This is a genomic window from Paenisporosarcina sp. OV554, from assembly GCF_003058165.1.
Lineage (GTDB): Bacteria > Bacillota > Bacilli > Bacillales_A > Planococcaceae > Paenisporosarcina.
In genome coordinates this window covers 57,672-173,014 of record NZ_QBUC01000006.1, presented here as the reverse complement: position 1 = coordinate 173,014, position 115,343 = coordinate 57,672, and the positions used below count along the sequence as shown (strand labels likewise).

The 115,343-nt window shown below is 36.2% G+C and carries 122 protein-coding genes, 4 pseudogenes and 3 riboswitches (2 of these 129 cut by a window edge); of the genes and pseudogenes, 104 read left to right on the top strand and 22 right to left on the bottom strand.

Annotated elements, in window-relative coordinates; translation table 11 throughout:
- The 22 genes and pseudogenes from C8K15_RS07790 to C8K15_RS07690 all read left to right on the top strand — a co-directional run.
- On the top strand, nt 1-201 hold the 3' end of the coding sequence (locus C8K15_RS07790) for a metallophosphoesterase family protein (protein WP_108585852.1). 525 nt of this gene lie to the left of the window's left edge; 201 of the gene's 726 nt are visible here — the last part of the coding sequence; its start codon lies beyond the left edge, outside the window; it ends in the stop codon at nt 199-201.
- A 198-nt stretch (nt 202-399) separates the two neighbouring features.
- Entirely contained in the window at nt 400-738 is a 339-nt protein-coding gene (locus C8K15_RS07785) for a DUF3889 domain-containing protein (protein WP_108585881.1), read from the top strand.
- Between the two features lie 821 nt (nt 739-1,559).
- Complete coding sequence (locus C8K15_RS07780) at nt 1,560-2,576, top strand: multicopper oxidase domain-containing protein (protein WP_108585851.1); 1,017 nt, start codon at nt 1,560-1,562, stop codon at nt 2,574-2,576.
- A gap of 14 nt (nt 2,577-2,590) precedes the next feature.
- Nucleotides 2,591-3,760 carry a ZIP family metal transporter gene (locus C8K15_RS07775; RefSeq protein ID WP_108585850.1) on the top strand — a complete coding sequence of 390 codons (1,170 nt, stop codon included), beginning with the start codon at nt 2,591-2,593 and terminating at the stop codon, nt 3,758-3,760.
- 21 nt (nt 3,761-3,781) lie between these two features.
- Entirely contained in the window at nt 3,782-4,024 is a 243-nt protein-coding gene (locus C8K15_RS07770) for a helix-turn-helix domain-containing protein (RefSeq protein WP_108585849.1), read from the top strand.
- A gap of 41 nt (nt 4,025-4,065) precedes the next feature.
- Nucleotides 4,066-4,266, top strand: coding sequence for a twin-arginine translocase TatA/TatE family subunit (locus C8K15_RS07765; RefSeq protein WP_108585848.1), 201 nt, complete (start codon nt 4,066-4,068; stop codon nt 4,264-4,266).
- A 42-nt stretch (nt 4,267-4,308) separates the two neighbouring features.
- A complete protein-coding gene (gene tatC / locus C8K15_RS07760; protein ID WP_108585847.1) occupies nt 4,309-5,037 on the top strand; it encodes a twin-arginine translocase subunit TatC in 729 nt (242 codons plus the stop codon).
- Between the two features lie 408 nt (nt 5,038-5,445).
- Nucleotides 5,446-5,649: pseudogene (locus tag C8K15_RS20745) on the top strand (hypothetical protein); the annotation flags it as partial.
- Between the two features lie 87 nt (nt 5,650-5,736).
- Nucleotides 5,737-6,774 carry a flavin-containing monooxygenase gene (locus tag C8K15_RS07750; RefSeq protein ID WP_108585846.1) on the top strand — a complete coding sequence of 346 codons (1,038 nt, stop codon included), beginning with the start codon at nt 5,737-5,739 and terminating at the stop codon, nt 6,772-6,774.
- A gap of 240 nt (nt 6,775-7,014) precedes the next feature.
- Nucleotides 7,015-8,328: an MFS transporter gene (locus C8K15_RS07745; protein WP_108585845.1), complete on the top strand. Its 1,314-nt coding sequence runs from the start codon at nt 7,015-7,017 to the stop codon at nt 8,326-8,328.
- 124 nt (nt 8,329-8,452) lie between these two features.
- Nucleotides 8,453-8,803, top strand: coding sequence for a hypothetical protein (locus C8K15_RS07740; protein WP_199224079.1), 351 nt, complete (start codon nt 8,453-8,455; stop codon nt 8,801-8,803).
- 79 nt (nt 8,804-8,882) lie between these two features.
- On the top strand, nt 8,883-9,158 hold the full coding sequence (locus C8K15_RS07735; RefSeq protein WP_108585844.1) for a hypothetical protein: 276 nt from the start codon (nt 8,883-8,885) through the stop codon (nt 9,156-9,158).
- Between the two features lie 28 nt (nt 9,159-9,186).
- Complete coding sequence (locus C8K15_RS07730) at nt 9,187-9,528, top strand: DUF695 domain-containing protein (protein ID WP_158268274.1); 342 nt, start codon at nt 9,187-9,189, stop codon at nt 9,526-9,528.
- A gap of 404 nt (nt 9,529-9,932) precedes the next feature.
- A riboswitch (SAM riboswitch) is annotated at nt 9,933-10,043 on the top strand.
- Nucleotides 10,044-10,177: 134 nt separating this feature from the next.
- Nucleotides 10,178-10,284, top strand: a riboswitch (SAM riboswitch).
- Between the two features lie 126 nt (nt 10,285-10,410).
- Nucleotides 10,411-10,728 (top strand): NAD(P)H-dependent oxidoreductase, encoded by a 318-nt coding sequence (locus C8K15_RS21345; RefSeq protein ID WP_369973717.1) that lies wholly within the window; start codon nt 10,411-10,413, stop codon nt 10,726-10,728.
- Nucleotides 10,719-10,955 carry an NADPH-dependent FMN reductase family protein gene (locus C8K15_RS21340; protein WP_369973716.1) on the top strand — a complete coding sequence of 79 codons (237 nt, stop codon included), beginning with the start codon at nt 10,719-10,721 and terminating at the stop codon, nt 10,953-10,955. Before C8K15_RS21345 ends, C8K15_RS21340 begins: the two co-directional genes overlap by 10 nt.
- 196 nt (nt 10,956-11,151) lie before the next feature.
- Nucleotides 11,152-12,950 (top strand): annotated as a pseudogene (locus tag C8K15_RS07720) (PLP-dependent aspartate aminotransferase family protein).
- A gap of 183 nt (nt 12,951-13,133) precedes the next feature.
- A complete protein-coding gene (locus tag C8K15_RS20740) occupies nt 13,134-13,412 on the top strand; it encodes an ABC transporter substrate-binding protein (protein ID WP_233260411.1) in 279 nt (92 codons plus the stop codon).
- 32 nt (nt 13,413-13,444) lie between these two features.
- Nucleotides 13,445-13,672 carry a hypothetical protein gene (locus C8K15_RS07710; RefSeq protein WP_233260410.1) on the top strand — a complete coding sequence of 76 codons (228 nt, stop codon included), beginning with the start codon at nt 13,445-13,447 and terminating at the stop codon, nt 13,670-13,672.
- Complete coding sequence (gene acsA, locus C8K15_RS07705; protein ID WP_108585842.1) at nt 13,644-15,368, top strand: acetate--CoA ligase; 1,725 nt, start codon at nt 13,644-13,646, stop codon at nt 15,366-15,368. The genes C8K15_RS07710 and acsA overlap by 29 nt, the downstream gene beginning before the upstream one ends.
- A gap of 49 nt (nt 15,369-15,417) precedes the next feature.
- Nucleotides 15,418-15,520, top strand: a riboswitch (SAM riboswitch).
- Between the two features lie 121 nt (nt 15,521-15,641).
- A complete protein-coding gene (locus C8K15_RS07700; RefSeq protein WP_369973718.1) occupies nt 15,642-16,865 on the top strand; it encodes an acyl-CoA dehydrogenase family protein in 1,224 nt (407 codons plus the stop codon).
- Nucleotides 16,866-16,996: 131 nt separating this feature from the next.
- The gene (locus C8K15_RS07695; protein WP_108585841.1) at nt 16,997-17,830 is read left to right on the top strand and encodes a MetQ/NlpA family ABC transporter substrate-binding protein; all 834 of its coding nucleotides are present in this window, start codon (nt 16,997-16,999) and stop codon (nt 17,828-17,830) included.
- Between the two features lie 22 nt (nt 17,831-17,852).
- The gene (locus C8K15_RS07690) at nt 17,853-19,244 is read left to right on the top strand and encodes an LLM class flavin-dependent oxidoreductase (RefSeq protein WP_108585840.1); all 1,392 of its coding nucleotides are present in this window, start codon (nt 17,853-17,855) and stop codon (nt 19,242-19,244) included.
- A 112-nt stretch (nt 19,245-19,356) separates the two neighbouring features.
- Here the strand turns inward: C8K15_RS07690 and C8K15_RS07685 are convergent, their stop codons facing one another.
- Nucleotides 19,357-19,536: an H-type small acid-soluble spore protein gene (locus tag C8K15_RS07685; RefSeq protein WP_108585839.1), complete on the bottom strand. Its 180-nt coding sequence runs from the start codon at nt 19,534-19,536 to the stop codon at nt 19,357-19,359.
- A 209-nt stretch (nt 19,537-19,745) separates the two neighbouring features.
- Nucleotides 19,746-19,982 carry a YkuS family protein gene (locus tag C8K15_RS07680; RefSeq protein ID WP_108585838.1) on the bottom strand — a complete coding sequence of 79 codons (237 nt, stop codon included), beginning with the start codon at nt 19,980-19,982 and terminating at the stop codon, nt 19,746-19,748.
- Between the two features lie 185 nt (nt 19,983-20,167).
- On the opposite strand from C8K15_RS07680, the gene C8K15_RS07675 reads away from it, so the two are divergent.
- From C8K15_RS07675 to C8K15_RS07655, 5 genes are all read left to right on the top strand, one after another.
- Complete coding sequence (locus C8K15_RS07675; protein WP_108585837.1) at nt 20,168-21,355, top strand: DHH family phosphoesterase; 1,188 nt, start codon at nt 20,168-20,170, stop codon at nt 21,353-21,355.
- A 71-nt stretch (nt 21,356-21,426) separates the two neighbouring features.
- On the top strand, nt 21,427-22,215 hold the full coding sequence (locus tag C8K15_RS07670; protein WP_108585836.1) for a VLRF1 family aeRF1-type release factor: 789 nt from the start codon (nt 21,427-21,429) through the stop codon (nt 22,213-22,215).
- 263 nt (nt 22,216-22,478) lie between these two features.
- A complete protein-coding gene (locus C8K15_RS07665) occupies nt 22,479-23,255 on the top strand; it encodes a basic amino acid ABC transporter substrate-binding protein (protein ID WP_108585835.1) in 777 nt (258 codons plus the stop codon).
- A gap of 34 nt (nt 23,256-23,289) precedes the next feature.
- Nucleotides 23,290-24,000, top strand: coding sequence for an amino acid ABC transporter permease (locus tag C8K15_RS07660; protein WP_108585834.1), 711 nt, complete (start codon nt 23,290-23,292; stop codon nt 23,998-24,000).
- A 19-nt stretch (nt 24,001-24,019) separates the two neighbouring features.
- A complete protein-coding gene (locus C8K15_RS07655) occupies nt 24,020-24,742 on the top strand; it encodes an amino acid ABC transporter ATP-binding protein (protein ID WP_108585833.1) in 723 nt (240 codons plus the stop codon).
- Nucleotides 24,743-24,831: 89 nt separating this feature from the next.
- Here the strand turns inward: C8K15_RS07655 and C8K15_RS07650 are convergent, their stop codons facing one another.
- Both C8K15_RS07650 and C8K15_RS07645 read right to left on the bottom strand, forming a co-directional pair.
- Nucleotides 24,832-25,509 (bottom strand): amino acid ABC transporter permease, encoded by a 678-nt coding sequence (locus tag C8K15_RS07650; protein WP_108585832.1) that lies wholly within the window; start codon nt 25,507-25,509, stop codon nt 24,832-24,834.
- Between the two features lie 21 nt (nt 25,510-25,530).
- Nucleotides 25,531-26,388 carry a transporter substrate-binding domain-containing protein gene (locus tag C8K15_RS07645; RefSeq protein ID WP_108585879.1) on the bottom strand — a complete coding sequence of 286 codons (858 nt, stop codon included), beginning with the start codon at nt 26,386-26,388 and terminating at the stop codon, nt 25,531-25,533.
- A gap of 267 nt (nt 26,389-26,655) precedes the next feature.
- Here C8K15_RS07645 and C8K15_RS07640 point away from each other — a divergent pair, with 267 nt between their 5' ends.
- The 8 genes from C8K15_RS07640 to C8K15_RS07605 all read left to right on the top strand — a co-directional run bounded on the left by C8K15_RS07640 (nt 26,656) and on the right by C8K15_RS07605 (nt 34,908).
- Nucleotides 26,656-27,045, top strand: a complete 390-nt coding sequence (locus C8K15_RS07640) for a cytochrome-c oxidase (protein WP_108585831.1) — start codon at nt 26,656-26,658, stop codon at nt 27,043-27,045.
- Nucleotides 27,046-27,247: 202 nt separating this feature from the next.
- Complete coding sequence (locus C8K15_RS07635) at nt 27,248-27,709, top strand: GNAT family N-acetyltransferase (RefSeq protein ID WP_108585830.1); 462 nt, start codon at nt 27,248-27,250, stop codon at nt 27,707-27,709.
- A gap of 100 nt (nt 27,710-27,809) precedes the next feature.
- Nucleotides 27,810-28,370 (top strand): maltose acetyltransferase domain-containing protein, encoded by a 561-nt coding sequence (locus C8K15_RS07630; protein ID WP_108585829.1) that lies wholly within the window; start codon nt 27,810-27,812, stop codon nt 28,368-28,370.
- Between the two features lie 120 nt (nt 28,371-28,490).
- Entirely contained in the window at nt 28,491-28,967 is a 477-nt protein-coding gene (locus C8K15_RS07625; protein ID WP_108585828.1) for a DUF4188 domain-containing protein, read from the top strand.
- Between the two features lie 69 nt (nt 28,968-29,036).
- Nucleotides 29,037-29,501 (top strand): GNAT family N-acetyltransferase, encoded by a 465-nt coding sequence (locus tag C8K15_RS07620; RefSeq protein WP_108585827.1) that lies wholly within the window; start codon nt 29,037-29,039, stop codon nt 29,499-29,501.
- Nucleotides 29,502-29,614: 113 nt separating this feature from the next.
- On the top strand, nt 29,615-30,061 hold the full coding sequence (locus C8K15_RS07615) for a DinB family protein (protein ID WP_108585826.1): 447 nt from the start codon (nt 29,615-29,617) through the stop codon (nt 30,059-30,061).
- A 415-nt stretch (nt 30,062-30,476) separates the two neighbouring features.
- A complete protein-coding gene (locus C8K15_RS07610) occupies nt 30,477-34,091 on the top strand; it encodes a dynamin family protein (RefSeq protein WP_108585825.1) in 3,615 nt (1,204 codons plus the stop codon).
- 4 nt (nt 34,092-34,095) lie between these two features.
- Nucleotides 34,096-34,908, top strand: coding sequence for a sulfurtransferase (locus C8K15_RS07605; RefSeq protein ID WP_108585824.1), 813 nt, complete (start codon nt 34,096-34,098; stop codon nt 34,906-34,908).
- Between the two features lie 87 nt (nt 34,909-34,995).
- On the opposite strand, the gene C8K15_RS07600 is transcribed toward C8K15_RS07605, so the two are convergent.
- Nucleotides 34,996-35,220, bottom strand: coding sequence for a DUF2187 family protein (locus C8K15_RS07600; RefSeq protein ID WP_108585823.1), 225 nt, complete (start codon nt 35,218-35,220; stop codon nt 34,996-34,998).
- Between the two features lie 212 nt (nt 35,221-35,432).
- Here C8K15_RS07600 and C8K15_RS07595 point away from each other — a divergent pair, with 212 nt between their 5' ends.
- Nucleotides 35,433-36,878 carry a DEAD/DEAH box helicase gene (locus C8K15_RS07595; protein ID WP_108585822.1) on the top strand — a complete coding sequence of 482 codons (1,446 nt, stop codon included), beginning with the start codon at nt 35,433-35,435 and terminating at the stop codon, nt 36,876-36,878.
- A gap of 62 nt (nt 36,879-36,940) precedes the next feature.
- Here the strand turns inward: C8K15_RS07595 and C8K15_RS07590 are convergent, their stop codons facing one another.
- Entirely contained in the window at nt 36,941-37,840 is a 900-nt protein-coding gene (locus C8K15_RS07590) for a diacylglycerol/lipid kinase family protein (RefSeq protein ID WP_108585821.1), read from the bottom strand.
- 93 nt (nt 37,841-37,933) lie between these two features.
- Here C8K15_RS07590 and C8K15_RS07585 point away from each other — a divergent pair, with 93 nt between their 5' ends.
- The 6 genes from C8K15_RS07585 (at nt 37,934) to C8K15_RS07560 (ending at nt 43,477) form a co-directional block, all read left to right on the top strand.
- Nucleotides 37,934-38,392: an SRPBCC domain-containing protein gene (locus C8K15_RS07585; RefSeq protein ID WP_158268273.1), complete on the top strand. Its 459-nt coding sequence runs from the start codon at nt 37,934-37,936 to the stop codon at nt 38,390-38,392.
- Nucleotides 38,393-38,512: 120 nt separating this feature from the next.
- Nucleotides 38,513-40,678: an ATP-dependent helicase gene (locus tag C8K15_RS07580; protein ID WP_108585819.1), complete on the top strand. Its 2,166-nt coding sequence runs from the start codon at nt 38,513-38,515 to the stop codon at nt 40,676-40,678.
- 65 nt (nt 40,679-40,743) lie between these two features.
- A complete protein-coding gene (locus C8K15_RS07575) occupies nt 40,744-41,667 on the top strand; it encodes a hypothetical protein (protein WP_108585818.1) in 924 nt (307 codons plus the stop codon).
- Between the two features lie 79 nt (nt 41,668-41,746).
- Complete coding sequence (locus tag C8K15_RS07570; protein ID WP_108585817.1) at nt 41,747-42,199, top strand: SRPBCC family protein; 453 nt, start codon at nt 41,747-41,749, stop codon at nt 42,197-42,199.
- Between the two features lie 54 nt (nt 42,200-42,253).
- The gene (gene coaW / locus C8K15_RS07565; RefSeq protein ID WP_108585816.1) at nt 42,254-43,084 is read left to right on the top strand and encodes a type II pantothenate kinase; all 831 of its coding nucleotides are present in this window, start codon (nt 42,254-42,256) and stop codon (nt 43,082-43,084) included.
- Nucleotides 43,085-43,276: 192 nt separating this feature from the next.
- On the top strand, nt 43,277-43,477 hold the full coding sequence (locus C8K15_RS07560; protein ID WP_016427350.1) for a cold-shock protein: 201 nt from the start codon (nt 43,277-43,279) through the stop codon (nt 43,475-43,477).
- Between the two features lie 254 nt (nt 43,478-43,731).
- Here the strand turns inward: C8K15_RS07560 and C8K15_RS07555 are convergent, their stop codons facing one another.
- The gene (locus C8K15_RS07555; RefSeq protein WP_108585815.1) at nt 43,732-44,127 is read right to left on the bottom strand and encodes a reverse transcriptase-like protein; all 396 of its coding nucleotides are present in this window, start codon (nt 44,125-44,127) and stop codon (nt 43,732-43,734) included.
- A 12-nt stretch (nt 44,128-44,139) separates the two neighbouring features.
- Nucleotides 44,140-44,823, bottom strand: a complete 684-nt coding sequence (locus C8K15_RS07550) for a queuosine precursor transporter (protein ID WP_108585814.1) — start codon at nt 44,821-44,823, stop codon at nt 44,140-44,142.
- 196 nt (nt 44,824-45,019) lie between these two features.
- Between C8K15_RS07550 and C8K15_RS07545 the strand changes: the two genes are divergently transcribed.
- A complete protein-coding gene (locus C8K15_RS07545) occupies nt 45,020-45,211 on the top strand; it encodes a zinc-finger domain-containing protein (protein ID WP_108585813.1) in 192 nt (63 codons plus the stop codon).
- Between the two features lie 45 nt (nt 45,212-45,256).
- Here C8K15_RS07545 and C8K15_RS07540 read toward each other — a convergent pair whose 3' ends face one another.
- Nucleotides 45,257-45,463: a cold shock domain-containing protein gene (locus C8K15_RS07540; RefSeq protein WP_108585812.1), complete on the bottom strand. Its 207-nt coding sequence runs from the start codon at nt 45,461-45,463 to the stop codon at nt 45,257-45,259.
- Between the two features lie 157 nt (nt 45,464-45,620).
- Here C8K15_RS07540 and C8K15_RS07535 point away from each other — a divergent pair, with 157 nt between their 5' ends.
- The 25 genes from C8K15_RS07535 to glgA all read left to right on the top strand — a co-directional run bounded on the left by C8K15_RS07535 (nt 45,621) and on the right by glgA (nt 71,179).
- Entirely contained in the window at nt 45,621-46,304 is a 684-nt protein-coding gene (locus C8K15_RS07535) for an HD domain-containing protein (RefSeq protein ID WP_108585811.1), read from the top strand.
- Nucleotides 46,301-48,178 carry an ABC-F family ATP-binding cassette domain-containing protein gene (locus C8K15_RS07530; RefSeq protein WP_108585810.1) on the top strand — a complete coding sequence of 626 codons (1,878 nt, stop codon included), beginning with the start codon at nt 46,301-46,303 and terminating at the stop codon, nt 48,176-48,178. Before C8K15_RS07535 ends, C8K15_RS07530 begins: the two co-directional genes overlap by 4 nt.
- 29 nt (nt 48,179-48,207) lie before the next feature.
- Nucleotides 48,208-49,323 (top strand): virulence factor, encoded by a 1,116-nt coding sequence (locus C8K15_RS07525; protein ID WP_108585809.1) that lies wholly within the window; start codon nt 48,208-48,210, stop codon nt 49,321-49,323.
- An 843-nt stretch (nt 49,324-50,166) separates the two neighbouring features.
- Nucleotides 50,167-50,601, top strand: coding sequence for a BrxA/BrxB family bacilliredoxin (locus C8K15_RS07520; RefSeq protein WP_108585808.1), 435 nt, complete (start codon nt 50,167-50,169; stop codon nt 50,599-50,601).
- Nucleotides 50,601-51,392 carry a class I SAM-dependent methyltransferase gene (locus C8K15_RS07515; protein ID WP_108585807.1) on the top strand — a complete coding sequence of 264 codons (792 nt, stop codon included), beginning with the start codon at nt 50,601-50,603 and terminating at the stop codon, nt 51,390-51,392. Before C8K15_RS07520 ends, C8K15_RS07515 begins: the two co-directional genes overlap by 1 nt.
- A 242-nt stretch (nt 51,393-51,634) precedes the next feature.
- Nucleotides 51,635-52,213, top strand: a complete 579-nt coding sequence (locus C8K15_RS07510; protein ID WP_108585806.1) for a YpjP family protein — start codon at nt 51,635-51,637, stop codon at nt 52,211-52,213.
- 71 nt (nt 52,214-52,284) lie between these two features.
- Nucleotides 52,285-53,229: a thymidylate synthase gene (locus tag C8K15_RS07505; RefSeq protein WP_108585805.1), complete on the top strand. Its 945-nt coding sequence runs from the start codon at nt 52,285-52,287 to the stop codon at nt 53,227-53,229.
- 15 nt (nt 53,230-53,244) lie between these two features.
- Nucleotides 53,245-53,727 (top strand): dihydrofolate reductase, encoded by a 483-nt coding sequence (locus C8K15_RS07500; protein WP_108585804.1) that lies wholly within the window; start codon nt 53,245-53,247, stop codon nt 53,725-53,727.
- Nucleotides 53,728-53,944: 217 nt separating this feature from the next.
- Entirely contained in the window at nt 53,945-54,784 is an 840-nt protein-coding gene (locus C8K15_RS07495; protein ID WP_108585803.1) for a DegV family protein, read from the top strand.
- Nucleotides 54,785-54,842: 58 nt separating this feature from the next.
- On the top strand, nt 54,843-55,676 hold the full coding sequence (locus C8K15_RS07490; protein WP_108585802.1) for a GDSL-type esterase/lipase family protein: 834 nt from the start codon (nt 54,843-54,845) through the stop codon (nt 55,674-55,676).
- Between the two features lie 15 nt (nt 55,677-55,691).
- Complete coding sequence (locus C8K15_RS07485) at nt 55,692-56,264, top strand: YpmS family protein (RefSeq protein WP_108585801.1); 573 nt, start codon at nt 55,692-55,694, stop codon at nt 56,262-56,264.
- Between the two features lie 14 nt (nt 56,265-56,278).
- A complete protein-coding gene (gene msrA / locus C8K15_RS07480) occupies nt 56,279-56,803 on the top strand; it encodes a peptide-methionine (S)-S-oxide reductase MsrA (protein ID WP_108585800.1) in 525 nt (174 codons plus the stop codon).
- Between the two features lie 2 nt (nt 56,804-56,805).
- Nucleotides 56,806-57,228, top strand: coding sequence for a peptide-methionine (R)-S-oxide reductase MsrB (gene msrB, locus C8K15_RS07475; RefSeq protein ID WP_199224078.1), 423 nt, complete (start codon nt 56,806-56,808; stop codon nt 57,226-57,228).
- Between the two features lie 116 nt (nt 57,229-57,344).
- A complete protein-coding gene (locus C8K15_RS07470; RefSeq protein WP_108585798.1) occupies nt 57,345-57,575 on the top strand; it encodes a YozE family protein in 231 nt (76 codons plus the stop codon).
- Nucleotides 57,576-57,606: 31 nt separating this feature from the next.
- Complete coding sequence (locus C8K15_RS07465) at nt 57,607-58,377, top strand: sporulation protein (RefSeq protein ID WP_108585797.1); 771 nt, start codon at nt 57,607-57,609, stop codon at nt 58,375-58,377.
- A gap of 68 nt (nt 58,378-58,445) precedes the next feature.
- Nucleotides 58,446-59,150: a purine-nucleoside phosphorylase gene (gene deoD / locus C8K15_RS07460; RefSeq protein ID WP_108585796.1), complete on the top strand. Its 705-nt coding sequence runs from the start codon at nt 58,446-58,448 to the stop codon at nt 59,148-59,150.
- Nucleotides 59,151-59,283: 133 nt separating this feature from the next.
- The gene (locus C8K15_RS07455) at nt 59,284-60,780 is read left to right on the top strand and encodes a lmo1851 family serine protease (protein WP_108585795.1); all 1,497 of its coding nucleotides are present in this window, start codon (nt 59,284-59,286) and stop codon (nt 60,778-60,780) included.
- Between the two features lie 56 nt (nt 60,781-60,836).
- Nucleotides 60,837-61,733, top strand: a complete 897-nt coding sequence (locus C8K15_RS07450) for a CobW family GTP-binding protein (RefSeq protein ID WP_108585794.1) — start codon at nt 60,837-60,839, stop codon at nt 61,731-61,733.
- 6 nt (nt 61,734-61,739) lie between these two features.
- Entirely contained in the window at nt 61,740-62,000 is a 261-nt protein-coding gene (locus C8K15_RS07445; RefSeq protein WP_199224077.1) for a hypothetical protein, read from the top strand.
- Nucleotides 62,001-62,159: 159 nt separating this feature from the next.
- Nucleotides 62,160-62,909, top strand: a complete 750-nt coding sequence (locus C8K15_RS07440; RefSeq protein ID WP_108585793.1) for a CAP domain-containing protein — start codon at nt 62,160-62,162, stop codon at nt 62,907-62,909.
- 680 nt (nt 62,910-63,589) lie between these two features.
- Nucleotides 63,590-64,615: a glycoside hydrolase family 15 protein gene (locus C8K15_RS07435; RefSeq protein ID WP_108585792.1), complete on the top strand. Its 1,026-nt coding sequence runs from the start codon at nt 63,590-63,592 to the stop codon at nt 64,613-64,615.
- Between the two features lie 884 nt (nt 64,616-65,499).
- On the top strand, nt 65,500-67,449 hold the full coding sequence (gene glgB / locus C8K15_RS07430; protein WP_108585791.1) for a 1,4-alpha-glucan branching protein GlgB: 1,950 nt from the start codon (nt 65,500-65,502) through the stop codon (nt 67,447-67,449).
- Entirely contained in the window at nt 67,439-68,596 is a 1,158-nt protein-coding gene (locus C8K15_RS07425; RefSeq protein ID WP_108585790.1) for a glucose-1-phosphate adenylyltransferase, read from the top strand. Before glgB ends, C8K15_RS07425 begins: the two co-directional genes overlap by 11 nt.
- A 25-nt stretch (nt 68,597-68,621) precedes the next feature.
- Entirely contained in the window at nt 68,622-69,728 is a 1,107-nt protein-coding gene (gene glgD / locus C8K15_RS07420; RefSeq protein WP_108585789.1) for a glucose-1-phosphate adenylyltransferase subunit GlgD, read from the top strand.
- Nucleotides 69,729-69,745: 17 nt separating this feature from the next.
- A complete protein-coding gene (gene glgA / locus C8K15_RS07415) occupies nt 69,746-71,179 on the top strand; it encodes a glycogen synthase GlgA (protein WP_108585788.1) in 1,434 nt (477 codons plus the stop codon).
- Nucleotides 71,180-71,433: 254 nt separating this feature from the next.
- On the opposite strand, the gene C8K15_RS07410 is transcribed toward glgA, so the two are convergent.
- A complete protein-coding gene (locus tag C8K15_RS07410; protein ID WP_108585787.1) occupies nt 71,434-72,789 on the bottom strand; it encodes an MATE family efflux transporter in 1,356 nt (451 codons plus the stop codon).
- Between the two features lie 255 nt (nt 72,790-73,044).
- Here C8K15_RS07410 and C8K15_RS07405 point away from each other — a divergent pair, with 255 nt between their 5' ends.
- Nucleotides 73,045-74,130 (top strand): undecaprenyldiphospho-muramoylpentapeptide beta-N-acetylglucosaminyltransferase, encoded by a 1,086-nt coding sequence (locus tag C8K15_RS07405; protein WP_108585786.1) that lies wholly within the window; start codon nt 73,045-73,047, stop codon nt 74,128-74,130.
- A gap of 42 nt (nt 74,131-74,172) precedes the next feature.
- On the opposite strand, the gene C8K15_RS21145 is transcribed toward C8K15_RS07405, so the two are convergent.
- The 3 genes and pseudogenes from C8K15_RS21145 to C8K15_RS21335 all read right to left on the bottom strand — a co-directional run.
- On the bottom strand, nt 74,173-74,352 hold the full coding sequence (locus tag C8K15_RS21145) for a tyrosine-type recombinase/integrase (protein ID WP_158268272.1): 180 nt from the start codon (nt 74,350-74,352) through the stop codon (nt 74,173-74,175).
- Nucleotides 74,349-74,885 (bottom strand): site-specific integrase, encoded by a 537-nt coding sequence (locus C8K15_RS21140; protein ID WP_158268271.1) that lies wholly within the window; start codon nt 74,883-74,885, stop codon nt 74,349-74,351. Before C8K15_RS21140 ends, C8K15_RS21145 begins: the two co-directional genes overlap by 4 nt.
- Nucleotides 74,886-74,894: 9 nt before the next feature.
- A pseudogene (locus C8K15_RS21335) lies at nt 74,895-75,044 on the bottom strand (tyrosine-type recombinase/integrase); the annotation flags it as partial.
- 159 nt (nt 75,045-75,203) lie between these two features.
- Here C8K15_RS21335 and C8K15_RS07390 point away from each other — a divergent pair.
- The 4 genes from C8K15_RS07390 (at nt 75,204) to C8K15_RS07375 (ending at nt 78,143) form a co-directional block, all read left to right on the top strand.
- Nucleotides 75,204-76,790 (top strand): multicopper oxidase family protein, encoded by a 1,587-nt coding sequence (locus tag C8K15_RS07390; protein ID WP_304590796.1) that lies wholly within the window; start codon nt 75,204-75,206, stop codon nt 76,788-76,790.
- A gap of 442 nt (nt 76,791-77,232) precedes the next feature.
- Complete coding sequence (locus C8K15_RS07385; protein WP_108585876.1) at nt 77,233-77,454, top strand: WYL domain-containing protein; 222 nt, start codon at nt 77,233-77,235, stop codon at nt 77,452-77,454.
- Nucleotides 77,455-77,808, top strand: coding sequence for a YhjD family protein (locus C8K15_RS07380; RefSeq protein WP_108585783.1), 354 nt, complete (start codon nt 77,455-77,457; stop codon nt 77,806-77,808). It abuts the gene before it with no gap.
- Between the two features lie 101 nt (nt 77,809-77,909).
- Entirely contained in the window at nt 77,910-78,143 is a 234-nt protein-coding gene (locus C8K15_RS07375) for an SHOCT domain-containing protein (RefSeq protein WP_199224076.1), read from the top strand.
- Between the two features lie 230 nt (nt 78,144-78,373).
- Here C8K15_RS07375 and C8K15_RS07370 read toward each other — a convergent pair whose 3' ends face one another.
- The gene (locus tag C8K15_RS07370; protein ID WP_108585781.1) at nt 78,374-78,925 is read right to left on the bottom strand and encodes a GNAT family N-acetyltransferase; all 552 of its coding nucleotides are present in this window, start codon (nt 78,923-78,925) and stop codon (nt 78,374-78,376) included.
- 349 nt (nt 78,926-79,274) lie between these two features.
- On the opposite strand from C8K15_RS07370, the gene dapF reads away from it, so the two are divergent.
- The 13 genes from dapF to C8K15_RS20255 all read left to right on the top strand — a co-directional run bounded on the left by dapF (nt 79,275) and on the right by C8K15_RS20255 (nt 93,476).
- Nucleotides 79,275-80,261 (top strand): diaminopimelate epimerase, encoded by a 987-nt coding sequence (gene dapF / locus C8K15_RS07365; protein ID WP_108585780.1) that lies wholly within the window; start codon nt 79,275-79,277, stop codon nt 80,259-80,261.
- A 6-nt stretch (nt 80,262-80,267) separates the two neighbouring features.
- Nucleotides 80,268-82,298 carry a PAS domain S-box protein gene (locus C8K15_RS07360; RefSeq protein ID WP_108585779.1) on the top strand — a complete coding sequence of 677 codons (2,031 nt, stop codon included), beginning with the start codon at nt 80,268-80,270 and terminating at the stop codon, nt 82,296-82,298.
- A 62-nt stretch (nt 82,299-82,360) separates the two neighbouring features.
- The gene (locus C8K15_RS07355) at nt 82,361-83,035 is read left to right on the top strand and encodes a response regulator transcription factor (RefSeq protein ID WP_108585778.1); all 675 of its coding nucleotides are present in this window, start codon (nt 82,361-82,363) and stop codon (nt 83,033-83,035) included.
- On the top strand, nt 83,032-84,438 hold the full coding sequence (locus C8K15_RS07350; protein ID WP_233260408.1) for a HAMP domain-containing sensor histidine kinase: 1,407 nt from the start codon (nt 83,032-83,034) through the stop codon (nt 84,436-84,438). The genes C8K15_RS07355 and C8K15_RS07350 overlap by 4 nt, the downstream gene beginning before the upstream one ends.
- Nucleotides 84,439-84,668: 230 nt before the next feature.
- Nucleotides 84,669-87,476 (top strand): 2-oxoglutarate dehydrogenase E1 component, encoded by a 2,808-nt coding sequence (locus tag C8K15_RS07345; protein WP_108585777.1) that lies wholly within the window; start codon nt 84,669-84,671, stop codon nt 87,474-87,476.
- 29 nt (nt 87,477-87,505) lie between these two features.
- The gene (gene odhB, locus C8K15_RS07340; RefSeq protein WP_108585776.1) at nt 87,506-88,768 is read left to right on the top strand and encodes a 2-oxoglutarate dehydrogenase complex dihydrolipoyllysine-residue succinyltransferase; all 1,263 of its coding nucleotides are present in this window, start codon (nt 87,506-87,508) and stop codon (nt 88,766-88,768) included.
- A gap of 812 nt (nt 88,769-89,580) precedes the next feature.
- Nucleotides 89,581-90,471, top strand: a complete 891-nt coding sequence (locus C8K15_RS07335) for a S16 family serine protease (protein WP_108585775.1) — start codon at nt 89,581-89,583, stop codon at nt 90,469-90,471.
- A gap of 491 nt (nt 90,472-90,962) precedes the next feature.
- Nucleotides 90,963-91,367, top strand: coding sequence for a YhfM domain-containing protein (locus C8K15_RS07325; protein WP_108585773.1), 405 nt, complete (start codon nt 90,963-90,965; stop codon nt 91,365-91,367).
- 347 nt (nt 91,368-91,714) lie between these two features.
- Complete coding sequence (locus C8K15_RS07320) at nt 91,715-92,122, top strand: NUDIX hydrolase (protein ID WP_108585772.1); 408 nt, start codon at nt 91,715-91,717, stop codon at nt 92,120-92,122.
- Between the two features lie 88 nt (nt 92,123-92,210).
- Nucleotides 92,211-92,342: a hypothetical protein gene (locus C8K15_RS21135; protein ID WP_255421051.1), complete on the top strand. Its 132-nt coding sequence runs from the start codon at nt 92,211-92,213 to the stop codon at nt 92,340-92,342.
- Nucleotides 92,332-92,949, top strand: coding sequence for an NUDIX hydrolase (locus tag C8K15_RS07310; protein WP_108585770.1), 618 nt, complete (start codon nt 92,332-92,334; stop codon nt 92,947-92,949). Before C8K15_RS21135 ends, C8K15_RS07310 begins: the two co-directional genes overlap by 11 nt.
- A 95-nt stretch (nt 92,950-93,044) precedes the next feature.
- Nucleotides 93,045-93,314, top strand: a complete 270-nt coding sequence (locus tag C8K15_RS07305; RefSeq protein ID WP_108585769.1) for a phosphotransferase — start codon at nt 93,045-93,047, stop codon at nt 93,312-93,314.
- Between the two features lie 6 nt (nt 93,315-93,320).
- The gene (locus C8K15_RS20255; protein WP_158268270.1) at nt 93,321-93,476 is read left to right on the top strand and encodes a hypothetical protein; all 156 of its coding nucleotides are present in this window, start codon (nt 93,321-93,323) and stop codon (nt 93,474-93,476) included.
- A gap of 362 nt (nt 93,477-93,838) precedes the next feature.
- Here the strand turns inward: C8K15_RS20255 and C8K15_RS07300 are convergent, their stop codons facing one another.
- Entirely contained in the window at nt 93,839-94,120 is a 282-nt protein-coding gene (locus C8K15_RS07300; RefSeq protein WP_108585768.1) for a hypothetical protein, read from the bottom strand.
- Nucleotides 94,121-94,570: 450 nt separating this feature from the next.
- Between C8K15_RS07300 and C8K15_RS07295 the strand changes: the two genes are divergently transcribed.
- The 4 genes from C8K15_RS07295 to C8K15_RS07280 all read left to right on the top strand — a co-directional run bounded on the left by C8K15_RS07295 (nt 94,571) and on the right by C8K15_RS07280 (nt 98,437).
- The gene (locus tag C8K15_RS07295) at nt 94,571-94,768 is read left to right on the top strand and encodes a DUF6501 family protein (protein WP_108585767.1); all 198 of its coding nucleotides are present in this window, start codon (nt 94,571-94,573) and stop codon (nt 94,766-94,768) included.
- A gap of 41 nt (nt 94,769-94,809) precedes the next feature.
- A complete protein-coding gene (locus C8K15_RS07290) occupies nt 94,810-95,679 on the top strand; it encodes an AAA family ATPase (RefSeq protein ID WP_108585766.1) in 870 nt (289 codons plus the stop codon).
- Nucleotides 95,633-97,585 (top strand): vWA domain-containing protein, encoded by a 1,953-nt coding sequence (locus C8K15_RS07285; RefSeq protein WP_233260407.1) that lies wholly within the window; start codon nt 95,633-95,635, stop codon nt 97,583-97,585. Before C8K15_RS07290 ends, C8K15_RS07285 begins: the two co-directional genes overlap by 47 nt.
- 78 nt (nt 97,586-97,663) lie before the next feature.
- The gene (locus C8K15_RS07280; RefSeq protein WP_108585764.1) at nt 97,664-98,437 is read left to right on the top strand and encodes an SDR family oxidoreductase; all 774 of its coding nucleotides are present in this window, start codon (nt 97,664-97,666) and stop codon (nt 98,435-98,437) included.
- A gap of 24 nt (nt 98,438-98,461) precedes the next feature.
- Here the strand turns inward: C8K15_RS07280 and C8K15_RS07275 are convergent, their stop codons facing one another.
- Nucleotides 98,462-99,649 carry a toxic anion resistance protein gene (locus tag C8K15_RS07275; protein ID WP_108585763.1) on the bottom strand — a complete coding sequence of 396 codons (1,188 nt, stop codon included), beginning with the start codon at nt 99,647-99,649 and terminating at the stop codon, nt 98,462-98,464.
- On the bottom strand, nt 99,624-100,298 hold the full coding sequence (locus C8K15_RS07270) for a 5-bromo-4-chloroindolyl phosphate hydrolysis family protein (protein ID WP_108585762.1): 675 nt from the start codon (nt 100,296-100,298) through the stop codon (nt 99,624-99,626). Before C8K15_RS07270 ends, C8K15_RS07275 begins: the two co-directional genes overlap by 26 nt.
- 225 nt (nt 100,299-100,523) lie before the next feature.
- On the opposite strand from C8K15_RS07270, the gene C8K15_RS07265 reads away from it, so the two are divergent.
- Both C8K15_RS07265 and C8K15_RS07260 read left to right on the top strand, forming a co-directional pair.
- Nucleotides 100,524-100,817, top strand: a complete 294-nt coding sequence (locus C8K15_RS07265) for a DUF1033 family protein (protein ID WP_108585761.1) — start codon at nt 100,524-100,526, stop codon at nt 100,815-100,817.
- Between the two features lie 213 nt (nt 100,818-101,030).
- Nucleotides 101,031-101,231, top strand: coding sequence for a cold-shock protein (locus C8K15_RS07260; protein WP_108585760.1), 201 nt, complete (start codon nt 101,031-101,033; stop codon nt 101,229-101,231).
- Nucleotides 101,232-101,280: 49 nt separating this feature from the next.
- On the opposite strand, the gene C8K15_RS07255 is transcribed toward C8K15_RS07260, so the two are convergent.
- On the bottom strand, nt 101,281-101,967 hold the full coding sequence (locus C8K15_RS07255; protein ID WP_108585759.1) for a hypothetical protein: 687 nt from the start codon (nt 101,965-101,967) through the stop codon (nt 101,281-101,283).
- Nucleotides 101,968-102,075: 108 nt separating this feature from the next.
- On the opposite strand from C8K15_RS07255, the gene C8K15_RS07250 reads away from it, so the two are divergent.
- A complete protein-coding gene (locus C8K15_RS07250) occupies nt 102,076-102,561 on the top strand; it encodes a YkvA family protein (protein WP_108585758.1) in 486 nt (161 codons plus the stop codon).
- Nucleotides 102,562-102,617: 56 nt separating this feature from the next.
- Here the strand turns inward: C8K15_RS07250 and C8K15_RS07245 are convergent, their stop codons facing one another.
- Together C8K15_RS07245 and C8K15_RS07240 are read right to left on the bottom strand one after the other, a co-directional pair.
- The gene (locus tag C8K15_RS07245) at nt 102,618-104,225 is read right to left on the bottom strand and encodes an ABC-F family ATP-binding cassette domain-containing protein (protein WP_108585757.1); all 1,608 of its coding nucleotides are present in this window, start codon (nt 104,223-104,225) and stop codon (nt 102,618-102,620) included.
- Nucleotides 104,226-104,640: 415 nt separating this feature from the next.
- Nucleotides 104,641-104,955 (bottom strand): hypothetical protein, encoded by a 315-nt coding sequence (locus C8K15_RS07240; RefSeq protein ID WP_108585756.1) that lies wholly within the window; start codon nt 104,953-104,955, stop codon nt 104,641-104,643.
- Between the two features lie 165 nt (nt 104,956-105,120).
- On the opposite strand from C8K15_RS07240, the gene C8K15_RS07235 reads away from it, so the two are divergent.
- On the top strand, nt 105,121-106,287 hold the full coding sequence (locus C8K15_RS07235) for an MFS transporter (protein WP_233260406.1): 1,167 nt from the start codon (nt 105,121-105,123) through the stop codon (nt 106,285-106,287).
- A gap of 14 nt (nt 106,288-106,301) precedes the next feature.
- Here the strand turns inward: C8K15_RS07235 and msrA (C8K15_RS07230) are convergent, their stop codons facing one another.
- Entirely contained in the window at nt 106,302-106,820 is a 519-nt protein-coding gene (msrA, locus tag C8K15_RS07230; protein ID WP_108585754.1) for a peptide-methionine (S)-S-oxide reductase MsrA, read from the bottom strand.
- 134 nt (nt 106,821-106,954) lie between these two features.
- Between msrA (C8K15_RS07230) and C8K15_RS07225 the strand changes: the two genes are divergently transcribed.
- The 4 genes and pseudogenes from C8K15_RS07225 to C8K15_RS21490 form a co-directional block, all read left to right on the top strand.
- Nucleotides 106,955-107,911 carry an LCP family protein gene (locus C8K15_RS07225; RefSeq protein WP_108585753.1) on the top strand — a complete coding sequence of 319 codons (957 nt, stop codon included), beginning with the start codon at nt 106,955-106,957 and terminating at the stop codon, nt 107,909-107,911.
- A gap of 88 nt (nt 107,912-107,999) precedes the next feature.
- Nucleotides 108,000-109,196 carry an AI-2E family transporter gene (locus C8K15_RS07220; RefSeq protein ID WP_108585752.1) on the top strand — a complete coding sequence of 399 codons (1,197 nt, stop codon included), beginning with the start codon at nt 108,000-108,002 and terminating at the stop codon, nt 109,194-109,196.
- Nucleotides 109,197-109,235: 39 nt separating this feature from the next.
- The gene (locus tag C8K15_RS07215) at nt 109,236-109,652 is read left to right on the top strand and encodes a sporulation protein (RefSeq protein ID WP_108585751.1); all 417 of its coding nucleotides are present in this window, start codon (nt 109,236-109,238) and stop codon (nt 109,650-109,652) included.
- A 372-nt stretch (nt 109,653-110,024) separates the two neighbouring features.
- A pseudogene (locus C8K15_RS21490) lies at nt 110,025-110,167 on the top strand (aldo/keto reductase); the annotation flags it as partial.
- A 674-nt stretch (nt 110,168-110,841) separates the two neighbouring features.
- Here the strand turns inward: C8K15_RS21490 and C8K15_RS07205 are convergent.
- The gene (locus tag C8K15_RS07205) at nt 110,842-111,810 is read right to left on the bottom strand and encodes an NAD(P)-dependent alcohol dehydrogenase (RefSeq protein ID WP_108585750.1); all 969 of its coding nucleotides are present in this window, start codon (nt 111,808-111,810) and stop codon (nt 110,842-110,844) included.
- Between the two features lie 476 nt (nt 111,811-112,286).
- Here C8K15_RS07205 and C8K15_RS07200 point away from each other — a divergent pair, with 476 nt between their 5' ends.
- From C8K15_RS07200 to C8K15_RS07175, 6 genes are all read left to right on the top strand, one after another.
- On the top strand, nt 112,287-113,687 hold the full coding sequence (locus tag C8K15_RS07200) for a hypothetical protein (protein ID WP_108585749.1): 1,401 nt from the start codon (nt 112,287-112,289) through the stop codon (nt 113,685-113,687).
- A gap of 95 nt (nt 113,688-113,782) precedes the next feature.
- On the top strand, nt 113,783-114,343 hold the full coding sequence (locus tag C8K15_RS07195) for an SLOG family protein (RefSeq protein WP_108585748.1): 561 nt from the start codon (nt 113,783-113,785) through the stop codon (nt 114,341-114,343).
- Nucleotides 114,344-114,540: 197 nt separating this feature from the next.
- Nucleotides 114,541-114,792, top strand: a complete 252-nt coding sequence (locus C8K15_RS07190) for an ArsR/SmtB family transcription factor (RefSeq protein ID WP_108585747.1) — start codon at nt 114,541-114,543, stop codon at nt 114,790-114,792.
- A 52-nt stretch (nt 114,793-114,844) separates the two neighbouring features.
- Nucleotides 114,845-115,114 carry an SRPBCC domain-containing protein gene (locus tag C8K15_RS07185; RefSeq protein WP_108585746.1) on the top strand — a complete coding sequence of 90 codons (270 nt, stop codon included), beginning with the start codon at nt 114,845-114,847 and terminating at the stop codon, nt 115,112-115,114.
- Nucleotides 115,078-115,293: an SRPBCC domain-containing protein gene (locus tag C8K15_RS07180; protein WP_108585745.1), complete on the top strand. Its 216-nt coding sequence runs from the start codon at nt 115,078-115,080 to the stop codon at nt 115,291-115,293. Before C8K15_RS07185 ends, C8K15_RS07180 begins: the two co-directional genes overlap by 37 nt.
- Before the next feature lie 18 nt (nt 115,294-115,311).
- Nucleotides 115,312-115,343, top strand: partial view of an SRPBCC family protein gene (locus C8K15_RS07175; protein WP_108585744.1) — the 5' portion only. It continues 358 nt past the right edge of the window; only the first 32 of its 390 coding nucleotides appear in the window; the start codon lies at nt 115,312-115,314; its stop codon lies beyond the right edge, outside the window.

Here is a 115,343-nt window from a genome sequence, read left to right as displayed (position 1 = left end):
GGGAGTGTGGGAAATCCATTGGACGTACCTGAAGCATCATATTGTATTCTCGAACAAGTTGGAAAAAGTGTTGGTGTTCAACTAGTACATGTTCCTTATGATAAAGAAGCGGTTCTCAAAATATCAAAAGAAGTTGAAATGCCTAATTTTGATGTATATAGAGCAGAAATTGTTGAATGTATTTATCGCGGAAGTAAATAGGAATAAGCTTATTGGAATATATATCAACAACGAAAGTACTATGGAATTATGAATGAGCGAGCTGAATTAGTAGTGTCTCCTATTTATCTAAATATAAATAGAGTAAATGATGCAATGCATTTTTTTAAAAAAACGCACTCGATATGGAATGATTTTAAGCAAGTTACTCATCCTATAAAACAGGAGATGAGGTCAATCATGCGAAAAACATTTATAGTACTTAGTACAGCACTGATTTTAATTACATTCAATTCAGCTCTAACACATTTCTCAACTAACGCTCATCCCCAACAAGAAATTCCATCCTACGCTAAGTGGGGTAAGCTCGCTATGAAAGAAACACAATCAAAATATCCCAATGCGAAGATTATTGACTACCTGCATGAAGGAAGCGAGTCTAAAGGGGATTCAACCATTGAAAAGTTTAAGCTGTGGTTAAGAGATGAAGACAAGGAATTCGGCGTTTTTGTAAGAATTGAATACACTACCGAAACAGAAAAAGTGGTTGATATTGAATTTGAAGAAACCTCTAGATGATCCAACACAGTCGGATTGAAATTACGTCTGGAGTACTAGGTTGTTATTAATACTAAGGAAGAATTGATTGAGTAACCTAATCTAGAAGACCAAGCACGCAAAGGATAGCTAAATAGCAACAATTCAAGTACACAAATGAAATGCAATTCTGAGGAGTGTAGAGTAATTGTTGATATGGTTAGGCTGCTTTCTCTCTAAATTAATATGACAAGGAGATAAATAAAAGCACATCTTCACAGGGAGAGCAAAAAAAGGTTGAAATCCACTAAAGATTTCGACCTTTTTAATATTGAACGGATAAGAAAATCGTAACACCTGGACTGTCCGAAAAGGATTGGTTGGTCTTTAAGAAGAAGTCGATTTAGTTGGATCCATTATGGAACAATCCCGAGATGTTTTACATAAAAATATAGAGTCACTAAATCCGCACTTAGAGAAGTAACCAAAAGGTGAAAGAGGCAATTCCCAGCCACTTTCGCCTTTTTTATTAACACCTGTCTTAATGTTCCTTCTTTAACTAATAAGGGGAGATTGGTTGAGGAAAACCCGTTTTTACGGATTGATTATTAATGAAACAATCGCGTAATAAATATGAAGTAGTTAGTAAGGCCAGATAAAATATAATTGAAAACTGAAATAAGAAAAAAGGATGTAACTGTACGTTTACATCCTCTATGAACTAAAGCACTTCAACCTTATTTGGAAGAAGTGCTTTTTTTAAAAAAAGAAAAAAGTATTGACAAAAAGTTTCCTTCAGGAATAAAGTGAGTGTAATAACTATATATTTTCCTTAGGGAAACTTTTTTGAGGAGGGTCAAACAATGAGTGAAGAAAACAATGTGTCTAGGCGTGATATTTTAAAGTTGGGGTCTGCAGGAGTTATTGGATTAGCCGGCAGTTATTTTGTAAATACAATGGCGGGATTAACTCCCGTAGTTAAAGCTGCTACCCACAGTGGTAAAAAGCACGGCAACATGAATCACAGTAATAATATGACGGATGTATCAAAAAGCGATGGCTATAAAATGGCTGAAAAATTACTTACTACGTTTGATTATGGAAAAGTGAGTATTTTGCCAAATGGCCAGACATTGAGAGTATATGAAGTTGAGGCGATTGATAAAGAGATCGAAATTGCAAAAGGAATTAAATTTCCCGGTTGGACCTATAACGGAACGATTCCTGGACCGACATTTCGTTGTACTGAGGGTGACCTTTTACGTTTTCATTTTACTAATAAAGGTAGTCATCCTCACTCGATTCATTTTCATGGAATTCATCCACCAGAAATGGATGGATTGGAGCCCATTTATCCCGGACAAAAATTCACGTATGAATTTGAAGCAAAACCATATGGATTACAAATTTACCATTGCCATGTCATGCCTTTAGCTCGACATATTCATAAAGGGTTATATGGTAATTTTATTATCGATCCAAAAAAGCCAAGAGAACCGGCGTTAGAATTGAACATGGTCATGAATGGGTTTGATTTAGATTTAGACGGTGAAAACGAATTTTATACGGTAAATGGCTATGCGAATGCCTTTATGAATCACCCGATTAAAATCAAGAAAAATCAGCTCGTTCGAATATACCTAAGTAATTTGACTGAATTCGATTTATTGAACTCGTTTCACTTACATGCGAATTATTTTACGTATTATCCAACCGGTCGAAACGATAACCCTTCACAATTCACTGACACAATTATGCAATGTCAGGGTGAACGAGGGATACTAGAAGTTCGTTTTCCGTATACAGGAAAATATATGTTCCATGCTCATGTAAGCGAGTTCGCTGAGTTAGGTTGGATGGGATTCTTCGAAGTTGAATAAGGGAGGTTTACACAGTGAAGGTTAAATGGTTAATTTCAGGATTAATTCCTATGTTGCTACTTATCGTAGTAGTTGCATGGGTGATGATAAATGGCGCTGGTATTGAAAAAGACCCAGCTGCCCCAATCGAGGTATTAAATATTGAACGTATAAATACAACAAATAACGGATTTGAATTATCAATCAGTAATACGGGCCCAGAACCATTAACGATATCTCAAGTAATAGTAAATGATTCAATTTGGAATTTTAGTGTCTCTCCATCAGAAACATTTAAACGATTTGAAGAAGGAAAAGTCACGATCAATTATCCGTGGGTGCAAGGGGACCCACACGTAATTAAGATTATTACTGACAACGGAATTATTACAGAAGGTGAAATTGCAGCAGCTACTCTCACACCAGAAAAAAGTTGGAGCAATTTCCTTAATTATGGATTTATCGGCTTTTATGTGGGAGTTGTCCCAATTACATTAGGATTATTGTGGTATCCGTTTATGAAACGTTTCTCGCGAAAATGGATTAACGCGATTCTTGCTCTTACAGTTGGGTTACTTCTATTCTTATTTATTGGAACTTTGGCTGATGGCTTTGAAATCGGTGCAGAAGCACCAGCAGTTTTGCAAGGTAACATGGTGGTTATTCTAGGTGCATTACTAACTTTCATATTATTAATTGGTTTTGATCAATATCAACAAAAAAGATTAGAAAAGAAAGCTTTTTCACCTTTTAATATTGCTTTATTGATGGCTGTCGGAATCGGGCTTCATAACTTTGGAGAAGGATTAGCAATAGGGACTTCTTTTTCACTAGGTGAAGCTGCACTAGGAACATTTTTAATCATTGGGTTTACTCTTCATAATATTACTGAAGGTATCGGAATAGCAGCACCTTTATTAAAAATGAAACCTCGTATTCGAGACTTTGTATTACTTGGAATAATAGCGGGTGCTCCTGCTATTTTAGGTACTTGGTTTGGTGGATTTATTTTCTCACCAATACTCGGAGCGTTGTTCCTAGGGATTGGTGCAGGTGCCATTTTACAAGTAATTTATGTCATCACAAAAATGTTAATAAACGATCACAAGAAACATTTAGAACCAACTGTTTCTTGGTTAAATTTCGGTGGTTTTGCAGCAGGTCTATTAATCATGTATCTTACAGCCTTTTTTGTGAAATATTAAATTGTTCTGAGGTGAAAGGAATTGAAAAGAAATCGTTCTGAAAAAAGGAGTCATTTTGGTATTTGGCTAGATAAACAGAATGATATAAATATATCTGTGTTAGAAGAAGCTTCTAAAATTGGTTATGCAACCATTTCAAAATTATGCAACAATCAAAATTATTTACCGAGATTTTCAACGATTGCTAAGATAAATAAAGGTTTAAAAGAACTTGGGAAAGATATTAACTTAAATGATTTTTTGATAAATAGTTTAGAAATATGATAGTTGTCTATTTAAAAATATAGTAAAAATAGGAGGATACCATGATTCAAAACATAGGAATTCCAGGATTAATCTTAGTTTTAGTAATTGCGCTTATCATTTTCGGGCCTTCTAAGTTGCCTGAAATCGGAAAAGCATTCGGTTCAACATTAAGAGAATTTAAAAATTCAACTAAAGATCTTTTATCAGATGACAAAAGTGTTGCGAAAACTCAAGAGAAAGAACATAAAGACATAAATTAAAGAAGTGTAATAAAATTTTGAAAGTTTCAAGGAGGGGTGTAGATGAAAGGTCAAAGCATGAAAGTTGTTCAACATTTAGAAGAATTACGTAAGGCAATTATTATCACATTAGGAATTTTTCTATTGTTCTTTTTGCTGGCCTTCATTTACGTCCAAGATATTTATCACTTACTCGTCAAAGACTTACCATTTAAGCTAGCTTTATTAGGACCAAGTGACATATTAATGGTGTATTTAATGATTGCAAGTGTTGTCGCATTAGCCGCTACCATGCCTATTGCTGCACATCAAGTTTGGCGTTATATCAGTCCCGGATTGACAGCAAAGGAGCGTAAAGTGACGCTTGCTTATGTACCAGCACTATTTATTCTATTTATTGTAGGAATTAGTTTTGGGTACTTTATTTTATTTCCTTTAGTGATGAGTTTTTTGATGTCATTATCCGATGACATGTTTACGACTTTTTTCACAACAGAAAAGTATTTCCGATTTTTGTTAAACATGACGTTACCTTTTGGATTTCTATTTGAACTGCCAGTCGTGATTATGTTTTTAACAAGTTTGGGAATAATTAATCCATATCTTCTAACAAAAATAAGGAAATATGCGTATTTCGTGTTGATTATTACATCCGTAATAATTACACCACCAGATTTCATCTCAGACATTCTTGTGATCATTCCATTATTACTTTTATATGAAAGTAGCATCACTTTATCTAAATTTGTTTATAATCGACAACAAAAAGCGAAAGATAAATTAGTTGTGTAACAAGACACTGTTCGCTAGAACTAAATTTAACAGCTAAAATCATAAAAGCTATCAGTAGAAATTCTGATAGCTTTTATGGATTCTTACGCATACCTAACAGTCAATAATAATATTCAAATGCTTGTTTGAATATTATTTCCTGTCACAAGAGGCAATAGGGGGCTTTGCAGTTAAAAAAATCAATCATCTTAACATTACTATTTCTTTTTCTATTTGCTCCCTCTGCTTTAGGGCACTCTGGACTTTCAAGTTCTACCCCTGCAAGTAGTGAGGTCGTAAAAGGAGAATTATCAAGCATAACTTTCTGTTTAACACAACAGTTGAGAAAACAAGCATTCTTAAAGTACTCAATGAAGACGGAGTAGAGATACCTATTGAAGAAATCTTAATAAAACAGAATGAAATGATAAAGTTCCTGGTTTCGGAGGAATTAGACCTTGTGTAAGTGGTGTTCCTTGTAGCTCTGAATACATCAATTGGTTTGAATTTATTGCGATTCCATTATTGGCTCTTACAGCGTTCACTTTAATCACAATCAGTATGCTTGTCTTATATTCTAAGCAATGGAAAAAAATGATTAAAAATAGATGTTCGATCATAAGTTTTAATTAGTCCAGCATTAGACGGAAAATTTTTTGAAACTCAATAAAACGACTCAAACCTTTGATAATTAAGTATTCATAGAGGGAGAAAAATAGTATGTATCATACGGTTGTAATCGGTGCAGGACAAGCTGGATTAGCAATGGGCTACTATTTACAGCGGGGTAACGAAAAGTTTCTCATTTTGGAAAAAGGGCTTCGAGCCGGAAATGCATGGAAAAACAGATATGTTTCGTTAAAGCTGTTTACACCAAGAATGTTCAGTTCTTTACCAGGTCTACCCCTAGACGGGGATAAACACGATTTCCCTTCAAAAGATGACATAGCAATCTATCTACATGATTATGCTACGAATTTCAATTTACCGATTCAATTCGAAACTGAAGTCATAGAAGTAACCAACACCAATGGCATCTTTACCGTAGTAACGAATAAGGGAACTGTAACTTCTAAAAACTTAGTGGTGGCTACAGGAGCATTTCAGAATAAATACATTCCACCTTTTGCCGAAAAGATTAGTAAACGGGTTTTTCAGATACACTCTTCAGAATACAAAAATCCGTTCCAATTACAAGAAGGTACGGTAATGATTGTTGGTGGAGGGAACAGTGGTGCTCAAATTGCTGTTGAACTATCTACCGTGAAGAATACATACATTTCTGTTGGCCATAAACTATCTTTTTTGCCGTTAGTTGTGGCAAGAAAAAGCATATTTTGGTGGTTTGATAAGCTAGGGATATTAAAAGCGACCAGCTCTTCCTTCCTAGGGAAAAAACTTCAACAAAGAGGTGATCCCATCTTTGGTTTTGAATTAAAAGAAGCCATCAAAGACTGGGATATTACTATGAAGGGAAGAGTGGTGAATGCTGAAATGGACTATCTTATATTTGATGATCAAAGTAATCTTCAAGTTGATAATATTATTTGGTCAACGGGTTTTAAAACTGACTTTTCCTGGCTTCACATCACCGGTATATTGAATGCAGAAGGAAAAGTCAAACACCAAAGAGGTGTTACAACAATAAAGGGATTGTACTTCTTGGGTCTTTCTTGGCAACATAGGAGAGGATCTTCTCTCCTCCAAGGTGTTGGAGATGATGCGCAATATATTATGTATGTAATAAATAATGGTTAGGGTAATTTACATTGGTGAATGCTTTAATAGATAAGAGACCGAGGATTTCCTGCATAGACAGTTACTTCTCGGTCAGGAATATAGTCATGCATTCACTGTTTTTCACTGTCTTTTAGGTGTACTAGTCTTGGTTTTTTACTAAATTTAAAACCTATCATCTTTTGAAGATTAAAGAGGATATAATGATTATAGAAATCATAACATGTATAAAGTTTATTTCTTCGAAAAGAGGTTTGAATGATGTCGCAGAAACCTGATGATTCAGGCAATATTAAAAGTCATCCAGATTGGATGCAGAGTTATCTTGATTCACCTGAGAAGCAACAAAAGCTCTACCGACGTACCTTGTGGATCGTTGTCCTTTCACAAATTTTCGGGGGAGCAGGACTTGCAGCTGGGATAACAGTTGGAGCACTCCTTGCTCAGGATATGCTAGGAACTGATAGTTTTGCAGGGGTTCCGGTAGCCTTGTTTACACTTGGTTCTGCAGCGGCTGCCTTAATTATAGGTCGGCTGTCGCAACGTTTTGGACGGCGTTCAGGACTTGCTACAGGATTTTTGACTGGAGGTATCGGAGCAATCGGGGTAGTGGTTGCTGCATTAACTAACAATATTTTCATTCTGTTTGCATCATTCCTAATCTATGGTTTTGGTACCGCAACCAACTTACAAGCACGCTATGCAGGGACTGACTTAGCCAATTCTAAGCAGCGTGGTACAGCGATTAGTATTGCCTTGGTTTCAACTACATTCGGTGCTTTTGCAGGTCCGAACTTAGTTGGAGTAATGGGGCAGTTCGCCAAGTCAATCGGTGTTCCTGCGCTTGCTGGTCCATTCATTTTAGCAGCGGCAGCCTTTATTATTGCTGGTTTAGTTCTTTTAGTATTACTTCGTCCTGATCCTCTTGCCGTAGCAAATGCCATTGCAGAGAATCAGAAACTAAATGATAGTAATCTTTTAAATGAGAATGACAAAACACAGATTAATAACAAAAGAGGAATCATTTTAGGCGCAACAGTAATGGTTATTACCCAAATAGTCATGGTAGCCATTATGACAATGACTCCTGTACATATGAGACACCACAGTCATGGATTAAGTGATGTAGGAATGGTCATTGGTTTCCATGTTGCAGCTATGTACCTGCCATCTCTTGTGACAGGTGTACTCGTTGACAAGTTGGGTCGTATTGTTATGACAATCGCTGCTGGAGCAACGTTAATGGCCGCAGGTCTTGTAGCTGCATTTGCACCTGGTGATTCCTTGCTCGTACTTATTATTGCACTAGTTCTTCTTGGACTTGGCTGGAATTTTGGTTTGATTAGTGGCACAGCACTCATCGTGGATTCTACACAGCCATCCAACCGCGCTAAGACTCAGGGAAGTGTAGATGTCTTGGTAGCTTTGGCTGGTGTATCAGGTGGAGGTCTTTCAGGGATAGTAGTAGCACAAACAAGTTACACTGTACTTTCTCTTGCTGGGGGCTTTCTTTCATTATTGTTAATACCCGTGGTGGTGTGGTCCCGCAAGAAGGATGATGATTTCGGTAATTGAGTACAAAATGTATTAAGTTAAATACAAGGGAGTTCAATTCGTATATGAATTGAACTCCCTATATTTTTACAGAAGTATTGTCATTTTATGTTAATATGAATAAAATGAATTCTTTATAGGAGGTTTGAAGAGATATGCCGATGGAACAGGAAACAATGGGAATGTGTTAATTGGTGGATTTTCAGTCATAATGGGTATCGCATTTATAGTTGTTTTGGTATTAATGCTCTCGAAAAAACGACAACCATTTAGATTGGCTAATGCATTTGTTAATGGTTTTCTTGTACTCTTTACTTGGGCAATCAGCCATGCATTAAAAGCAATTAGTTTTGATATTAACCATCCCATGGCATCTGAAGAAATATCTCTAAGTTTAGGATTTGCAGGGGCTTTATGGGTGATTAGTATGCTATTTTTATTGGTGGGGATAATCAAATTTTCTTCTACCCAAAAATCTACAGTGAAACCACAATGAAAATTAAACAGATCATGTTAAAAAGGTATCGGTTATTGACCCCATGACTTTTATTTCATGAGAAGAGGTGTGTGAGTTATTGGAGTTTATCATTGGACTGATCGCAGATTTGTTTTTGTTCTTTTTTATCCCGGAATCCAAATTTGAGAAAAATGTAGAGAAACTGAAAGAAGAAGATTGGTTTGTCACTTTAAACGAAGATTACCGCTATAACTATATCATTTGGAATAACAGTAAAGTAAAGAGATTTATTTCAAAGTCCAATAATCTTAATATGTTGCTCATAGATGATGTGGAACAGAAAAAGTTTATTGAACTCATCAAACAAGAACATTTGAAATTTATTTCCCATTAACATGGTTAGGGGAAAAGGAAGATTTAAAATGTCGGAATACTGGGATACCTATTTTGGTTTTATTGATGAAAAGCATGCTGCCATTGTATTGGATATGGAGGTATCGCAAGAAATTGACACGGAACTGTACAAGCATGCGTTTGCATTTAGATTTGCATTAAAGGCGCCAAATGAAGATGGGTTCCATGTTGGGTCGGAAGCGGAAGAATTGAACGAAATCGAACATGATTTTAAAGAGTCTGCAGAGCTCAAAAAATATATTAATGTGGGAAGAATAACCACTGCCGGAATCAGAGATATTATTTTTTATTCTACTCTGGGGGAAGATGAAGTTCTAGTTTTGGAAGCGAACGGCTACTATCAATCGTAGGGATATGAAGTGGAAGTTTTTAAAATCGATGAAGAAACAAATTGGGAATTCTATTTCGAGTATCTTTATCCTAATCCTTACCAGTTTCAACATATGGGGAATCATAGTGTATTGGAAGCCCTGATATTCCTCGATTTTTGTCGCACACGTTTGTTCAGGATTGTCACTTTGCGCGATTTCCCGGGAAAAGAGGAAGTGACGATTTGAGGAAGACTCGTTACATGGATTGAGATGAACGGATTGTGAAGGCTTTAGGAAGATTTTTTCGATAATATACTCAACCAGAAAAGTTTTCTAATCAGAAGAAAAGATTCCTAATTTATTGTTGACATTAAATTCTGAATAAACTACAATCATAAACATAGTAAATGATTGTTAAGTATTGGCAATAAAATAATTTTATACTCTTATCCAGAGTGGTGGAGGGACTTGGCCCTGTGAAACCCAGCAACCATCAAGGTTTACCTTGATAAGGTGCTAATTCCGGCAGGTAATACTTACCTGCAAGATAAGAGAAGGACTAAGACCTTCTCTAATGTGATGGTCTTTTTTTATTGGAGAAAAAGAGTTAAGATTTTTATCATAAAATGATTGCCAATTGACTATCATACTATTAGTTTAAAGTGCTAATGCTTTACCAAATTAAATAATCTTATCCAGAGAAGCCGAGGGACTGGCCCATTGACGCTTCAGCAACCTCTGACTATGTCAGAAAGGTGCTAATTCCAGCAAGAAATTCTTTCTTGGAGATAAGAGCGGTATTTCTTGGATATTAATGCCCCCTTTTCTCTAACGTTGAGAAAAGGGGGCATTTTATTTCTGTATACAGTGAGTAATTCAAATAAATAACAAAGGAATTCCAAAATAGAGAGGAAAATGAACATGAGTGAAATTGTCATATTGTCTGGAAGTCCATCTGAGTTTTCACGAACAGATCTAGTGTTGAAGTACTTAGGCTCTTTGCTTAAAGAAGAAGGTTTTTCCGTTACCCATTTGTCTATAAGAGATGTGCCGATGGAAGATTTGTTTTTAGGGAAATTCGATAGTCCAGCTATTGGGGATATTAGCTCTTTAATCCATGAAGCTAAAGGGGTTATTGTAGGGTCACCCGTTTACAAAGCTGCGTATTCTGGAGTTCTAAAGGCATTACTGGATATTTTGCCGCAAGATGTTTTGCAAGATACACTAGTATGCCGTTGATGACAGGTGGCAGTTCTGCTCATTTATTGGCACTCGAATATACATTAAAACCACTACTTGCGACGTTAAAAGGAAAAAGCTTAAAAGGGGTATATTTGGTGGATAGTCAAATTGATAAACTGAAACCAGAGCAGCCAATTGTGGAAAATGAAGTGTTGCAAAGGCTGAAAAAGCAACTTTCCTACTTTGTTGAAATAATTAATAAACAAAAAGTGACAGTAGTTTAAGAGACTAATAATCAGAATGGAGAAAATTACAAGAAAGAGGATTATTGAGAACATTTTAGACATAACACTCGCATTAATAAATAACAAATTGCATTTTATCAAAGGGAGTTCTAAAGCAAAATAAGGCACCTTTTTAAGTATTAAACCAAGTAATCCAATTGTATTACTTTGAACAAAATTTCAGGAGGAAAAATAAATGACACCTCACAATGAAAGCTACGATTTAGAGACTTTATTATTGCATGGAGGTCAATCACCGGATCCAACCACAGGTTCTCGCGCGGTTCCTATCTATCAGACTAGTTCTTATGTGTTCCACAATACTGAACATGCACAAAGCTTGTTCGCCTTAGATGAGCCAGGAAATATTTACTCAAGAATTGGTAATCCAACAGTTGATGTATTAGAAAAACGAATTGCACTTTTAGAAGATGGCGTTGCAGCTGTTGCGACTTCATCAGGCATGGCGGCCATTGCTTTGGCGGTAATGAATATTGCTAGTGCAGGTGATGAAATCGTTGCGGCTTCCAGTCTTTATGGCGGTACATATAACTTATTTTCTACCACTCTTCCAAGATACGGAATCACGGTTCATTTTGTAGATGCAAACGATCCGGAAAACTTCCGTAAGGCGATCACACCGAAGACGAAAGCACTTTATGGAGAGATTATTGGAAATCCTAGCCTCCAAGTGCTGGATGTAGAAAAAGTTGCCGATATTGCTCACGAAGCGGGAATTCCACTAATCATTGATAATACATTTGCATCACCGTATTTGTGTAAGCCGATCACTTGGGGGGCTGATATTGTTGTTCACTCCGCCACAAAATGGATTGGAGGTCACGGTACAACCATTGGTGGACTTGTAATTGATGGCGGACGTTTTAATTGGAACAGTGAAAAATTCCCTTCATTCACAAAACCAGATAACAGCTATAACGGCATTAGATATGCTTTTGACTTTGGAACTCTCGCTTTTAGCACGAAACTACGTGTACAAATGCTTCGCGATTTCGGTTCATGTTTGAGTCCACAATGTGCATTTTATCTACTCCAAGGTTTAGAAACATTGCATGTTCGTGTTGAAAAACATAATAAGAATGCGCAAGAGTTAGCTCAATATTTAAGTACCATCCTGGTGTTGAGTGGATTTCATATCCTGGACTAGAAGACCATCCAGCACATGAATTAGCTCAGAAGTATCTGACGAACGGCTTTGGGTCAATCGTAAACTTTGGAATTAAAGGAGGAAGAGATGCTGGTAAGAAGTTAATCGACAATGTTGCATTGTGGTCACACGTAGCGAATGTTGGTGACGCCAAATCATTAATTATTCATCCAGCTTCAACTACACATCAGCAGCTCAGCGCAGAAGAACTTCAATTAACAGGAGTAACCGAAGATTTAATTCGACTTTCGATTGGTATTGAGTCGGTTCGCGATTTGAAGAATGACCTGGACCGGGCTTTGTTTGAAGCAACTGGGCAGGCACCGAGTGGCAAAAAGAAAATTGAAGTTGTTGTCAATGATGAAGGTGTTATTCGGTGGGCTTTGCAATCACCAACCGTTCATGAAACAGTGAATGGAAAAGAAGAGCAGCGACAAAAGACTTTAGCGGTCGTGGGGCTAAGTGGAAATCCTTCAAGACCAAGCAATCGTTTAGCAAGAAAAATGCAGCGTCTTGGCTATAAAATCATTCCTGTTAATCCAGTGGAAAAGGAAGTTTTAGGAGAAAAAGCTTATCCAGATTTAACATCAGTTCCAGGACCGATTGATATCGTCCAAGTGTTCCGTAGTCCAGAGGCAGCTATTGAAGTCTCAAAAGAAGCGGCACAAGTAAAGCCGAAGATATTCTGGTTGCAGGAAGGCGTTATTTCACCAGAGGCTGCAACAATTGCAAGAGAAGCAGGATTAGACGTCATTCATAATCGTTGCACTTACAAGGAAGCCCAACGAATAAGAGGATCGATTGTTACCTATGCGTGTGAAATCTAATCAAATCTAAGTTCGAGAAAATAGAAGGAAAGAGAAAATGAAAAAGTTACTAATAGGTTTTATATCGATTATGTTATTAGTTGTAGTTGTAGTTGCAGGGTGCTCAGAAACTGCAAAGGGAGAAAAAAATAACAAACCGAAAAAATCACGCTAGATTATGCATACTATTCACCTACAAGTTTTGTGTTAAGAGACTTTGGTTGGGCAGAAGAGGAATTCAAAAAAGACGGAATTGAAGTGGAGTTTGTTCTCAGTCAAGGCAGTAATAAGGCGCTCGAATTCCTAAATAGTAGCTGTGTTGATTTCGGTTCTACAGCAGGAGCCGGAGCATTGTTAGCGAAAGGGAAAGAATCACCGATAGAGAGTGTGTATGTTTATTCCAAACCTGAGTGGACAGCTCTTGTAACGAATAATTCCAAAATCAAGTCAGTAAAAGATTTAAATTACAGGATTTACTGTTGAATATTTGATTTCAATATCAGTCGTCGATTGTTTTGGTAACACACGATATCGATGAAACTCTTTACTTATTTGATCGAATCTTTATTTTACGAGGACAACCTGGTGAAATACATAAAGAACTTCATGTACCCATTACAAAACCCCGGTCACGTGGAGATGAAGAATTAGCAAAAATGAAGGCAATCATCCTTGATTTATTAGATCTATCTCAAGTTGAAAAGGGGGAGAATCATGACAACGTTAAATCTACTGCCAAATAAAGCTGAAAATCATATTTATAATCTCAATAACTATCAAGATGGGGTAACGGATTTTTCCTGGCAAGAAGTTGAAAAACAGTTTAGTTGGTACAATTCGGAAAAAGTGAATATGGCTCATGAATGTATTGATCGCCACGTAGACGATGGGTATGGAGATAAAGTTGCCCTTCACTATTTAAATGATGAGGAAGAAATTCAATTTACATTTTCACAACTGAAAGAAAAAACAGATCATCTAGCAACCATATTAAAGACTAACGGTGTGAAGAAAGGCGATATTGTCTTTATATTTTTCCCTAAAAATCCAGATTGCTATATTGCGATGATGGCAGCTGTCAAAATAGGAGCGGTTGCAGGTCCATTATTCGAAGCATTTATGGAAGAAGCTATAAGGGATAGAATCGCTGACTGTAATGGACGCTACTTAATCACGGATAGCGAGTTGGTCAAACGAGTACCAAAAGGAGATTTACCAACACTTAAGAAAATCTTTGTTACAGCAGAACCAGAACAATGTGCTGTTGGGGAAATCTCATTGAATGAGTTATTAAGGCTTACAAAGACTGAGCGAAATGTTACGGAATGGCTTGATTTAGATGATCGCCTTAATATTCATTATACAAGTGGATCCACCGGTAAACCGAAAGGAATCATACACGCACATCAAGCAATGATACAGCAGTATCAAACTGGTAAATGGGTACTTGATATCAAAGAGGATGATGTTTATTGGTGTACAGCTCATCCCGGATGGGTTACAGGAACCGTTTATGCAATCTTTGCTCCTTGGTTAAATCGTGCAACGATAGTCTTATTTGGTGGAAGATTTGATGCAGAGTCCTGGTTTTCAACCATTGAAAGGACAGGGGTCACTGTTTGGTACAGCGCTCCTACAGCTTTTCGGATGTTGAAAGCGGAAGGGGATGCGATATTACAACGGTATGACTTAACGTCACTTCGACACCTTTTGAGTGTTGGTGAACCACTTAACCCTGAAGTCATTCACTGGGGTATCGAAAAATTGGGGCAACGGATTCATGACACTTGGTGGATGACAGAAACAGGTGCGCAGTTGATTGTTAATTTGCCTTCTGAAGTCATTAAGCCTGGTTCTATGGGTCGAGCTTTTCCTGGGATTGAAGTAGCCATTCTGGATGATGAAGGGACGAAGCAACCGTCTGGACAAATCGGCCATCTCGCAATCAAAGCACCTTGGCCAGCAATAATGAGAGAAGTATGGAAAAACAAAGAGAAATACGATTCCTATTTCCGGTTTGGAGAATGGTACCTTTCTGGGGATTTGGCGTATCAGGATGAAGATGGTTATGTTTTCTTTCAAGGTCGGAGTGATGACATGATTAACTCTTCTGGTGAGCGAATTGGACCTTTCGAGGTCGAGAGCAAGCTTATTGAACATGAAGCCGTTGCAGAGGCAGGGGTAATTGGCAAGCCTGATCCAGTACGTGGTGAAATTGTTAAGGCATTTATAGTGCTAAAGAAGGGTTATGAAAATTCACCACTTTTAATAAAAGAAATCAGAGAATTTGTGAGATATAAATTGTCAGCACATGCCGCTCCTCGTGAAATTGAAGTATTAGATGAGCTTCCTAAAACAAAGATTAGCGGGAAAATTTTAAGAAGAGAATTGAAGGCACTTGAAGAAGAAAGACAATTACAAACAGGGGTATCTGTGTAAAAACAAGAAAAAGAACCATGAAGATTTCAACCTCAACCAATTTAATAGCAACTTATCAAGAGAGACTGAGGGAACAGGCCCTGTGAAGTCCAGCAACCTCCTCTAGTAAGGTGCTAATTCCTGCAGAATGATTTCATTCTGGAAGATAAGGCGATACAACGAATTGTTGCCTCTTTCAAAATGAAAGGGGCTCTTTTATATTCGAAAAACTGCTGTTGTACTAAAGAGGAAAATGAAAGGGGTAAGGAAGTGGAACTACTTTCTGCGCAAAAAGTGAATCCTCAAGGGACTGAATTTAAGGAATATGAATCAAAATATTCAAAGTTATCGGAGGATTTATTTAGTCCGTTTATTAAAACAGATTTTCTAAAAGCCTTATTTATACAAACTGCACGATTAGCAGACCGCTTCAGTTCAAGAGCTACTGAAGTGGATGAAACTGGAAGGTTACCGTTTGAAAACTTCCAAGAATTAAAAGACTCACAATATATTTCTCTTGCTGTTCCAAAAATGTATGGCGGAAAGGAAATTTCATTATACGAATTTCTTCTGTTGCAAGAACGACTCAGTCAGGGTGACCCTACAACTGCCCTATGTATTGGTTGGCATCTTGGAGTGATTTATGATCTACGAGTGAATCGCAAATGGAAAAGGAAAAAGTTTGAACACCTTTGCTGTCAAGTGGTCCAAAATCATGTACTTATTAACCGAGCCGCTTCTGAGCTTGCAACAGGAAGTCCGACAAGAGGAGGCAAGCCACAAACGACTGTAGTCAATAAGGATGGCAAATGGGTGCTTACAGGTAGAAAGTCATTTACCTCGATGGCTCTTGCACTTGATATTTCTCTGGTGACCGCAACGATTGAGGAAACGGGAGAGATTGGTGTCTTTTTAGTTGACCATAAACTTAAGGGAGTAAGCGTCGAGGAAAACTGGGATATGGTTGGGATGCGTGGAACGAGGAGTGATGACTTGGTTCTAAATAATGTAGAACTGCCTCTAGAAGCCCTAGTGGAAACGGAAACTGGGAACTTAGAAGATCTCCCTAGAGCATGGCTTTTACATGTCCCAGCGTGCTACCTCGGAATTGCCATCGCTGCCAGAAATTATGCAGTTACATTTGCTTCAGAGTACAAGCCGAACAGTTTGCCAGGACCAATAAAGGATGTTCCTGAGGTTCAGAGGAAAATTGGTGAAATGGAACTTGAGCTATTAAAAGCAAGACATGTTTTGTACTCGATTGCGCAACGCTGGGACGATGAGCCGGAAAAGCGTCCTAGCATGGGAGCGGAGCTAGCTGCTGCGAAACATGTGGCAGTTAACAGCGCTAATGTCGTAGTTGATTTAGCTATGAGGATTGTTGGGGCAAAAAGCCTCCAAAGATCAAACCCTCTACAGCGGTATTACAGAGATGTTAGAGCAGGACTTCATAATCCACCAATGGATGATGCTGTGATTTCCCTGTTAGCCAGACAGGCATTGGACGCATTTAAATAGATTGAGATTCAAAGGTGTTACTGGGAGTTAGAGAAAAAAGAATTATTGAATCAGGGAAATAGCTCAAAGAAGTAAGTACAACTTTTTAAATAATCGAATCAAAACTGATGAAATAATAAAGGAGGAAAAAGATGAAAATTCAAAAAATAGCATTACTTAGCATCTTCCTCATACTTTCGGTGTTGTTAACCGCTTGTTCAAGTAGCGGTGAGACTAATGCAGAATCAGATAAAAAGACAATCAAAATAGGCGCTACTTCAGGACCCTATAGTGACCAGGTGACAGAGGGCATCAAACCCTTTCTTGAGGAAAAAGGCTATAAAGTGGAAATCATTGAATTCAATGATTATATTCAGCCAAATATTTCACTAGAAGAGGGAGACATTGATGCCAATGTATTTCAAAATGAGATTTATTTGAAAACATTTGCGGAATCCAGGGGTTTGGATATTACTGAATTGATAAAGGTCCCAACTGCACCAATTGGAATTTATTCTAAAGAACATAAATCGATAGATAAAGTCGAGGATGGCGCAACTATAGCCACTTCAAATGAACCAGTAAATCAGGCACGTGCACTAGCCATGCTTGAGGAGCTCGGCTGGGTCAAATTGAAAGAACGAACAGACCCAACAAAAGCATCTGAAAAAGACATCTCTGAATATATAAAGAAAATAGTCATTCAACCTATTGAACCCGCACAGATTCCAAGAGCGCTCGATAGCGTTGATTATTCATTTATTAATGGCAACTTTGCAATCTCTTCAGGCATGAAATTAACGGAAGCAATTGTTTTAGAAAAAACACCTAAACATTACTTAAACGTAGTTGCGGTAAGAGGAAAGGATAAAGACAGTCAATTAGCAAAAGATCTCTTCGAGGCTTATCAATCAAAGGAATTCAAGAAATTAAATGAGGAAAGCGAGAAATACCAAGGATATGTCTGGCCAGAATGGATGAAATAATAAAAATAATGGAGGTTAAGGAATGACAAAACAAATAATAATTAATGCATTCGATATGGCTAGTGCTATGCACAATTCTCATGGATTATGGAAACACAAGGATAGCAAGCGGCAACGTAACTATAAGGATTTGGAGTATTGGATTGAAATGGCAAAACTTTTGGAGCGAGGCAAAATCGATGCCATCTTTTTTGCAGATGTACTCGGAGTCTATGATACGTATCAGCAAAGCAAGGAACCATCTATTCGAGATGGTCTACAAGTACCCCTACTTGATGCGGCATTAATTATTCCTGTTATGGCAAGCGTCACAGAACACCTTTCTTTTGCCTTTACAGTTAGCACAACATATGAACAGCCTTTCGGAACAGCAAGACGCTTTTCTACACTAGATCATTTAACCAAAGGAAGAGTCGCCTGGAACGTGGTCACTTCATATCTTCCTAATGCAGCGAGAAATTTTGGTCTTCATGAGATGATCAAACACGATCAACGCTATGAAATTGCTGACGAATTTCTTGAAGTATCATATAAGCTATGGGAATCAAGCTGGGAAGACGGAGCTTTTCTAGAAGATGTGGAGAATAGTATTTTGATAGACTCTTCCAAGGTTCATGAGATTAATCATACCGGTAAATATTTCAGCGTTGAAGGTCCACATTTAAGTGAGCCATCTTTACAGAGAACGCCTGTCATTTATCAGGCCGGTACTTCTGAAAAAGGAAGGGCGCTTGCAGCGAAGCATGCCGAATGTGTTTTTGTTGGTGGACCTACTCCAGAAAGAATCAAGTTCTATACCGAGGACATCAAAACTCGTGCAGTACAATATGGCCGGAATCCTAATCATATCAAAGTCTTTTCTTTCCTAACTGTAATTGTGGCGGAAACAACGGAAGAAGCGGAATTGAAATATCAGGAGTTTAACCGTTTATGGAGTCCTGATGCAGCAAAGGCTCAATTTGGCGGAGCAAGTGGATACGACTTAGCCGAATATAATGAAAAAGATCTGAACAATCCATTTGAATTTAAACCTACAGAACACGGTCACTATAAAGCAGCATCGTTAACCAAGGATTCTGCTAAAAAATTGTCTATCGGAGAAGCGATTGGCCGGCTTGAAAAACTGGACAGCAATACAATCATTGTTGGAAATCCAAGTGAAGTGGCAGATGCCATACAATTTCAATTTGAAGCATCAGGTGTGGATGGATTTAATCTAAATCATCTTGTTACACCAGCAAGCCTGGAAGATTTTATTGATCTGGTCGTTCCAATCTTACAAAAAAGAGGACTATATAAAACAGACTACCAAAAAGGTACATTAAGAGAAAAGTTGTTTGACCATGGAAGTAGCCTATTGCCAGAGGGTCATCCTGGTAGTGGGTACAGAAAACCTAGTCCAGTTAAAGCGTAAAGGAATTTGGAGTTTAGCTCATAAGGTATCACAAATCTTTCTTACTCAATATAAAAAGCCTCTTTCCATAAAGAAAGAGGCTAAAGAAAATACAGTAAATGGCCCAACTCCATTATTGTTCAGCTAATTCGGCTACAGCAACACTTTGTTTACTTGATGGATTGGCAAGGGGATGTATCGTCACCTGTCCGTTGCTTTGATCAACATGTTCAATATATACGGGTTCCCCGTTAAAGGAGACACTGGCCATGACTTGTGATGTAGAGATTTCTTGCGCGCGTTTCGCATCCATAGTATCAGCTCCTTTTGATATACGATAAGTTCTAAAGTTAGAATATTCCAATGTACATTTAGATTAAGGTAGCGACGAACAAAATCTTCCTTGCAATTGACTGTAGAAAAAGAGTCGAGCGGTGGTCATGCCCCGCTCGACTTTTTTGCTTTAAGTCATGATGCTTCTACTACGACTAAGTTTCAAATGTATACATTTATGCCTTTAGATTAAAACTGACTTAATCGGTTTTCCACAGCTTCTACAACATTGTCAGTGGACATCCCTGACATTGCCACTACTGGAAATGTGAATTCATCATTATGTCCCTCGTTAATTGCCCTTACTACTCCTAAATCATAACCAGAAACATTTTCATCTGTATTGAACATCGTTACTGTATGTCCTTTTTCTTCTAAGGCGTTTTTCACGTCTTCATAGGGTTTTTCAACTGCGATTTTAGCCATTTTTTCACATCCTTCATTCAAAAAAATAGAAACACAAAAGTTATTCTTCCCTAAAGTTTCAACACTAACCACCGTTCATTCTATTACATTTATTCTGTTTCGATTTTTCTTTTCTTTAGATAAAAAACAATCCGAATCAATAATTTCCACCTTTTAAATCCATACTACTTTGAGAGGTGAAAAATATGTATAAATTGTTATCTCATAATGATTTGGACGGCGTCGGATGCGGTATATTAGCGAAACTCGCTTTTGGTAAACAGGTGAAGGTTAGATACAATTCCATTGCCAGTCTAAATCGTGAAGTAGAGTGGTTCTTGGAAAATGATGATAAGAATACCTTTTTATTTATTACTGATTTGTCTGTAAACGACGAAAATGAAAGAAAACTTAATGACTTTTACCAGTCAGATGGACGAGTTCAGTTGCTAGATCATCATAAAACTGCACTGCATTTTAACGAATATGAATGGGGACATGTAGTCGTTGAGGACGAAGAAGGGAAATTAACTTCTGCGACTTCCTTGTTTTATGAACATCTTGTAAGTAATCAACTATTAAAACCATCTGAGGCAATTGCTGAATTTGTAGAGCTAGTTAGACAATATGATACGTGGGAATGGGAGAAAAATGAAAATGCACATGCGCAGCGTCTTAATGCACTTTTTTACTTAATTACTATTGAGGAATTTGAAGAAAAAATGTTGAGTCGACTAATGACGGATGACCATTTTCGTTTTGACGAATTCGAAAACAAAATACTCGATATGGAAGAGAATAAAATCGAACGTTATATTCGACGCAAACGCAGAGAACTTATCCAAACACAAGTTGGGAATTATCTAGCAGGTATTGTGTATGCCGAATCTTATCATTCTGAACTTGGCAATGAACTCGGCAAAGAATACCCACATTTAGACTATATTGCTATTTTAAATATTGGTGGAAAACGCTTAGGATTTCGAACCATACACGATCATGTAGATGTTTCAGAAGTAGCTGGTACATTCGGTGGCGGAGGGCATGCAAAAGCATCGGGTAGTTCACTAACTAAAGAAGCATACGCTCAGTTTGTTTTAGAGACATTTAACTTAGATCCCCTGAGGGAAGACGCAAGGCGAAACCGATACAATATAAAACATTCTATATTCGGATGTCTTTATAAAAATCAAACGGAAGAAATTTTCTTTCTCTATCCCTCAGGGGAAAGCGAATGGATTATTGAAAAAAATAAAAAAATACTCGATTTAAAATTTGAAAGTTTTGATGAAGGGGAGAAATATTTGAAAAGAAACTATGCTACGTGGTTAGTGAGAGATGATACGTTTGTGAAATATCTAATGGATGGGTATTCGAGCAGAAAGTTCAAATAATCGATTCGTTTTAAACTTGGTTATCCAAGGGCATGCTTTAAAGTATAGACTATTAGGAGGTAAAGGAACTCATGTTATCAAGCAAAGAACTTAAAGCATTGAAAGACTTTCATAGTGGTGAACGCGGTGTGTTGAGTATGTATTTAAATACGAATCCGGGAGACCCAGACAATTTAAACGGAGGCTGGAAAATCCATATGAAAAATGGATTTAAAGAGCTAAATAAATTTCTGTCAGACAAAGAAACTGAATTGAAATCATTAAAAGCACTGAAGGAAAAAGTATTAGATGAACTAGATAAAAATCCGGATGAGTTACGAAAAGGAGTCGTTCTATTTGCTTCAGAAAACCCGGAATTGTGGTCGGTTCACTATGTACAAGTACCAGTTAAATCAAGCTTCCACTGGGAAGACCATCCGGTTCTTGAACAACTAGAATATATGTACAAGGCCTATCCAGAAGCCGGTATTATTTTACCAAGCTTTGGGGAAGTACGTATTTTGGATACGGCAATGGGAGTAGTAAAGGAAGAAATTACTTACGTATTTGATCCGAACCTTGAAGAATGGGGACAATCGAAACAGATGGACCCTACTGGTTCCCATGTAATTGGAAGTAGTAAAGTGGATTTTCTAGAGTCCCGTTTGAAAGAAAATTTAAACAGGTTCTTTAAAAGTATGGGTATTACCGTGGAACGCTTGAAAAAAGAACGAGGTTGGGAAGAAATCCATGTAGCAGGGGAAACTGAATTGGCAATTGCTTTCTCTGAAATATTACGTAAAAAACCAACAAGCTGTATTTACAAAAATTTAAATAACAGCAAAACAAGTGATGTAATTCATCAAGTTTTTGAGAAATAATGCAGAAAGATAAATTTTATATAAGGCCATTTACTATTACTTGTATAGTAAATGGCCTTATTTTTAGTTGCATTTTTGGGCAAAATTTAAAGTTTTCTTATCTATAATTTCTATGTTTTCTCTATCTTTCTACTAAAATCGCCTATATTTTTCTATTGTATGGTAAGTAGTATTCATATATAATAAAATTAATTATCGCAAGTATTCAGATAATTAACAACAATCAGAATTTATTAAAAACTAGATTAATAGGGGGTATTTTATTGAAACGTGTTAAACGCTTGTTTTCTTTAGGCATCATTTTATCTAGTATAAGTTTGGCTCTGGTGGGCTGTGGAACAGATACAACAGGAGGAAATGGTGGGGATAAGAAATACATTGTTGGAACAGATGCTACATATGCACCAATGGAATATATGGATGACAAAGGCAACATCGTTGGTACGGATATTGATATTATTAAAGCGCTTGCAAAGGAATTAGACATAGAAGTAGAATTCAAAAATTATGGATTTGAACCATTATTCACCGCAGTATCAAATGAAGAAGTAGACTTTGCAGTTTCTTCAATTACGATTACAGATGAACGAAAAGAAACATACGATTTTTCGGATCCTTACTACGTAGCTAATCAATTAATTTTAGTTCCAGAAGAATCTTCAGTTGGTAAATTCAAAGATTTGAAGGATAAAAAAGTATCAGTTCAGATGAATACAACGGGCCATAAAGTAGTACAAGGATTACTTGGGAATACAAGTTCAAAAATTGTTGCTATGGAATCAATGCCACTTGCAATTAGTGAAATGTTAAATGGCAATGCGGATGCTGCAATTGGGGACAATGCAGTCATTAATGAATATAAGAAGAATAATCCAAAAGTTGCATTGAAAACAGTTGAAGATGAAGCTTTTGAAAAAGAGTATTATGGCTTGATGGTTAAAAAAGGAAATGAAGAATTACTCACTCTTTTAAACGAAGGAATTGAGAAATTAAAGGCAAATGGAAAGTTAAAAGAAATCACTGGTTTTGATGTAGAGTAACTTTACATTTAACAGGGTAGCGGAGGTGATTGACATGGATTTTCCAGACATAAGATGGGATATAATTTGGAACTATAAGGAATTATTTATTCGCGGAATTTGGATTACACTTGCTCTTACAATTGTCGGTTATTTAGGCGGGATTGTATTAGGATTATTTTTAGGAATGGGTAAGCTTTCGAAGAAAAAATGGATATATTATCCGAGTAAATACTATGTTGATTTCTTCCGTGGAACGCCATTGCTCGTACAAATTCTTTTAATCCATTTAGCGATCATACCAGCAATTTTTGGTCATTCATTAGGGTATTTTGTTTCAGGTTGTGTGGCGCTTATTTTAAATAGTGCTGCCTATAATGCAGAAATTATCCGTGCGGGTATTCAGTCGATTGAAAAAGGTCAAATGGAAGCAGCGAGATCACTCGGGATGCCAAATAATATGGCTATGAGACATATTATATTGCCACAAGCATTACGTCGAATGATTCCGCCACTTGGTAATGAGTTAATTGCATTATTAAAAGACTCTTCTTTAGTGACAGTTATTGCAGCAAATGATTTATTGTATGCAGGAAAAGTCGTCGCAGGTGCATATTCTCGCTTTTGGGAACCATATATCACAGTGGCGATATTATACTTATTTCTTACATTCTTCTTTGGGAAAATTATTACGTATGTTGAAAACCGCTTTAGTAACAGTTTTGTTCCTAAACAGAAAAAAGGTATGTTTTCAATTCGGCGGTAATGGTTAGGACGGTGGACAGATGATTAAAATCCAGGGATTACATAAATCGTTTGGAGAATTAGAAGTACTAAATGGCATCGATTATGAAGTGAAAGAAAAAGAAATTATTTGTGTAATTGGTCCAAGTGGCTCAGGAAAAAGCACTTTTTTACGATGCATTAATATGCTAGAGGATGTAACGTCTGGGGATGTGTTCATCGATGGTGTAAAAGTGAATGATGCCAAAACGGACATCAATGCCATTCGAAAAGAAGTAGGCATGGTTTTCCAACAATTCAACCTATTTCCGCATATGCGTGTATTGGAAAACATTACGATCGCACCAATTAAGATTAAAAACATGAATCCTAAAGAAGCTCAAACACTTGCCCATCAATTACTGAAAAAAGTTGGACTTGGTGACAAAGCGAATTCTTATCCTGAACAGCTTTCAGGCGGGCAAATGCAACGTGTGGCCATTGCTAGAGCACTAGCGATGCAACCGAAAATTATGCTGTTCGATGAACCAACTTCTGCACTTGATCCGGAAATGGTCAATGAAGTGTTGGACGTGATGAAACAACTTGCGAATGAAGGCATGACGATGGTGGTCGTAACACATGAAATGGGCTTTGCTAAAGAAATGGGAGACCGAGTATTATTCATGGATCAAGGACTTCTTGTAGAAGAAGGGACACCTGAACAAATATTTAATTCTCCGCAACATGAGCGTACACAAGCATTTTTGAGTAAAGTGCTGTAATAAAGTTACTAATAAAAAAACCCATCCTTCCAAGCGGAATGTTCGCTAGAAAAGATGGGTTTTTTTTAGGTTATACGCATGTAACTTTTCTAAAGATATTTAGCATAGCGTTTTTCTAAGTAATTTTGAATTACGGTCATTGCTGAACAAATGGCCCAGTATATGAGTGCCACCAAAATTAAAAGCGTCAACAAATCATATTCTCTTGCACCTATGATACGTGCTTTTTGGAAAATCTCTGGTACCGTAATCATGGCTGCAAGGGATGATGCTTTTATTAAATCCATTAGGACGTTCGATAACGGCGGTATCGCAATTCTTACTGATTGTGGAAGAATAATTCGCTTCATCGATTGCCAGTAAGACAGGCCTAGTGCTTTTGAAGATTCCCATTGGCCAATATCAACGGATGACAGGGAAGAGCGAAGAATTTCAGCCATATACGCAGCACTATTTAAGCTAAAGCCAATTAAAGCTGCTTGCACCGCTGTAAATTCAATACCCACTACTGGAAAACCAAAATACAAGAGAAATAAGATTACAAGAATTGGTACGCCCCTCATAAATGAAATATACATTCTAGCGGGCCATTGTAAGATGAAATATGATGATGTGCGTGCAAGAGCAAGGAAAAAACCGATGATTAATCCAACCACCATACTCACAAGCGCAATTAACAGTGTATATCCTATCCCACTTAGAACATAGGGGAAAGAATCAATGGCGAGTTGAGGATCAAATAAAAGACCCCATTCTATTTCATTCATTAGCATTTCCCCCCATTGCTATTACTTAATGTCAACTACTTGAGTAACGTCTGCTCCATTAAAGAACTTAGCTGAAATTTCAGCAATTGTTCCGTCTTCTAGCATTTCATCAATCACTTGATTGACGTTTTCTTCAAGCTCTGTGTTTTCTTTGTTTATTGCAAAACCAATTTTAGATGGACTGTATTTAATATCTGGATGAATCGTAATATTCAAGTCAGGAAATGCAGCTACTGCAAGAGTTTGAAGGTAATAATCATTTAATATTACGTCTGTTCGACCAATCCCTACATCACGTAAATACACTTCGTTTGGTGCATTGTCATACGTTACTTCTTCAGCACCATATTGACGTGCCAATTCCATATAAACGGATGTAGAAGCTCCAGCAGCTTTTTTACCTTTGAGGTCTTCTAACGTTTTAATACCTGATAAATCGCCTTTGCGAACAACTGCTGTACCAAATGAATGTTTAATCGGAGTAGAGAAAATAAAGTTCTCTAGACGGTCTTCGTTCATTTCAATGTCATTTGCAGCCATATCGACTTGTCCCGTTTTGACACTTGTAAGCATCTCATCAAAACCAAGCTCTTTAAATTCGATGTCAAGTTCAAGGCGTTTTGCAACTTCACGAACGACTTCTACTTCAAAGCCTGTTAACTCATCAGAATTTTCATCCCGGTAAGAAGTAGGGAAAAGTGTTCCTGATGTAGCTACTGTAATTGAACCTTCTTCTTTAATTTTATCCCAAGCTGTCGCTGCTTTTTCTGATTCATTTGAAGTATTACTGCTATCATCATTGTTACAAGCAGTTAAAAGGAAAATTGACATAATTCCTGTAATTAATGCAAAGCGTTTTTTCTTCATAAACGTATTCATAAACGTATTCATAATAAGCCTCCCTAAATTAGAATCCGTTTTAAAACATACCATTTAACTATGATTTTGAGCAACCCTTTCAATGCAGTAAATAATTATTGTGTTTAATCTGAACATTTCGTCTATCTTGTATTATTTTTCCCCAGTGGTTATTGTTAAATAATTTGTAAAAGATGGATAACACGAGTTGTCTAGAGAATACTATCTCCTTTTCGAAAATAGAATAATAAGGTAAGTATTATTCTTTATATAGGAAGGAGAAAAAAAGTGGGAATTAAATTTATTAAAGTGTCAGTTATTTATTTTACCATTGGAGTTCTGTTGGGGATGTATATGTCAATGGAGCATGATTATGTTTTGAAAGGCGTACATGTACACATTAATTTACTGGGCTGGGCTTCATTCGCACTTGCAGGAATCATATATTATTTATTTCCAAAAGCGGGAAATCATACACTTGCGAAGGTCCATTTCTGGGGAGCAAATATAGGACTTCCATTGATGATGGGGGGATTGGTTACTTTACTTATTAGCGGATCAGAGCAAGCAACTGTTTTTATTTCACTAGGTACAACACTTGTAGTAATCAGTACGATTTTGTTTGCCTATAATGTTTTGATGAATGTACGAGTTCCAGTGGTAACGCTGAAAGAATAATATACGAAAAGAATACCCGTAACGGTTATCCAATCCGTTACGGATTTTTATATTTCCAGGACACCTCAGCATTAATGGGAAAAGTTGTTACTGAGCGTATTTTCTCATTCAACCAAAGGTACAAGCTTGAAGAAGGTATTCCAGTGTCAATGGAGAATTAATTAAGATAATATATGTCACATTATGATAAGAGGTAAAATCTATGAAAGTACAATTGAAAAGTGTTACGAGAGAAAACTGGGAAGAAGCTTTAGCTCTAAAAGTTCAGAAACAACAAAGTAACTTTGTTCCCCAAGTAGCGGTATCACTTGCCAAAGTTTATATTAAGCCAGACGGGGACAACATTGTTTATTTACCCTTTGCCATCTATGACAACGAGAAAATGGTCGGTTTTATTATGCATGCATACGATGAAAATACAACGAATATGTATTGGATAAACGGATTTATAATTGATGAGAATTATCAGGGTAAAGGATATGGTAGGGCTGCATTAACTGAGATGGTTCATTGGATAGCAAATAGATTTACCATTTGTAAAGAAATTCGTCTTACCGTATATAGAGAGAACGAAAATGCTTTTAAATTATATAAAAGTTTTGGCTTTCTTCCGACCGGAGATGTATATGGTGAAGAAGATGTATGGTTTCTTCCTATAATATAATTATGTAAACTAATATTACGATTTACATGAACAAGATATTCTTGGAAATGATTATCTTGATATTCACTGCACATTAATATTTGTTAAGGAGATTCAAAAAATGACAACTGAAAAAGAGAAAATGTTGAACGGTGATCTTTATAATCCAGCTGACCCGGAATTACTGAAAGAAAGATTAAACGCACGAAGACTAACTAGATTATATAATCAAACAATCGAAACAGATGAGAATAAAAGAACTGAACTATTACAAGAATTGTTAGGTTCAACTGAAAAAAATCTATACATAGAACCAACTTTTCGCTGTGATTATGGCTATAACATACATGTTGGTGAAAATTTCTATGCTAATTTTGATTGTGTAATATTGGATGTTTGTGACATTCGAATAGGTGATAACTGCTTTATTGCACCGGGGGTACACATTTATACAGCAACCCATCCACTTAATCCAAATGAAAGAATATCGGGTGTAGAATACGGAATACCAGTTAATATTGGACACAATGTCTGGATTGGTGGGAGATCCGTTATCAACCCAGGAGTTAACATAGGTAATAATGTAGTTATTGCTTCTGGCTCAGTCGTAGTAAAAGATGTCCCGGACAATGTGGTCGTAGGTGGAAATCCTGCGAAAATAATTAAACAAATTGAACTGTAGATTAAACAGGAGTTGTCTGTGAGCAAATCACCTCCGTCAGCTAAAGTGGAAGGTTAGAAGAAAAAGGGTTAGTTATCAAAATTGAATTGGCTAAATACAAATTACTGGGGGAATTTAGACTTGGGAAATAAAATTTATAATGGCAGGTATACCGCTGACTCTAGAGACGAAGATTTTGTGGTTTTTATTATCGGTATGCGCATTAATCAAATATTTGCAATTTCCAAGTGGCTACCAGTTGCCAAAGCAATGGGACCTATGATTAAAGAGTTATATCAAAATCCTCAATGGGGATTTATACATACCGAAGTTTTGTTTAGTTGGCGAACAATAACTCTTATTCAATATTGGAAGGGATTTGATGAATTAATAACCTATGCTCATGGAAATACTCATTCACTTGCGTGGAAAGCTTATAATAAAAAAATTAATAATAATGGAAGTGTAGGTGTCTATCACGAAACCTACAAAATTGAAAAGGGTGCATCAGAAGCAATCTATAATAATATGCCTAAAATAGGACTTTCAAAAGCACTGTCACACATACCAGTATCAAAAAATAAAGATACAGCCATTAAACGAATGGCCATAAAGTAAACATTAAACTAACGGGTGTTTAATGAAATATCATAGCTGTCTACGTGGGAAATAAAGGAGGGATTAATTATGGATATTAAAATAGATGATTTAACAGGACTTGAAGTTGCTGAATTGGTAAGGGAGCATCTTCATAGTATGATACTAAATTCACCACGAGAAAGTATACATGCCTTAAATCTTGAACAATTGCAAAGTCCAGACATTACATTTTGGAGTGCATGGGAAGAAAATGAATTAGTGGGTTTCGGAGCTCTTAAAGAAATTGACGAGCATCATGGAGAGATAAAATCAATGAGAACATCTTCATTACATCTCCGGAAAGGTGTTGCAAAGCGACTGCTTCAACACATAATTGAAGAATCAAAGCGACGGGACTATGAGCGGTTAAGTTTGGAAACTGGATCCATGGATTCTTTCGAACCAGCAAGACGACTATATTCTAGTTTCGGATTCAAATATTGTAACCCGTTTTCCGAGTACATTGAGGACCCAAATAGCGTATTTATGAAAAAGGAATTTACTCTTACCTAGAGTGCGATTCTTAAGAGAGAAAATAAATTAGAGATATAGAGGAGGGTATGGGCTATTTATGATAACTGCTTGTGCTAATTGAGATTAACTTAATACAGTAAGAGGGGAAAAATATGCAAAGCGTTATTGATAATTTAAATAATTGGATAATAAAGGTCCCAGAAGAGTTCAGTCGGATGTCCGAATTAGATGTGTCTCAACGACCTATGCCTCTTAAGTGGTCAAAAAAAGAGATTTTGGGCCATTTATGTGACTCAGCTATTAATAACCTTGAAAGATTTATCAAAATTCAATATGAATTACAGCCATTTTTCCTTACCCCATATAATCAAGATCAGTGGGTAGATATACAGGATTATCAAGATATATCAATTGAAGAAATAATAAATCTATGGTGTAACTTAAATAAAAAGATAATAAAAGTTATCGTTAAAATCCCCACCAAAAAACTAACGTATCTATGTGATATAGGTAATAATAAAGTTATGACTCTTGAGTGGCTTATTAAAGATTATCTTGAACATATGGAACACCATTTAAAAAATCAAATTTTCAAATAAATAAATGACTCCTGAAATTTCGGCTGAAAGTAAACCTCTCTTGTGTACGTACAAGAGGGGTTTTTACGTAATCACTTATTGCACTAAAAGGTGCAAGAGCTGTTGATCTTAGTGAGTTGCAGAGGCAGCACCATTTTTTGCATCTTTTAACTAACGGGGAAGATTAGTTGAACAATAAAACAGAAAATATGAAAAAGAAAAGTATAAAAGATGGAAAAAGAATTGGTGAAATTTAAGAAACATTAACATCACACCAAGCTTTTGGTGTTTATGGTTCATACCATATAATCTTTGTCAATTGAATCAAGTGCTATTTAATATGTTGGATTTTTAACAAGTTATAACCCAGTATGATACGGCTGTTTCAAACATGATATGATAGACATACTTTTTAACAAAGGAGTTCAAGTAAAGTATGCAATCATTTGATGCCAAAATAAATCTATTATTACAAGAAACAGCTCAAGCTTACACATTATTTAAACGAACGGACGATGTGGAGCGATTAAACAAAACCGAATTATTTGCTAGAAAATTAATGAATCGGGAGTTTACTATCGGTTTTGCCGGACATTTTTCAGCGGGTAAATCATCGATGATCAATGCGTTAACTGGAGAACAACTTCTTCCTTCAAGCCCCATTCCAACAAGTGCTAATATCGTCAAAATACATAAAGCAACAACTGATTTTGCTATTGTCTACATGCAAGATCAACAGCCGGTTAAATTCACAGGAGATTATGATTTCGAAACAGTGAAAGAATTTTGTAAAGACGGGGATGCAGTTTCACAAATTGAAATCGGCCATGAATCTTCTGTATTGCCTGAAGGTATCACTGTTATGGATACGCCAGGTGTTGATTCTACGGATGATGCACATCGGATGTCGACTGAATCATCCCTGCATTTAGCTGATATCGTTTTTTATATGATGGACTACAATCATGTTCAATCTGAATTGAACTTTAGCTTTACTAAGCAACTGATGAAATACAATAACAATGTGTATTTAATCGTGAACCAAATCGATAAACACCGTGAAAATGAGTTGACCTTTGAGCAATTTAAAGACTCAGTCCACTCTTCATTTGAAGCATGGGGTGTTGTGCCAAAAAAAATCTTTTTCACTTCATTAAAAGACAAAAATCATTTGTACAATGATTTTGATGAAGTTCAACAAATTGTGATGTACAGCATGACGAATTGGCAACAACAATTAGTGACGTCATCCAATAATACTTTACAGAAATTACACGATGAACACCTTGAATATTTGCAAGATGAAAAAGACGAGTGTAAAGAAACATTCTCTAATGTGTTATCAGAGGAAGAATGGGCGACGAAAGAAGAAGTGCGCAAAACAGCTGAACTTTATCAAAAACAATTCACTTTGCTCACGTCAAAAGCTTGGATTGATACATTTGAACTCAATCGAAAAAAACTACTTGATAATGCGAACATGATGCCGTATGAACTTCGAGATAAGTTGAAATCGTATGTTGAAGCGAAACAGGAGAATTTTAAAGTTGGATTATTTTTTAGTGGGAAGAAAACAGAAGAAGAAAGAATGGCTCGTGGGCAACAAGTTGAAAAAGAATACGATGTCGTTATTCAATCTCAAATTGCGGGGCATATGCGTTCATTAATGAAACAATCAATAAAAGATGTTGGATTATTGAGCGATGAACAGTCACTAACGATTGATACAATTGAATTTCACCCACCATTACAATTAATTGATAATCAAATACAAAAAGGTTCTTTAGTTACAGCGGAATCGGTATTAAACTTTGCAAACCGTGTAGTAGAAGCAACGAAAAAATGGTTTATTCAACAAACTGATGGCTGGAAAAACGAACAAGCAAAAGCGATTGATGAATTACCAGAGGATGAATCTGGACAAGCGGATTCTAAATCTAGGGTGTATCAAGAAAAAGTATTAGCGATTGAAACACTTGAGCAGTTAATCAAACAACTAGATGATTTTACAAAAGAATGGTCCATGCCTTCTAAACACGTTATTAAAGATTCTAGTGATTTAGTAGGAAAATGGGCTGGAAATCAAATTATGGAAGAACAACAAATGATTCCATTTGATCCCTCGATGATTCGAGTAAATGACAGTGAAGACAACACAGTTGATGTGCAAAACGACAGCCCTGAAACCGAAGTTGTTGCTTTAAATGAGACAATATCCCGAGCAAAATATATTGCGAATCAAATCGAACATATTCAAGGGTTTTCCGAAGTATCTCGCTATCTTCAAACGAAATCAAAACGTCTAGAAAATCAAGATTTCACGATTGCATTATTTGGTGCTTTCAGTGCTGGGAAATCATCATTTTCAAATGCCTTAATGGGTGCAAATGTTCTACCGGTCTCACCTAATCCTACGACAGCAGCAATTAATAAAATACGCCCAGTAACTGAAAATCACCCTCATGAAACGGCTGATGTGAAATTGAAAACGCATGATCAATTCTTTTCAGATGTTGCCTTTTCATTTCAGGCTATTGGATTAACAGTGACTTCATTAGATGAAGCGTATAAAACAGCTTCTGATGTAAATGAAATGCCATTGCAAAATGAAGGCTTACAAGTACACAAAGCTTTTATTCGTGCATTTAAAGAAGGTTATCCAACATTCAAAAATCAATTAGGTACAACTCTGCGAGTCGGTCGTAGCGACTTTGAAGAATTTGTGGCTCAAGAAAACAAAAGTTGTTTTGTGGACACCATTGATTTTTATTATGATTGCGAATTAACGAGAATGGGCGTCACGTTAGTTGATACGCCTGGAGCAGACTCGATAAATGCACGACATACGGGTGTAGCATTTGATTATATTCGAAATGCTGATGCAATTCTCTTTATTACGTATTACAATCATGCATTTGCAAGAGCAGACCGAGAATTCTTAATCCAACTTGGGCGTGTGAAAGATGCCTTTGAACTAGACAAAATGTTCTTTATTGTAAATGCCATAGATCTAGCTACCAACGATGAGGAAGCAGAAGATGTTAAAAACTATGTGACCAATGAACTGCAAAGATTTGGCATTCGCTACCCACGTGTTTATGGTGTCTCTAGTCTACAAGCGTTAAAAGAAAAGGAAGAGTCGATTAACTTAGAATCAGGGATGACTGTTTTTGAAGAATCATTCCAACACTTCTTATCTGCAGATTTAAAAGCAATGGCTGTATTAGCTTTAGCTGAAGAAACTGAAAAAACGATCGAACGCTTGTCGGGATTAATTAAACAAACTGAATCAAATTTATTACGTAAAGAAGAACGTTTACAAGAACTTCGTCAGCTTGAACAAAAAGTACGTCAACGCTTTACCAGTTCCGCGGCAGGGGTAGTTACTAAAAATGCGTTCCAAGAATTAGACGAACTGTTGTATTATGTTTTACAACGCGTCTATTACAGGTACCCGGATTTCTTTAAAGAGTCTTATAACCCTTCTGTGTTTGCTAATAAAACTTCTCAAGAAGCGCTTGATTATGCCTTGAAAGAAACGCTTGCCATGTTAAGTTTTGATTTTGAACAAGAAATGAGAGTAACCAATTTCCGCTTAAATCAATGGATTAGCAAAGCGTTGCAACATCGTCAAAAAGACGACATCCATGTATTAAAAGAAATGAATAGTAGTTTCTCATTTGTTCCTTATGAAATGGCAGAAGCGAAATTACTTGAATTTGAAGGGCCTTTAACAAACTCTGCCCCTTATGTACATGTGAAGACTTATTACAAAAACAATAAATCCTTCTTTGAAAAGAACGAAAAAGAAAAGCTTCGGGAAGCTCTTCAAGTAGCAACTAAACCTGAAGCCGAATCCTATTTAGCACAACAAAATACACGGTTACGTGATTGGGCAACACATGTGGTTGATTTAGAAGGGGAAGGATTACGACAACATATTCTTCAAGAATCAATTCGTCAAATTGATTCTGAACGTTCAGCCATGCAAGAAACTAGCCGATTAGAAGAGTGGAAGGTTGTTTACGAGAAATTGTCTAAGGGAGAGTGACGTGATGGGAACAGTTTGGAAATCAGCAAATGAATTAGTAAGTTCACCTATTCGATGGGTAGATACACGATTTTCGTTACAAGATGCCAAAGTGGGTAGAAACTTGTATGAACAAGGACATATTAGGGGGGCTGTTTATTTAGATCTTGAAAAGGATTTATCTGATATGACCAAGACATCAGGACGTCATCCACTTCCAGACAAAGAAAGCATGCAAGAACTTTTTGAATCTCATGGATTCGAGTATGGCGATCATATTGTCATCTATGATCAAGGTGGTATGCCATTTGCTGCTCGTGCATATTGGATGTTTTGTTATGCTGGGTTTCCAAATGTCACGCTAGTCCGTGAAGGATATGAAGCATTAGTTGAGTTGGGGGTTGAAGTGACGACTGCTGAGCCTAGTTATACAAAGTCTTCTTTAAACCTTCAATGGAATGAAGATATTTTCTCAACTCGTCAACAAGTTAAAGAAGTATCAGATGGTAAACAAGGTGTTTTATTAGATGCTCGTTCGGCTCCAAGATATGCTGGTGAGCATGAGCCTATAGATAATGTCGCTGGACATATCCCATCAGCACGAAACTTGGACTGGGAATTATTAAAAGAAGAAAATCAGTTTAAAGAAATACCGGATATCTTATCTGAAATCGAATCAGTTGTCGATAAACATGAAGAAATTACGGTTTATTGCGGAAGCGGGGTAACAGCTGCTCCATTATATGCGATGTTAAAAGAAGCAGGATACCCGAAAGTTAAGTTATATGTCGGGAGTTACAGTGACTGGATTACACAATATCCAGTCGAAAAAAGTTAAAAAGCGAGGAATCCAATGTCTTGGATTCCTCGCTTTAAAATGTATAAACAAAAAACGAAGAGAAAAATTCTCTTCGTTTTCGTGTTTTTATGTGAATACTTTATAATTTTTATGTGATACTACTGTTAAGTTTGAAGCGGCACCAATTTTTTTGGCATCTTCTTGAGAAATTTCAACAATACAAGAATTTTCTAGTATTTTGAAAATCGTAGCTTCAACTTCTACATCACGACGAACAAATGAGATTTTTTCTCTAATTCTACGAGCTTGTACAAATTCTGATACTATTTTTTCGTGTTTTTGAAACGTCAATTGAATTCCCCATTTCTATACAACGTATCTCAATTCGAATTCGTCATGCCCGAAACGAGCTAACATAATTCTCTTGAAAAATTTGTCGTATTATGAAGTTATTATTTTTTTATTATAACATAGTTTTCTGTTTTAATCTATCGTGCCTAATTACTTGGTATACTAAGGAAACAATAAAGAGTAGAAATACTCTTATATAAAGGGAGAGCTAAATGACAAACACAAATTTTAAAGATTTCGGTATCTCATACGACATTCTTCGTGCATTAAAAGGGTTAGGATTTACAGCACCAACAGAAGTACAAGAAAAAGTTATTCCCATTGCACTGACGAAAAGAGATATATCTGTTAAATCTCAAACAGGTAGTGGTAAAACAGCTGCTTTTGGTATTCCAATTTGTGAGCTAGTTGATTGGGATGAAAATAAACCTCAAGCATTGGTTTTAACACCAACACGAGAATTAGCCATGCAAGTATCGCAAGACATCATGAGTTTTGGCCGATTCAAAAGAATTAAAGCAACGGCTATTTATGGGAAACAGCCTTTCGCGTTTCAAAGTTCAGAGTTAAAACAAAAATCACATGTTGTTGTAGGCACCCCCGGGCGTGTGATGGATCATATTGAACGAAATACATTAGACTTAAGCAAAGTTGAAATTTTAGTTATTGATGAAGCCGATGAAATGTTAAGCATGGGCTTTATCGAACTTGTTGAATCAATTATTAGTCATTTACCAAAAAAACGTTTAACAATGCTGTTTTCTGCGACACTTCCAAAAGATGTGGAAAAGCTTTGTCATAAATACATGGATAATCCTTTGGATATTGAAATCGAAAAAACGGAGAGCGTAAATCAACAAATTGAACACTCCGTATATGTTGTGAAAGAAGCAGAGAAATATGCATTGCTAAAAGACATTACGATCGTAGAAAATCCAGACAGTTGTATCATTTTCTGCCGTACAAAAGATAATGTAGACAAACTGGTCGACTTATTAGATGACGAAGGCTATACCGTGGATAAAATCCACGGTGGAATGGAACAAGATGAACGTTTTAATGTCATGAATGATTTTAAACGCGGAGATTTCCGTTATTTGGTTGCAACTGATGTTGCTGCCCGAGGTATTGACATTGACCGTATTTCACATGTCATCAATTATGATATGCCTCTTGAAAAAGAAAGTTATGTTCACCGCACAGGTCGTACAGGGAGAGCTGGAGAAGTAGGGAAAGCCATTACTCTTGTTACTCCTTATGAAGACAAATTCCTGGCTGCCGTTGAAAAATATATTGGTTTTAATATTGACCAAAAAGATGCTCCTTCAAAACAAGATGTGGTACTAGCTAAAGCTGCATTTAAACAAAAAATGACTGAGCAACCTGAGCTTAAAGTAGATAAAAATGAACAGTTAAACGAAAATATTACCAAATTATATTTTAACGGCGGGAAGAAAAAGAAAATACGTGCCGTCGATTTTGTTGGAACTATAGCTAAACTTAGTGGCGTAACTGCTCAAGATATTGGGATTATCAAGATTCAAGACAATGTATCTTACGTGGAAATTCTAAATGGTAAAGGTGCGATTGTCTTGAAACAGATGAGAGACACAACCATTAAAGGAAAATTATTAAAAGTTCATATAGCAAATAAATAATATTATTATGTAAACTTAATGATTAAATAAAAAACGCAGTTGCTATTTAAGCAACTGCGTTTTTATTCGTCTTCAATGGGGACTAAAAATTGGACCGATTTTGCTTTTAATTTAATCTCAATAGGTGTTTGTAAATATATTTCTCCATCAGTATCTACACTTTTCGGCTCATCTGTACGAATAACAATATGTTGACCTGTGTAATGTGTTACATTCGTCAAATCATCCGGTATTACATCTGGTTGTGCGAGTGAAAACCATTCACGAATAGCTAGCATGGTGGACGATTGAATTAATAAAACATCCAATACTCCATCACTCGGATCAATATCTTCGAGCGGGAAGCGATGGGTACCAATTGATTTTCCATTCATAACGAGTATCATGACCGCGTGCTCTTCATAAGAAATACCATCAATTTCAAGATAAATCGGAAAAGGTTCGCTTTGTTTAAATGTTTGCAAAGCACTCATAAAATAGCTTAACTTTCCGTATCTGTCTTTTAAATCCGGATTGATATTTTCGGAAGCCTCAGTAATAAGGCCAATTCCAGCAAAATTCATAAATAAACTATTATTAATCTGTGCAATGTCAATTTCCCGAACCATGCCATTCACGATTTGGTGTGCAGCTTCGTTCAACGAAAGCGGAATTCCTAATGTTCTAGCGAAATCATTACAAGTTCCCCCAGGGAGTAAGCCTATAATCGGAAATTTATCCACGTTTTCTAATACTTGTACCGCAGTATGCAACGTGCCATCTCCGCCCATTAAAAATAAGACATCCGCATACGATGCTTCTATGCATGCGTGTTTAAATTCATCAGCTGAGAACGTCTGGACAATGGTTAATTGATGACAATGAGTTACGATAACTGGTACAACTTGCGATAAAGTTTCTTCAGCAGTAGCTTGACCTGCTTGTCCATTAAATAAAAGAACTCCGTGAATAAATCTCGGCACATTTTCACCTTCTTATGAAGTATAATATGGATTAAATCATATGGATTAAATCAGTTGAATTTACTATATCACATATCACAAGGAGTGAATAAATTGTCAAACAAAACGTATGAATATAACACGTATATCGCTTCAACTTCTGAGCGTGTCTGGACAGCATTAACAACCAGTTCAGATACAGCAGTCTATTTTTTTGGTCGCAAACTTCATTCTTCTTGGATAGTTGGTGAAAAAGTTACTTTTTTAAGAGACCTTGATGAGTTAGATGTTGTTGGTGACTTGATAGAATTTAAACCATATGAAAAAATCTCTTACACATGGACTGTTCCAGAAGATACTTCGATACGCAATCAACCATCTATCGTGACTTTTTTAATCAAACAACTTGAAGGAACAGTAAAACTAACTTTAATTCACTCGAATTTAGTAGAGACAGATTTTGCTGAAGCATCAGATACATTCGCAGGGCTAAATAACGGTTGGCCTGCTATTTTAAGCAATTTAAAAAGTTACTTAGAAACTGGTAAACCTTTACAAGCGATCAAAGCTTAAGTGACTAAATTTTTGTTGAACAAATAGCATCACAAAAAAGGCTCTGTTATACTCATAAGTATGTTTTAAATCGTTATCTTTTATAAGATAGCGATTTTTTTGTTGAAAAGGAGTTTTAATATGAACGATTTCTTTAACAGACAAGCGGACCAACATAATGTTCGTTTGAATAAAGTACAACAAAAAGCGGTTCTCCAAACTCAGGGACCACTGTTATTATTGGCATGCCCTGGCTCTGGGAAAACGACTACACTTATCATGAGGATTGGCTATTTAATCGAAGAAATAGGAATCGCTCCCAATCGAATAAAAGCAATCACATTTAGTCGTGCTTCGGCAAATGATATGAAATCACGGTACGAACAATTCTTTCCATCATTAGGACAAGTTGATTTTTCGACGATTCATAGTTTGGCTTTTTCAGTCGCTTCACGCTATTTAAAGAGTCAAGGTATTGCTTTCACTTTGATTGAAGGAACAACAAATTCAAATATCCCAACGAAATCGCAAATTTTGAAGGATTTATATAAACAAGCGTTGAAAGAAGACTGTTCAGATGATCAATTACAAGAAATGATGCACTTCATAAGTTTTATCAAAAACTATATGGTTCCTCAATCGGACTGGGGGCAAGCGACACTTCCAAATAAAGAAGCTGTAAAAATCACCATTCAATATGAAGCAATTAAATCACAAAATCCTGCTCACATTTGGCTCGATTTTGACGATCTACTCGTTCTTGCATATGAGGCCCTATCCAATGACAAAAACATTCACGCCGTATTTTCTAATTTGTATGATTATGTGTTAACGGATGAAAGCCAAGACACGTCCCGACTTCAGCATGCTATTGTCGAACAACTAGTGTCATCTCATCAAAATTTATGTGTCGTTGCAGATGATGATCAGACCATCTATTCGTGGCGAGCTGCAGACCCATCATATTTGCTCAACTTTAAGGAATCGTATCCACAAGCAAAAATATTGAAGATGGAACAAAACTACCGTTCCTCTCCAAATATTGTTACTGTTGCTAATCAATTAATTAAAAGAAATACAAAACGATACAAAAAAGAGATGTTTACCGAAAATAGCAAGAGTCGAGACATTGAAATAAAACAATTGCATGATGACCAAGCTCAAATGCGATATGTCATTTACGGACTTCTAGATTTAAAAGATACAGGAAGTGCAGCGATATTATTTCGTAATAATGCGAGTGCCATCCTTTATATTAGTGAACTTGAACGAAGAGGAATTCCATTTTATATGAAAGATGTGGATCAACGATTTTTTACTCACTGGGTCGTTGAAGATATCCTGAATTTCATGCGACTAAGTTTTAATTTAGAACGAAAGGATGTCTTCTTGAAGGTTGCACGCAAATTCAATTTGTATTTATCAAATGATCAAATTCGGAAATTTGAGCGCATAATTGAGGATGGTAATGTCTTTCAGCTACTATCTCGACATGTTCAATTAAAGGATTATCAAATTCAATCCTTACTTGCATATGAAAAAGCATACGACCAAATAAAGAATTCACGACCTAAAACTGTAATCAAGCTAATTAGGGAGCAACTTGGTTTTGAACAAATGTTACAAAATAGAGCTGAAAAATTTGGATTCCGCATTGAAGTTTTACTAGACATCTTGAGTACACTCGAACAAATAGCAGAACCTTATACCACAATGGAAGCATTTGCGAAACGATTAAAAGATTTAGATAGCCTCACACAAAAAGCCAAAAAAATAAAAGATCCAAAAGCTGTCACGCTCTCGACTTTCCACAGTGCAAAGGGTTTAGAGTTTGATCATGTGTATATGATTGATTGTCATAATGGAACGATACCTTCCGACGAAGATTCGCGCGATGCAGAAAAGCTTGAAGAAGCTAGACGCTTATTTTACGTTGGTATGACAAGAGCTCGACTTCATCTCGAATTATTAACGTATGCCGAAAAAGATGGAAAAGAAAAGACTGAATCCCGATTTGTAAGTGAAGTTCGAAGTATCCTGTTGAAAAATAAAAAACAACAAGAATTAGCCATTTACCAAAAAGAGCATGCGAATCCCAATACTATATATCAAGTCAGCGAGCTCACTGCTGGTTTAGCAATAGTTCATACCAAATTTGGTGAAGGACACATCGTTCGAATAAAAAGTGATCGTGCTATTCTTCAATTTGAGGACAATCAAAAAGAGCTTTCCATTCAAATGATTATTGATAAAGGCCTATTAGCAAAAAACATACCACTCAAAGTAGTACATCCGATTGTTAGGTGATTGTTACATGAACGTCATGAACTATTGTTAGTATAGGAAGGAATCTATAGAGGTTGGTGGTTTAATTGAGTAAAAGAATTAACTTAAGTCAAGGTAAACTCGAAAAATGGGAAGAATCATTTGTTCCTGAAAAAGATATATTTTTTCTGCGTGAACAAGATCATCACTTACTCAAAGAATTTGGACACAATTGTTTATTATTCTCTAAGGAAGAATTTTCGAATCATCCTACGTATGCGGCTATTTCATATGCAAGTAGCTATACATATTGGACGTTAGCAGAGGATATCACAACGGTTGTGGTATTACCGCATCGGGTATTTCCTTCCTTGAAAGACTCAGTAAAAACAGCGATTTTAACAATTCAACACGAAATAGGGAGAGGGCTAATTTTTGAAAGCCGCTATTTCGATGGTATTTTAAGAGAACCAGCAAAATCGTTACTTTTACCTTATGAATTTGTCTCAAATAATAGACAATATATTGGTATTCAAAAAGAGGTTTGGAATCAACTCCCAAAATCGTTAAAATCAGATTTATTAAATCGAATTGCTTATGATTATGATACGCCTGGAATATTTGATCCTTATGTTCCTACGGAAAGTATGACAAGTACATATGTTAATGCGTATCCAAATGAACACGGTCCCAATTGCTTATCTTCAACCTTATTCGTTGCAGCTTCAATTTCTTCAGGTACGTTACTGGATTGGATTATTAAAGAATGGGTTCATCCAACGACGTTTATGAATGGGCTCAAGCAACTAGGTTATAAAGAAGCTCCACTTTCGAAAGACGCCATGTTTCCGCATGATATTTTAGTTTGGAGAGACAACCAAGAAAGAATTGTACATGCTAGTTTTCATATCGATCAACATTATTTCTTCAATAAAAATGGACAAACTTTCTTCAATCCATGGAAAACAGTTCATATGAGAGAGCTTGAAGAACAATGGGGTATGCACACTGTAAAAGTGTATCGAAAATAGCAGAATCAAAATAAATTGTTGTTAAAACTGATTGTTTTCTCTAAACTGAATATATGAAGTTTGAGAGGAAGTGCCGCACTTGAAACAATGGACAAAATCAATTGAAATTGATGTACCTATTGAAGAAGTATGGCAGTACGTGGATGGCGATTTAGAAAAGATGCAACAAATTATGCCGAATGTAGTAAGTAATACTCCAATAACTGTAACAGAAGACGTAGTAGGGAGTATTCACCGTCAAGAATATCGTGAAGGTAAACGTGTTGAGGCTTATGATGTGCATGTAACCGAATATGAAAATACGCCTACTCATAAAAAAATGAAAGTAGAGTTTGTTTTGGCTAATTGTTTTGAAATAACAGCGAAATATGAATTGGAGTCTATTTCGCCGTCTAAAACACGATTAACTTACACGGCGACCAACAAAGCTTTAAAATGGTTCGTTCATCTGTTCTTGTTATTTGCTAATGAAAAAACGGTTGTCAAATTTGTAGCAAACGTTAAAAAAGTTGCTGAAAGTAATCGCGCATAAACTTTGAGCGTCGCCTTAAGCGGCGCTTTTTCATGTGTTTAAAGGAGAATAAACATGGTACAAGCTATAGGTATAGATGTAGGTGGCACTTTAACCAAAGTTGCTTTCTTTGAGAAAGATCATCAATTAAAATTATTGCATTTTCCATCAGCGGATCTTCATATTGTGAGTGATTGGATTACTTCATATAAAGAAGATATTCAAATCGGCTTAACAGGTGGTCGTGCAGAGCAGTTAAAAACATTTTTGCGTTCTCATGATAATCTTCATTATTTAGTTGAATTCGATGCAACAATTGCAGGTGTGAATTATCAATTAAAAAAAGATAACCATCAATTTACAGATGCAGTCATTACGAATATTGGAACAGGTACATCCATTCATTCGCTAAAAGGGGCAGAACACGAACGAATTGCTGGGACCGGTATTGGTGGAGGCACGTTACTCGGGATGTCCGCACTCATGACTGGAATTCATCAATTCGATAGAATCGTCGAACTTTCTGCTTTAGGAAGTCGATCAGAAGTGGATATGTTGGTAAGTGATATTTATTTTGGCAATAAAACACCTATTGATGGAGGATTAACTGCGAGTAATTTTGGTGATGCAGGACTGAGACCCTTGATTGAACGTTCGAAAGAAGATGTGTTAGCAACCGTTCAAGGAATGGTCGGAGAAGTCATTTCGACATTAAGTATTCAATGTGCTTTTACTGAAGACGTCGAGCATATTGTTTATATTGGATCCACTTTAGCTCAGAACGAACCGCTTCAAAAGATTATTGGGGATTACACGAAGCGAAAAAATCGAACCCCAATATTTCTCAGGGATAATGGGTACAGTGGTGCAATCGGCGCTCTTTTAAGCAAAATTGATGGAAAATAATTCTTAATATTATTCCGTTTTTTCTAAAAATTCACCAACTTTTCATTTGCATTTAATTGGGATTCATGTTACATTAATAGAGGATTATTTTTGTTCGGATAAGAGAAAGACTTGTAAGAGATTTTATCTCCACGATTTGAGCAAGGATAGTAACACAATGTGTACAATTGTACACGAGGAGGATATACACATATGGAACAAGGTAAAGTGAAATGGTTTAACTCAGAAAAAGGTTTTGGATTTATCGAACGTGACGGCGGAGACGATGTATTCGTACATTTCAGCGCTATTCAAAGCGAAGGTTTCAAATCTCTTGACGAAGGTCAAGAAGTTACTTTTGAAATTGAGCAAGGTCAACGCGGTCTTCAAGCTACTAACGTAAACAAAGCTTAATTTTAAAAATTAACCTATAGACAGACTCTCTTTTGAGAGTCTGTCTTTTTGTGCATAAGAAAGAAAGTATAAGTTTATTAAAGCTACACCCTCAAACTTGGAGATTACTTTTCGACCATTCAAATTGTGTTTCCGACAAATTAAGTAACGTTTTCAACCATTCTCATGGAGTCGGACAACAGTTCCTATGGCAAAAGTTGAGCTAGAATGGGCTTTTCGTTTTTCTTAATAAAAAAAGAACTCATGAGCATTGCTCATGAGTTTTTTTCTCTAAGTATGGCTTGTCGTGCTAATTGATCAGCAGTCAGATTAGTTTTAGAAGGTATCCATTTAATAAAGAAAAAATCAAATGTATCAGCAATCTCTAATGCTTGATCTAGCCATTCTTTATATACTGGGCTTTTAACGAAACGTTTTTCTACGGCAGTAACCACAACTTGTGAATCTGACCTCAGAGATATAAACTCTTTGGAAAGTTTTTGTGCTTCTTCAAGGCCTCGTAATAAAGCAATAAATTCAGTCGTATGATTATCATAAATACCAACATACTTTGAAAACCTTAGCTGATGACCTTCGCCTTTGATGAAAATACCCACACCACTTGGTCCTGGATTTCCAGCGCTCGCTCCATCAATATACACTTCAAGCATACATTCAACTCCTTATTTTTCATCCACTGGTGTAATACGTTTTGCCATATATCCAAATGGAGTACCAACAATTGACACAAGGAATTTCAATACATAAGTCGAAATAAATATACTAATCCAAACATCTGTAGGATATACACCAATAAATGCAATGGATGTAAATATGAGCGTATCCAATAACTGACTTAGCATGGTTGAACCATTATTCCGAATCCAAAACGCAGCGTCTGAAGGGAATAATTTTCGTAGGAAACTAAATATAATTACATCCGTATATTGACTTATGATATATGCAATCATACTACCAAGTGCGATTCGAGGTATCAATCCGAAAATCGTCCCTAATGATTGTTGAGCAAAATCATCGGGGGCTGGTTCAAACAGCAGAACAACTTGCATAATCACCATCATCATTATTAAAGAAGCGAATCCTAACCATACCGCTTTTTTCGCTTCTTTTTGTCCGTATTTCTCATTTAAAATATCGGTAACCAAGAATATACTTCCGTATACAGCATTACCAAGTGTAGCGGTCAATCCGAAAATCTCGATGAGTTTGACTACTTGAATGTTTGCTAATACTGTTGCGAATCCAACCCACACAAACAATCCTGTTCTTCCAAAAAATTTGTACATGATTAATACGAATATCATGTTCAAAATTGCAAATCCTATTCCAAGCACTTCATTAAACATATAAATCCTCCTGTAGTTTTTGATAACCTGGGAGCTATAACCGCGAAAAAAATCTGTTTATTTCCAACTCGACAATTATAATGGCAGTTGCAAGTAAAAGCAACGTGGGTGTAAGATAAACCTATGTTTTTAAGAGGTTTTCAAGATAAAACATACCAAAATAGGCTAGTAAGTCTATAATGAAAGGATGAAGCAATTGAATAAACTTACAGTTATCAGTGAAATCGATGATTTGCTTGAGGCTTATTGCGATGGTTGCTTCATTAAAAGAGAACTAAAAATAAACGCTGGCAAAACAATGGCACATCGCTTTTGTATTAATAGTTGTACCGTAGGGGATCAGTTGCAATTTTTAGGTCAAGAGCTGAATAAAGTAAAAACAAAATAACAAAAACATATAAAAACCCACCAATCGAAAGATCGGTGGGTCATCTTATGATTTAATTATTAATACATTTGCAGCTTGTGGACCACGGGTTCCTTCGATGATTTCAAAGGACACGTCTTGACCTTCCTCTAACGTTCTGAACCCTTCAGCTTGGATTCCAGTAAAATGGACGAACACATCGTCACCATCATTATAATCGATAAATCCATATCCTTTTTCGGTGTTAAACCATTTTACTTTGCCATGATGCATGAACGTTCCTCCTCATAGGGGTAGAGTGAAATGTCAGTTTTTTGATCCGTAACACACAAAATATTCTGCGAATGGATGACAATACTATACATGAATTGTCGAACATAGTCAACGATATGTCGAATCGTTCTATTGCGAATAGAGCGTAATCTATGCAATGATACAATTAGTGAATTTAGTCGCTCGGTTAGGAAGTGAAATTGTTTTGAATGCTATTGAAAAATGTGAACGCTTAGTAAAAGACATTTATAGTCAATTTGATGCTAGTCATGACTTTCAGCATATAGAACGTGTCAGACATAATTCATTAGTGATTAGTAAAGAAGAAGGATTAGTCCGTCATGATATTATTGAACTCGCCGTATTACTGCATGATGTCAGTGATGTGAAATATAGTGGCAATGAAGGTAAAGCAAAAGAGACAGCTATATTAGATCAACTGCAGTTAACTCCAACTGATAGACAATGGATTGTCGACATTATTGAATCAGTATCTTTTAGTGGTGGACATGAAAAAGAAGCACAGACTATCGAAGCAAAAATTGTTCGAGATGCAGATAGATTGGATGCAATTGGTGCAGTCGGAATCGCTCGTACATTTGCCTTTGGCGGTGCAAAGGGACGAAAACTATATGATTGGTCGGAATCGGCAAGAGTAAACATGTCTGAACAAGAATACCGTACAAAAGAAACTTCATCCGTGACACATTTTTACGAAAAATTATTACTGTTAAAAGATTTAATGATGACCGAGACAGGAAAAAAATTAGCACTACAAAGACATGAATTTATGTTGGCATTTATTGACCAACTGAAAATAGAAACGAGTGAAAAATTATGAGCCATTTAATAGTTTCAAATTTAACAAAGACTGTAGGAGAAAAGACATTATTTGAAAACATCGATTTTACAATTTATGCTGGTGAACGAGCAGGCTTAATTGGAGTCAATGGAACAGGAAAATCGACATTCCTATCAATCATTTCGAAACAAATTGAAGCAGACAGTTTATCAATGGACCATCCAAATCAATACCGAATTGCATTTTTAGAGCAAGATCCTCAGTTTGATGACGATTTAACCGTACTTCAAGCTGTATTTAGTGGAGACTCGCCCGCCTTAGTAACTAATCGAAAGTATGAAGATGCTTTAGATAAATTAAATGAAGATTCCTCTTCTGTTGAATATCAAGATGCGTATATGGAAATCCAATCTCAAATGGATCTAAATAATGCTTGGGATATTAATGCGATGGCTAAGACTGCCTTACAAAACCTTGGAATAGATATGTTCGACCGCAAAGTGAACGAACTTTCTGGCGGACAACTTAAACGTGTTGCATTAGCAAAAGTGTTAGTGGAACCAGCAGATTTAATATTACTGGATGAGCCTACTAACCATCTAGATGTTCAATCATCAAAATGGTTACAAGAAAGTTTAGCGCGTCTATCGAGTGCAATTATTTTCGTAACCCATGATCGCTACTTTTTAGATGGCGTATCTACACATATCTATGAAATTGCTGACCAAACCATGTACACACATCGTGGAAATTATGGAGATTATTTAGAAGCAAGAGCAATCCGTGAAGATATGGCTGCTTCTTCTCAGTTAAAACTACAAAACCGTTTCCGTTCAGAGTTAAAATGGATTCGTCGTGGTGCCAAGGCAAGAACAACTAAACAAAAAGCTCGTATCCAACGTTTTGATAAATTGGATGAACAAATGGAACGCAACAATGACAATACATCTCTAGACATGAAACTAGCTACAACTCGTCTAGGGAAAAAAGTGCTTGAAGGAATTGATTTATCAAAAGCATATGAAAACAAACAAATCATTAAAGATTTCTCTTTCCTACTACAACCAGGTGATCGTATCGGTATTGTTGGACCGAATGGTGCTGGTAAAAGTACTCTTATTAATATGCTAGCTGAGAAAATCATGCCTGATAGTGGTGAATTGAGTGTTGGTCAAACCGTTAAAATTGCTCATTTTGAGCAAACCATACCTCCAATGAATCCAAATACACGCATGATTGAATATGTCAGAGAGTCTTCAAATGATATTGAAGGAGCTGACGGTATAAGACAATCAGCTGCACAAATGCTTGAGAGATTTTTATTCCCACTTAATGGTCATGGTACTCCAATCGGTAAATTATCGGGTGGGGAACGTAAGAGACTTCATTTATTGAAATTATTGATGGAATCACCAAACGTTTTATTATTAGATGAGCCAACAAATGATTTAGACATTCAAACATTATCAGTTCTAGAAGATTTCATTGAACAATTCCCGGGGGTTGTAATTACGATTTCTCATGATCGCTTTTTCCTAGATCGTATTGCGAAAAAATTATGGGTACTTGATGGAAAAGGAAATACACGAGAAGTACAAGAGATTTATTCTGACTTCCTTGAACAAGCACCAGAAATTCTAGTTGAACCAGTAGTCATAGTAGAACAACCAGAACCAGTTAAAACGAAAGAATCGAAGAAAAAATTATCTTTTAAAGAACAAAAAGAATGGGAATCGATTGAAGCGGACATCGAAAAAGTAGAAGGTGCCATTATCGTCGCTGAAAAAGATGTCGAATCTGCCGGTGCAGATTTTGAAAAACTTCAAAAAGCTACAAGTCACTTAGAATCTTTAAACGAACAATATAATCAATTAATTGAGCGCTGGACATATCTACAAGAAATTATTGGCTAATGGTACAATATGAGTAGGAGGGATATTGCGTGAAAATACTTACAATTGAACCAACACCAAGTCCAAATACAATGAAAGTTATTGTGGATCATGAACTTCCTTTTGGGAAAAGTTTTAATTATAAAAAAGAAGATAATTTAGAGGCTCCCAAAGAGATTCTTTCCATATTAAATATTCAAGGTGTCAAAGGAATTTACCATGTTGCAGACTTTTTAGCGATTGAACGTCTTGCTAAAAATGACTGGGAACAAATCTTATCTGAAGTACGTAATGTCTTAGGCGAGAATCTTGTGACAGTTGACGGTGAAAATCAATTTAATGAACATTTCGGTGAAGTTAATGTTCATGTCCAACAAATAAAAGGTATTCCACTTCAAGTCAAAGTATTCGACCAAACTTCTGAAGAACGTATTGCCCTTTCTCCTCGCTTTGTTGAAGCGATGAATACAAGTATGAAAGAACAAGACGAAAACTACATCTTGCAGCGCAAATGGGCAGATTTTGGTGTGCGTTACGGTGAGAAAAAAGACATAGCTGAACAAATCAGAGAAGAAATTGAAGCAACCTACCCAGATTCACGATTACAACAATTAATTGAAGAAGCGAAAAGTCCTAAAAATGAAAGCATTGCTCGAGGTCGTCAAGTATCCTTAGAAGATTTCCAGTTAGATCAATGGCAAGAACGATTCCAATTACTTGATCAACTGGCAGATCCGTCTGTAGACGACTATCCTTTACTTGATCAAGCTTTGTCAGATGAACAAATGTCCATTCGTCGTCTAGCAACTGTTTACCTGGGGATGATTAATGATGAAAGTGTAATTCCTTTTATGGAAAAAGCATTGCTAGACAAAAGTCCTTCAGTGAGACGGACGGCGGGAGACTGCATGAGCGATCTTGGATTCTCACAATTTGAAGATGCCATGCAAACAGCTTTAGGCGATAAAAACAAACTGGTTCGGTGGAGAGCAGCAATGTTCTTATATGAATCAGGTACTGAAAAATCACTTCCTGCTCTTCATCAAGCAAAAGAAGATGCAGAATTCGAAGTGAAATTACAAGTCAACATGGCCATTGCCCGAATCGAGCAAGGCGAAGAAGCAAAAGGGTCAGTATGGAAACAAATGACTGAATCAAGAAATTAATATAAAAAGGTAGTGAAAAGTGATGCGGACACTTTCACTACCTTTTTTATGATGATTGAATAGTGGAGATTTCATAAACTTGCGATTTGGTTGTATCAAACTGTTCAACTTGGCTAATGAGACAGCTTTTGAGGATTAATTTCGATTTTGAAAAATTTATCACTCTCATTGAGTGGTTTATCGCTCAAAATCGTCTTTGCCCAAGTTAACTTATTGAAACACTAACCAACACCAATAGAGAACCAATGCAGCTTAGCGTAAGGGCTCCCAATGCTCCTATCTAAGGACTTATTAATGGTTTTGTTTTCGCTGCGCTGCTGTTTGAAAGACAAAGTGTTACTCCCCCCCTTATTTCTATTACAGGTAATCTTGCGGCTTGGCTTCTTTCGTCGCTCCCCTACAACCTTAGGGGAAAAGTGTTTTTCTATTCTGTTTTACTAGAGAATCGTCACTTTCTTCAATGAACCAAGCAGCCGAATATCTACCTAAAGGAAGAATCTATTCTCTAGTAAACCATACGACCGTAAACATGTGCATCCAGGTTGCAAGGGAGCGAAGGATGCATACCCGCCGCAAGATGATCTGAAAAAAGAGAGTTGAGCGAGTGACGAAGTCACAAGCCCAACTCTTTATCCTCTAGACCAAGATTCAGCAGATAATTCGTCCTAAGCGGACTGAAACCCTCCTTGCTTAAGAGAAATGGGAATCCCTTTTATTTCCTTTAAGTATTGATCAACTAATAAAAATATCATCATTACGTGAAAAGATATTAAATACAAGTTATGATAGAGAATGAAAAGGCATATATATCAAGCAAAGTAGAAAATGAAAGAAGGAAAACACATGAATGCATACGATGAGTACATGAAAGAAATAGTAAAACCAATGAGAGCCGAACTATTAAATGTAGGCTTTACCGAATTAACCAACGCAGAAATGGTAAACGAACATATGACACAAGCTACCGGTACCTCTCTAGTCGTAATAAATTCAGTTTGTGGTTGTGCAGCTGGTTTAGCACGTCCAGCAGTTGCTGAAGCGCTTAAGGAAGTGACTAACAAACCAGAACACTTAGTAACGGTATTTGCTGGTCAGGATCAAGAAGCAACATATCAAATGCGTGCGTATTTTGAAGAAGTACCACCAAGTTCACCGTCTATTGCAATTGTAAAAGATGGCAAACTGGCATATTTCATTCCACGTGAACAGATTGAAGGGTTCCCGATAGAGCAAATTAAAGACCATTTAGTTGAAGTACTAAAACAAGTAACAGCATAATGAAAACCATTGTCACCACCGCTGGGAGACCAACTGATTTTACAAAACAATTAGCAAAGAATGCAGCGGAACAATTGGACTTGCCGTATATCGACCGCCAAAAGCGAACGGTCACACAATTACAACAACAACATCAAAGTGATGTTCTAGTGGCTTCAAAAAGCCGCTGGGAGTATTATGGGCAAAACTCAACAGAACCTTTCTTTTATCATCCTAGTTCAGCGATGTTTCGTTTGAAGAGGGTAGAGAGAGGGGAACGGGATCCATTACTTGAGGTGTGTCAATTACAAAATGGCGATTCGTTTTTAGATTGTACGCTAGGATACGCATCGGATAGTTTAGTTGCTGCCTTTGGAGTAGGAGAATCAGGTAGCATAACGGGATGTGAAGCCAATCCTATTCTGGCCTTTATATTGCAAGAAGCATTTCAAAATGGACGAACGGATTATGTTGATTTCCAAGCATACATGAAACGAATTCAAGTCGTTTCTAATGATGCTGTTTCGTATTTGAATACTTTAGATGACGGATCAGTTGACGTGATCTATATGGATCCAATGTTTGAAACATCAATTTCAGCGTCTGTAAATATTAACCCATTACGATCTTTAGGAGTTCAAGATGCATTAACCAGTGCATGGGTGAATGAGGCGAAGCGTGTGGCGAAAAAACGAGTTGTATTAAAAGCTCATTTCAAATCGCCTTGGTTTGAACAATTTGGCTTTCAACAAATTATTCGTCCGAACACTAAATTTCATTATGGTTTCATAGAAAAAAGCTGCTCTCCATAATGGAAAGCAGCTTTTTTCGTTCAGTCTGTAAAGTTTAATGAAGTCAAATAACCTAGTAATAATAAGAAACCAATTCCTATAAGTGTATGCATGTCCATAATAATTCCTCCTACTTAAAAAAACGAAGCTGTTTCTACCTTTTTATTGTACAATGAATAGATAAAAGATGAAACCTTTTCGTGCTTGAATTCGTAATAGATAATATAAGTTGTTAAAAATCGTACAAAATTGTAGGTGATTTAATGAAAAATTGGATTCAGAAAACATTAGTCGTTGCGGTCGCTCTATTAACCTTTGGTGTAATCTCTCCCAATCATACTATTTGGGAAAACTTACTAGAAGACAAGGCAAACCAGAAAACGATTTCTACACAAAATACGCAAAATACATACGCGGTTGAGTGGGTTGATGATCAACCCTCGACATTTATTGAAGATGCCATTGCGCAAGCTAAAGAACAGTCATTATTAAAGTTCGGATCTCGAATTGGACCTGTCATAACAAATGAGTTTGACGAAATCATTTTCCCTAAAATTCAAGAAGCTATTCAACTAACATTGTTTGATATGGACAACGAATCTCTTAAATCATTAGCAATAACTGAGAATCCTTCAGGGGATCATAGTGAAAAGATTTTTCATATTTATGAAACAGTAACTGGTTCTGATATTATTCGATTCCATGTAAGAACGGATCGTAAGCCGCAAGATGGTTATTACTTTAATTTTCATTACCACACAGCTTCAGACACATTTGCCAAGCACTATACTTTAGGTGATATTTATTGGTCAAAAAACATGCCACCAAAATGGCTTTCTTAACACACAAAAAACCTTTTTCAAGTATACTTGAAGAAGGTTTTTTACATGTATATTAATAGGGGGATTTCTATATGGAACAATATTTACAATTATGCCAATCTATATTAGCTGATGGAACGGTGAAAAGCGACCGTACAGGAACTGGTACGAAAAGTATTTTTGGCTATCAAATGCGATTTGATTTAAGTAAAGGGTTTCCGTTAGTGACCACTAAAAATACGGCAATGCGACTTATTACTTCAGAATTACTCTGGTTTATTAAAGGTGATACGAATGTTAAAACGTTAATAGCAGAACGTAATCATATATGGGATGAATGGGCTTTTGAAAAATGGGTAAAAAGTGAAGACTATGATGGTCCTGAAATGACGGACTTTGGACGACGTGCTGCACAAGATGAGAAATTTCAACAAATCGTGGATCAACAAATGACTATTTTTAGAGAAAAAATCTTATCAGATATTAAATTTGCTGAAGAATACGGAGATTTAGGTCCGGTTTATGGTCGACAGTGGCGATCTTGGCCCTCAAAGGACGGTCAATCGATTGATCAATTGAAAAACGTGATTGAATCCATTAAACATAATCCTGATTCAAGAAGACATATAGTGACGGCTTGGAACCCATCAGAAGTAGATCAAATGGCACTTCCACCATGTCATACTCTTTTTCAATTTTATGTAGCTGATGGAAAATTATCTTGTCAATTGTACCAACGCAGTGCAGATGTTTTTCTCGGTGTTCCTTTTAATATCGCGTCGTATGCCTTATTAACTCATTTAATTGCAAAAGAGTGTCAATTAGAAGTAGGCGATTTTGTGCATACTTTGGGTGATGCACATATCTATTCGAACCATATGGACCAAGTGAATGAACAGCTATCACGACAACCACGTGAACTTCCAAAACTGACAATTTCTGATGATAAGAAGTCTATTTTTGAATTAGAAACAAGTGATATAACTGTAGAAGGCTACGAACCGCACCCAAGAATTAAAGCACCAATCGCAGTATAGAAAGTAGGGAGAATTATGATTTCATTAATAGTAGTCCATGATCTTAATCGTGTCATTGGACAGAACAATAAAATGCCTTGGCATATTCCTAACGAACTTGCCTATTTTAAAGAAAAAACGATGGGAAAAGCCATTGTTATGGGGCGTAGTACATTTGAATCAATCGGTCGACCTTTGCCAGGTCGTTTAAATATCGTGATTACACGAAATACCTCATATAAAGTTGAAGGAGTGACAGTTGTTCACTCGATTGAAGAGGCCATTGAGGCTGCTAATAACCACCATGAAGAAGTAATGATTATTGGTGGAGAACAAATATTTAAAGAAGTCTTACCGTACGCTGATCTTTTGTATATCACACTTATTGAACACGAGTTTGAAGGCGATACATTCTTCCCTTCTTATGAACAAGAATGGGAAGCCATTTCTACTTCAGAGCAACATACTACTGATAGCGGGATAAAATATACCTATATGCTGTATAAACGAAAGGATTAAGGTGATTCTTTACAAACTTTTTCTTGCCTCTTGGATATTTGCCATTTTCTTTAAGAGAATAGCCACCTATAACCAAACCAAAAAATACGATGAACTTTTAGCTGGATGCCCCAATTATGGCATCCGGTTTTTTTAGTTAAGCTTGCGAAATGCTTATAGTTTACAGAACCTGAACATATTTTTATAATAAAGATATGAGAAGAAGGGTGAGACTGGAATGACAAAAATTCATATCGTAACCGATTCAACAGCAGACTTAACAACAGATCAAATTACACAATATTCGATTCATGTTGTTCCATTATCCATACAAATTGATGGGAAAACATTTATAGATGGAGTAGACGTTCAAGCAGAATCATTTTTAGAGATGATGAGAACATCAAAAGAACTTCCGAAAAGTTCACAACCTGCTGTCGGTGTTTTTCAAGAGCTTTATGATGAACTAGGAAAAAATGGAGACAAGATTATTTCTATACACATGTCAGGCGGAATGAGTGGAACGGTAAAATCGGCTCAAGCAGCTGCTGAAATCACAAATTCAGATGTAACAGTGATAGATTCGCGTTTTATTTCATATGCTTTATCATTTCAAGTAATTGAAGCTGCACAACTTGCACAACAAGGTGCGATAGTTGAAGACATTGTGAATCACTTGGATAAAGTTCGGGGAAATACGAAACTGTTTGTGGTTGTAGATACACTTGAAAATTTAGTAAAAGGTGGACGAATAGGCAAAGGAAAAGCATTAATTGGATCATTACTCTCCATTAAACCAATTGCATCTCTTGAAGGCGGGGAATACACGCCTGTCCATAAAGCAAGAAGTCACAAACAAGTGGTTCAGTATTTATATAAACAATTTATTGAAGACACCACTGGTAAAAAAGTTAAGAATGTTGGGATGTCACAAGCAAATGGCTTTTCGATGTCAGATCCGTTGAAAAAATTGATTGAGGAATCTGGTTTTAATGACGTGAAAGTTGCATTTACGTCACCAATTATTAGTACTCACACAGGAATTGGAGCAATAGGATTTATGTACATGGTGGAATAAAGAATGAAAATGAGCAGGGAGAGATCCCTGCTTTTAATAGTAAGAAGGAGAGAATATAATGAAAAAACAGTTGATACTTGTCATCTTGGTGAGCTCATTCATCTTGACAGGATGTCAATTTGACCTATTTAACCAAACTGACCAGGCACCCCAAAAGGATTTTACAACGAGGCAGTCGCTTAAAATGGAAAGTTTCAAGTTAAATAAAATGTTTATTTCAGAAGAGAAAATAATAGTTGGTCTAGGTGATTCTTTGACTCAGGGTGTAGGAGACGAACGAAAGCTTGGTGGCTATTTGGGTCGTGTAGCTACTGAGATGGAAAAATTCCAAGGTGTAGGTCAAATCGATCTGTGGAATGAGGCCAAGCGAGGAAGAAGGAGTGACCAACTTTTAAAGCAAATTCAATCTGGAGAAATTGATGATTCGATAAAAAATGCAGATATTATTGTCGTGACAATTGGCGGCAATGATATTATGAGAATCGTAAAGCAAGATTTATTTAAATTGCGTGTCGATGCCTTTCAAAATGAATTGCTTGTTTTTGCTAAACGCTATGGCAAAATCATGAAAGAAATTCGCAAGATTAATCCAGATACCCCTGTTATCTTATTAGGGTTATATAATCCCTTTTCAATTTTTACGGATCAAGCAAATGAATTTGACCAAATTTTAGTGAACTGGAATAATGCAATCAATAAAGTAGCTTATAGTGATATTAACGCTTGTTTTGTTCCGGTAAATGATTTGTTTAATTCTAATTCAACAATGGTTTACCATACGGATTTTTTTCATCCAAATAGTAAAGGCTATGAACAAATGGCAGACCGTGTACTAGAATCCCTCAAATCATGCGGTATCAATCAATTAACAAAAGGGGAAATGGATTTTTAAGGAGTTGAATATTTAATGAACCGATGGAAAGTTGCTTTCCTATTACTTATCGCACTATTAATTACCGCAACAGTTATTTTTGTTCTCTGGATTACTTCTCCTTCAGAAAAAACAATCATTCCTGAACCACAAGCAGCTTCCGAGGGGCATGTATTGACGGTTAAGACGACAAAAGAAGATTTTGAAGGTATTGCGAATTCGTACATAATGGATGCAATGAAAACTAGACCTTTACCTGTTACATTAACTATAGAGAACCAAATTCTTTTAAGAACAGAACTCACTATTTTTTCATTTAAGTTACCGGTCATAATGAAATTCGATCCAATGGTTGAGCCAGATGGTAACTTAAGACTGGTTCAAACAGGAGTTGAAGTCGGCAAATTAGAAATCGAACCCGAATACGTGTTAAAATTGTTGAAAGATTCAGTCGCCTTCCCTGATTGGATGATTGTCCGTCCAGATAAAGAGGATGTATATATTGATTTATCACGTATTCCAATGAAATCGGATGTTGAAGTGAGAGCAAAAGAATTCAATTTGGAACAAGATGAAATTACACTTGAAATACTTGTTCCGAATAATTAAAGGAGGTCGTCTAATTGAACTCAGAAAAAGCAACGTTTGCAGGTGGTTGTTTTTGGTGCATGGTTAAACCCTTTGATTCTTATGATGGCATACATGCTGTTGTGTCAGGTTATACCGGAGGGGAATTAGAAAACCCTACTTACGAGCAAGTATGTACAAATGCAACTGGTCATAAAGAAGCTGTTCAAATAACATTTGACCCGAGTGTATTCCCTTATGAGCAACTCGTACAAATGTTTTGGATGCAGATTGACCCTACCGATCCAGGTGGTCAATTCTATGATCGTGGTTCTTCTTATGAAACCGCGATTTTTTATCATAGCGATACTCAAAAAGAAATAGCTGAAGAATCAAAAAAAGCTTTAGAATTAAGTGGTAAGTTTTCTAAACCTATTGTCACTTCTATTTTAGAGGCAAAACCTTTTTATCCAGCAGAACAATACCATCAAGACTATTATAAAAAAAATCCAACACACTACGAACGTTACCAAGTGGGCTCAGGAAGGGCTGGATTCAAACAAAAAATGTGGGGTGAATAACATTGTCAAAAGAAGAATTGAAAAATAAACTTACACCTATGCAGTTTCACGTAACGCAAGAAAATGGTACGGAACCACCTCATCGGAATGAATACGACCAACAGTTTAATGAAGGTATTTATGTGGATGTGGTTTCTGGGAAACCATTGTTTAGTTCTAAAGATAAGTATGATGCAGGTTGTGGATGGCCGAGCTTCACTAAGCCGATAGTAGGCCCAGAAGTGACTGAGCATGTTGATGAATCTCACGGTATGAGAAGAACGGAAGTCAGAAGTAAATCTGCTAACTCACATTTAGGACATGTATTCCCAGATGGTCCCGGTCCGGATGGCTTACGGTATTGCATTAATTCAGCTTCATTAAAATTTATACCAAAAGAAAGATTAGAAGAAGAAGGTTATAGTGATTACGTAACCCATTTCTAATCAAATTAGGCTAAACTCATTTCTTTGGGTTTAGCTTTTTATTATTCTTTTGTTTTTACATCATGCTCAAATTCATGTATATATAGTAAACAACGTTTTTTATATGGAGGAAAATTATGAATCATTCATTTTACAAATACGCACTTACATTTAGAGGTGGACCACTCTCAGACAAAAAAGCTATGTTTGCTGAAGCAATGTTTTATGATTTATCGTTCCCAAAACAATCAAATGATTTTGAAGAGATATCTAGATATATTGAAGAACTAGCGCATGAAGATATGTCCGCAACTATTTTTGACGAAATGTGGTTATTATTTGAAACCAATATGGCTTTCCGACAGTAGAATAGGTAGAACTATTTAAGGAGGAATATAAATGTCGATTTTCAATAAAGTTTTAGCATCTGTTGGGATTGGAAATGCAAAAGTAGATACCAAATTAAGCGATTCAACTTTTATGGTGGGAGAAATGATTTCTGGCGTGACTGAGGTAGTTGGAGGTAACACTTCACAATCAGTTGACTCAATTTATATCAAGGTTTATACAACCTTTGAGCGAGAAGCGAATGACAAAAAGTATACGGATTCAATTGCGATTTATACACATAAAATTACTGAACCGTTTACGATTGGTGAACAAGAGAAAAAAGAATTTACTTTTTCTTTTAATCTGCCACTAAATACACCAGTAACGATGGGGAAAACACGTGTGTGGCTTCAAACTGGTCTAGATATCAAAAATGCTGTAGACCCTGGAGATAAAGACATGATTGAAATTAGACCCAATGCATTTATATCAGCAGGGTTGCAAGCTGCTCAGAATTTAGGATTAAAATTACGTAAAGTTGATTGTGAAGAAGCACCTCGTGCGTACCGAGGAATTACTAAATTTGTTCAGGAATATGAATTTATAGCGACAAGCGGACCGTTTAGAGGGAAATTTGACGAAATTGAATTTTCATTCATTCCTAAAGGATTAGATGAAGTGGAACTCCTGATTCAAGTGGATCGTCGGGTACGAGGGTTAGGAAGTTTATTTTCAGAGGCATTAAATATGGACGAATCGTATATACGTTTAACGTTGTCAAATTCTGATCTATCTACACTTGAGTCAAAAATACGTCAAGAAATTGCGCGATATGCATAACACATTTGCATCTCCTCTTAAAAAACAGTATGATAGTACGGAAATGTTAATAAAGTGAGGGTAAAAAAATGAGTGTTCATATTAATGCAAAAAAAGGCGATATCGCCGATACGATTTTACTACCAGGAGATCCTTTGCGTGCAAAATACATCGCAGAAACGTTTTTAGAAGACGTGGTTCAATACAATGAAGTTCGTAACATGTTTGGATACACAGGAACTTACAAAGGCAAGCGTATTTCTGTTCAAGGAACAGGAATGGGAGTTCCATCTATCTCTATTTACGTAACTGAATTAATGGCAGAATATGATGTTCAAAAATTAATTCGCGTGGGTACATGTGGCTCAATTCACAAAGATGTAAAACTTCGCGACGTAATTATTGCTCAAAGTGCTTCAACTGATTCGAAAATGAATGAAATCATTTTCAATGGTATTAACTTTGCACCAACAGCTAATTTTGACCTGTTATTAAAAGCGTATAATGCAGGAATTGAAAAAGGCTTAAATCTTAAAGTAGGAAATGTATTTACAGAAGACGTATTCTACAATGAGCATGCAGAGCATGAAAAATGGGCTCAATACGGTATCTTAGCGCTTGAAATGGAGTCTTCAGCACTTTATACTTTAGCAGCTAAGTTCGGTCGCCAAGCACTTTCAATTTTAACTGTAAGTGATCACTTATTGACTGGTGAAGTGACAACTTCAGAAGAACGTCAATTAACATTTAACGATATGATTGTAGTAGCATTAGACGCTGCGATTCAAGATTAATCAGTAATAAGTAAAGGCTGTCATCTGTTTTCTGACAGCCTTTTTCTTTCCGTTTAACAGTTTTAAGGGATAAAATATACATAAATAGTGAAGCATATTTTCTAATGTTTTCGAATTGAAAGTGGTGAATGATATGGATGAACAGAAAAAAGATCCTGAACAACAAGTAAATCAGTCAGACCCAGTTCAACATAATGGACCAGCAGGGAAATATATTCGGTTGAAGCCTTTCTTCTTTATCATGCTTATTTTTACTTTAATCTTAAGTACCGCAGGGCTAACGATTTTTGCTTTAACTTTTGGCGAAGATAAAGTAGTTGAAGTAGGTTCTCAAGAAAGACGAGAGTTTCAAAAGCTGTACCAAGCATATGACAAGTTGAATGCTGGATACTACGCAGATATTGATCAAGATTCATTAGTGAATGGTGCAATCAATGGGATGATTGATGCTTTGGAAGATCCTTATTCGGATTACATGAATCAGGATGAAGCTGCCCAATTTGAAGAAAGTATCTCTTCAAGTTTCCAAGGGATTGGTGCTGAAATACGAGAACGTAATGGAATGATTTCAGTTGTGTCACCTATTAAAAACTCACCAGCTGAAAAAGCGGGGATTTTGACAAATGACAATATTATCGCTGTCGATGGTAAAAACATTCAAGGTATGGGTGCATCAGAAGCTGTATTGTTAATTCGTGGTAAAAAAGGAACGGAAGTCACCTTAACCATTCAACGTGGTGAAATGACTGAGCCATTAGAAATTAAAATTGTCCGTGATGAAATACCAATAGAAACTGTTTATGCTAAAATACTCGATGACAAGGTAGCGCATATTCAAATTACAAGTTTCTCACAAAACACATATGATGAATTACTGGCAGCTCTTACTGATATGGAAGAAGCCGGAATGAAAGCGTTGGTTCTCGACGTAAGACAAAATCCAGGTGGACTATTAACATCAGCCATCGATATTTCTAATTTGTTTGTTGAAGAAGGTAAACCTTTGTTCCAAACTCAAGAAAAAGGCAAAAAAGCAGAAATTTTCTTAGCTACCGATGGAAAGAAATTAAAAGTTCCAGTCTCATTATTAATTGATGAAGGAAGTGCTTCTGCTTCAGAAATTTTAGCAGCTGCTATGAGTGAATCTGCTGGAACACAACTTGTCGGATTGAATTCATTTGGTAAAGGGACCGTACAAACAGCAAATGAATTAAAAGATGGATCGAATATGAAATTCACAACTGCTAAATGGTTAACACCTGATGGCAACTGGATTCATGAAAAAGGAATAGCTCCGGATGTGAAAGTGGACTATCCCACATACTCGAAATTGCCATATTTGGATGCATCAATCGAAATTAAAAATGGCGTCTTATCAGATCAAGTTAAAGCTTCAGAAGAGATGCTTACCGCTATTGGCATAGATAGTGGTAAAGTGGATGGATTATTCGATGATCAAACAGAAGCTGCAGTTAAGCAATTGCAAAAAGAAGCGAAACTCAAGGAAACAGGTATTTTAACTGGGGAGACGACTTACGCTTTAATGGACCGCTTACGCTTGAAAATTGAAAAAGATGATCCACAGTTATTAAAAGCTAAAGAACTATTATTAAAAGACTTAGCAAAATAAACAAAAGCTGGCCTGCAAGTTGAGGCCGGCTTTTTTCATAAGAAAGGATGATTAATTTGAAGGATGTTTATTTATTTAGTGGCTTTTTAGGAAGCGGGAAGACATCTTTACTAACTGATACGATCCGTCAATTAAAAGAAAAAGGATTAAAACCTGCTGTACTAATGAATGAGTTGGGGAAACTTCCATTTGATTCACAAGCTGTTGAGGAAGATATACCTTTAAAAGAAATGTTAGAAGGCTGTATCTGTTGTTCCGGTTCTGAGAAAACCGAAGCACAGCTTCAAACTTTATTAACTGGTGAAAATTTTGATGTACTCATTATTGAAACGACAGGTGCAGCTCACCCAGTCGAAGCATTAGACGCTGTCTATTCCCCATTGTTTGCAAAGCAACTGAATGTAAAAGGGATCGTGACGGTCGTAGATAGCATTAGGTGGCTTGATAGACACTTACTGCCGCCACAAATGCGCTCTCTATTTTTAGAACAAATTCGTCATGCCCATCTATTATTAGCAAATAAAATGGATTTATTATCTGAAGCACAACAAGCAAAGGTAACTTTTGAATTACAAAGTTTTAATCCATCAGCTACATTAATTCAAACTTCACATGGTAAATGCCCTTTATCTATTTTAGAGAGGTTGGCAGGTACAGTTAGTGAGAAGGACGTTACCCAAGCTAGGATAGGACAAGAACTTGCATTATCAACACGATTGGTTTCATTTAAGCATGCTGTCGATAAGGACGCTTTTGAAGAGTGGTTACGTACATTACCAACTTCTATCTATAGAATGAAAGGCTATGTCCCTATTAATGGAATTAAAAATCCAATGCTTTTTCAATATTCATATGGGATGGTCCAATGGCTACCTGAATATGTGAAGATGGAGCCAACTATTGTAATCATTGGAGAACAACTCGCGCATCTAAATATTCCCGGAAGTGAGTGATTACTTATGAATGAAATCATTCAAGCATATCAAACCCTATTTCCATTTCGACACACCACTACAACCTTTACTACAAATGAACAACTTGAAGAAATCATTAGACTTGAGTTATTAGATGAGCTAACTCATCCAAGAGTACGTAAAACACCAGAAGAAAAACTACAAATTGCCTATGACAGAATAGAAAATAGCAGTTTATCAGACAATTTAATAATGCAGTTAAAACAGCTTTATATGACTGTCTATAAAAACGTCAATACCTTTTGAGATGAAACATATGGAAATTCCTCTAAAACCACACATTTAGTTATGTCTTGAGTCTGCATTAATAGTACATTTTCGTTTTGATTGGCAGTATTGGTAACGATTAGGTATTTTATTGAGAGATTCAAAAGATAGACTAAGTGGCAGAAGGGGGAATAAAAAATGAAAAAAATGTTACTAGGTTTAACAATGGGAGCGATGGTGTTCTCAGTAAGTCAAGCTACAACAGCAGAAGCATCATATTCTTCACCCACGTGTCAGACACAAAATAGTTTAAATGTGCCTTCACGTATTCAAGTAAAACAGGTGGAATTGAATTCAACCTTAGACAAACAAATGCTAGAAAAACTATATGCACAACTATCAGCTGCAGGATTTAAACTACCAGCAGATAAACCAGCTGCACCAGCTACACCAGCTGCACCAGCTACACCAGCAAAACCAGCTGTACCAGCAAAACCAGCTGTACCAGCAAAACCAGTTGCACCAGCAAAACCAGCTACTGCACCACCTGCAACTCAAAAACCAGGGTCAATTTCAAACATAGAACAACAAGTTCTAACTTTGACGAATCAAGAGCGTGCAAAAAGTGGTTTAAAACCACTTGCTACTGATGCGTTGTTAATGAATTCTGCTCGTGAAAAATCAGCAGATATGAGCAAGAACAACTATTTCTCTCATACTAGTCCAACACTAGGTTCACCGTTCGATCAAATGAAAGCTAAAGGCATTCAATACAAAGCCGCAGCTGAAAACATCGCAATGGGTCAAAAAACGGCGGCAGAAGTCGTTAAAGGATGGATGGAATCACCAGGACATCGCGCTAATATCATGAATGGAAACTACACTCATATTGGTATTGGATACAATGCAAAAGGTAATTACTGGACACAACAATTCATTCAAAAATAAGAAGAGAAAAATAAAATAAGAGAAAACGGTCATCTCATTTTAGAGATGGCCGTTTTTTCTATGCCATTTTCTTTGTCGTTGGAGTTTAAATCACTCTTTCATTCCACAAACTTATTGGCATCCACCTTACGAATGTGAAGAAATTTCGAATTGTTCCTCTGCTGCTTCTTCTTAATCGTGAATCGTATATTTTAAACTTAAACAGCTAACAATGGAATTATGTATGGGAATGTATTCGTTCTTCCAAGAACGTTTTTTTATAAATAGAGGTGAATATTGAGCCTTTGACGGATTCAAACGCCAAAAATTATTAAGAAAAGCGGAAAGATTTGCAGTGGGTCTCCGTTTCTTTCTGATGGGGTATCACATGTAGTACTTGCTAGACTCTTTTACTTGAATTATTAAAAGTATTAACAAGTTTAAGCTATTGCCGATCCATTATATTTAAGTTAATTCACCAAATAATTGTGCAATTTTGAGAATTGAGGCTGCTTGCTTATCGAAAAAAAAATCTTCTACATAAAATATAACTAGTTACCAAATATACCTTTTGTTTGGACTTATATAATAAATTTTAAAATGAAAACGTTTTTATTTAATGAGATGAATAGATGCTGTCTAGAATCAACATAATTGGTTAACGATAATTGTCATGATATAAATTATGGAGGTGTCTGAATATGAAAATTAATGATGCAATTGAGGTTTTAGATCGAATGCGCCTTCCAAATGGTGCTTATACCGCAAGTATTTCACAGGATTATAATTTCGTTTGGATACGAGATGTGGTCTATACAGTTTTACCGTTTTTGCATAGTAGTTCTGAGCGCTATGAAAAAGCGTACCATGCTTTATTTGACCTGTTCAAAAGGTATGAATGGAAAATCGACATTCATCGTGAACAGAAACCGGTTCATCTTTTTGAATATATTCACGCTCGGTATTCCACAGAATTAAAGGAAATCAATCAGGAATGGGGTCATGCTCAGAATGATGCAATTGGCGCCTTCTTATGGGGTGTAGGAGAAGGTGTTAGCAATGGTCGAAAGGTTATTCGCGATGACAAAGATCTTGATATCGTTCAGAAGTTAGTCGAATACCTTGAGTGCCTCCAGTACTGGCAAGCACATGATAATGGAATGTGGGAAGAAAATATCGAGTTGCATGCTTCAAGTGTCGGTGCATGTGTCGCTGGATTGCATTCAGTGAAAATGCTTGTAAACGTGAGAGATGAATTTATCCAAAAAGGAGAAGAAACGTTACGTTTTATCTTGCCAAGAGAAAGCGCAACAAAAGATACCGACTTAGCCTTGCTATCACTTATCTATCCTTATCGAATTGTAGAACGCAAAACGGCCCTTAAGATTATCGAGAGAGTTACTCAACGACTAGAAAGAGAAAATGGCTGTATCCGTTATGAAAATGATCAATACTATAACGAGGGCAGCGAAGCAGAATGGTGCTTTGGATTACCTTGGCTAGGATTATGCTATTTTGAACTAGGTATGTATGATAAAGCGTTTGAGTACGTTAACAAAACAGAGCGTCTAATCCCAGATAACTGGGAAATTCCTGAACTATATATTGGTGGAAAAAATGTCCCAAATGGTAACACCCCACTTGCTTGGTCCGTTTCTCTATCTTATTTATTTTTAAACAGAATGAGCCATACCACTTCTACTCAATTAACAGGAAATGATAAATAATATGTAAACATTCATAAGAGGAGGAAAGTGATTTATTCACTATCCTCCTCTTATTATGCCATGGTGTAACAGATAAACATTTGAAGCACATGAATATCTTTAGCGAATGTTACTGTCCTGAGAACTACATTTTAACTTTATGGATAACCACAAAGTTGCGAGTGCCTGTTTCACTTACTTAATGAGAAGTAAATGACTTTTGATTGTGAAAAATTTACCACTCAATCTGAGGTGTTAATCGCTCAAACACTTCTCACGTGCTATTTAACTTATTGAAACAAATAAAGTATTAAGGACTCCTATCAAAGTGCCTCGAAAAGGTTTTGTTTTCCCTAAGCTACTATTTGAAAGAAGAGTGTTTCAATAGCTTATCAATTTGGTTAATGAGATGCACTTTGAGGTTTCTTTAGATTGAATACATTCGCGTGGAAATAAAGGAAAATCACCAAAATAGAACAAGCAGGAAGTGGCCGAAATATCATCTTCGGCCGAATATCTACTGATAGTTAGCATCGATTCAATAATAAACAAAACAATCCTAACTGTTTGCGGCCAGGTGGTGAGGGAGCGAAGGACGCACATCCGCAGTAGGATGATCTGAAAAAAAGAGAGGTGGGCGAAGTGACGCAGTCACAAGCCCACCTCTTTTTTCTCTAGACCAAGGTGCAGCAAAGGATGCGTCTGAAGTGGGACTGAAACCTAAAACTTGATTGAAAGTCAGTAGGTTTCCATTTAAATTCATCAAGTCTATCTATATTTACTCATATTTCCATAATCTTGACAAAAATCTGCTATTATAAGAGGATTTCAGCAACTTACGACGAATTATAAAATAAGTAATAATAATAAAACAAAAACAAACATAGAGTGGAGGAGGTGTTTGATTGGAAAGTTTGCTAAAGTTGCCGGATCATATACATCCAAGTGATTTTGATATCTATCTTTTCCATGAAGGAACACTGTTTGAAAGCTATAAATTACTGGGGGCACATATATTTTCAGAAAACGGTTTGCAAGGGGTACGTTTTGCCGTCTGGGCACCACATGCAAAACAAGTATCCGTCGTCGGTATTTTTAATAATTGGAATGGATACCAAAATAAAATGGAACGGATAGAACATTCAGGAATTTGGGTATTATTTGTTCCTGAACTTACCCATGGAGACATTTATAAATATGAAGTCACTGGTCCGGATGGACACAAAGAATTAAAGGCAGATCCTTATGCATTTTATACGGAGCTACGTCCTGCAACAGCATCAGTCGTTTACAAGTTAGATAACTACGAATGGCATGATCAAAAGTGGATAGCACAGCGAGTAAAGAAGGATATTTACCACAAACCAATGAAGATTTATGAAGTCCATTTGGCTTCTTGGAAACAAAAGAAAGATGGAGAATTTTATTCGTATCAAGAACTCGCAGAAGAATTAGTCGATTATGCTGTAGAAAACGGCTTTACACATATTGAATTAATGCCTGTGATGGAGCATCCGTTTGATGGGTCATGGGGCTATCAAATCACTGGCTTTTTTTCAGTAACAAGCCGATATGGTACACCTGAGCAATTGATGTATTTTATAGATCAATGTCATCAAAAAGGGCTTGGAGTAATCCTTGATTGGGTTCCCGCTCATTTTTGTAAAGATATCCAAGGTCTTGGTCGATTCGATGGAACTCCTCTCTACGAATCAACAGATCCTTTGCGCGCTGAGCGACCGATCTGGGGGACATATAGCTTTGACTATAGTAAGCCTGAAGTGGTTAGTTTCCTAATTTCTAATGCAATGTTTTGGATGGATGTTTATCATGTAGACGGTTTTCGAGTCGATGCAGTTTCTTCTATTGTTTATTTAAATCATGATAACCCACTTCCAACTAAATTAAAAAATCAGTTTGGTGGAGAAGAAAATGTTGAAGCTGTTCAATTCCTAAAAAAATTAAACGAAACTATTTTCCGAAAGTATCCTAACGCACTCATGATGGCCGAGGAAGCAACTGATTGGCCGCTGGTTACTAGTCCTACGAGTCAAGGCGGGCTTGGATTTAATTATAAATGGAATATGGGCTGGGCTAATGACGTATTAAAATATATGAAGCTTGATGTAAATGAACGTTCAAAGCATCATCAGTTATTGACCTTTTCATTTTTTTACGCATTCTCGGAAAATTATATACTTCCATTTTCGCACGATGAAATGGTCCATGGAAAACGGTCATTAGTCAATAAAATGCCAGGTAATTACTCGCAGAAATTCGCGAATTTACGTCTGCTGTTTGGATATTTGTTCGTTCATCCCGGAAAAAAACTTTTATTTATGGGTAGTGAATTTGGCCAGTTTGACGAATGGAAATATCGAGATGAATTAGATTGGATGCTCTTGGATTTTGACTCACATGCCAATTTCTTTCATTACTTCAAACAATTAAACAAGTTTTATCAAGAAACTAATTCGCTCTGGCGTCTCGATCATGAGCAAGCTGGCTTTGAATGGATTGATGCGGACAATGCCAATCAAAGCGTGATTACGTTTATGAGAAAAGGCAAACGCAAAGGGGAGTATTGCATTGTTGTTTGTAATTTCTCTGCAGATGTTTACCATGACTATCGAATTGGTGTTCCATCATATGGAACCTATTTTGAAGCATTCACTAGTGATGCTGCATCATTTGGAGGATCAAATCAAATAAACAGTAGTCCAATTCAATCATTTAAGTTGCCTCACCATAACCAACCTTGCAGCATGGAAATTACGGTACCACCGCTAGGTATAACAATTCTCAAGAAAAAGACAAAAGCAAGACAGAAGGGAGTCGATTCACATGAAATCTAAAAAATGGGTAGCCATGTTATTAGCAGGTGGTCAGGGGTCAAGACTCGGAGAATTGACTAGTGACTTAGCTAAACCCGCAGTACCATTTGGAGGGAAATATCGGATTATCGATTTTACCTTAAGCAACTGTACGCATTCGGGAATTGATACGGTTGGGGTACTTACTCAATACCGTCCTCATATTTTGAACTCATATATTGGTAACGGTCGTCCGTGGGATCTTGACCGTAATAACGGAGGAGTTTCAATGCTACCACCTTATCAAGGGAAAGATGGTGGTGAATGGTATAAAGGAACAGCCAATGCCGTGTACCAAAATTTTCATTTTATCGATCATAATAACCCAGAATATGTACTTGTGATTTCAGGAGATCACATTTACAAAATGGACTATAATAAAATGCTAGAAGATCATATCGAAAAAGGTGCACATGCGACCATTGCTGTCATAGAAGTACCATGGGATGAGGCAAATCGGTTCGGTATCATGAGTACTAACGATACAGATCAGATTATTGAGTTTGACGAAAAACCAAAACATCCAAAAAGTAATTTGGCCTCGATGGGTGTGTACCTCTTTAACTGGAAACATCTTAAAAAATATTTAACAGAAGACGAACAGGATAGCACTTCAACCAATGATTTTGGTAAGGACATTATTCCAAAGATGCTGGATGATGGTGCGAATTTACAAGCGTATCGATTTACAGACTATTGGAAAGATGTTGGTACGATTGACAGCCTGTGGGAAGCCCATATGGATTTATTGGAAGAACCGTCCGTTTTCGAACTAGGAAACCCTAACTGGCAAATCTATGCTGGGAACGCTAATCATCCCCCGCAATTTATCTCTAAAGAGGCTAATGTGACACAATCCTTAGTCAATGAAGGGTGTTTGGTATTTGGGAAGGTCGAGCATTCTGTACTTTCCTATAATGTACAAGTTGGAAGTGGCACAATAGTAAAAGATTCTGTCATTATGCCAAACGTGAAAATTGGAAAAAATGTCATTATCGAAAAAGCAATTATCGGTAGCGGTACAATTATCGAAGATGGTGCTGTCATTAGTGACCCTAATCAAAGGCTTACATTAATTGGTGAAAAACAACTTATTTCTGCGGAAAGTGCTTTGCTGCAATCTTTATAATTGATGATAATAGGAGGTAGCTTTAATGAGGAATGTTTTAGGAGTAATAAATCTCGTAAATGAAAGACCCATATTAAAAGAATTGACTCATCATCGTTGCCTGGCCTCCGTACCTTTTGGCGGACGCTATCGTATGATTGATTTCACCATGTCAAACTTTATGAATGCCTCCGTCAGCAAGGTGGCGATTTTCACTAAAGATAAATATCGTTCTCTCATGGATCATCTTGGTTCCGGGAAGGAATGGGACCTTGATCATCGTTCACAAGGCTTGTTTATTCTTCCTTCAATTCATCCAGATGAAAAAATAAAAGGCGATATTCAGCAATTCTATGATCATTTAGAATTTTTCCAACGGGCAACTGCAGACACAGTTATTATTGCTCCTGGTCATCATATTTGTAAAATTGACTTTAACGATGTGATTAAAGTACATGAAAGCAATGAAGCTGATATTACAGTCCTTTACAAGGATTTTGATGGAAAACCAGTTAATAGGCCGCTTTATCATCAATTGTCTGTAGATACGGACGGTGTAGTGCGAGATATAAACCTTTATACCGCACCTGCAAAAGGGGACCATATATGTTTGGAAACATATGTGATTAAAAAACAACTATTAATCGACTTAATCAAAAGTTGTATAGAGTATGAAGAATATGATTTTTTGAAAGATGTTGTGAAAGCAAATCTGAAAGAGCTCAATGTGCAAGGGTATCATTTTACAGGTCATATGCCCTTCATACATTCTCTCGAAACATACCATGAAAGTAGTATGGAATTCCTTAACCCAGAAATACTTCACACATATTTTTATGATTCATGGGAAGTGTTCACTAAAATTAAGCATGAAGCACCTGCTGAATACGCTATTTCTTCAAATGTGTCTAATTCCTTAATTGCTAATGGATGCATCATAGAAGGAACCGTTGAGAATAGTATTATTTTTCGAGGGGTAAAGGTTAGAAAAGGTGCAGTAGTTAAAAACAGTATCATTATGCAAAAAGGTGATATTGAAGAAGGTGCTCATATCGAAAATATTATTACTGATAAACAAGTAATCATTACAAAGGATCAAATCATCACTGCAAGGAAAAAACCGACAGTAATCAAAAAAGAAGAAGTAGTTTAATCTGGAGGGACACGAGCATGAATATTTTATTTGCAGCCTCAGAGTGCGTCCCATTTATAAAGACCGGGGGACTAGGTGATGTTATTGGCGCCTTGCCTCACACTTTACATGAAGAAGGGGTAAACGTTAGTGTGATACTCCCGAAATATGGTGATTTGCCATTGCATTATCAGCAACAAATGCAATGGATTAAAAGCATTGAAGTACCCATTGGTTGGAGAAATCAGTTTTGTGGTATTGAAAAACTAGATTATCAAGGGATCACTATCTACTTTCTTGATAATGAATATTATTTTAAAAGACATGGTAGCTATGGGTTTGAGGATGATGGAGAACGATTCGCTTTCTTTTCCCGAGCTGTATTAGAGGCTTTGCCGCATTTAGAGGAAATTCCGGAAATTATCCATTGTCATGATTGGCAAACCGGATTAATTCCTGTTTTGTTAAAGGCTCATTATGTAAATCAACCACTGTACCAAGAAATCAAAACCGTGTTTACCATTCATAATTTACGCTATCAGGGAGTCTATCCTAAATCGGTGCTTTCTGATTTACTGAATTTAAGTGATTTATATTTCCACATGGACGCATTAGAGTTTTACGGGAATGTCAGCTATCTAAAAGGAGGACTTGCCTTTGCTGATTGTGTGACAACTGTGAGTGCTACTTATGCTGAAGAAATACAGACACCCTATTACGGGGAAGGGTTAGATGGATTTCTACGAAAAAAGGGCGCTAAACTCCGTGGAATTGTAAACGGGATAGATAACGATTCCTATGATCCTAAACGTGACGAGTTGATTTTCCTGCCTTTTGATAGTCAACAAGGTAAGGCTGAGAATAAAAAGAATCTACAGAAAACACTTGGATTGCCTGTAAATTCTGATATTCCCATCATTTCAATGGTAACCAGATTGGTTGATCAGAAGGGCATTGATTTAATTCGTCATGTCTTCCATGAGATAATCGGGTTGAATGTCCAGTTCGTTTTATTAGGTACAGGTGATGCACAATACGAAGAGTCGTTTAGGTACTTTGCTGATTACTATCCGGATCATGTGTCAGTCAATTTATATTTTGATGAATCCCTAGCTAGAAAAATTTATGCAGGTTCCGATTTGTTTTTAATGCCCTCTCAATTTGAACCGTGCGGCATTGGACAGCTTATTGCGCTGCGCTATGGAACTTTACCTCTCGTCCGTGAAACAGGTGGACTGAAGGATACTGTTGTTCCTTATAATGAGTTTACTGGGGAAGGAAATGGCTTCAGCTTTGCCAATTATAATGCTTACGAAATGTTGTATACGATTGAGCGAGCAGTTACCCTTTATCGCTCTGAGTCTGATAACTGGGGGACTTTAGTAAAACACGCAATGGAGCTTGATTTTAGTTGGTCTTCGTCTTCAAAGCAATATGTTACAATCTATAAAGACCTCTTAAGTAGACGCTAATATATCAAAGAACCGTTTCCGGATTTTCGGAGAACGGTTCTTTTTATATTGTCATCATAAAACACGAAATTTCCTCATAGTTGTTAAAGGAGTGGATAGGCCGTCGGGTCCGAGCATTTCATCCAAAGGTTTGGAAAAAAGGGTACAGGAATGATACATTCAGTGAGATTGAAATAAAACCAGATATTACTGTGGAGGTCAAACGAACTGGGATATTAAAATAACGATGAACCATATAAAACATGACACAATCCTTAAAGGACTGTGTCATGTTTTTTGCGTTGTATTCGAATGAGACGAGCTGATAAAGTGATGGCACCAGCCGTTAAACCTACAATTAATCCAATCCAGTAACCAAAAGGTCCGAAATCAGTAAACTTAGATAAGAGGTAACCAACTGGTAAGCCAATGACCCAGTACGAAATAATTGCCATGATAAATGTAACGTTGACATCCTTATAGCCACGTAAAGAACCTTGTACAGGTGCTTGTATAGCATCTGATAACTGGAAGAGTGCAGCAAATACGAAGAACTGAATCGTTAACTGAATAACCGTTGCATCTGTTGTATATACGGAGGCAATTTGTTCTCTGAAAAAAAACAAAATACATGCAGAGAAGAAGCTGATGATTACGGCTGTTCCAACACTTAGCCAGCTGTACGTGCGAGCATCTTTGTATCGCTTCGCTCCAACTTCATATCCTACTAAGACGGTTGCACCAATCGAAATACTTAACGGAACCATGTATAGTAACGATGTGAAATTTAAGGCGATTTGATGAGCGGAAATGACTGCAGTACTGTATGTGCTCATCATTAGCGTAACTGCAGAAAAAATACTTGTTTCTGCAAATATTGATAAACCTATGGGAACCCCAATTATGCTAATATCCCGCCATTTTGAAAACTGAACACGCTGCCAATTTTTAAAAAGTTCATATTGCTGAAATGGTTGTTGTTTGTGAACGACAACTACAGCAATTAAAAAAATTAACCAATACGTAATAGCTGAAGCATAACCAGCACCAGCTCCACCTAGTTCAGGAAAACCGAAATTACCAAAAATAAGTAAATAGTTAAAGAAAACATTAATAGGAGCAGATAACAATGTGATGAACATCGTTACCCGTGTCTTCCCTAGGGCATCCATGTATGAACGCAATACATTGTAAGCAAATAATGGAATAATCCCGAAGCTAATCGCTATTAAAAACGATTTGGCAATTTTCTCAACACGAAACTCCAATGTCATGGTATTCAGAATAGGTTCTAAAAAGAGTGATAAAATAATTAAGACTAGAACAGATAATCCAAGAGATAGAAACAATCCTTGTTGGACTACTAATCTGACTTCATTCTTTTTTTTTGCTCCAACTAATTGAGCGACAATGGGAGTGATTGCGAGAAGTATACCTGCTAATCCGGTATATATCGGCACCCATAGTGATGAACCAACGGCCACTCCAGCTAAGTCTTCACTCCCATATCTACTTGACATCAAAATATCAAAAAATGTAATTAAATATAATGCCACCTGTGTAACTAAAATCGGAAAAACAATTTTTAGCATGAGCGACCATTTTTCTTTTAGATTTGTTGTTTCATGCATATGGATCACCCTAATTTCTTCAAATTTTCCCCTCAGTATATCACATTAAATCCAAATAAATGAATGTGTATTTTATCGGAATTTTTAATAAAATAACTGAACAAATCTTTTGATATCAGTTGTTTTTGCATATGACGTTCATGTTAAGTCGGGAAATAGTGTATATTATGTAAAGGATAAGTTTAAATAATAATAGTCACGAATACAACATCGAATTCGAAAGAAACGAAAGCGTTGAAGATAGGAGTTTTACAAATGAAGAAAAAAACAATTATGTTAACAGGTGGGGGAACTGCCGGTCATGTTTCGCTTAACCAAGCAATCATTCCAACATTAGAAAAACAATCATTTGAGATTCATTACATCGGATCAAAAGATGGAATTGAATTGGAACTAATTCGAGATGCTTTTCCTCATATAAAATATCATGCCATTTCAAGTGGTAAATTGAGACGTTATGTTTCTATCAAAAACTTTACAGATCCACTGAGAGTGGCAAAAGGTTTACTTGAAGCCTTATTAATTATTAGAAAAGTAAAACCATCTGTTATTTTTTCAAAAGGCGGATTCGTATCTGTTCCTGTCGTGATGGCAGGGAAGTTATCGGGTACTCCAGTTGTGATACATGAATCAGACGTAACTCCAGGCCTTGCAAATAAACTTGCCATGCCTTTCGCACATCATATTTTTAGTGTTTTTCCAGAAACATTGAAACACTTACCATCCGATAAATCCAGTTGTTCAGGATCAATCATTCGTTCGGAGCTATTTGAGGGAAGAAAAGTTGTAGGTCTTCGTTTATGTGGTTTTACTGGATTGAAACCAGTCCTTTTGATTATGGGTGGGAGCCAAGGCTCAGCAATCATAAATGAGTCCATCCGTAGTAACCTGACAAATCTCCTTGATTTATATGACATCATTCACTTGTGCGGAAAAGGAAAAGTAGATGAGGCTATACAAGCTGTAGCGGGTTACAAACAATTTGAATATGTCACAACAGAATTACCTGATTTATTACATGCATCAGATGTAATTGTTTCTCGAGCTGGTTCAAATTCAATTTTCGAATTTTTAGCTTTACGCAAGCCGATGCTGTTAATTCCATTGTCAAAACTACAAAGTCGAGGAGATCAGTTATTGAATGCGAAAATTTTTGAAAAACAAGGATGGGCTTCTGTTCTCGAAGAGGAAAATGTTACACCTACCACGTTTATAAATTCCCTAAAAGATGTATCCAATCGAGCGGAGCATATGCGACTATTAATGGAAAACTCCGAACTTCCAAAAACGCCAGATGAAATGGTTAGACTCATTACGTCTCCATTTAACGTTACTAAGTAAGGGTTTAGGCGCTTCGTGGTAACATAATGGTAACAAACTAGATTATAATGCGATTTCTTGCTCCATTTCTTCCACAGCTTTTTCTTGAGATGAAGGGTATAAGTGGCTGTAAGTATTAAGTGTCATGGCAACATCACTGTGACCTAATCGCTTAGCAACCATTAATGCATTGTATCCTTTATTAATTAAGTAGCTAGCATGAGAATGACGAAAATCGTTCAATCGAATCTTTTGTACTCACTTGCTTTGACAAAAGCCGCAAACTTATTATCAAGCGTAGTGGTAGAGAGACTTTCGTTAAATTCACCGAACATATTGTAGGTGTCTTTAGCGTTAGTTTCTTTTTTTATTTCAGTTAATAAATCCAACACTTGTTGAGGCAACAGTAATTTTCTAATGGAGGCATTAGTTTTAGGTGTTGTAACAATTCGGTTATGATCCGTTTTGTTGACATCTATTGTTTTATTTTTAAAGTCAATATCACCCCACGTTAAAGCCAGTAACTCTCCTTTTCGTAAACCACTAAAATAAAGTGTCATGAATAGCGCTCTAAATTTCAACTCGAACACATATTTAATAAACCTTTTAAATTCAAACAGTTCCCAAAAGTTCATGCGTTTCTCCACTTGCACATCAAAATTACCTGCCCTTTTGGCTGGATTGTCATGTAGTCCGTGGTGTTTTATTCCAAAATTGAATATGGCGGATAATCGAGTGTGGATGGATAACAATGTATTGGCTGAGAGTTTGTTCATTAACGAGTCCTGAAAATCGAAAACCATTCCAGAAGTGATTTTAGAAACTTTTGTATTTGCAAAATAGGGCAACAAATGAATACGTATGATTCCATCCACTTTAACTATGGATGATGCCTTGCGACGTTTCTCATACCTTTTTAAATATTTTTCTGTGATCTATTGTATGGTTAAGCTTCCGCAAAGGAGGGAGACAAGATGTCTGGCCACACAACGCATTCGTTATTTGAAGAAGAGGATACGTATAGACATAATGGACAAGTTAACGTTCATAAACTTACTCAGTTGATATTAACAGGGAGGAAGTTTTCCATACTTATGCGTGAAAAGATAAAGCTACAAAAATTCGTGGACGAACTGCCTATTCCAAATATCTTATCACCTAAGATGCGAAGTAATTACAGTTCATATTACGAAGTGACCATGAAGGAGTTTTCTCAGAAGCTACACAGGGACCTTGGACTAACTCGTTTATGGGGTTATGATGGAACATTTCCGGGCCCTACATTCGAAGTAAGGAAGAATGAAACAGTGTTTGTTAAATGGATTAATAATCTGCCTAATAAGCACTTTCTTCCTGTTGATACAACGATTCATGGTTCTGAAATAACTCTTCCAGAGGGTAGAAGTGTTGTCCATTTACATGGAGGAAGAACGCCTGCCCATAGCGATGGTTACCCCGAAGCGTGGTTTACGAGGAATTTTCAAGAAACGGGACCTTTATTTGAACGAGAGGTCTATTCGTATCCAAACATTGAGCGAGCGACAACATTGTGGTATCACGACCACACGGTAGGTATTACAAGATTGAACATCTACGCGGGACTCGCTGGATTCTATCTCATTCGCGACAATCATGAACAATCCCTTAATCTTCCGAAAGGAAAATATGAAATCCCTCTTTTAATTGTTGACCGCTCTTTCAACCCAGACGGATCACTTTACTACCCCAGCACACCGGATCAAAACGACAAAGGTCTTCCTTATCCTTCTCTTGTCCCTCCTTTTGATGCAGATACGATTCTTGTAAACGGGAAGGTTTATCCATATCTGGACGTTGAACCAAGAAAATACCGATTTCGAATTTTAAACGCATCCAATAGTCGAATCCTTACATTAAAAATGGAATCCAATCAGCCTTTTTATCAAATTGGCACGGATGGTGGCTTTCTTGAGACAACAGTAGTAATAAATGAATTTATTATTATGAGTGCCGAGCGTGTAGATGTGATCATTGATTTTTCTCAATACTACGGTCAAACCATTATTCTCAAAAATGTCACCAAGAGTGCATCCGCCGAAACAACAGATGTTATGCAATTTAGGGTAACCGTTCCGTTAAAAAGTACAGATACCAGTTCCCTTCCTTTTTATTTAGGGAAAATCGAACGCCTTCCAATAAGTATGGCAAAGAGAACAAGAGATTTAACACTCGTCAGAACCAAGGATCAATATGGTCGATCCTTGAACTTATTAGATGGGAAAATGTGGATAGATAGAATATCCGAAAGAATTGAAGTAAATACCGTCGAAATTTGGCGCATCATTAATATAATCGATGATGATCCTCATCCCATCCATCTCCATTTGGTTGATTTTCAAATTCTTAATCGCCAGCCTTTTGATGTTTCTCAATTTCAAAAAAACGGAACCCTTATTTTTACGGGACCGCCCACTCCTCCTAATCCCTATGAAATGGGATTAAAAGATACAGTTCAGACCCCCTTTGGTTACGTCACATCCATTATTGCCCGATTTGGACCATTCACCGGGCGATATGTGTGGCATTGTCATATGCTAGAGCATGAAGATCACGAAATGATGCGTCCCATTGAGATTTTTGAAGTTTCATTAACAACAACAACACCCATCATTTCCAGGTTACCATATCCCCCTTGGACGTAAGATTGGTTTGCAAAACCTAATATATTTGCAATTAATAGTTTAATCAAAATTTTAGTTAAAATCGTTAAATTAGTAAAGCTAATATTAACAACACTTTTAGTTATTTTCTTATTTAGAAGGAAAAAGGTTAATTAACTAGTCAATAAGCTGCCTTTTTACATGGAAGCTTTTTCTTATTGATTAATGAAGTCGAATACTTCCTAATCCGGGGGTCATGTCAACCTGTTGTGCATGTAGCATGTGGTATACAATCTCTGGCACGAGGTATAAGGCTTGGTTACAGAAGCGTGTGGATTTTCTCCTTTAACTAACGGGTGCTTAATTTAAGAAGAAAAGACTGTCAAATGACGGTCTTTTTTGTTTTGGGGGAATAATTCCCATGGATAAAAAACATACGTTCGCATATAATAAGAACAGGTGTTCTCTTATTGGAGGGATTAATGTGAAGAAAATTCTTTTGAAGGCTATGCGATATGGTCAGATTGTGGAGGTTATGTATATCTCGAAAAGTGGAGAAGTTACAAAGAGACGTATTAAAGTTTTGCAACAATATGGTGAGTCATTTCAAGCTTATTGTTTCTTGAGAAACACCAAACGTACTTTTTTGATTGACAGTGTCCTGGCATTAATTCCTGTCGAACGTAAAGAGAATTTGGTGATATAGATGACACTCATTCCAGCTGAAAGTTTACCGCACTATGAAAGCATGATTTACTTGCCTATGGTAATTATTATTTTAGAGCTTGATCGTGAACAGTTTGAAAAAGGTACATTCAAATTAAAACGACCATACATATACATCATTGAGCAATCCATAAAAGCTGTTCAAAAAGATTTGAAGGAAACTAAACTGTATCTCCGTCAGCACAATATGAGAATCATTAAAGGTAATCGAGTCGACTCATGTACGGAGTACACTTTTTTTTTTGGAGGGTATGACCAGCATCGAAGATATCTAAATGTTCGTCTTCGCAATCGTACTGAGGAGCTGCTTGATATGTACTTAAATATGAAATAGGAAAAGCCCATCCATTTATGTGGAAGGGCTTATTATTCTACTAGAAAGTTGATTCTTCTACAGTTAAACAGCCTCCCCATCGGGGAATGTTGGGTCACAGAATGAATATCATTGCTTCTGGGAACAAGGTTGAAATGAGCGGAATTAATATTGGCCAAGTAAATGAATTTGTGGAGTATGTTCGGAATAACATTGGGAAGAAATCAGAATCAACATCTATTCAATCTTCTCCAGATGTTTCAGATGACCTTCGTAAATTTAAAGCATTGATGGAAGACGGGATTATCAGCGAAGAGGATTTCATTGAGAAGAAAAAACAGTTGTTAGGAATATAAAAAATGCCATCCACAGTGATATGTGGAAGGGCAAAATTGTGGTAACACTCATGGTAACAAAAATATAAAAAAATACGATTACTAACTGAACCCTTGGTAACCACGAACACTGATAAATCAACGAAATCACATATTGATAACAACACAAGTTTACCACTTGTTAGACTCATTACGTCTAATGCAAAATGAAAAATACCGCTTACACTAGAACCTTGTAGGCGGTATTTTCTTTACATCGCTTGCTCTTCTTCTTCGGTAAATCGAGAAGCAGCAGTTGATAAGTAGAATAAATCTTTTGGAATTTGGTATAGCTCATATTGATGTTCTCCTGCATTGATTTCTTCAAATAAAGTGGGGTGTGACTCTTTAGCGTTCATGGTATATGCTAACTTCTCTGTAGCTCGGATAGACTTTTCATTATGTTTTTTAATACGTAAAAACACAGTATTTATTTGATATTGATAAAATAGCTCTTCTAGGAAAAGATTTTTAGCTTTTAAATTATAGCCTTTCCCTTGAAAAGGTTGACCAATCCAAGTCCCTAAAAAGCCAGCTTGATCTTGAATATCATATAAATTTATGGTGCCAATAGGCATTCCAAAATCATCCGTAATCGTGCGCGAAATAACCTCTCCGCGTTCTTCTTCTTCCATCAGCTGTTTCGTCATAAACAAGAATTCTTCTGATGAAGTTGCTTTTTGACGTACGAAAGGGAAGACAGATGGGTGAGATAAATACTCGAATAAGTGGCCGCATTCTTGTAATTCTCTTCTTTTTATCATTAATAACGCCTCCGTAACGGGGCAGATATAGACAGTCGTCTGGCTCTAGCCCCTCGAAATTTTTCATTTTGTAGTACATAAAAAATTCCGGGGTGGGAATCGAACCCACTAGAACCAGTCGCAATGCTGGTGGCGCACCATTTGCCTTCCCTCACGATTTATGGTGAATAAATCGTTTATAAAATTGTTTTCATATTTACTATACTAATTTTTTTTCAAAATGCAAAGAAAAAAATCGTGAAATTTGTGTAAGTTTTGTTACAAATAAAACACTCGATTTTGAATGAATAGTTGTAACCGTTTTAGATAAGATTTATCATTAAAAGATAAAGTATTTAGGGGGATTATCATGACCATCACATTTCATAAAGTCCACGGTTCTGGCAATACATTTTATCTGCATGAAGAACTGCCAAACATGGCATACAATTGGCCATTAACTGCACAAAAAATGTGCGACCCTTCTAATGATAATGGCGCGGATGGGTTATTAATTATTTCACAATCTGCAAAAGCTGATGCGAAAATGCGTGTCTATAATTCGGATGGTTCAGAAGCCTCCATGTGTGGTAACGGCTTAAGATGTGTAGCACGATATGTCTTAACTAAACTGGGACAATCAAAAGGAACAATAGAAACGATGAAAGCCGTACTTACAGTGCAAAAAGTAGACCCTATGTTTAAGGGCATAGAAACATACGCGGTCGAAATTTCTCCCGTTTCGTTTGACTTAACCTCACTCCCAATGAAATATGGAAATATCAAAACGCTTATGAATGAGGTAATACCCGAATTTGCCACTGATATTCACTTTACTGCTGTGTCAGTACCAAATCCTCACTTAATTGGTATAGTCCCAATTCAATATATTGAACAATCACAGTTTCAGAAACAGCTTGCCAGTTCTTTTAATAGAGAAAATGATTATTTTCCTGATGGTGTAAATGTCAGTTTTGTTCATCCCGTTGATGAGACAAGTATTTTCGTTAGAACTTTCGAAAGAGGGGTAGGTTTCACTAATGCTTGTGGTACTGCTATGACCGCTTCAGCGTTAGTTTCTGCAATTATTAAACTCATGCCTTTTGGCGAAGTGAAGGTATACAATCCAGGCGGTTTTGTTAAATGCATTATTGAACAAAGCGATGAGAGAGTTCATTTATCTCTTATTGGGAATGCAACGTTTTTCGCTACATATTCAGGAGAATTATCAGATGATGGTGAATTTTTCTGTAATTCGATTGAGCTCCATGAAACTGAGATTGCAGAATATAAAGAATTAGAAAAACAAGCTCAACAAAGTATTAAAGATGGATGGTCTAGCAACGAGAGGAATTGAAGTTAGATGGAACATTTCTTCACTCAAGCACAATTTGATTTATTATATGAAGATTCTCCAGATTTAGTGTTCTTTTTAATTCAAAAAGAGCACTCATTTGAGTATATTTATATCAATCAAAGTGCAAGACTCATCTTTAAAAAGAGTCCCATTCACTCCGATTTGCATGAGATGCTTTCTTCGACACATGCAAAAGAAATCCATGACCATTACATAAAGGCAATTCAAGATAATAAAGTGGTGATCTTTCACGATTTCTTTTTGTTTTCTGATGTTGAACTAGAAAATGAAACGACGGTAAAACCAATTCACACGGATCAAGCAAATTATATATTGGCCATTACAAAAGAAGTGTCCACTCAAAAAGAAATTGAAGAAAAATATTTATTCATGCAATCGTTACTTAACATGACAGTGGATCCAACCATTTTGGTTACACGGGATGGGAAAATATTTGATATGAATCCAAAATTTGAAGAGATTTTTGGTTTCGAATTAAAAAAGTGGCGGGGGAAGCATTATTTAAACTTACCTATCGTTCCACTGAAAGAAAGGAAACAAGTTGAAGCTCATTTTGAAACGAATTTAACAGGCACTGGAAAATCTTCGGTACTCGTAAAACGAATGAAATCAACAGGTGTAGAAGGAACATTCCTAGTCAGTTATTCTCCTATTAGAAAGCATGGAGAGATTGAAGCTATGTATATCTTGCTTCAGGAAGTTACTGATGAAGTGGAGCTTAAAGAAAGCCTACGTAATACAAGACACATATTGGAAAGTTATAAACGTGCTATTAGCAAGGCAGCCATGGTACTAATGACTGATCGCAAAGGCATCATTGTGTATGCTAATGATTTATTTGAAGAAATTACTGGTTTTATGAATCAAGAGATGATGGGTCAACATATTAGCTCGTTACAAGTCGACCGTTACAACAATTTTAATTTGAAGCGTATGTGGAAAGACATGATGAAAGATAAAATATGGCGCGGTGAGCTTCGAAATCGAGCGAGCAATGGTACGTTTTACTGGGGAGATACAACGATTATTCCCCTTTACAATGAATTACAAGACGTTGGAAATGTGCTCATTATTCAATTTGATATTACTGAAAAAAAGAATATGATGATCAATCTGCAATCGATTGAACAGACATTTAACCTAATAACTCAAAATACCAATGACTTAATTGCAATAACGGATGATTGTGGATGTATTTTATATACGTCCCCATCCCATGAAAGAATACTTGGCTTTACAAATGAGGAAATAGGAAATATTCAGTTTAGCGATATGCTTACTAAAGAGTATCGTGATTTTTGGAAATCAGATGTTTCAAAACGAGTCAATGAAAAAGAAGAGATTCGATTAGAGTTACAATATTGCCGAAAAAATAAAGAGAAGATTTGGACTGAAACGTCTATAATGGCCGTAAAAGATCGTGAACGACCTGGACAACTTCAGCATGTTATTGTTTCTAGAGAAGTAACGGAACGCAAAAAATTAGAACAACATCTAAACTTTATGGCCTATCACGATAGTTTAACGAATTTGCCAAATCGAAGTTATTTATTAAAAGAGTTTCCTCAATATGTTTCACATGCACAATCAACTGATTCAACAATAGGTATTCTTTTTCTCGATGGAGACGATTTCAAATCGGTTAATGATACATTTGGTCATGATATTGGAGACGAATTTATTCGCATGTTTGGAAAAGCCCTTTTAGCTTGTGTTCGTCCAGATGATTTAGTCTCTCGTATAGGTGGAGATGAATTTGTCATTTTACTTACACATTTATCTAATCAACCTGAAATAAGGTTTGATGAAATAAACCAAATAATAAAAAACATCCAAACAACCTTGCTAAAAGGATGGACCATTAAAGAAAATATTTTCACGCCAACTACTTCTATTGGAATATCTTTTTTTCCAGAGCATGGATTATTTATTGACGAGTTATTAGAAAAAGCAGACTCAGCGTTATACGAAGTAAAGCGGATAGGGAAAAATCAACACCTTATTTATCTAGAGTGATTTATCGAGAGCCGTTCCTATTTATGGAGCGTTTTTTTGAGAACAAGAAAGAAGGTAGGAAAATGGGCAACCGTGTTTTACTTGTAGAAGACGAAAAGAACATTGCCAGGTTTATTGAACTAGAGTTACGTCACGAGGGTTTCGAAGTCGTTCATTATTTATCTGGAAGAGAAGGGTTAGAAGCGGCGAGATCTCTCGAATTCGATGTCGTTTTGCTTGATGTCATGTTACCTGAGCTAAATGGTATTGAAGTATGTCGTAGAATTCGCTCGTTCTCACAACTTCCTATTTTATTGATTACAGCAAGAGATGCTGTAATGGACCGGGTAGCAGGTCTTGATGCAGGCGCTGATGATTACATCGTAAAACCATTTGCTATCGAAGAATTACTAGCTAGGATTAGATCAGTTTTAAGAAGAACTAGCCAAGAAAATGAAGAAACTTTACTGTTAGTATTTAAAGACATTACTGTTCATACAAGTGCACACCGTGTCGAAGTAAACCAAAATAGCATAGACTTAACAAAAACTGAATATGATTTACTTGTTTACTTAATACAACAAAAAAACCGGGTGGTTACCAGAGACTTGATTTTGGAAAATGTTTGGGGCTATTTAGCTGATATCGAAACAAATGTTGTTGATGTATATATACGTCATTTGCGTTCGAAGTTACCACCAAAAGCAGCAAGTTACATAGAAACGGTTAGAGGAGTCGGATATGTGATGCGCGAATGACAAGAATGAACCAGTGGAATCAGTCAATTGCATCTCAATCATTGAAAAAGAAATGGGCAATAAGTTCTGGAGCCGTCATTTTCATAAGTTTTGCAGTAATGAGTATTATCTTATACATTGCGTTAAAAGGATGGTTGTATCAACAAGAAGAACAAGAAGTAAATCGAACTATGAGTGACTTAACCAGCTTTTTCGAATCTCAAGGTCCATTTTTAACTGTACAGGATATTCAATCAAATAAAGGATTAATGACGTCTATTATTGATAAAGACCAAACTGTTCGTTTACTTAATGCTGATGGTATTGAGTTGTTACAAATCAATAATACATCGACTTTTCCTGCATTTGATGAAATTGACTTGCCCGACAATGGCTATTCGCTTGATACGGACAAATCTTCTTCCATTTCAGCCATAGGTAATATTCAGCTTGGTAAATTTATTGGGTACGTTCAGCTTGAACACCCTTTAAAAGGATTCCAGTCAATGATGAATTATATTCTCACTGCCATGTTGCTTTTTAGTGTGTGTAGTTTGTTGTTATCAGGATGGATAGGATATATATTGGCTACATATTTACTAAGGCCACTTAAAGATTTAAAATTATCCATGGATGATGTTGCTGCACATGGATTTGAAAAAGATTTATCGATAGACTATCATGCGAAGGATGAAATTGGAGAACTTATTACCGTGTATGAAAGTATGATGGGTAAGTTAAAGTCATCTTTTGAACAGCAACAACAATTTATGGCAGATGCTTCACACGAATTACGCACACCTATACAAGTGGTAGAAGGACATCTTGCTTTGTTAAACAGATGGGGAAAGGATGATCCTGTGATTTTAAAAGAATCTTTGGAAATATCCTTACATGAAGTAAATCAAATGAAGTCATTAATTGACGAAATGCTGGAATTAGCCCGAGGAGAGCAGATGAAAGATCGTCCTCCTACTAATATAGTAAAACACACTAAAGAAGTAATAGAAGAGATCATCCAAGTACACCCAACCGTCCAGATTAATCATAATTTGCCAATTCAAGAAGTACTAAACGTCCAAATTTCATCGAATGCCTACCACCAAATTATTCGTAACATCTTAACAAATGCGATTCGATATAGTAAAGAGCCAGCACATGTATCTATTTCATACGAAATTAAACCAGAGAAAGTCATTGTTCTTATACAAGATGAGGGGATTGGGATTTCTCCCAAAGACCAATCTAAAATCTTTGATCGTTTTTATCGAGTCGATGCAGCTCGTTCTAGAGACTTAGGTGGAAGTGGGTTAGGTTTGAGTATTGTGAAAATGCTTATGGAAAATGCTAGGGGAACAATTTTTGTGGCGAGTGAAACGGACAAAGGCTCTACTTTTTCTATGGTTTTCCCACTTATAAAATGAATATTCCTTGTCTATAATACGAGTTATTTCGACATTAAGATAAAGTTTGCTTAATTTACCGAAAAGCATTGTATTTTCTATGGATAGGAGTAAGATTGAAATGGAAAAAAAGTTCTGCATTTCATCATGCTTGATTCCTTTGATATCAGGTTACAACGTGATAATATATTATAGTATGTATAAAAAGAAATAGGAAATGCCGCTTGGCAATAAGTTGGAGGGTTTTCTTAATGTTAATAAAAGGGACACCGAACGGGTCACCATGGACTAAATTATCAGGTCCAAACTTAGGTTATGTATTAGAAATGTACGATTTGTATTTGAAATCGCCAGAATCTGTAGATGCAGATTTAGGCGTATTGTTTGAAGAGTATGGTGCACCAACAACGACTGAAAACGCTGTCGATTTTTCTGCAGCTAATCAGGTAGATCCAAATAACTTTGGGAAAGTATTAGCGGCTGTTCAGTTAGCAGACGCTATTCGGGCTCATGGTCATTTAGCTGCGGATATTTATCCACTAAACGATCGTCCAAAAGATTCTTCTCGTTTAGATCCTTCATCATATGGATTATCAGAAGCTGATCTTGTAGAGATCCCAGCTTCTTTATTAATGAAAAATGCACCAAGTAATATTCAAAACGGTTCACAAGCAATCGAGTATTTGAAATCATTTTATACCGATAAGATTGCATATGAGTTTGCTCATATTATTAATCCACAGGAACGTCAATGGATTCAGTCTAAAATTGAGTCATCATCGATGAAAGTTGAATTATCGGCAGAAGAACGTAAAGCATTGCTTGAACGTTTATCTGAAATTGAAGGTTTTGAGAAATTCATTCACCGTACTTTCGTAGGCGCAAAACGCTTTTCAATCGAAGGATTAGATACATTAGTCGTATTTCTTGATGAATTGGTTCGCCAATCTGAAAAACAACAAACTAAGCAAATTTTAATTGGTATGGCTCATCGTGGACGTTTAAATGTCTTAACACACATTATTAATAAACCATATGACATGATGTTTGCAGATTTTGCACATGTTCCAAACGAATCATTTTTACCACAAGATGATTCATTAGAGATTACTACAGGATGGTTCGGCGATGTGAAATATCACATGGGAGCTACACATACAGCAAAATCTGGTTTGAAAGTAAAACTAGCTTATAACCCTTCTCACCTAGAAGTAGTTAGTCCAGTAGTTGTAGGTCAAACTCGTGCCGCTCAAGAAGTTACATCAAAAACAGGTGTAGCTGCTCAAGATCCAAAAGCTGCATATTCTGTATTAATTCATGGGGATGCTGCTTTCCCAGGGCAAGGCATCGTAACAGAAACATTAAACTATAGTCGTGTCCGTGGTTATCAAACTGGTGGATCCATTCATGTTATTGCTAATAATATGATTGGTTTTACAACAGAATATTATGATTCTCGCTCGACACATTATTCTTCTGACCCAGCTAAAGGATTCGAAGTACCTGTAGTACATGTCAATGCGGATGATGTTGAAGCGGTAATAGCTGTAGCTAGACTAGCATTTGAATATCGTGAAAAATTCGGCAAAGACATCTTAATAGATTTAATCGGCTACCGTCGATTTGGTCACAATGAAATGGATGAGCCGTTAGTAACTAATCCAACTATGTATCACGCGATTCACAAACACCCAACGGTACGTGAACTGTATGGTAAACAATTAGTGTCGGAAAAAGTTGTTGAAGACGCAGAAGTGAAAAAGCTTCAAACTGACATTCAAAAAACAATGCAAGCTGCCTTCGACCGTGTAAGAGAAGTGCCTGAAGCTGAGCATCAAGATATTGTTATTCCTGAAGTTGTATTAAATGGGTATCCAGAAGTTCCAACTGGTGTAAAAGAAGAAACACTAGTGAAAATGAATGCTGAGTTATTATCATGGCCATCAGAATTTACGGCATTCAAGAAACTTGAAAAGATTCTTAAACGTCGTGAAGAACCTTTCAAAGGTAAAGGGAAAATCGATTGGGCACATGCAGAAACATTAGCACTAGGCTCAATATTACAAGATGGAAATCCTATCCGACTGACTGGACAAGATGCTCAGCGTGGGACATTTGCCCATAGACATCTTGTGCTGCATGATGAAAAAACTGGGGCAGAGCTTGTTCCACTTCATCATATTTCGGACGCAAACGCATCATTTGTTGTATATAATAGTCCATTAACTGAAGCTGCTGTTTTAGGGTATGAATTTGGTTATAACTTAGAGAATGAAAAAGCGTTAGTTATTTGGGAAGCTCAATATGGAGACTTTGCAAATATGGCACAAGTTATGTTTGATCAGTTTATCTCTGCTAGTCGAGCAAAATGGGGCCAAAAATCCGGATTGGTGATGTTACTTCCACACGCTTATGAAGGGCAAGGGCCAGAGCATTCAAGTGCTCGTTTAGAAAGATACTTGCAAATGGCAGGAGAAAATAACTGGACAGTTGCTAATCTTTCAAGTGCTGCAAACTACTTCCACATTTTACGTCGTCAAGCTAAAATGCTTGGAGAAGAAACGATGAGACCATTAATTATCGTTTCACCAAAATCATTGCTTCGTCACCCACTTGTTGGCGCAGAAGTAGCAGATCTAGCAACAGGTCAATTTGAAACAATTCTAGAGCAACCTGGTCTAGGCAATCAAACTGAAAAAGTGGAACGAATTTTACTAGCTAGTGGAAAAATGGCAATTGATTTAGCTGATAAAGTAAAAGATGGTAAAGATTTTGATCATCTTCACATCGTTCGTGTTGAACAATTGTATCCATTCCCTTCTGAAAAAATTCAAGCGATTGTTGGACGTTTTCCAAATGCGAAAGAAATTGCATGGGTACAAGAAGAACCACAAAACATGGGTTCTTGGACTTTTGCAGATCCATATTTACGTGATTTAGCAGGAGCGAAGAGTGTAAGATATATTGGCCGTGTTAAGCGTTCAAGTCCAGCTGAAGGCGATGGCGAAGCTCACAAAATTGAGCAAACTCGCATTATAGAAGAAGCAGTTTCACTTTAAAGACCGATTGATCAGAGGAGGAAAATATAGTGGCAGAAATTAAAGTACCAGAATTAGCAGAATCGATTACAGAAGGAACTATCGCACAATGGTTAAAACAAGTAGGTGATTCAGTTGAAAAAGGTGAATTCATCGTTGAACTTGAAACAGATAAAGTTAACGTGGAAGTAATATCTGAAGAAGCAGGAGTTGTTCAAGAACTACTTTTTGCTGAAGGAGATACAGTTGAAGTTGGTCAAGTTATTGCTGTTGTCGGAGAAGGTTCTGGTAGTGGTGATACAACTAAGAATCCGGTTGAAGCAGACCCTGCTGAAGCGGATGCACCTGTTAAAAGTGTAGAACAACCAAAAGCTGAAAAAGTTGCACCAGCTCCGGCTGCTAAAGAAGAAACATCTTCAACGGACCGTACGATCGCAAGTCCAGCAGCTCGTAAATTAGCTCGTGAAAAAGGCATTGATTTAAATGCGGTTTCTACAGTTGATCCAATGGGTCGCGTACGTGTGCAAGACGTTGAATCACATTCAAATGCACCAAAACAAGCACCATCAGCACCGGCTGCAGCTAAAGCTACTGCTACTCCAAAAGAAGATGATGGTCGTGTTACTCGTGAAAAAATGTCTCGTCGTCGTCAAACAATTGCAAAACGTTTGTTAGAAGTTAAACAATCAACAGCTATGTTAACTACTTTTAATGAAATTGATATGACAAATGTTATGGCATTACGTGCTCGCAAAAAAGATAAATTCTTTGAAGATCATGATGTTCGTTTAGGATTTATGTCATTCTTCACAAAAGCAGTTACATCTGCTTTGAAAAAATATCCTTATGTGAATGCAGAACTTGAAGGAGACGAAGTTCTACTTAAACAGTTCTATGATATTGGGATCGCTGTTTCTACTGAAGAAGGTTTAGTTGTGCCAATCGTTCGTGATACTGACCGCAAAAACTTTGCTGAAATTGAAGCAAATATCGGTGAATTAGCGAAAAAAGCACGCGACAAAAAACTTCAAATTTCAGATATGACTGGTGGATCATTTACTATTACAAACGGTGGCGTATTCGGTTCTCTTATGTCTACTCCAATCTTAAATGGTACACAAGTAGGTATCCTTGGAATGCACACAATCCAAAAACGTCCAGTTGCAATTGGTAACGAAGTTCAAATTCGTCCAATGATGTATGTGGCACTTTCTTATGACCACCGTGTAATTGACGGAAAAGATTCAGTTGGATTCTTAAAAACTGTAAAAGAATTAATCGAAAACCCTGAAGATTTATTATTAGAATCATAAGATATAACATTCAGCTTCGCATCCGCGGAGCTGTTTTTTTAATTAAGAAATAAATGCTGACTATAAAAGGATTTATTTTATAGGCTCTATTAAACTAAACTGTTGTTTATCGTACAATTGCGATAGCCGTACGTTCCGCATGGGCCGACAAGTATGAAAACCACATACTTGTGGATCTCATTCTTGGGCCCACAGGAAGTGGGTCATGAAGGTGCTGCCACAAAATTTCTCGAATTGCATTTTGCGACGAGTAACCGCAGGAGCAATTTCTCGCATGGCATTTTGCGACGAGTAACCGCAGGAGCAATTTCTCGCATGGCATTTTGCGACGAGTAACCGCAGGAGCAATTTCTCGCATGGCATTTGCGACGAGTAACCGCAGGAGCAGGACGTGGCGTTTTTAACCTTCGTTCCTTTACATGCTAGGCGCAAATGTACTCTTTCGTTTGTTCTTCAGTATCAACAACATTCTTTAACATAGCCATTTACAAAGTAGCTAGTGACGATGTCACTTCGCTACTTTTTTTGATTTTCAATATTAGGATTTCTTTATTAAGATGCCAGAGATGCAATTTTTGTTAAAAAACTGCTTAATAGAGGTATTTACCACATCGAATAAATTTGAAATTAATTGGAAGGTAATTGGTTATTTATGTTAATATTAATATGAAATAATTTGGAAATTTTGAATCGACTAAATATTGAGAGAGGAAAGATCTATTCAAATAGTAATAAAACTCCATGGGTAGGTTTGTTAATTAAAGATGATTCAATTGTAAAGCAGATACGAATTTGAAATAGGAGATGGACGAATGAAGTATGAATTCAAAAATAGACATCCGAATCTTCCAGTTGTGACGATGACGCTTGTTTATTTTATTGAACTTTTTTTATATCTTATAAATTTTATCTCGGGTTTTTTCTTTGTAAACGTATTGTTTTTAATGAGTATACTAATCCTCTTTTTCTCATTGGTCATTATGAAAACAGCAATTTCAAAACCGCCATTTGTTTTTTCTGTAATTTTTTCGGTATTCTTATTTATTTACGAAATGCCGCTAATCCTTATTGATAACCATCAATACCTAATTTCTAGTCCCAACGCACCAGAAGAATTAATTAAAGGTTCTGGAATTTTTTTGTTATCAATAAATGTTGCTACAATAGGTTCCGTTGAAAACGAACAAGTTCTACGAGATAGTTATCAAAAGGGTCACACTAAATACTTTGAAATTATTTCCGTTAAGAATCACGCGCGATATTTTAGCAAAAACAAAGCGATCATCGAATCGGTGGGCTTATATAAAGATGAGTTTGAACAGATGTCTGAAAATGTGGCAGGTTATTTAAACACAAGTAACAAGGCAATTGATGAATTTTTAACGAGGGATGGTTCGAGCGGTAGCAGTGCAGGCTTAGGTTTAGTATTATCGAGCCTCTCTGAACAAGGGGAATTTGAAAATGATATGCTAATCGGCGTAACAGGTGCCATTAGTAAAACTGGGAAAGTAAAAGAAGTTGGTTCAATAAATGAAAAAATACAAACCGCAAATGAAAATGGCTTTTCTCATATAATCCTACCACTTGCAAATCTTTCTGAAGCCAAAGAAGTGAAAAAAAAACTTAATCTCCCGATTGAAATAATAGGAGTTCATGATGTTGATGAAACTATTCAACTCATAAAAGAGCTCAATAAAAGGTAGATTTCGTTCAAAAGGATAATTAAACAAGAATTTAAGAAAAATCCTAATTCAATATGATCAACTTCAGAAAGAGGTATGTATGAAAGTTAATATTAACAGATCGTCATTTATACTTTCTTTATTTTGTATCCCTTTATTTTTTATTTCAATATCATCTGAAAATTTTATAAGTATATTTACTAAAAACATAGGGATTCATCCATTAAATATTGTCTTAGCCGTAACGTTGATTTCATTTCTTCTTGGAGTTATTGGATTAAAGGATGTAAGGGATTGGAAATCAATGGCAAGAAGTGTATTTACTATTGTTTTTACAATATGTGCTTCTGGGATATTAATTTTCATTATATTCTTTGGCAGTTTACTTACTTAACATTATTTCAATCATTAGCTTTACTTTAAAATCGTTGAGTAGCTAAGACATAGGCGCTGATTAGTTGGAGAAGGACTTGGGTAATTGGTAAGTTTTTTCAAAAGAAGAGGTGGTTTAAATGAAAAAATGGGTAATTACTTTCTTAGTACTTGGAATCATATTTTTTTTCAGTTACACAATTTTAGCACATGGTTTTTCAGATATTGAGAAAATCGCAGTACAAAAGTACAACATTGATGGTAAGAAAATAGGAAAAGAAAAAATTATAGAAGACAAATCTACAATTAAAAAAGTTACACGAATTCTTAATAGGGCAAATCACAAAAGAAATACCAAATATGAAATGGCTTATCATTCAGACTACGAAGTTACTATATATTATCAAGGTAAAGGAACAGAAGTATTGAGTGTGTGGGAGCAATCTGGACCATATACTACTCAGTTTTTCAGACAAAGCAATTCAGATTGGTACAAAATCAAGAATGATAAAAGAAGGAAAGAACTTATTAAGATATTGAACTAACAAGTGCTTTTAAAGGAGCAAACCCTTGATTGTTACAGAACAAATTGGCAGGATAATTGAAGAAGGAAAGAATGTTATAGCATTAAGAAAATTGATTTAAACAACGGGGAAAAGATTTTGTCAAAAGGTCTATTACTTTTAATGCCTTCGTTTGTTGGCTTCTTTTTAGCATTATTACAGGAAATTATGTTACAAAAATAGGGAACATAGTAAAGATAAAGAGGACTCATGAGTGAAGTAGGAAAAAATCATTTGAAAATAAATGCTTAAATTGCCCAATTGATGATGATTAGGTTGTTTAGTGTTCTTCTTGTATAAAAGTAAATATGAAAATGGAGATTGAGATAATGACACCACCAAAACATATTGTTTCAGCAGCAACAATTGTGCTAAATGATCAAAAAGAAATTTTATTAATTAAAGGACCAAGACGAGGATGGGAAATGCCTGGCGGACAGGTTGAAGAAGGAGAACCATTGATGGATGCTGCAATCAGGGAAACAAAAGAAGAATCGGGAATAGATATTGAAATAACGAAATTTTGTGGAGTTTTTCAAAATGTTAGTGGATCAATTTGTAATACATTATTTTTAGGAAAACCGATTGGAGGAGAACTTACAACAAGTACTGAGAGTCTAGAAGTAGGATATTTCCCAATTGAAAAAGCATTAGAAATGGTTACCTGGAAAAATTTCAGACAAAGAATTGAGTGTTGTATAGACGATAAACTTCAACCTTTTTATATTGATTTTTAACTTTTTCTGCTAATTGAGTCTTAAACAAAAGGAAAGTGATGTGTTTAATATTTATAGTTTAGAAATAATTCAAAATAGAATACAATCTGTGTTTACAATAGAAGTACATTGGTTGCCTGACAATCAATCATTGGAATTTGCAATGGAGCCTAATGCTGTGTTTAAACATGTATCTGAGTTTATTGATTTTCTAAATGCTGGTATGCCGAATGAGTCATAAATGGTTGGAATGGGCAAAAAGGATCCAATCATTGTCTCAAGCAGGATTAACTTTTTCAAAAGATATTTATGATATTGAACGTTTTGAAGAATTGCGAATGATAAGTGCTGAAATTATGGAAGAATACACTGAATTAGATTTGCAAAAAATCAAGGATTTATTTACGAATGAGACAGGTTATCAAACGCCAAAAGTAGATGTTCGTGGAGTAGTGTTTAGGGATGATAAAATCTTAATGGTTAGAGAGAATATTGATGACAGATGGTCTATACCTGGTGGGTTTTGCGATGTAGGTTTGTCTCCATCTGAAAATATTATTAAAGAGTTAGAAGAAGAATCTGGATATATTGTAGAACCAGTGAAAATGCTCGCTTTTTTGGATATGAATAAACATCCACACCCTCCTCAACCTTATTATTATTATAAAATGTTTATTAAATGTGAGATAGTTGGAGGAAATGCAATTACTGGAATAGAAACAAAAGATATAAAATTTTTCTCTGAAAATAATTTACCTAATCTTTCTACCGATAGAAATACAGAGTCACAAATTAAAACACTTTTTGAATTTCAAAGGAACCCTCATAAAGAGTCGATATTGGATTAAAAAATATTCTTATTCATCTCCCTTGAAAATTCAATTCCAGACTGAAGCATTTTCATTTAAGAAAGCGGAAATGCATCAGAAAGAAAGCGTTAATTATGAGCTTTGGACATATTCTTAATCAGCTCCACGAAACAAAAACGATTGAATCACTTATTCATATAGATAATTGGTTAGATCAGCAGTTATTGAAAGCTGATAGTTATGTGAAAACTGGAGAAACAGAAGCCAGTATACAACTTTTAGAGAAATTACAGTCAACTAAACCTATACCTGTTGAGCAAACGATAATTCACGGAGATTGTACATCTGACAATGTTCTTGTTGTGGATGGTGAGGTGCGATTATTTATTGATGATCTAGGATGACAGTTGGTGACCCATTGGTATGATGAATCTTTGGCGATAAGTAGGTTTGTTAATAATGATGAAAACAAAAAAGCTTTTTTTGAGGATTATAAACGTTACAATGTTTCTAAGGAAGAGTTTCAATATTTCGATGAAGGTTTATATGAATTTTTAGAAAGTTGATTAACAAACTGGAGTTTAGTAAACACCAATAACAGGGTGCTTTCTTGAAGATTTTCTGCATTATAACAAAGTGGATGAAAAAGCTAATGATTTCCATTAGGATACGCTCTATTTCTTCCTTTTCATCCATGTAATAATTTGCGAAATACATCTAATGCTAGAATTAATAGTCTGCTGATTTTGTTTATTTTTTTCAATTTTATCAATGACAACCGCCCTTCTAATCTCTCCTTAATATACGCCCATGCAAAAAAAACACCTCCGATAAATGTCCTTTTTAATGTAACATTTATAAAGGTGTTTTATTTTGTCTTACTAGGTTAGTCTACTAGAACTAATCCCGCTATTTCTTTTTGAAGATGTTAACAGTTTGTAAGAGTGTAAGTGTTTACAGCTCCATTCGCAGTAAATGCAACAACTTTAAAGTCGTCTTCGAAAAGGCACTGTAGTGCAAAAATAACGTTATTACCCACTGCTAGCGCAGCTGAACAAGTAGAGTCCACGTTGCCGGCAGTAGAAGAGAACAAAATAGGGAAGCCTGCAGCACTAGTAAAGCTTACAATAACCGTACCGCATCCACAGTTTTCTTTTTTTCTTTTTTCATCACAGCAATGATTTTTTCTTGAAGAATAATATTCAGACATAATAACACCTCCTTTCATTGTTTTTATAGTATATTAAGTTTTTCATAACGAGAGAGGGCGAATGAGTAGATATATTCATAACTTTTCTCTATCTTAAATTAATATAGAAATAAATAGGGCTACGTTATCCAGCTTGCAAGGTAGAGTGGGGTGCTAACATGTAGAAGGATTAATCTACGAAAAAAGGCAGGTGAGAAGTGACAAAGTCGATACCTTGCTGCACCCTCTTTTATTCTTTAGACAAGGGTGTAGCAGATAATTGCATAGCAAATGGTACTATTAAGATCTGTGAACGTAATCAATGGTTGACTTAAATAAGCCAGACCAAGCCATATCATCTTATTTCAAACCTATATTCTTTACGTTTTAGAAAGAGGTTTACCCGCGTTGTTGATAATCTTTTACAGCTTGCTTATACTAGTAGAAGAGAACGAAATGAGGAGATGAATTATGTTACATAACGTTTGGAAAGATGCACCTACAATTAAAACAGTTACTTGCAAACATACCAATGCATCGAAGTTTTCGGTGTCAAATGTTCTAACGGTTGGTAAAACATACGAAGTGAAAAATGAAACAGAAGAATTCATTTTTATACTTGACAACACAGGTCACATTGGTGGCTTTTATAAAGAATATTTCGAATAGCCGATGACTCTTCATCGGTTTTTTTATTGGAGGGATTAACGTTGAACGTAAAATCAATCATTGACCATTCACAAAACAACAGACATTCAAAAGAGCATGCAGATGACCATAAAGCATTAATTGGGCGTGGCGGCTATGTATCACCATTAGAAAATTTGTGGAATGACATTTTACTAAGTGTAGTGTTGCAAAAAAATGTCTTACTCAAAGGACCATCTGGATCGGGTAAAACGAAATTGGCAGAATCGATTTCTTCTTTCTTCAATCAACCGATGCACAGTATTAATTGTTCAGTTGATCTAGATGCAGAAGCTCTTCTCGGGTTTAAAACATTGATTCAAGAAAAAGGTCAAACGGCTATCGATTTTGTAGAAGGACCGGTCATTCAAGCCATGAGGTACGGTCATATTTTATATATTGATGAAATCAATATGGCAAAACCTGAAACCTTACCGATTCTACATAGCGTTCTCGATCACCGACGTATGCTGACAAATCCTTATACCGGGGAAGTGTTACGAGCTCACGAAGACTTTACGGTTATAGCCGCAATAAACGAAGGCTATATTGGTACTTCTCCTTTAAATGAAGCATTAAAAAATCGCTTTATTTCATTCTCGATTCCTTATTTAACAGGAGAGCCACTTCGTGGCTTATTTGAACGGGAATACCCAGAAGCCTCATCTTTACTCATCAAAACCATGCTTAACCTTGCAGAAGATATGTTTATTCAAGTTCAAAATGGTTTACTAAGTGAAGAAGCTGCATCTATTCGCAGTTTACTCGATGCTACTGAGCTAGCTCAATATATAGACCCTAAACGAGCTATTCGTTATGCAATAGCTGAAAAATTAGAAGACGATAGTGAAAAAGAGTTGGTCATGGAACTGGCGAATACTTGGCTTAAGTGAGGTGCTTTATTTGTCATCGGTCAATCGATTTATTCAATTTAACAATGAAACGATCAACGCAAAACGAATGATTCAGTTAGAACAATTGGCACGAGCTTTAGGTCGCAGTCCATACTTATCACTAACTGTTCGTAAATTGATGGAGTTTCGCCCAAAAGAAGGCGCCATTTCGATGAGCCATTTTTGGAATCATCGTGATCCTGAAATTGAACAAAAAGGTCAATTATCTGATTTGTATTTATTAACTTCGGGTTTTTGGAGACATTTTGACTTAACAGCATGGAATCATTATAAGAAAGAAGTCAGTCATCTTCCTATTAAAGAGTTTGCTCTACAACTCGCAATAAGTGCAGAGGAGTTTCGACTTTCCAATTTGATTCGTCAAGAACGGCCGGGAACAGACGGTGCATTTGTCGTTCGTGAAGAAGTATATACCACTTTCCATGAACAACAATTGATGGTCAATTTCAACAAAGGATTTATGAGTGACAGTCTATTTAGTTTTTTATACGTAGCACTTCGTAAAGGGTCACCTACAGCCCTATTAGTAGAAGACTATCCGAGTTACTTCAATCGGGCACTTGCAAAATGGCAGTTTATTTTCGATTCAAAGAGTACAGCTGAAAGTTGCCGAATTTGTTTAGATATCCTTTATTCACTGGAAGAAGTGATGACGAAAGATTTAACGCATATATTTATATCTCTTCACGAAAACTTAGAAGAAATTCCAGGTTATGAAGAAAAAACTAAACGATCAATTGATCAACAAGATTCAGAAAATTTTCCTCCAAGTGAATCCATTGAAGAAATGTTTAGGACCTGGCATCGAGAAAGTGAAAAACAACAAGGACCACACCTTGATTTTGAACTAACAAAAGGAAATAAAGGAAAGACAAATAATGGCCGTGTAGAAGAGGGCGATGAGTCCAATGAAATTGATAGTGAGGGATCAGGCACTTCTACTGCGAATAAGAAAAGTAACCAAAAAGCAAAAATGGATGGGAAAACAGAGAAAAATCAAACCAAGCAATCAGGAGAACGATTCGGTGATGAACATCTAAATGTATCATTCGAAGAAAAGAGAATAGTTCGAAAAATAAACGCCGGCTTGAAAGATGGAATTTCCATCATTCGTGCAGAACAAAAACCGTATGTGAAAGCATTTACGAAAGAAATCCGAAAAAGAATTGATCAAAAGCAAGAGAGCAAACGTACTCGATTATCAAAAGGCAGATTAACACCAAATCTGACCTCTTTATTAACTGAACAACGACCAAAACCATTCTATAAAAAGAATAGACCATCTCTTCCAATGGACGCTGTTTTCGGTTTGTTAATTGATAGTTCGGCTTCCATGATTGATAAAATGGAAGAAACAAAAAAAGCAGTACTATTATTTCACGACGTTTTACGGGACTTAGGTATTCGACATGATATTGTATCGTATTATGAAGATGCCTATGAAGCGACGGATCAAGAACAACCCAATTCCTTTTTATTTTGCCACCAAGTAGCAGATGGATTAAAAGATCATTCAGAAGCCATTTTTTCGTTGGTGGCCCATGATGACAATCGTGATGGATTAGCTATTCGCTGGATGGCAGAACGACTTCTAAAACGTAGTGAAAAGCATAAATTTATTTTATTGTTTTCTGATGGAGAACCATCTGCATATGGCTATGCTGCAAATGGAATTATCGATACCGCGGAGGCTGTCATCGAAGTAGAGAGAAAAGGGATTCATTTACTCCATTTGTTTTTAAGCGCAGAGCAACCCGTGGAAGAACAAATACAATTATTCCATATGATGTTTGGGGCAAAGACTGCAACTGCGAAAAATGTCGATGAATTCACTACTCAAACATTAAGACTACTGCGTCGCATGCTATATCTAGTTGTTAAGTGACAAATATTCAATAATATTGGATGAAAAACGTTAATCATTTTAGCAATTCATTATAGATCATCGTTAGGGGAAATGTTCATGATCGAATTAAAAGATAAAATCGCAATTATTACTGGTGTAGGCCGCCTACAAGGTATTGGAACGGCTATTTGTAAAGAGCTAGCAGATGCAGGTTATCACATTTTTTTCACTTATTGGGCGGAATATGATAGAAAAATGGCTTTAAGCATGGATTTCGATGACCCGATGAAATTAAAAGAGGAGTTATTACTAAAAGGAGTTAAGGTGTCTTGTATGGAGTTAGATTTAACAACACAAGCTGCACCTGAGCAACTGTTTGAAAAAGTAGTTGAGCAACTTGGACAACCTGATATCTTAATAAATAATGCAGCTTACTCAACTAACAATGATTATTCAACGATAACTATGGATGAGTTGGATAAACACTATGTGGTGAATATCCGGGCAACGACTCTTTTAAGTAGTAAGTTTGCTCAGAATTTCAAGAAGAAATCAGGCGGGAGAATTATTAGTCTTACTTCAGGTCAATTTCAAGGATCCATGGCGGGTGAATTAGCCTATGCAACAACAAAGGGTGCAATAGATGCCTTAACTATTACTTTGGCAGCAGAAGTAGCTCCACTAGGAATAACTGTTAATGCAGTAAATCCAGGTCCTACGGATACAGGATGGATGACTGAAGATATTAAAAATGCGTTAGAACCAATGTTCCCATTTGGTAGAATCGGGGAACCAAGTGATGTTGCAAGAACCATTAAATTTCTAGTAAGTGAGGATGCCAACTGGATTACAGGTCAAGTAATTCATTCTGAGGGTGGATTTAAAAGGTAACTTAAATAAATAGAACCGTCCTCATTAGCGAGGACGGTTTTCTTGTTCTTGATGAACGATTAATAGTCGTTGTTTTAACTGTTCTTCCATACGGGCAATTTCAACTTCGGCAGCTTTTCGTTTGACGCGACCATCTGATTGGATACGAAGTGTTTCTTCAATTGTTTGAAGTAAGTTCTCTTGTGTTTGTTTTAATGTTTCAATTTCAACAATGCCACGTTCATTTTCTTTTGCAGTTTCAATACTGTTCATTTTCAACATTTCCGAGTTTTTCAATAATAAATCATTCGTCGTTTTCGTTACTTGTTTCTGTGCTTCTACCGCTTTCAATTGACGATTAAGTGTTAATGCTATCGCAATTTGATTTTTCCATAAAGGAATGGAAGTCATGATAGAAGATTGAATCTTCTCCGCCAACGTTTGATTGGTTTGCTGAATCATTCGAATTTGTGGAGCACTTTGAATCGTTATTTGACGAGATAGCTGTAAATCATATAACCGTTTTTCCAAACGATCTAAGAACTGAGCCATATCATTCACTTCTTGATAAGCCATCTGATCAGATGATGCTTCAGCTTTTTGACGAAGGGCAGGGATGGTTTCGTTTAATATTTCATCACGTTTTATTTCCGCTGCAGCAATATAAACATTTAAAGCTTGAAAATATGCTTTGTTTTGATCGTATAACTTATCTAACATATGAACATCTTCAATTAAACCTCTTTTAGAATGTTCAAGTTGAATGCCAATACGATCAATTTGAGTACTTAATTTTTGATATTTAGTCATTAACTCCTGAACAGATCTAGATACTTTCCCAAATAACCGTTTAATACCGGATTTCTTTGTTGTGGTTAATTCTTCAGGGTTCATTTGCCCAAGCTTGTCCATCAAATCTTTTAAAATATCTCCTACTGGTCCAATGTCTTTCTTTTGAACATGGTCAAGCATTTGATGTGAAAACCTTGAAAGTTCAGTTTGTGCATTGGCTCCATATGTTAGAACTGCTTCATAATTACCAGCAGGAATTTGAGCAGCCAGAGTATAGGCTTTTTGTTTTTCTTCTTCAGACAATCGATCTATTATTTTTACAGGTAATTTTTCATTTATAGGATCGTCTTGATCCTTCATTTGTGGTTGCATTTCAAAAGGTGAATTTAGTAAATCATCTAAAGTTTTCGTTTGACTAGGAGTCGATTGATTTTCTGCCATCTAGTGTTTCTCCTTTCAGCAATAGGGGAGTTTCTTGTTTTCTTAGTGAAATTTTAGCAAAATCAAGTTCCATTTTTAAATGCTCAATATCAGAAGACAATACTTGACGTAAATCAAGTTCCATCACTTCATTAATCTCTAACAATGTCTCACGCGTATCTTGTAAAGCAATTTGAACATCATAGGCTTTAACGGGTTGTGAGACAAGCAATGTGTATTTTGAAGTAAGTTCTACTGCTGTTTCAAGATGGGCATAAAAGAATGATTCGACCTGGTAGAATTTCTTAGGTTCGGTTTTAACAATCTGAACAATTCGTTTAGCTAGTCGATTCATTTCAAATAATTGTTTAAATGCTCTTATTGAACGAACCTTCATATAGTATCCATTTAATTGTTTAAGTTTGATTTTTGCTTCTTTTAACTGCGTATTAATATGACGATATTCTGCCATCGTCAAGCCATATTTTGAAACAATCAATCGAGATTGTACCACTTTAATCAGTTGATTGGACAAAGCGTAAGTTCCAATGGAAAATAATCCTGCTAGTGCGAAATGAATACCTAATCCTGATTGAAATGCTATCCAACTTCCAAAAAATATGGGTATGCTAAGCAAATGTCGAATTATAAAGTACTTTACATCGATCAAGTTGCAACCCTCCTTAAGAGTTCTTCTCTATTACATACGATTGGCGTAACAAAAGGTTTCATCTGGACTTAACTTATATTAAATTATAGGAGTAATCAATGATTTTGAATTATTAAGAAGTAAAAGGTTTCAAATTTGGAGAGAAGATTATAAACAAATTACTAGACGCTGACATTTCATTTGATAAAATGAAGATTATGGAAGTATAGAAAAGGATGAAAATCTATGAATGAAATAATTTATATGAAAGCTGGTTATGAACCTTGGTGGATGTTTTCCGGGTGGGAAGAATATATTATCGAAAAAGAAGTATTTACTTCAGACAAAGAGGCGAGTGATTACTTAGAATCACTGCTAAGTGAATTCCGTAATACGTATCCGAATGAAGAGAAACAAAAAGGAGCATGTTGGGCTTTTTGGACTGAAGATGAACAAGAGTTTTGTGAAGCATGCGATGATGATTTACAAACATTTCATGGTGTAATTTGGCTGAAAAACGGGAAGCCGAATCAAATATAAAAAGACATATAAGACTATGAAAATACAAATAATAAAATTGACAGTTGTTGGGTAAATGTTATAATGTTCTTAACAATTGAAATTGTTTTACCGGAAACCTGTATTCACATATTTCAGTAGTGATCGGCGTTTGCTGGTGCTATTGTGTATGTGAATTTTTTGGTTTTCATCACTCAATTTTAAATTGTTAACTTTATTTTTGGGGGTTTGTTTATGAAACAAGGTACAGTAAAATGGTTTAACTCAGAAAAAGGTTTCGGATTTATTGAAATTGATGGTGGGGACGACGTATTTGTTCATTTCTCTGCAATTCAAGGGGAAGGCTTTAAGACACTTGATGAAGGTCAAAAAGTCGAGTTCGAAGTTGTCGATGGCAACCGTGGACCTCAAGCTGCAAATGTCACCAAAATCTAAATTTAGCAACTAAAAGAGGCAATCCGAAATTTCGGATGCCTCTTCTTTTTTAATCAACCGATTCGAGAGTTGACGTTACTATAAATTCATTGTCTTCTTCGTTCATAATAAATTCTCTTTTTATTTCGCCGTATTCTTCTACGATATATTTACGCCGTATGGCTCCACTATCATCCGTCTTTTCCAAGACAATTACTTGATCAAAAGTTTGAAATGGTGTGTCAACCGTTTCATCTACACTAACAATTTCCCAACCGTCAAAAGATACGCCAGTTTCTAAGGGGAGCTTTAAAAATGTCGAGAGCTTAGGAAGTGCTTGCAACTCTTCATTAGTAGGGTTAAACTCGTCATAAAATTCTCCTTGTTCTTGAATCAAATCAATCGACTCATCAGAAATTCGATAAGTACGTACAAGAGTTGTTCCTCCATTGTCTTCATAGATGGAAACGGTATAGTCATTGTGCCATTGTGTCCGTGCTAGGTAGCTGGCATATTCATTACCTTCTCCTAAATACTTAGCAGTGACTCCATCCTGCAAAAAGAAGTTCGAAAACTGTACTGGCTCTAGTTCAGGTTCTGCGACGACTTCCTCTGGTTCTTCAATGATTTCTTCAGGTTGTTCTTCTTCAGTAGTGGGGAGGGTATTTGAAACAGAAGGGTTTCCTACAGAATCGTCACTACAAGCGCTTAACAGTAAGAAAAGCATGAGAACGACATATTTTTTCAATATTGACATAAGGTAACCTCCAATCTGTTTGTTTAGTAATTTAGACGGTTGGTGTTGGTCAAACGTTTCAATTTTCTGTTTTTTTGGTATAGTATATTTTAAGGAAGGGGAATGAATATGACAGAATATGATTTGAAAAAAGAATTACCGACACTTAAAAAACAACAAGATTTTTATGAGAAACTTCGTGGGAATATTACTTCTTTTTTAGAATCAAAATCAGGAAGTGCAAGTAAATTTGCACCCTACCTATTATTCGCACCAGATTTGTTCCATCTATTAACTAAATCATTACTCGATAATCGCATTGATGGGAAAAGTAAAGTATTAATCGGTAGTGGTATTTTATACTTTATTGCTCCAATTGATGTAATTCCCGAAGGTTTAATAGGTCCAGGTGGGTTTATGGATGACATTATTGTTGCAACATTCGTTGTGAATACATTACTTAATAAATTTTCACCCGAAATTTTAGAAGAACATTGGGTAGGGGATGACAAATTATTTGTTACATTAAAGAAAATTTCTAAATCAAGCGATGGCTTGCTCGGAAAAATACCAGCTCGATCTCTCCTAGGAATGTTCATAAAAAAATCTAAATAAAAAATAAAGTGTGATGGGGATATACACCCTTCACACTTTATTTTTCGCTTTTTGTTTTATGATTTGATTCCTTGAGATTCTTTCCAATCTAAGAATTCATCAAATGATAACTGCTTGTCAAGAATTGAACCATCAGGCAAGATTTCAATTACACGATTAGCAATCGTTTGGATGAACTGGTGGTCATGAGATGTAAAGATCATAGCACCTTTGAAAGCAATTAAGCCATTGTTAAGTGCTTGAATTGATTCTAAGTCTAAATGGTTCGTAGGTTCATCTAATAGCAATACATTGGCATTAGCAAGCATCATTTTAGATAACATACAACGTACCTTTTCCCCACCAGATAATACAGATGGTTTTTTCTTCACTTCTTCACCAGAGAATAACATACGTCCTAGGAACCCACGTAAGAAAGTTTCACTTTCATCATCAGGTGAATATTGGCGCAACCAATCTACTAAAGAGTTTTCATTTCCAGTAAAGTATTCGCTGTAATCGATTGGGAAGTAAGTACGTGTTGTTGTAACACCCCAACGAATTGAACCTTCTGTCGGTTCAACTTCTTCTGCTAACACACGAAGTAATGAAGACTTAGCAATTGGATCACCAATTAAGATAATTTTATCTTCTTTATTAATTGAAAAATGGATGTCTTTAAACATAGTTTTGCCTTCATGTTCAAATGAAATTCCTTGAGCAGCTAGGACGTCGTTACCGATATCACGTCCAATTTGGAAGTTTACATAAGGATATTTACGTGAAGAAGGACGAATGTCATCCAATTCAATTTTATCTAACATTTTCTTACGAGAAGTTGCTTGTTTAGATTTAGATGCATTTGCACTAAATCGTGCGATGAATGCTTGAAGTTCTTTTATTTTTTCTTCTTTTTTACTATTATGATCTTGAGATAATTTAGTAGCTAATTGACTTGATTCATACCAGAAATCGTAGTTTCCGACATAAACTTGTATTTTCCCGAAATCAAGATCCGCAATATGAGTACACACCTTGTTTAGGAAGTGACGGTCATGGGAAACAACGATAACAGTATTAGCAAAGTTAATTAAAAATTCCTCTAACCACTGGATAGCTTTTAAGTCTAAATGGTTTGTAGGCTCATCTAGTAAAAGAACATCTGGTTTGCCAAACAATGCTTGAGCAAGTAAAACTTTTACTTTTTCAGAACCTGTTAAGTCAGCCATTTTTTTAGATAGAGATTCTTCACCGATACCTAAACCTTGTAAAAGGATTGCCGCTTCAGATTCAGCTTCCCATCCATTCATATCTGCAAACTCACCTTCAAGTTCTGCAGCACGCATACCATCTTCGTCAGAAAAATCTTCTTTCATATAGATAGCATTCTTTTCATTCATAACTTCATACAAACGTTTATGACCCATCATCACTGTTTCTAATACTTCAAACTCTTCGTACTCGAAGTGATTTTGTTTTAGTACAGCTAAACGTTCATTCGGATTCATGATGACATTTCCTTCTTGTGTTTCAAGGTCACCCGATAAAATTTTAATAAATGTAGATTTTCCAGCACCATTTGCACCAATTAAACCGTAACAGTTACCTGGGTTGAATCTTATATTAACGTCTTCGAAAAGCTTACGATCTCCGAAGCGCAAACTTACATTACTTACAGCAATCATGCTAGTACCTCCTTATTTTTCACAATGCTACTATTATAACACGAATAGCGGTAAATGCTTAATCTTTCAAAATGGAAATTATCTCGAATTTGAGATATGACAAAAAATAAGGAGGGATAAACATGAATGAAACTCATCGCCATATCTATATTGAAGGGATTGACGTAAAAAATGTTTTGATTTTGTAACACAGAAAAGGTAAAAACTACCATTACTAGATATTGTAGAAAAGCATATTGATCTAAATGCTTCTTTATTAAGCGCGAGGTAATATGCTAGAAGGGGTATCCGATGAAGAAGGCTTATTTTTCCGTGCACAAGAACTCTATAAATTCCTAAATTAAGTTGAAGTCGCACAGAAATGGTATGACCTCCATTTTTCGAGTAAATTCTATTGGAAGATTCCCAAAGCAAATTATTCTTTATAAGGAAGGACTTTCAGTTGTGTAAATGAAAGTCCTTTTTCGCAAAGCCAGGGTTCAACCCATGCCATTTCGACTTCGGATTTCCGTTGTATATAGGCTGGTAACGTTTGGAGTTGTTCATTAATTAACAATTCCATTTCTACATAGTCTTTTCGGGTAGGATTGGAATGGCTAACGGTTCCAATGGTTGTGAAAACAAAATAATAAGAGCCGACAGTTCTGAAAATAAGTATCATATCTGGGAATTCATCAAAAATCGCTTTTACTTGATATCTTTTAGCATAACTCCATTGAATGAGTTTCAATTAATACACCCTTTCATACTATGATTATACTAATTTGAAAATAAGAACACAAGTTTGCATATTCTCGTAAAAGTATTACTTTATTGAGGTCGGGCGCATAATATGATTTACTTGATTAGGTACTATTATAATTAAAGGAATGACAAGATGAATCCTCAAAAATCAATGACATCATTATTACTTGCTATTTTTCTAATAGCATTAAATTTACGACCTGCCGTTACGTCAATCGGTCCATTATTAGAAACAATTAAAAACGACTTGAATTTATCAAACAGTGAAGTCAGTTTATTAACAGCTATACCTGTTATTTGTATGGGGTTATTCGCACCACTCGCTGTACATTGGTTTAATAAATTTGGTCAAAGACGTGGAATTTCTTTACTCATCGGTGTAATCGGGATATTAACTCTGTCGCGTGCTTTGTTCCATGATTACGTTTCACTTTTGATAACAGCATTTATCATTGGTGTGGCGATTGCCATAATAGGTCCGATATTATCTTCGCTAATCAAAGAAAAATTCCCGACTCGAATGGCTTCGGCTATCGGCATCTATTCTTTAGGAATGGGGGTTGGTGCAACACTGAGTGCGGGATTAACTGGAGTATTGTATGTGTTGATTGGTGAGCAATGGGAGTTTGCGCTTGCCTTTTGGTCTTCATTAGCATTAATTGCATACTTAGTCTGGTTTATCGTAATGACACCGCAGCAAGAACGAAAAGTTTCAACTGATAAACTACAAGTAACATTCCGTTCACCCTGGACAAATAGAAGAGCGTGGCTGATATTATTATTCTTTGGTTTTCAAGCTTCATTGTTCTTCTCATTAACAACATGGCTGGCATCTGCAGTAAGTGAATTAGGATTTAGTGTGATTGAAGCAGGATCAGTCATTAGTGTTATGACAGTTTCACAAATTATAGCTAACATTTCTATTCCTTTATTACTTGAAAAATTCCCAAAGCGCTCATTTTGGATTTATTTCTCACTCTTTATTGGAACACTTGGACTTGTACTCTTATTAACAGGGAATGTTACGCTTGTTTGGCCAGCTTCGATATTATTAGGGCTTACTCTTGGAGGCTTGTTCCCATTAGCATTGCTGTTACCACTTGATGAAACAACAGATCCAAAAGAAACAAATGCTTGGACTGCAATGGTTCAAACTGGTGGTTTTATAATGGGAGGACTTGTGCCACTGGCAATTGGGATCTTGTATGACTATAGCGGTACGCATCAAATGACTTACTATGTCATGCTCGTATTAATTGTGGGGATGTTCGTGGTTACATCGTTATTAAACAAAAAAGCCTTGCATACGCAAGGCTAGAAATTGAATTACTATTACTTCTTCCAATTCTCATTGATGAAGTTATCACGGCCGGACTTAGCGCGATCTTCTGCGTAATGTTCCGGCTCTTTTTTATAATAATCTTGGTGGTATTCTTCTGCGATATAAAATGTTTGTGCAGGTAAAATAGGTGTAACGATTGGTTTTGAAAAACGACCAGTTTCAGTTAGGGCATGTTTTGAATTTGTTGCTTTTTCTAATTGTTCATCGCTATGTGTAAATATAGCTGTTTTATATGACTCTCCGCGATCTTGAAATTGACCTGCATCATCTGTTGGGTCAATCTGCTGCCAATAAATATCTAACAATTGCTCATATGTAAAAATGGTAGGATCAAATTGAATTTGTACAACTTCAAGATGACCGGAATTTCCTTTCTTCACGTCTTCGTAAGTTGGGTTTTGGACATGTCCACCCATATAACCTGAGATAACAGAATCAATTCCGTCAAATTGATCAAAGGGTTTAACCATACACCAAAAACAACCACCTGCAAATGTAGCTTTCTCCATCTCATAACCCCTTTCAAACTCTTCATAAATCATAGTGTAGCACTTGCATCATTTGTGCTCAAGAACTATGATTGATGCAACTTAATTGTTTATAATTCGTTCTATTATTCGTACGTATTAAAGGGGGGAACATTTTGGAAGAACAAGTTCCAAATCGTAGATCCATGAGAAGGAAAAGAAAGTTCCGTTATGGACGTTTTATTATGACTATTTTATTTCTATTAATTATAGGAATTAGTGTGTTTTCATTTGTTCAATATAAAGCTGGACAAAAATTAGCTTCTGCTGTCGAACAAAAAGATATTGAGTTTACTGGAGATCCTCTAGACGTAAAGAATCCTTCAATTGAAAATGTGTTAGTTCTTGGAGTAGATACTAGAGGAGAGGAACAATCACGTTCTGACACGATGATGCTTGTTTCGTGGAACAAAGAAACAGACGAGGTAAACATCGTGTCATTTATGAGAGATATCTATGCTGAAATTCCTGGATATAAAAGCTATAAGTTGAACACGGCTTATTATTTAGGTGACGTTCAATTAGTTAAAGATACTATTTCTGGCATGTTTGGAGTACCAATTCATCATTACGCACTTATCGATTTTAACAACTTTGAATCTTTAGTTGATGTCGTTGCACCGAACGGCGTGGAAGTTGATGTCGAAAAAGCAATGTCTGAGAAAATTGGTGTCTCACTTGAACCTGGTGTTCAGCAATTAAATGGAAAAGAGCTTCTAGGCTACGCACGATTCCGTGCTGACTCTGAAGGTGATTTTGGACGAGTTGCAAGGCAGCAAAAAGTGATAGAAGCACTAAAAGACGAAGTGCTAAGCCCTACTAATGCTGTTCATTATCCTAAATTTGCTGGTGCTATCCAGGGGTATGTCCAATCTGATTACTCCACAACCGATGAAGTAAGAAAAGTACTTAGTCTTGCGTTTAGCGGAGGAGTAGAAATTAACAAATTAACAATACCTATAAAAAAAAGTTATGATTATGGTTCTTATCCTGGAGTGGGATCAGTTATTGAAATTAATCTAGAAGAAAATAAAGCAGCTCTAAGTGAATTCATTGGGATGCCACTGCGTTGATTATTTGAAAATCAACGCATTTTTCCTGTATGATAAAGTTCATTGTAATCATTTATAGATTAGGAGAATTCGAAAGTGAGGACAAATTATGCAGCATGAAAAAACTTCCTTTTTCTCCACTAGATTTATTCAGTTTCTAGGTGGAAAAAACACGCTCTTCTTATTGTTTTTAATTTTTTTAGTTGGATTAATTATTTGGATTTTTGATGTCGTTTCATTTGTTTTTTATCCACTCCAAGTGTTATTAGCAAATGTGGTACTGCCTGTTATTTTAGCAACCATTGGTTATTACTTATTGCGACCGTTATTGCGAAAATTAATAGAATGGAAAATCCCGAAAATTTGGGGTATTTTAATTATTTTCCTTGTATTAATCGGCTTACTCACAACATTAATTCTCCTTGTATTCCCGTTTTTAAAAGTTCAATTAACCAATCTGATTCAAGAATTTCCTGAATATTTCAAACAGCTTGCGATATCTTTTGATGCGTTTCTACGAACTTCGATTTATTCGAGTTACTATGCAGACTTAGAATTTGACGTTGATACCCTTATGAAGCAAATTCCCGAAGATATTGGCAACACTCTTCAGAATGCTGTGGGTGGAGTTGCAAGTGGTATCGGAAAAGTAATCTCTACGTTAACTGGTTTAATATTAGCTATCGTAACGGTCCCGTTTCTCTTGTTTTATTTGTTAAAAGACGGGGAAAAGTTACCGCGCTATATTCTTGATTTATTACCACCTCGTATGAGAGAAGATACACATCAAGTTATGAAAGATGCAGATAAACAAATCAGTGCATATGTCCAAGGGCAAATTTTAGTAGCGATGTGTATTGGCTTTATGGTGTTTATTGGATTCTTAATTATAGGGATGAAATATGCATTATTACTTGGCGTATTAGCCATGATTACAAGTGTAGTACCTTATTTAGGTCCAATTATCGCGATCGCTCCAGCAGCAGTTATTGCCTTGGTTACATCTCCATTTATGTTAGCTAAATTAGCTATCGTATGGACGGTTGTTCAACTGGTGGAAGGGAAGTTTATTTCTCCTCAAATTATGGGTAAATCATTACATATACACCCAATTACGATTATTTTTGTTTTATTAACTGCCGGATCGTTATTTGGAGTTCCAGGAGTAATTTTAGGTATTCCGGGATATGCTTTACTTAAAGTGTTGGTAACGCATATGTACACGTTGTTTAAGAGACGTTATAACCGACATGAAACAATAGTTGACAATCACTTTGAACCTGAGCGTTTAGAAGGTGAAAAGTAAGTAGAGAATGGTTTAGTTGTAAAGGGAGGAAAAGGTAAAATGCTTAAGAAATTTTTGTCCACAATTGGGATTGGATCGATGAAAGTTGATACAGTTGTTGACCAACCTGAAATTGCGTATGGTGAGACACTATCTGGCACGATTTATATTGATGGTGGTCAAAGCGATCAGGATATTGAGTTTATTAAACTAGAAGTATTAAAGAGAACTGAAGGCCATCGTGAAGATAGTGATTTTGATATCACAAATGAATGTGTAGCCAAACATACAATTGAAATGGTTGGATCGGTAAAATCAAAAGAGACACGGATGGTTCCATTTCAATTAGTGCCAGACGAACGGTGGGAATCTGAAGGGGAAAACGTAAAGCTTTTCTTAAGGACTTCTATTAATATTTCAAATGCAGTGGATGTTCAAGATGAAGATGAGATAGTATTCAATAAAGATTTAGATTAAGAAAGACAAAGTCATTTCCTTTAATTAGGGAATGACTTTTTATTTGTCGTAAACTTGCAATATGCAACCATATAAGTAATCTATTAAATGCATAATGCAAGTAATTGCAACAACATGCATTGTGCAAGTGTTATTAATCTAATATATGTGCAAGTTGCAACTATGGGAGGATGTTGATTTAACAACGGTTTTAACTAATTCTTATGGTGAACATAATAAGTTTGAGTTTCTTCAATTGAACTGCATAGTTTTTAAAGGGAGAATAAACAATCAAAATATATAACAAAAATGGAGATGTGATCTGTATGATTACCAACTTACAATCAGCAACAATTTTTACATAATGGAGTTACTTTGATTTGGACTAGGTGATTCAAAGTAGAAGAAGGACCAGAACTAGTAGAAGCTGTGAGATCTGCTATAGAAGAGGGATATCACAGTACTGAAACGCTGCTATTTATAAAATGTTTGGGCGAAGTATCCGTGAAGGATTAAAAGAAGCTGGTATCTCACGAATTATTTGGTGTCAGTAACTTTCAAATTCACCATTTAGAAGATGTCATGAAAGACACTAAAGTCATTCCGATGGTAAACCAAAACGAATGACTTTTGCAGTTAGGTTTTCGCACGGCTGCTGAATTAAAACATAAAATTATTGTAGATTAGATGGATAGAGCTATAAGCATTGGGCAAGGATTGAACAACCAGCACTGTACAATTTAATTGATGAAAAGTATCGTTCTAAACTTCAGTTGGATTTAGACGAGTTAACATACTCTGATTTATTCCGATAATGGGACACGAAAGCACAATAAAAGCAGCTGCAGTCTAGGCCTTCAGGTTCCTAGTCCGTCGCTGCTTTTTTTACGAGTCAATATAATAATTGATAATCAGCAAGTATTGGTAACCGTACGTTCAGCTTAGAGTAAGAAAAACGTTAAGCCCGACGTAATCGAAGTCATAGTATATTTGCGTTAAAATTGGCGCACCCAAATTATGGTGATTAGAACCAGGGACGGTATATTAAAGTGAGCATTCATTTTTGAGGAGATAATCCTTTACATGAAAAAAGTGGTATTTCCGAATGGATACTTAGATCGGCTTTTTACATGTTTATTTAAATATAAAGAACGCTGTGTTCTTCTTTTTCCGTTGTTTTCTGCTACTCTTAGATTCTTTCGAGAATTTTTCACATAGTGATGACAATTTTTCCTTGAGCGTGGCCTTCTTCGAAATACCTGAGCGCTTCCGGCACATCACTTAACTTATAACTTCTATCAATGACTGGTTTTACTTTGCCCGCTTCAAGAAGTTCTTTAATAAAAACTAGATCGTTTTGGTTCGCCCTTTGCAACATGTTGCCCATTTTCTTATTCCCAGTCAATGAAATATAAGGCCCTTGGATTATGGCTTCGGTTAATTGAGCTCCTCCACCCCCGACCATAACATATCTTCCATGGGGATTTAATGCACGCTTATAAGCTGAAATAGGATGGTATCCGTTAACAGCAAGAATCAGATCAAAACTTTGCGTTTTTTGGGTAAAATCTTCTTTAGTATAGTCAATGACGTGGTCTGCGCCAATCGATCGTAGAATGTCTGAATTTCTCGTACTACACACACCAGTTACCTCAGCACCGAATGACTTAGCAATCTGTACTGCGAAAGTGCCCACACCACCAGAGGCACCATTAATTAAAACTTTTTGCCCCGACTTAATTTGTCCTTTATCCCTAAGGGCCTGTAGCGCTGTGACTGCAGCCATAGGTACCGCAGCAGCTTCCTCAAAGGAAATACAGGCTGGTTTTAATGCTAATACATTTTCAGGAACTGCTACATATTCGGCAAAACCACCCCAACCACAACCAGATAGATCTCCAAAGACATCATCGCCTACTTGAAACTGCTTAACATCTTTGCCTACTGCTTCTATCCGACCTGCAACATCACCGCCGGGTATAGTGTATTTTGGTTTTAGAAGTCCGAAAGCTAAGCGGGCTAAGTAGGGTTCCCCTTTCAAAAGAACCAGATTACCATAATTCACAGATGATGCATGAATTTTCACTAGTACTTGATTGTCCTTTGGAATAAGTTTTTCCATTTCTATTAATTTAAGAACTTCAGGTGGACCGTATCTGTCATAAAATATAGCTTTCATCAATGTTCCTCCTAATTTCCTCCGGATTTCCCATTTTACTTATGAAAACTAATAAATAGCACAATAAAAACTGCAATAGAGCTTCTTATTAATATTCCACGAATAAATTTTCTAAGACTGGAAGCTGAAAATTATATGGGTATCGGAATTCAGGTGGCAACATTCATTTTTTCAAAACTAGTTGAAGAAATCTCTTTCCTTTTAAATTACTCTTTATTCTGATAATAGCATGAAAAATAACTGCGTTCACAGATGGTGTGAATTATCGTTTTCGATAAAATATTTACCATACTGCTAAGTTAGATGAACAGAATACTAATATTAATTTAATAAAAGTTAACAACTAGTGCTCATGGCCATCGTAATTTTTTATATTCCTCAGGTTCCTTTTTTTTCTGCACATATCCTATAGTACGTCTTGAATTGGGGGAAACACCCATTTCAAGCAAATGGATAAATGACAGGAGAGGAATCAAATGGGTATTGAACTGACCGCAATACATTGGATTTATGTATTATTCATCTGTTTAATTATTGGCTTTATGGTAATGAGACGAGATACGACACTTATCAGTATTGTTGGTATCTTCTTGATTGCAATAGTAGCCACTGGATCATTAAGTACCTCCATTAGTAGTATTTTCAACAGTTTTATATATGCTATAACGGAGTTGTTGCCAACCATCCTAGTTATCTCTATTATTGTGGCGATGAGTAAAGTATTAACGACAACGGGTGTTAATGATGTGATGATTTTGCCGTTTTCAAAACTGATTAGGACACCTGCACTTGCTTACTGGACAATCGGAATCCTCATGATGATTATTTCTTGGTTTTTTTGGCCATCTCCAGCTGTTGCCTTAATGGGCGCTGTTTTGCTGCCAATTGCAATACGTGTAGGTTTACCTGCACTTGGAGTCGCAATGGCAATGAATCTCTTCGGACATGGGATTGCATTGTCCGGAGATTTCATCATACAAGGGGCACCTAAATTAACAGCAGATGCTGCGGGTCTTCCAGTCGGTGACGTAATCAGTGCAAGTATCCCGCTTGTATTTGTAATGGGTCTTGTTACGACAATTACCGCTTTTTATTTCTTGAAACGTGATATGAAGTCTGGAAAATTAACGGCTACAACAGGATTGTCTACGGCACCTTCAATTGAACCATCCCCACAACAATTAAAGCTTTTATCAGTAAACCAAAAGCGCTTTTTTGCCCTATTAATCCCCGTACTATTCGCACTTGATGTAATAGTAATGTCTATCCTAAAACTTCAGGGTGGAGATGCGACCGCTTTAATCGGTGGTACATCTGTTTTTATCCTATTACTCATAACAATGGTTAGCCATAAAAATAAAGGGTTAGAACAAGCGACTAATTACCTTATTGAAGGATTTCAATTCGGTTTTAAAGTATTTGGAGCGGTCATCCCAATTGCAGCATTCTTCTACTTAGGTGACGCGGGGTTCACAAAAATTATTGGTGAACTTTTGCCTAAAAATTCACACGGAATTGTCAATGATCTAGGTGTAGCATTGGCATCCATTGTTCCGCTAAGTAAAGAAGTTGGAGCAATCACGTTAACAGTAGTTGGGGCAATTACCGGACTCGATGGGTCTGGTTTCTCAGGAATTTCTCTCGTTGGTTCAGTCGCTACCATTTTCTCAACAGCTATTGGTGCTGGAGCAGCTACACTTACTGCATTAGGTCAAATAGCGGCAATTTGGGTTGGTGGGGGGACCTTGGTTCCGTGGGCTCTAATTCCAGCAGCTGCAATTTGCGGTGTCGATCCATTTGAACTCGCAAGAAGAAACCTTGGTCCAGTTACAATCGGTTTAATTGTCACCACAATTGTGGCGATGTTTTTAATCTAAAAGCAATAGATTGAGACTCTCGACGAATCGAGAGTCTTTTATCTTTTAACATGCTAAACTATTGTATATAAAGGTCAGTGACTCGGAGGACTTGCATGTTAAAAAGATTAGTCATAACAGGTTATAAACAACACGAAATTGGTGTATTCGACGACAAACATCCAGGCGTTGGCTACATAAAAAAAGCATTACAAAACCATCTCCTTCAGTTATTAGATGAAGGACTCGAATGGGTAATATTCAGTGGTCAATTAGGTGTTGAGACATGGGCAGCTGAGTTAGTTATAGATTTAAAAGCGGATTACCCAAAATTAAAATATGCGATTATTACACCTTTTCTAGAGCAAGAAAAAAACTGGAATGACCCTAAAAAAGAGAAATATCAAGAAATTTGTGCTAAGGCTGATTTTCAAACTAGCGTGACCAAAAAACCATATGAGGGACCATGGCAATTTATCGAAAAAAATAAATTCATCATTCGTAATTCTGATGGGATGTTGATTATTTATGATGAGGAAAACGAAGGTTCTCCAAAGTTTATGAAAGAACTTGCTTTGAAGTATGCTGAGAATCACGAATATCACATCATTTCTATATCAGCAGACGATCTACAACTCATTGCAGAAGAAGAGCAAATAAATAATTGGTCGGAATGAGTATATATCATTTATTAATGTCAATAATAACTGGACTTCCTCAATACCTAACATGAATAGTGAGAAAAATTGTGCTTTCCTAATAGTATTTGCTTCGTTTAATTTATGGAGTGAATACTTTTTTGGTTTTTTAAAGTAAATGAAATTAAGTGTGATCTACTTCAATAAATTAATTAAGTGTGTGCTTAATTACTATTATGATTGAAAAAGTGATACAGGCCTTATCAGAGCCCAAACGTAGAGAAATTTTGCAACTTGTATATGAGAAAGAGTTAACCTCGAGCTCCATTGCTTCGAATTTTGAAATTTCTGCACCAGCAATCTCGCAGCATCTCAAAGTCCTCGAAGGAGCCGGACTTGTCATCGTTCGGAAAGAAGGAACAAAAAGATATTATGGATTTAAAAAGGAAGGCTTTGCGGAGTTAAAACAGTTCATCGATCACTTTTAGCATGACCATTTATTACTCTTGAAAGAAGCAGCGGAAGAAGAAAGGAAAATTCATGAATCAGAATCTGAATGAGCCCATCCGGAAAGAATTCTTTATCAATTGCAGACCACAAATATTATTTGGCTTTTTTACTGACCCTAAGAAAATGATGGGTTGGATGGGAAGACATATCCTTTTAGAACCTCACATCGGTGGTAGCTATCGTATTGACGTCAATGGTCAAGACATCGCTAAAGGGGAATATTTAGAAATCGTCCCTTATGAAAAAATTGTGATGAGCTGGGGATGGGTAAATTTAGAAATACCTGGGTTAGTACTTTAGAATTCCGACTGATTCCGAAAGACAGCGGGACACTTTTAGTTCTGACTCATTATAATCTTCCTGAAGAAAAAGTTCAGTCTCACCTAGAAGGTTGGACACACTACATGGCACGTCTTCAAACATTATCAGATGGACAAGATCCTGGGATTGATCCTTGGTCAGTTACAACAGAATCATAAAATTGGAGGAATTTCATAATGTCACATACAATCCATCAAGAAATAAATTT

What these genes read in the sequence shown, in the direction of transcription:
- C8K15_RS07205 (WP_108585750.1), bottom strand. Translation starts at nt 111,810, where the DNA reads ATGAAAGCTATATTTTATGACAGATACGGTCCACCTGAAGTTCTTAAA.
- C8K15_RS07505 (WP_108585805.1), top strand. Translation starts at nt 52,285, where the DNA reads ATGGAACAATATTTACAATTATGCCAATCTATATTAGCTGATGGAACG.
- C8K15_RS07305 (WP_108585769.1), top strand. Translation starts at nt 93,045, where the DNA reads ATGAGCTTTGGACATATTCTTAATCAGCTCCACGAAACAAAAACGATT.
- C8K15_RS07325 (WP_108585773.1), top strand. Translation starts at nt 90,963, where the DNA reads ATGAAAAAATGGGTAATTACTTTCTTAGTACTTGGAATCATATTTTTT.
- C8K15_RS07335 (WP_108585775.1), top strand. Translation starts at nt 89,581, where the DNA reads ATGAAGTATGAATTCAAAAATAGACATCCGAATCTTCCAGTTGTGACG.
- C8K15_RS07680 (WP_108585838.1), bottom strand. Translation starts at nt 19,982, where the DNA reads ATGGCTAAAATCGCAGTTGAAAAACCCTATGAAGACGTGAAAAACGCC.
- C8K15_RS07265 (WP_108585761.1), top strand. Translation starts at nt 100,524, where the DNA reads ATGAATGAAATAATTTATATGAAAGCTGGTTATGAACCTTGGTGGATG.
- C8K15_RS07535 (WP_108585811.1), top strand. Translation starts at nt 45,621, where the DNA reads ATGATACAATTAGTGAATTTAGTCGCTCGGTTAGGAAGTGAAATTGTT.
- deoD (WP_108585796.1), top strand. Translation starts at nt 58,446, where the DNA reads ATGAGTGTTCATATTAATGCAAAAAAAGGCGATATCGCCGATACGATT.
- C8K15_RS07670 (WP_108585836.1), top strand. Translation starts at nt 21,427, where the DNA reads ATGTTATCAAGCAAAGAACTTAAAGCATTGAAAGACTTTCATAGTGGT.
- C8K15_RS07375 (WP_199224076.1), top strand. Translation starts at nt 77,910, where the DNA reads ATGAATATCATTGCTTCTGGGAACAAGGTTGAAATGAGCGGAATTAAT.
- C8K15_RS07245 (WP_108585757.1), bottom strand. Translation starts at nt 104,225, where the DNA reads ATGATTGCTGTAAGTAATGTAAGTTTGCGCTTCGGAGATCGTAAGCTT.
- C8K15_RS07195 (WP_108585748.1), top strand. Translation starts at nt 113,783, where the DNA reads ATGTTAAAAAGATTAGTCATAACAGGTTATAAACAACACGAAATTGGT.
- C8K15_RS07300 (WP_108585768.1), bottom strand. Translation starts at nt 94,120, where the DNA reads ATGTCTGAATATTATTCTTCAAGAAAAAATCATTGCTGTGATGAAAAA.
- C8K15_RS07750 (WP_108585846.1), top strand. Translation starts at nt 5,737, where the DNA reads ATGTATCATACGGTTGTAATCGGTGCAGGACAAGCTGGATTAGCAATG.
- C8K15_RS07630 (WP_108585829.1), top strand. Translation starts at nt 27,810, where the DNA reads ATGACAACTGAAAAAGAGAAAATGTTGAACGGTGATCTTTATAATCCA.
- C8K15_RS07675 (WP_108585837.1), top strand. Translation starts at nt 20,168, where the DNA reads ATGTATAAATTGTTATCTCATAATGATTTGGACGGCGTCGGATGCGGT.
- C8K15_RS07320 (WP_108585772.1), top strand. Translation starts at nt 91,715, where the DNA reads ATGACACCACCAAAACATATTGTTTCAGCAGCAACAATTGTGCTAAAT.
- C8K15_RS07185 (WP_108585746.1), top strand. Translation starts at nt 114,845, where the DNA reads ATGAATCAGAATCTGAATGAGCCCATCCGGAAAGAATTCTTTATCAAT.
- C8K15_RS07180 (WP_108585745.1), top strand. Translation starts at nt 115,078, where the DNA reads ATGGGTAAATTTAGAAATACCTGGGTTAGTACTTTAGAATTCCGACTG.
- C8K15_RS07380 (WP_108585783.1), top strand. Translation starts at nt 77,455, where the DNA reads ATGACACTCATTCCAGCTGAAAGTTTACCGCACTATGAAAGCATGATT.
- C8K15_RS07360 (WP_108585779.1), top strand. Translation starts at nt 80,268, where the DNA reads ATGGAACATTTCTTCACTCAAGCACAATTTGATTTATTATATGAAGAT.
- C8K15_RS21345 (WP_369973717.1), top strand. Translation starts at nt 10,411, where the DNA reads ATGAGTGAAATTGTCATATTGTCTGGAAGTCCATCTGAGTTTTCACGA.
- C8K15_RS07540 (WP_108585812.1), bottom strand. Translation starts at nt 45,463, where the DNA reads ATGCATCATGGCAAAGTAAAATGGTTTAACACCGAAAAAGGATATGGA.
- C8K15_RS07425 (WP_108585790.1), top strand. Translation starts at nt 67,439, where the DNA reads ATGAAATCTAAAAAATGGGTAGCCATGTTATTAGCAGGTGGTCAGGGG.
- C8K15_RS21340 (WP_369973716.1), top strand. Translation starts at nt 10,719, where the DNA reads ATGCCGTTGATGACAGGTGGCAGTTCTGCTCATTTATTGGCACTCGAA.
- C8K15_RS07465 (WP_108585797.1), top strand. Translation starts at nt 57,607, where the DNA reads ATGTCGATTTTCAATAAAGTTTTAGCATCTGTTGGGATTGGAAATGCA.
- C8K15_RS07560 (WP_016427350.1), top strand. Translation starts at nt 43,277, where the DNA reads ATGGAACAAGGTAAAGTGAAATGGTTTAACTCAGAAAAAGGTTTTGGA.
- C8K15_RS07235 (WP_233260406.1), top strand. Translation starts at nt 105,121, where the DNA reads ATGACATCATTATTACTTGCTATTTTTCTAATAGCATTAAATTTACGA.
- C8K15_RS07580 (WP_108585819.1), top strand. Translation starts at nt 38,513, where the DNA reads ATGAACGATTTCTTTAACAGACAAGCGGACCAACATAATGTTCGTTTG.
- C8K15_RS07390 (WP_304590796.1), top strand. Translation starts at nt 75,204, where the DNA reads ATGCGTGAAAAGATAAAGCTACAAAAATTCGTGGACGAACTGCCTATT.
- C8K15_RS07765 (WP_108585848.1), top strand. Translation starts at nt 4,066, where the DNA reads ATGATTCAAAACATAGGAATTCCAGGATTAATCTTAGTTTTAGTAATT.
- C8K15_RS07500 (WP_108585804.1), top strand. Translation starts at nt 53,245, where the DNA reads ATGATTTCATTAATAGTAGTCCATGATCTTAATCGTGTCATTGGACAG.
- C8K15_RS07260 (WP_108585760.1), top strand. Translation starts at nt 101,031, where the DNA reads ATGAAACAAGGTACAGTAAAATGGTTTAACTCAGAAAAAGGTTTCGGA.
- C8K15_RS07350 (WP_233260408.1), top strand. Translation starts at nt 83,032, where the DNA reads ATGACAAGAATGAACCAGTGGAATCAGTCAATTGCATCTCAATCATTG.
- C8K15_RS07220 (WP_108585752.1), top strand. Translation starts at nt 108,000, where the DNA reads ATGCAGCATGAAAAAACTTCCTTTTTCTCCACTAGATTTATTCAGTTT.
- C8K15_RS07530 (WP_108585810.1), top strand. Translation starts at nt 46,301, where the DNA reads ATGAGCCATTTAATAGTTTCAAATTTAACAAAGACTGTAGGAGAAAAG.
- C8K15_RS07595 (WP_108585822.1), top strand. Translation starts at nt 35,433, where the DNA reads ATGACAAACACAAATTTTAAAGATTTCGGTATCTCATACGACATTCTT.
- coaW (WP_108585816.1), top strand. Translation starts at nt 42,254, where the DNA reads ATGGTACAAGCTATAGGTATAGATGTAGGTGGCACTTTAACCAAAGTT.
- C8K15_RS07520 (WP_108585808.1), top strand. Translation starts at nt 50,167, where the DNA reads ATGAATGCATACGATGAGTACATGAAAGAAATAGTAAAACCAATGAGA.
- C8K15_RS07745 (WP_108585845.1), top strand. Translation starts at nt 7,015, where the DNA reads ATGTCGCAGAAACCTGATGATTCAGGCAATATTAAAAGTCATCCAGAT.
- C8K15_RS07635 (WP_108585830.1), top strand. Translation starts at nt 27,248, where the DNA reads ATGAAAGTACAATTGAAAAGTGTTACGAGAGAAAACTGGGAAGAAGCT.
- C8K15_RS07455 (WP_108585795.1), top strand. Translation starts at nt 59,284, where the DNA reads ATGGATGAACAGAAAAAAGATCCTGAACAACAAGTAAATCAGTCAGAC.
- C8K15_RS07650 (WP_108585832.1), bottom strand. Translation starts at nt 25,509, where the DNA reads ATGAATGAAATAGAATGGGGTCTTTTATTTGATCCTCAACTCGCCATT.
- C8K15_RS07660 (WP_108585834.1), top strand. Translation starts at nt 23,290, where the DNA reads ATGGATTTTCCAGACATAAGATGGGATATAATTTGGAACTATAAGGAA.
- tatC (WP_108585847.1), top strand. Translation starts at nt 4,309, where the DNA reads ATGAAAGGTCAAAGCATGAAAGTTGTTCAACATTTAGAAGAATTACGT.
- C8K15_RS07515 (WP_108585807.1), top strand. Translation starts at nt 50,601, where the DNA reads ATGAAAACCATTGTCACCACCGCTGGGAGACCAACTGATTTTACAAAA.
- glgA (WP_108585788.1), top strand. Translation starts at nt 69,746, where the DNA reads ATGAATATTTTATTTGCAGCCTCAGAGTGCGTCCCATTTATAAAGACC.
- C8K15_RS07645 (WP_108585879.1), bottom strand. Translation starts at nt 26,388, where the DNA reads ATGAATACGTTTATGAAGAAAAAACGCTTTGCATTAATTACAGGAATT.
- C8K15_RS07610 (WP_108585825.1), top strand. Translation starts at nt 30,477, where the DNA reads ATGCAATCATTTGATGCCAAAATAAATCTATTATTACAAGAAACAGCT.
- glgD (WP_108585789.1), top strand. Translation starts at nt 68,622, where the DNA reads ATGAGGAATGTTTTAGGAGTAATAAATCTCGTAAATGAAAGACCCATA.
- dapF (WP_108585780.1), top strand. Translation starts at nt 79,275, where the DNA reads ATGACCATCACATTTCATAAAGTCCACGGTTCTGGCAATACATTTTAT.
- C8K15_RS07355 (WP_108585778.1), top strand. Translation starts at nt 82,361, where the DNA reads ATGGGCAACCGTGTTTTACTTGTAGAAGACGAAAAGAACATTGCCAGG.
- C8K15_RS07410 (WP_108585787.1), bottom strand. Translation starts at nt 72,789, where the DNA reads ATGCATGAAACAACAAATCTAAAAGAAAAATGGTCGCTCATGCTAAAA.
- C8K15_RS07605 (WP_108585824.1), top strand. Translation starts at nt 34,096, where the DNA reads ATGGGAACAGTTTGGAAATCAGCAAATGAATTAGTAAGTTCACCTATT.
- C8K15_RS07435 (WP_108585792.1), top strand. Translation starts at nt 63,590, where the DNA reads ATGAAAATTAATGATGCAATTGAGGTTTTAGATCGAATGCGCCTTCCA.
- C8K15_RS07615 (WP_108585826.1), top strand. Translation starts at nt 29,615, where the DNA reads ATGCAAAGCGTTATTGATAATTTAAATAATTGGATAATAAAGGTCCCA.
- msrA (WP_108585754.1), bottom strand. Translation starts at nt 106,820, where the DNA reads ATGGAGAAAGCTACATTTGCAGGTGGTTGTTTTTGGTGTATGGTTAAA.
- C8K15_RS07250 (WP_108585758.1), top strand. Translation starts at nt 102,076, where the DNA reads ATGACAGAATATGATTTGAAAAAAGAATTACCGACACTTAAAAAACAA.
- C8K15_RS07405 (WP_108585786.1), top strand. Translation starts at nt 73,045, where the DNA reads ATGAAGAAAAAAACAATTATGTTAACAGGTGGGGGAACTGCCGGTCAT.
- C8K15_RS07215 (WP_108585751.1), top strand. Translation starts at nt 109,236, where the DNA reads ATGCTTAAGAAATTTTTGTCCACAATTGGGATTGGATCGATGAAAGTT.
- C8K15_RS07275 (WP_108585763.1), bottom strand. Translation starts at nt 99,649, where the DNA reads ATGGCAGAAAATCAATCGACTCCTAGTCAAACGAAAACTTTAGATGAT.
- C8K15_RS07345 (WP_108585777.1), top strand. Translation starts at nt 84,669, where the DNA reads ATGTTAATAAAAGGGACACCGAACGGGTCACCATGGACTAAATTATCA.
- C8K15_RS07510 (WP_108585806.1), top strand. Translation starts at nt 51,635, where the DNA reads ATGAAAAATTGGATTCAGAAAACATTAGTCGTTGCGGTCGCTCTATTA.
- C8K15_RS07490 (WP_108585802.1), top strand. Translation starts at nt 54,843, where the DNA reads ATGAAAAAACAGTTGATACTTGTCATCTTGGTGAGCTCATTCATCTTG.
- C8K15_RS07445 (WP_199224077.1), top strand. Translation starts at nt 61,740, where the DNA reads ATGAATGAAATCATTCAAGCATATCAAACCCTATTTCCATTTCGACAC.
- C8K15_RS07655 (WP_108585833.1), top strand. Translation starts at nt 24,020, where the DNA reads ATGATTAAAATCCAGGGATTACATAAATCGTTTGGAGAATTAGAAGTA.
- C8K15_RS07495 (WP_108585803.1), top strand. Translation starts at nt 53,945, where the DNA reads ATGACAAAAATTCATATCGTAACCGATTCAACAGCAGACTTAACAACA.
- C8K15_RS07255 (WP_108585759.1), bottom strand. Translation starts at nt 101,967, where the DNA reads ATGTCAATATTGAAAAAATATGTCGTTCTCATGCTTTTCTTACTGTTA.
- C8K15_RS07440 (WP_108585793.1), top strand. Translation starts at nt 62,160, where the DNA reads ATGAAAAAAATGTTACTAGGTTTAACAATGGGAGCGATGGTGTTCTCA.
- C8K15_RS07280 (WP_108585764.1), top strand. Translation starts at nt 97,664, where the DNA reads ATGATCGAATTAAAAGATAAAATCGCAATTATTACTGGTGTAGGCCGC.
- C8K15_RS07295 (WP_108585767.1), top strand. Translation starts at nt 94,571, where the DNA reads ATGTTACATAACGTTTGGAAAGATGCACCTACAATTAAAACAGTTACT.
- C8K15_RS07685 (WP_108585839.1), bottom strand. Translation starts at nt 19,536, where the DNA reads ATGGATGCGAAACGCGCGCAAGAAATCTCTACATCACAAGTCATGGCC.
- C8K15_RS07190 (WP_108585747.1), top strand. Translation starts at nt 114,541, where the DNA reads ATGATTGAAAAAGTGATACAGGCCTTATCAGAGCCCAAACGTAGAGAA.
- C8K15_RS07200 (WP_108585749.1), top strand. Translation starts at nt 112,287, where the DNA reads ATGGGTATTGAACTGACCGCAATACATTGGATTTATGTATTATTCATC.
- acsA (WP_108585842.1), top strand. Translation starts at nt 13,644, where the DNA reads ATGACAACGTTAAATCTACTGCCAAATAAAGCTGAAAATCATATTTAT.
- C8K15_RS07690 (WP_108585840.1), top strand. Translation starts at nt 17,853, where the DNA reads ATGACAAAACAAATAATAATTAATGCATTCGATATGGCTAGTGCTATG.
- C8K15_RS07785 (WP_108585881.1), top strand. Translation starts at nt 400, where the DNA reads ATGCGAAAAACATTTATAGTACTTAGTACAGCACTGATTTTAATTACA.
- C8K15_RS07780 (WP_108585851.1), top strand. Translation starts at nt 1,560, where the DNA reads ATGAGTGAAGAAAACAATGTGTCTAGGCGTGATATTTTAAAGTTGGGG.
- C8K15_RS07485 (WP_108585801.1), top strand. Translation starts at nt 55,692, where the DNA reads ATGAACCGATGGAAAGTTGCTTTCCTATTACTTATCGCACTATTAATT.
- C8K15_RS07620 (WP_108585827.1), top strand. Translation starts at nt 29,037, where the DNA reads ATGGATATTAAAATAGATGATTTAACAGGACTTGAAGTTGCTGAATTG.
- C8K15_RS07310 (WP_108585770.1), top strand. Translation starts at nt 92,332, where the DNA reads ATGAGTCATAAATGGTTGGAATGGGCAAAAAGGATCCAATCATTGTCT.
- C8K15_RS07555 (WP_108585815.1), bottom strand. Translation starts at nt 44,127, where the DNA reads ATGCTTGAAGTGTATATTGATGGAGCGAGCGCTGGAAATCCAGGACCA.
- C8K15_RS07470 (WP_108585798.1), top strand. Translation starts at nt 57,345, where the DNA reads ATGAATCATTCATTTTACAAATACGCACTTACATTTAGAGGTGGACCA.
- C8K15_RS21140 (WP_158268271.1), bottom strand. Translation starts at nt 74,885, where the DNA reads ATGAACAAACTCTCAGCCAATACATTGTTATCCATCCACACTCGATTA.
- C8K15_RS07730 (WP_158268274.1), top strand. Translation starts at nt 9,187, where the DNA reads ATGTCGGAATACTGGGATACCTATTTTGGTTTTATTGATGAAAAGCAT.
- C8K15_RS07550 (WP_108585814.1), bottom strand. Translation starts at nt 44,823, where the DNA reads ATGTTTAATGAAGTGCTTGGAATAGGATTTGCAATTTTGAACATGATA.
- C8K15_RS07695 (WP_108585841.1), top strand. Translation starts at nt 16,997, where the DNA reads ATGAAAATTCAAAAAATAGCATTACTTAGCATCTTCCTCATACTTTCG.
- C8K15_RS07370 (WP_108585781.1), bottom strand. Translation starts at nt 78,925, where the DNA reads ATGATAAAAAGAAGAGAATTACAAGAATGCGGCCACTTATTCGAGTAT.